This is a genomic window from Micromonospora sp. NPDC048842, from assembly GCF_040649935.1.
Lineage (GTDB): Bacteria > Actinomycetota > Actinomycetes > Mycobacteriales > Micromonosporaceae > Micromonospora > Micromonospora hortensis.
Window position 1 is genome coordinate 1 of the sequence record NZ_JBEZGK010000025.1, and the last position, 93,156, is coordinate 93,156.

The window sequence follows — 93,156 nt, forward strand, 5'->3', positions numbered from 1 at the left end:
CCTGCGCGACCAGCCCTCACGGTCGGGCAGGCGGGTCGGTGGTGCTGCGATCGTCAGGGTGTGTAACGACCCCGGCCCGGCCATGATTCCGGCCCGCGAGTGCATCCGGTCACCGGACAAAGACCGCGTACCTCGCAGCAGCCTAAGCTCTACACCCGGCCCGAATGCCCCAGAACGGACAAAACGGCCTAGGGCGTCTCCTCCGCCTGCCCCTCGAACCGGACACTCGGCTTGATCCACTCGGGGTCATTGAAGTCGGGGTGTCCGGGCCGGCGGGATGCCCCGACATCAAGAAACCCGAGTGGACCACGGCCTTGTCGGCGGCGACGGGGCCCTGGCGGCGGCGGGGAGGCCGCCTGAACGGCACGAAACCGCGCCCCCAGGATGAGGGCGCGGTTTCGTGGATGTTGGGGACGCCTCGGGTCAGGCGACGTTGCGTTGGGCCGGGACTGTCGACTTGTGCGGGCGGCCCAGCCGGGCCTCCAGCCGTGCCACGTCGACCCGGGCGTGCCGGCGGTCTGCCAGGTCCTCCCAGCCAACGGCGAGCAGTCGCAGGCGCTCCGACTCGCTGAAGCCGCCCCACACGCCGTAAGGCTCCCGTACCGACAGGGCGTGGGCGGCGCACTCGGCGCGAACCGGGCAGGCGCGGCAGACCGACTTGGCGGCGGACTCGCGACGCAGTCGGGAGGAACCACGCTCACCGTCGGGGTGGAAGAACTGGGCGCTGTCGCGCCCTCGGCAGGCACCGAGTCGCTGCCAGTCCCAGAGATCGACGATGGGTCCGGGCAGTCTACGTACGTTCGACATCAGCACCCCTCCTCCCGCGCGGCTCCGCGAGAATCCTTATGGCCGGCATCCGGGCGGCGGGCCGCGCAGGCGCACCGTTCCCGGCCTGGATCTCCCGGTACCCGGGCTGTCGTCAACTCACACGTGTGTGATCGAAAACGTCCGAGAAATTGCGCCTTTTGCCCCATCTGTCGGAAAAGTTCGAAGGATTGCCGGGAACCCCCTCCCCAGCCGACCGCGTCATGGTCTGCTCGTTGGCGGAGAGGAGACCACAGTGCGTACCGTTCTTGTGTGCGTTCGGACACCACTCGCGGCCCAGCACCTTACTTCTGCTGCCGCGCGGCTGGGGTTGTCCGCGATCGTTCGTACCGCCGTCTCTGATCCCGAGGTGATGCTGCGGCTGGCCGAGCGACCGGCCGACGTGGTCCTGGCCGACACGGCCCTCACCCGGCCGGACAGCGCCGGCTTCGTCCGTCGGGTGTTGGCGCGTGCGCCGCAGGCAGCGGTGCTGCTGCTCGGCACCGAGGAGTCCGAGGCCGCGGCTGCCACCATCAGCGCCGGCGCCCGGGGGCTCATCCAGAATGTCGACCATGACCTGACCAGCGCGGTGGCGAAGGCGCTACTGCTGCTCACCGCCCCCGGTCGAGCCTCCCGGCAGCGGATCACCGATCCGGCCCGCGACGCGGCGGCGGTGGGTGGCTCCGGCCGCTCCGGGCCGTCGCCGCGTGGTTCCGGTGAGCCCGGCTGGGCGGCCACGGCCGCCGACGGGCCAGCCGGGGTGGCGTCGGTGCCGGTGCAGCGGGGCGACGACGAGGCGGAGGCGGGGACCGGCGAGTCGCCGGCGCAGACCGAGCCGGGCCGTCCCACCCCGAACGCCCGACCCAGTCGGGCGTCGATCGGCCTCACCGAGCGTGAGCTTCAGGTGCTGCTCGGCATGGCCGAGGGCAAGAGCAACGCGGAGATCGGCCGGGAGCTGTTCGTCTCGGAGGACACCGTCAAGACGCACGCCCGCCGGTTGTTCCGCAAGCTTGGCGCCCGGGACCGGGCCCACGCGGTGGCTGCGGGCTTCCGCGCCGGTCTGGTCGCCTGACACACGCACGTCGCGCGCCTGCAGGGCACTCGGGCGCGCGGCATTGGGGTACGCCACGCGGCAGTAGGGCACCTGGGACGCGGCAGTGGGGTACGCCACCACGCGCCAGCAGGGCACGCCACGCGCCAGCAGGGCACGCTACGCGCCAGCAGGGAACCGGGGCGCGCGGCAGCAGGGCACGCCACGCGCCAGCCGAGCACCGGGGCGCGCGGCAGCAGGGCACGCGGCAGGGGGGAACCCGCCGTCCGGCGGCGTTACTTGGTGGCGGTCGGGGCGCCCGGCTCGTCCTCGGTGCCCTCGGACAGGGTGTCGTGCACCCCGTCCGCGTACCCCCGGGCGTAGTCCCAGGTCACGTAATGATCCGGGTCCGGGTCGTAGGCGGGTTCGTGAACCCGGGGCCGGCCCGAGTTGAGCAGGTGCCGCAGGTTGCCGCGGAGCAGGTCCCAGTCGAAGTAGTGCGGCTCGCGACAGTCCTCGCATTCGATCACCAGCCCGCGAACCCCGATCGGGGCCAGCAGAGCCTGGTAGATCTCCAGGTCAGCGAGGTCTTCCAGCACATCCTGCCGCTCGACGTCGGTCAGCGGATCCGGCGTCGCGTCATCGCCCGGGTCATCCAGACCCGCTGTCGGATCGGCCGGGTCGCCATTGAACGGGTCGATGGGCTCGTCGTGCACCCCCTCACCGTAGACCCAACGCGGCGCGAACGTCCGCCCCCCGGCCTGCGCGCGGCCCGGCCTGCCACGGACGGGGCGCCCAGCTCACTGGGTACGATGAGGCGACGTGCCGGCATCGTGGCGCGCTCCGGTGCCCGCCCGCGCCACCTCGCTGAAGCCCATCCGAGCAGCTCAGGGGAGCAATCGTGGAAAATTCGCCCAGCACCGATCTTCCGGCCGGCGGCGAGCACGCCGACCTGGGCGGCCACCTGCCCGAGCTGCCGGCCGGCTCCGCCCGGGTGGTTCCGCTCGGCCTCACCTTCGACGACGTGCTGCTCCAGCCGGGCGAGTCGGACGTGGTGCCCAGCCGGGTCAACACCCGGACGAAGCTCACCCGCAACATCGAGTTGTCCATTCCGCTGCTGTCCAGCGCTATGGACACTGTGACCGAGGCCCGGATGGCGATCGCCATGGCCCGCCAGGGCGGCATCGGCGTGCTGCACCGCAACCTCTCCCTGGAGGACCAGGCCCTCCAGGTCGACCTGGTGAAGCGCTCCGAGTCCGGCATGATCACCAACCCGGTGACCGCCAGCCCGGACGACACGCTGCGCGAGGTCGACGAGCTGTGCGGGCGTTACCGCATCTCCGGTGTTCCAGTGGTGGACGGCGACGGCCAGCTGGTCGGCATCGTCACCAACCGGGACATGCGTTTCGTCTCCGAGCCGAACACCCCGGTTCGGGAGATCATGACCCACACCCCGCTGGTCACCGCGCGGGTCGGGGTGAGCAAGGACGACGCTCTGGCGCTGCTGCGTCAGCACAAGGTCGAGAAGCTGCCGATCGTCGACGACTCGGGCCGGCTGCGTGGCCTGATCACCGTGAAGGACTTCACCAAGAGCGAGCAGTACCCGGACGCCAGCAAGGACGACGCCGGCCGGCTGCGGGTCGCCGCCGCCATCGGTGTGGGCGAGGACGCGTATAAGCGGGCCCGTGCCCTGGTCGACGCGGGCGTCGACGTGCTGATCGTGGACACCGCGCACGGTCACCAGCGGGCCGTGCTGGACATGGTCCGCCGGCTCAAGGCCGACGTGACCGTCGACATCATGGGCGGCAACGTGGCCACGTACGCCGGCGCCAAGGCGCTTGTCGACGCCGGCGCCGACGGCGTCAAGGTGGGCGTGGGGCCGGGCGCGATCTGCACCACCCGGATCGTCGCCGGGGTCGGCGTGCCGCAGGTGACAGCGATCATGGAGGCGGCCCGGGCCGCCCGCCCGGCCGGCGTGCCGGTGATCGGCGACGGTGGCATTCAATATTCCGGCGACATCGCCAAGGCCCTGGTGGCCGGCGCCGACACGGTGATGCTCGGCAGCCTGCTGGCCGGTTGCGAGGAGAGCCCCGGCGAGCTGATCTTCGTCAACGGTAAGCAGTTCAAGACGTACCGCGGGATGGGGTCGCTCGGCGCTATGCAGTCCCGGGGTCAGGCCAAGTCGTACAGCAAGGACCGTTACTTCCAGCAGGACGTGCTCAGCGACGACAAGCTGGTCCCCGAGGGCGTGGAGGGTCAGGTGCCCTACCGGGGGCCGCTGTCCCGGGTCGCCCACCAGCTGGTCGGCGGGCTGCGGCTGGCCATGGGGTACGCCGGTGCGGAGAACATCCCCGACCTGCACCGCCGGGGCCAGCTCATCCGGATCACCGCGGCTGGTCTGAAGGAGAGCCACCCGCACGACATCCAGATGACCGTCGAGGCGCCCAACTACCACACCCGCTGACCCAACACCCCCAACCACCTGGAGTCCCCCATGCGTGACGTGGTCGAGATCGGGCTGGGCAAGACCGCGCAGCGCGGCTACCACCTGGACGACATCGCCATCGTGCCGAGCCGCCGTACCCGGGACGTCGACGACGTCTCGACGTCGTGGCAGCTCGACGCGTACCCGTTCGGCATTCCGTGCGTCGGCCACCCCTCCGACGCCACCATGAGCCCGGCCTCGGCGGTGCGGCTCGGCGAGCTCGGCGGCCTCGGCGTGCTCAACGTCGAGGGGCTCTGGACCCGCTACGAGAACCCGACCAAGGTGCTGGACGAGCTGGCCGGCCTCGACGAGGAGGCCCGCGCCACCAAGCGGCTCCAGGAGGTGTACGCCGAGCCGATCCGTCCGGACCTGATCGCGGAGCGGGTCCGCGAGCTGCGCGCCGGTGGCGGCACTGTGGCGGTGCGGGTCTCCCCGCAGCACACCCTCGCGCTGGCGCCGGTGATCCTGGACGCCGGGGTGGACATCCTGGTCATCCAGGGCACCATCGTCTCGGCCGAGCACGTGTCGACCACCGACGAGCCGCTGAACCTCAAGGAGTTCATCGCCGACCTCGACCTGCCGGTGATCGTCGGCGGCTGCACCGACTACAAGACGGCGCTGCACCTGATGCGTACCGGCGCGGCCGGCGTGATCGTGGGTATCGGTGGCGACGAGTGGTCGACCACCGAGTCGGTGCTGGGCATCCGGGTGCCGATGGCCACCGCGATCGCCGACGCCGCGGCGGCCCGCCGTGACTACCTGGACGAGACCGGCGGCCGGTACGTGCACCTGATCGCCGACGGTGACATCCAGACCTCGGGCGACATCGCCAAGGCGCTCGGCTGCGGCGCGGACGCGGTGATGCTCGGTGAGCCGCTGTCGCTCTGCGACGAGGCCCCCGCCGGTGGCGCGTGGTGGCACTCGGCGGCGAGTCACCCGTCGTTGCCCCGGGGTGCCTTCGAGGTCTCCGGTGAGCCGCTCGGGTCGATGGAGCAGCTCCTCTTCGGGCCGGCGGACGAGGCCGACGGCCAGCTCAACCTGTTCGGTGGGCTGCGTCGGGCGATGGCCAAGTGCGGTTACCGTGACCTGAAGGAGTTCCAGAAGGTCGGTCTGGTCCTCGACCGCTGACCGATCCGTCAGACGCCCGAAGGCCGGCCCTGCAGCAGACGGGGCCGGCCTTCGTCACGTTCAGCGCAGAGTCACTTCTCCACGTAGATGGTCAGGTCGGACATGTTGCGGTAGCTGGTCGCCGCGAAGTCGAGCGACTGGCCCTTGTTGTCCGCACCGCCGGGGGCGGTGTCCATCTCCCAGTTGGCGTGGTGGAAGTTGCGCTCGCCGATGGTCTGGAAGAACTGCTGGAAGTTGAGGTCGCCGTCGCCCAGCGGGGTCATCTGGTACCCGTTGGGCACGCTGGTGTCCCGGTCGCCGTCCTTGGCGTGGAAGAGCGGGAACCGGGTGGTCCGGTCGGCCACGGTGAGGATCGGGTCGAACAGGTCGGTCACCTCCTGGCCGGCCGGGTTGACGTACTTCTGGTGCTTGTAACGGGCCACGTAGGCCCAGTAGATGTCCAGTTCGAAGAAGACGTACCGCGGGTCGGTGATCTCGAAGAAGTACTCCAGTCGGCGGATGCCGGAGGACCGGGTCTGCCGGCCCTGCGCGTCGCGCGGGCCCCGGTCGATGAGGAAGTTGTACGCGGCGTCGTGGTTGTGGGTGTAGAGCCGCATGCCCCGGGCCTTGGCCTGCCGGCCCAGCTCGTTCCAGATGTCGGCGGCGGCGTCCCACTCGGCCTTGTACGCGCTACTCGTCGGGTCGCTGCCGGTGCCGATGTTCTTCATGCCGAGTTCCTCGGCGATGTCCAGCTGTTGCTGGAAGGTGGCCGGCTGGATGGAGGCGTGGGTGCCGTTGGCCACCAGACCGTTGTCGTCGAGGATCTTGCGGATCTCGGCGGGGGTGATCTGCCGGCCCAGGATCTCGGTGCTCTGGGTGTAGCCGGCGAACTCGATCTCCTTGTAACCGATCTCGGCGAGTCGGGCGAGGACGCGCTCGAAGCCGTACGGCACGCCGCTGTCGTCGGGCGCGGCGGTGATCCGGTCGCGGACGCTGTAGAGGATGATGCCGCGGTTCCTGGCCGGGATCAGTGGCTCCACCCGCAGCTTGCTCGCGTTGCCGGGGTTGGCGAGCGCGGGGGTGCCGGTGGCGAGGACGGGTAGGCCGGCCGCGCCGATGGCGGCGGCGGCGCCTGCGGAGGCGGCGAGCAGGGATCGGCGGCTGAGCCGGCCGGTGGGGGTGGCGTCGGGGGCGGTGTGGTCTGGCATGGTTCCACCTTTCGCGACGGTGGTCGGAGATCGACACTAACGTCGGTCTAAGTCGAAAGAAAGGTTCGATCGATGGCAGCTTTTGTTCGATTCGACGAAAGTCACTGATGATCGTCGATACCGGCCGCACGGCCCGCGATGCTGACTACGCTCGTGCTGACGCAACGCAGATGAAGGTCCGCAACGCCCGCAGAAGGCCGCAACGCCGCAGGAGGCCGGGTGCCGCAGGAGGGGTGGGCATGGTCCTGACCGGACGGAGACTGCGCCTCGCCGCGCTGACCTGCGCGATCGGGCTGGCCGCCACCGGTTGCACCGGCGACGACAGCGACGGCTTCCGGCCCGGTGCCGCCGACGTCGGCGACCCGTACGTGCCGGGGCACGGCAACGGCGGGTACGACGTCGGGCACTACGGCCTCGACGTCCGCTACGACCCGTCGACCGACCGGCTGACCGGTCGAGCCATCATCGCGGCCACCACCACGCAGGATCTGTCCCGGTTCAACCTGGACCTTGTCGGCCTGGAGGTCCGCGCGGTCAGAGTGGATGACGCGGCCGCCGAGCATCGGCGCGGCGACGGCGAGTTGGTGGTGACGCCCCGCGACGGGGTGCCGCGCGGCCGGCAGTTCACTGTGACCGTCGAGTACGCGGGCGTTCCCACGGCCGTCGACGACGGGGCGTTGGGCAGCGGCGGCTTCCTGCACACCGCCGACGGCGCGGTGGCGCTCGGCCAACCCGACTCGGCCGCCACCTGGTTCCCGGTCAACGACCACCCGTCGGACAAGGCCACCTACGACCTGGCGGTGACCGTCCCGGACGGCCTGGCCGCGCTGAGCAACGGCGTACCCGGGCCGAAGAGCAGCGCCGACGGCTGGACCACCTGGCGTTGGTCGGAGCGCGCGCCGATGGCCAGTTACCTGAGCACGCTCGTGATCGGTGACTACCGGGTGGTGACCGGCACGCACGCCGGCCGGCCGATGGTCACGGCGGTGGCCGCGAGCCTGCCGGCGACCGGCGGCGCGGCGGCCTCGCTGGCCCGCACCGGCGCGATCGTCGACTTCCTGACCAGCCGCTTCGGCCCGTACCCGTTCGACTCGTACGGGGGGATCGTGATCGCCGACGACCGGATCGGGTACGCGCTGGAGACCCAGTCCCGTCCGGTCTACGGGCCGGGCTTCTTCGCTGACGACCGGCCGAACCCGAGCGTCGTCGCGCACGAACTGGCGCACCAGTGGTTCGGCGACAGCGTGTCGCTGACCAGGTGGAGCGACATCTGGCTCAACGAGGGCTTCGCCAGCTACGCCGAGTGGTTGTGGGAGGAGCACGACGGCGGCCGGACCGCCCAGCGCAACTTCGAGATCCAGTACGCGGCAACCGACTGGACGCAGCCGTCGGTCGAGCCGGGCCGGGAGCAGATGTTCGGCTCGGCGGTCTACAAGCGCGGGGCGCTGGCCGTGCACGCGTTGCGCCGGACCGTCGGTGACGACCTCTTCTTCCGCATCCTGCGCACCTGGACCAGCGAGCGGGCGGCGGGCAACGCGACCACCGCGGACCTCGTCGCGCTGGCCGAGCGGGTCGCCGGGCGGCAACTGCGTCCGTTCTTCGACGCCTGGTTGGTGGGTGGGTCGGCCCCCACACTGCCGTGACCCGGCCCCGCTGCCCGGTCGATATGCTGCCGCCTGCGAACGGCGGGTAGGCGCCCGTTCGCGCGGGACGGCAAAGGCCGTGACCGGCCACCGTGCGGGAAGGGTGTGGGATGCGCGGGACGCGGCACAGACGACTGCGAGTGGCTGCCGGCCTGCTGGTGACCGGTGCGCTCACACTGTCTGGATGCGACTCGGCGGGCCCGGAGACGGCCCCACCACCGAGCGCGTCCCCCACGCCGGCGCGGACGTTCACAGCGGGCGCCGACGGGGTCGGTGACGCCTACTTCCCGACCTACGGCAACGGCGGCTACGACGTCGGCCGGTACACGGTGAAGGTGCGCTACGACCCGGCCAAGGACCAGTTGACGGGTACGACCACAGTGCGGGCCACCGCGACAGCCGACCTGTCGACGTTCAACCTCGACCTGGCCGGTCTGACCGTCAGCGCGGTCACGGTGGACGGCGTACCGGCGGCCCACAGCCGCAAGCGGAACGAGTTGGTGATCAAGCCGGCTTCCGGCCTCATCAACGGCAACGGGTTCGTCGCCGAGATCACCTACGCGGGCAAGCCGAAGCCGCTGAAGAACGAGGCGCTCGGTGATGGCGGCTTCCTGCACACCGCCGACGGTGCCATCGCGTTGGGTCAGCCCGAGTCGGCCAGCACCTGGTTCCCGGTCAACGACCACCCGTCGGACAAGGCTGCCTACGACTTCGAGGTCACCGTTCCGGACGGCCTGACCGCGATCAGCAACGGCGTTCCCGGCGGGAAGACCAGCACTGGCGGTTGGACCACCTGGAAGTGGTCGGAGAAGTCGCCGATGGCCAGCTATCTGAGCACGCTGGTGATCGGCAAGTTCCGGATCACCACCGGCGAGCACAAGGGCCGCCCGGTCTACAACGCGGTCACCACCACCGAGGCCAAGGGCAACGCGGACGCGTCGATCGCGCAGACCGTCGCGGTGGCCGACTACCTGGAGAGTGTGTTCGGGCCGTACCCGTTCGACGCGTACGGCGGGGTGGTGATCTCCGACAGCCGGATCTCCTACGCCCTGGAGACGCAGAGCCGACCGGTGTACGCGGCGAGCTTCTTCAGGCAGGGCGAGAACACCGAGGTCGTCGCGCACGAGCTGGCCCACCAGTGGTTCGGCGACAGCGTCGCGTTGGCCAGGTGGGAGGACATCTGGCTCAACGAGGGTTTCGCGACGTACGCGGAGTGGCTCTGGGCCGAGCACACCAGGGCGTACACCGCCAAGGAGGCGTTCGACAGCCGGTACGCCAGCATGTCCGCGCAGGTGTGGCAGACGCCGCCGGGCAAGCCGGGCGTGGAGAAGCTGTTCAGCGAGTCGGTCTACCAGCGCGGCGGGATGACACTGCACGCCCTGCGGGTGGCCGTCGGCGACAAGGCGTTCTTCGAGATCGTCAAGACCTGGGCGGCGGAGAAGCGCGACGGCACCGCCACCACTGCCGAGTTCGTGGCAGTGGCCGAGCGGATCTCCGGCAAGCAGCTCGACGCGATCTTCGACGCCTGGCTCTACGGCACCAAGAAGCCGGCCCTGCCCAAGCGGCTCTGAGTGGCTGTCAGTTCTTGACGACCAGTTTGGGGTGGGCGGCCAGGTAGGCGTCGGCGCGGCCGGCGCGGAGTTCGGTGAGGAACTTGCGGCCCTCGGTGGTCAGCTGTTCACCCCGGTAGGCGCTGCCCTTGCCGACGCCGGAACCGGGCAGCCCGACCAGCGTGAAACGGTTCTCCGGCAGGCCACTGAGGGCGTACGCGATGTCCACGATCCGGCGCCCGCCCACGTAGACAAGCGTGTCGCCGAGCGCGGAGACCACCTGGTCGACGCGCTCGGGTTGCTTGGCTAGGCCCTCGTCGAGGATCTTGCGGGTCATCGCCCGGATCAGCTGCTGCTGGTGGCGCTGCCGCGCGTAGTCACCGCCGGTGATGTAGCGCTGCCGCGAGTAGTCCAGCGCCTGCCAGCCGTTGAGGTGCTGCTCGCCCTTCTCGTAGACCTGCTGCGGCCCCTTGTAGCCGCCCGGCGCGCTCTCCCGGTACTTGCCGTCCGGTCGGCGGTGCAGCGACTCGACCCGCTGGTCGACGTAGATGTCCACCCCACCCAGGGCGTTGACCAGCCGATCGAACCCGTTGAAGGTCAGCACCGCACCCGCGTCGATGCGCAGCCCGGTGTAACCGCTGACAGTGCTGCGCAGCAGCTCGTACCCCTGGGCGGTGCTGGGTTGTTTGGGTTTGCCCGGCACCCGGCTGCCGAAGCTCATCGCGTGCGTGAGTTTGGTCTTGCCGCCCTTGTAGCCGGCCTTCGGGAACGCCGGGATGTCCACCACCAGGTCGCGGGGGAGCGAGAAGAGGTACGCCCGATCCAACCCCTTGGGTACGTGCAGCACCAGCACGGCGTCCGAGTGCGGCTCCCACCCGGGCACGCTGACCCGGGTGTCCACACCGACCAGCAGAAGGTTGAGCGGGCCGGTGATGTCCGCGCCCGGCGGTGGGCCGCTGGGGCTCGGGGTCGGCGTGCCGACCGGCGACGGGGTCGGTGAGCCGGCCACCGGACCACCGCCCGGCTTGTTGTCGCCGGTCAGCCGGGTGATCACCACGGTGCCGGCCGCGATCAGCGCGACGACGGCGAGGGCCGCCAACCCCAGCAGCAGCCACCGTCGGCGCGGCGCCATCGACCCGAGAACCATGTTGGATTCCTCCCACCCGTCTGGTGAACAACGCTCCGACGGGTGCTCCGGGTTGCGGCCGGAAGACGCCGGGTCGGTCGGCCGGAGCATGATCGCGCGAAAAGTGCCGCTGGCGCGAGCGCTACTCGCGAGTAATGATGCGTCCATGCGGTACGACGTGGTCGTCATCGGGTCCGGCTTCGGTGGCAGCGTCACCGCGCTCCGACTGGCCGAGAAGGGCTACTCGGTAGCGGTGCTGGAAGCCGGCCGCCGCTTCGCCGACGACGAGTTCCCGCAGACGTCCTGGCGGGTCCGCCGGTTCCTCTGGGCACCGAAGCTGGGCTGCTACGGCATCCAACGGCTCACCCTGCTCCGCCCGGCCGACAGGCGATCCGGCGGCGGAGTGCTGGTGCTCTCCGGCGCCGGGGTGGGCGGCGGTTCGCTGGTCTACGCGAACACCCTCTACGAACCCCTGCCGGCCTTCTACAGCGACCCGCAGTGGCGGGACATCACCGACTGGCGCGACGAGTTGGCCCACCACTACGACCAGGCGAAACGAATGCTCGGCGTCACCACGTACCCGGTGCACACCGGCGCGGACCGCGCCATGCGCGCGGTGGCCGAGCGGATGGGGGTGGGGCACACCTTCCACGCCACCCCGGTGGGCGTGCACATCGGCAGGCCCGGCCAGCGGGTCGCCGACCCGTACTTCGGAGGTGCCGGCCCGGAACGCACCGGCTGCCTGCACTGCGGCTCGTGCATGACCGGCTGCCGGCACGGTGCGAAGAACACGCTGGTGAAGAACTACCTCTGGCTCGCCGAACGGCTCGGGGTCACGGTCCGTCAGTTGACCACTGTGACGGCCGTCCGGCCCGCCGACGACGGTGGGTACGAGGTGCACACCGAACGCACCGGCGCCTGGCTGCGCAAGGGGCGGCAGGTCATCCACGCCGACCAGGTGGTCTTCGCCGCCGGGGCGCTCGGCACCCAGCGGCTGCTGCACGGAATGCGGGCCGACGGTGCGCTACCCGGGCTCTCGCCGCGCCTCGGCGAGCTGACCCGGACGAACTCGGAAGCCATCCTCGGTGCCTCGGTGCCACGCCAGCGGGCCCGGTCCGAGCGGTTGGACTACACCGAGGGGGTGGCCATCACCAGCTCGTTCCACCCCGACCCGCAGACACACATCGAGCCGGTCCGCTACGGGCGGGGCTCCAACGCGATGGGGCTGCTCCAGTCGCTGCTTGTCGACGGCGGCCCGCACCGGATACGCCGTTGGCTGGGCAGCATCGTGCGGCAGCCCCGGTTGGCCGCGCGGATGCTGTCGGTACGCGGCTGGTCGGAACGGACGGTGATCGCCCTGGTCATGCAGTCAGTGGACAACTCGCTGACCACCCGGTGGCGGCGTGGCCCGCTCGGCCGCAGGTTGGTCACCGGCCCGGGTCACGGCACCCCCAGCCCCACCTGGATCCCGGCCGGCAACACCGCCGCCCGAATGCTCGCCGACGAGATCGGCGGCACCCCCGGCGGCTCACTCACCGAACCCTTCGACATCCCGATGACAGCGCACATCCTGGGCGGGGCGGTCATCGGCGCCACCCCGGCCGACGGGGTGATCGACGCCTGGCACCGGGTGTACGGGCACCTCGGGCTGCACGTGGTCGACGGCGCGGCCGTCTCGGCCAACCTGGGCGTGAACCCGTCCCTGACGATCACCGCGCAGGCGGAACGAGCGATGTCCTTCTGGCCCAACAAGGGCGACAAGGACCCCCGCCCGGCGCTCGGCTCCCCGTACCGCCGTCTGCCCGCCGTACCCCCAAGAAGCCCGGCCGTCCCGGCGGACGCCCCGGGCGCGCTGCGGCCCTGACCCCCGGCGATCTTGCAGTTTCGGTCGTCGTCTTGTGGCTTATGCGTCTTTTGTCGGGACGGAAAGTGCAAGATCGCGGGGAGAGTGGATTGTCGGCGAGCCGGTGCCGGGAAGGGCCGTGACTGTCGGTAGGCTTCGTGCACATGAGCCTGCCTCGCCCCGTCCTCGTGGTGGACTTCGGAGCCCAGTACGCCCAGCTCATCGCCCGCCGGGTCCGTGAGGCGAAGGTCTACTCCGAGATCGTGCCGCACTCGATGCCGATCGCCGAGATGCTGGCGAAGAACCCCGCCGCGATCATCCTCTCCGGTGGCCCGGCCAGCGTCTACGCGCCGGACGCGCCGCAGATCGACGCGGGCGTGTTCAATGCCGACGTGCCGGTCTTCGGCATCTGCTACGGCTTCCAGGCGATGGCCCAGGCGCTCGGCGGCACTGTCACCAGGACCGGCAACCGTGAGTACGGCGGCACTCCGCTGCGTCCACGCCTCCTCGACCCGGGTGTGCTGCTGCGTGACCTGCCGGCGGACCTGCCGGTCTGGATGAGCCACGGCGACTGCGTCACCGAGGCGCCCGAGGGCTTCACAGTGACCGCCGAGTCGGCGGGTGCGCCGGTCGCCGCCTTCGAGGACCTGGCCGGCCGCCGGGCCGGCGTGCAGTTCCACCCGGAGGTCGGGCACACCGCGCACGGCCAGGAGATGCTGACCCGCTTCCTCTACGACATCGCCGGCATCGAGCCGACCTGGACGCCCGAGAACATCATCGACGAGCAGGTCGCCCGGATCCGCGCTCAGATCGGCGACAAGGAGGTCATCTGCGGCCTCTCCGGCGGGGTGGACTCGGCGGTCGCCGCGGCGCTCGTGCACAAGGCCGTCGGTGACCAGCTCACCTGCGTCTTCGTCGATCACGGCCTGCTGCGCGCCGGCGAGGCCGAGCAGGTGGAGAAGGACTACGTCAGCGCCACCGGCATCAAGCTGAAGGTGGTCGACGCCACCGACCGGTTCCTCGGCGCGCTCGCCGGGGTGACCGACCCGGAGCAGAAGCGCAAGATCATTGGTCGGGAGTTCATCAGGGTCTTCGAGGCCGCGGCCCGCGAGATCGCCGCGCACGGCGACGTCGAGTTCCTCGTCCAGGGCACCCTCTACCCCGATGTGGTGGAGTCCGGCGGCGGCACCGGCACCGCCAACATCAAGAGCCACCACAATGTCGGCGGCCTTCCGGAAGACCTGAAGTTCGCGCTGGTCGAGCCGCTGCGCACCCTGTTCAAGGACGAGGTTCGGACTCTCGGCCTGCAACTGGGCCTGCCCGAGGCGATGGTCTGGCGGCACCCGTTCCCCGGCCCCGGTCTGGCCATCCGGATCATCGGCGCTGTCGACCAGGAGCGCCTCGACCTGCTCCGCCAGGCCGACCTGATCGCCCGCGAGGAGCTGACGGCCGCCGGCCTCGACCGAGGCGTCTGGCAGTTCCCGGTAGTGCTGCTCGCCGACGTGCGCAGCGTCGGCGTCCAGGGAGACGGGCGCAGCTACGGGCACCCCGTGGTGCTGCGCCCGGTCTCCAGCGAGGACGCGATGACCGCCGACTGGTCCCGGCTGCCCTACGACGTCGTGGCCCGGATCTCCACCCGGATCACCAACGAGGTCGCCGAGGTCAACCGGGTGGTCCTGGACGTCACCAGCAAGCCGCCGGGCACCATCGAGTGGGAGTGAGCGCCGCTCAGGCCGCCGGCGGCGGGCTGGACGGGGTCGTCGGCGGGTAGGACGGCGTCGGGCCGTACCCCTGCGGTGGCCCGCCGGGCGCGGGCCCGGCGGTGGGCGGCGGGCCGTTCTGCGGCGCGACGCCCGCGGTGTGCGGCCAGGCCGGCGCGCCGGTGGGCTCCTCCGGCATCAGGAACCACATGATCGGGTACGCGAACAGCGCGAGCCCGCCGGTGAGCAGGCCGGTGACCGCGAAGATCACGCGGACCAGTGTCGGATCGACGGCGAAGTAGCGGCCGACGCCGCTGGCGACCCCGGCGACCATGCGGTCGGTGGTGGGTCGCCGAAGCTGCTTGTACGGGGCACGGGGAGCGGTGGTCGATGTCATACCCCCACGGTCCGCGCTGGCGCCCGGTCCGCCCTCGGTGACCGCCCGGATCCTTACCCTGACCAATCCCTGACCGGTGCCAGATAGTCAGGAATCCGACTCTTTTCCGTTCCGGTAACCCGGCCCGGGGAGAATTTGCTTCCGTGACCACCTTGCTCAAGCCGCTCCGCAGGATCGCGGCATACGCAGTTTGTGCTGATTCAAGCGGCCGAGTCTTGCTGGTCCGCGCATCGGAGCGCTCCGGCACCCCCGGCGCGTGGTCGCTGCCCGGCGGGGCGGTCGACCACGGCGAGGACCCGAACCACACAGTCGTCCGCGAGACCGCCGCCGAAACCGGCCTCTCCGTCGCCGTCTCCGGCCTCGCCGACGTGCTCGCCGACATGCGGGCACTCCCCGACCGCGGCATCACCATCCACACCGACCGGCTGATCTACCGGGTGGCAGTGCGTGGTGGCACCCTCGCCGACCGGGTCGGCGAGCGCCCCACCGACCTGGCCCGGTGGTACACCCTCGACGAGGCGCGCGAGCTGCCGCTGCGCTCGTTCACCGCACGCGCCCTCGGGCTGCCCCCCTCCTCGGCCGACGTGGTGCCCGACGAGGCACCCGAGTTCCCCTCCTTCTACGCCGTGCCCGGCCCCGACGGGCTGCACCGGGCCCAGCGCTTCGCCGCGTACGCGGTCTGCACCGACCCCGCCGGCCGAGTGCTGCTCACCCGCATCTCCGACGGCTACCCCGGCGCTGGCTGCTGGCACCTGCCCGGCGGCGGCACCGACTACGGCGAACAGCCCGGCGCGGCACTCATCCGAGAGCTGATCGAAGAAACCGGCCAGGCCGGCCGCCTCGTCGAGCTGCTCGGCGTCGCCAGCCACCGCGACGCCGCCTCACTCGGCCCCGAGGGCTACCCGATCGACTGGCACGGCGTACGCGCCTTCTACCGGGTCGTCGTCGACCAGCCCAACCCACTGACAGTGGCCGACGTGGGCGGCTCCACCTGCGAGGCCCGCTGGTTCGGCCGCGAAGAGCTGGGCGCCCTCCCCACCGACCGCCTCACCGAGGTGACCGCCGAAGCAGTCCAAGCCGCCCAACTCACCTGACCCCCGACCGGTCCCCGAGGCGCCAGCGCCGTGCCGCGCCCTCGGGTCTCGGGTCTCGGGTCTCGCGCCTCGGGTCTCGGGTCTCGCGCCGTCGGGCGTCGCGCCGTCGCGCCTCGGGCCTCGGGCCTCGGGCCTCGGGTCTCGGGCCTCGGGCCTCGGGCCTCGGGCCTCGGGCCTCGGGCCTCGGGCCTCGGGCCTCGGGCCTCGCGCCTCGCGCCACGCGCCACGCGCCACGCGCCACGCGCCACGCGCCACGCGCCACGCGCCACGCGCCACGCGCCACGCGCAAGATCGTGCTCGAACACTGATGTAGTGGCCTCAGCAACGCGCCGATGCCACTACATCCTGGATATTGCGCGATCTTGAGCTGGGGGACAGCCCACTGAGGGGTTCCGCCCGGGTATCCCGGGCAGGGGCCCTCGGCGCCGGCCGAGGAGTCGTCTGGCTTCTGTGGGTCCATGCTTTCGGCCTGTGATCCACTCGGGTTCCTTGAAGGCGCGGTGTCCGGGGCCCTGGAATACCGCGCCTTCCGTGAACCCGAGTTGATCAGCGCTCGTCTCGACGCCCGCGATGTGAATGGACTCCACAATGAGGGCTAATGGAGTGAAGCGGGCTAGTCGCAAAACTGGCTGAATGGGTCTTGACGGGGCTAATCGGTCGTCGGGTAAGAGGTGGCTACCTCGGCCCGAACGCTCCGGCTCGCCAAGCTCTGCGGGTTTCCCGTGCACTGCCTTGGATTGATCATGAAGTTATTGTCGGAACACGAGATGGACGGCGATAACTTCATGATCAACAGTTGTGAGTGCGAAGCGGGGGGCGAGCGAAGGTGCAATTCACGCGGCGAGTCGGGGCCTATGGGCTCTTGCGGGACTCAGGCCGGGTCTTGGTGGTTCGGGACGGGGTGGACGGTGAGTTTCCCGGGGTCTGGCGGTTGCCGGGCGGTGCCGTCGCGCATGCCGAGGACCCGGAGCGCGCCGTGGTCCGCCAGGTCGCCGAGCAGGCTGGGCTGACGGTCGCGGTGACGCGACTACTCACGGTGGTCGCCGATGTGGCCACCTTCTCGGAGGGCAAGGCCGCGCTTCACACCGACCGGCTGTTGTTCGAGCTCGACACTCCCCAAGACGCGCGGCTTGAGGGCGCGGGGCCCGGGGGCGAATTGCGGAGCGGCGGGGCTGGTCTGGTTGACCAAGTTTGCTGGCTTTCGCTGCAGGAGCTGGCGCGGTTGCCGCTGACCCCGTTCACCGCCGAGACGCTCGGCCTGCCGGTCACCCATCTGCCGCCGGCAGCGCACCAGTCGCGGGACCTGTTCTCGCCGCAGCACCCTGACCGTCGGCTGCGCTTCGGGGCGTACGGGCTGGTCACCGACCCCGCTGGACGGATCCTGCTCACCCAGATCTCGGAGGGCTACCCGGGGGCCGGTCTGTGGCACCTGCCCGGCGGTGGCACCGATCACGGCGAACAGCCGGCCACCGGGTTGCTGCGGGAGTTGGTCGAGGAGGGCGGGCAGGTGGGCCGGGTCGTGGAGCTTCTCGGCGTCAACAACCTGCACAACCCCGCCGCGCTGGGGCCAGAGGGCCGGCCTCTGGACTGGCATGGCGTACGGGTGATCTATCGGGTGCTGGTGGACGTACCTACCGACGCGGTGGTCACGGAGTCCGCCGGAGGGTCGACGGCTCGGGCGGGGTGGTTCACCCGCGACGAGGCGACTGACCTGCCGTTGAGCGACATCGCCGCCGTGGCAATCGGACAGAGTGGCCGATAGCACCCCGCTCGGTGAGCCGAGTTGGTGACCCTCCGGTACAGTCAAAGGCGGGAATGATGGAGGAAACGGGCGATGAAGCCCGGGATGGGAACAAGCGAGCGGTTCGAGCGGTTTACGCCAGATATAAGTACCGCCGGCAGCTATCGCCAAGCCATGTTCCCCTATGCGATGGTGTACTCCGCAAAACGGCTGCCGGGCCATGCAAGGTCCGGCACGAGACAGCCGGACACCCGCCACGTGGCGGTCAGCAGATCCGGTGATGGAGGAAACGTGCCGAGAGCCCCATGGCGCCGGCGTCGTACTACTGACAGTCCGCGCCCCGCAGGGCGTCGCTGGGCGGGCCGGTTGCGCCGCAGCAGCACGTTCGCCCGCCAGGTGCTGTTGGTCCGGGTCGGTCGCCGTGACGGCGACCTGCACCCGGCCGACCTGGCCCCGACCGAGCACCGGTACGCCGATCGGCAGCGCCGTCGCTACGGCCTGGACCGGCTCAGCCGGCCGACACTGGGCGTGGACCCGACACTGGGCCTGGACCGAGCCCACGTCGACGCGGTCATGCCGGTCAGCCCGGCGATGCCGCCGATGACGCAGACCGACGAGGCCCACTCGATCCCACTGCTCCCCGGCGAGCGCACCATGGCGCGCCGGATGAAGTTCGCCCTGGTCAACGCCTGCACGCTGGCCAGCCTGATGCTCGGCATGCTGGCCATCTTCCTGGCCATGCAGGGCGAGGTGCGCATGGCGGCGCTCTGTCTGATCGCGTGCGTCGGCTTCGACGGTCTGGACGGCGCGCTGGCCCGACGGCTCGGGGTGGCCAGCCCGTTCGGCGCGCAGATGGACTCACTGGCCGACATGTGCTCGTTCGGTCTCGCCGCGCCGGTAGTGGTCTACGCCTCGCTCGCCGGTTCCGTCTCCACGGCGGCGGCGGCAGTGGCGTGCGCACTGGTCGCGGCGTGTGCCGCGATTCGACTGGCCCGCTTCAACGTCTCGCCGAAGGACGGCAGGTTCTTCTGCGGAGTGCCGACCACCATGGCGGCCGCGGTGCTCGCCGTGACAGTGGCGATCGGCCTGCCGGTGCCTGGTGCCGTGCTGGTCGCCGGGGTGGCGCTGCTGGCCTTCGCGATGGTGTCGAGCTTCCCGTACGCCAAGCTCGCCCGCCTGGTGAAGCTGCCGCCGTGGCTCTGGCTGGCCCCGGTGATCGGCGCGCTGGTCGACATTCGGCTCACGTTCGCCCTGATCGTGGTGGGTTACCTGGTCAGCGGGCCGGTTCTCTGGCTGCGGCAACGTCGTACCGCCTGATTTGAGCAGACAGAACGGGGCGCCGCGGACAGCGGCGCCCCGTTCCTCGTTCGCGGGTCAGCGCCAGCGGGCGATGACAGTGGACCCGCCGACCACCTTGTCGCCCGGCCCGACCAGCGGGTCCGCGGCATCGGCGGGCAGGTAGACGTCGGTCCGGGAACCGAACCGGATCAGCCCGAAGCGCTCGCCCTTCGCCAGCAGCGCGCCGATCGGCGCGCGCTGCACGATCCGACGGGCGATCAGCCCGGTCCGCTGCGCGACCACCACAGTGCCGTGAGCGGTGTCCAGCACTGTGTACGCGGCGACGTTGTGCTCGGCGTCCGGCTTCATCGCGTTGACGAAGCCGCCATCGGCGACGAAGTAGTCCACCACCTTGCCGGCGACCGGGGCGCGGTTGACGTGCACGTCCAGCACCGACAGGAACACAGCGATCCGCAGCCACTCGCCGTCGCCGAAGCGCTCGTCGTGCAGCCGCTGCACCGACAGGACCTTCCCGTCCGCGCTGGCGACCACCGCGCTCGGGTCCTCCGGCACGTCCCGTTCGGGATCCCGGAAGAACGCGGCGACCGGCCCGGCGGCCAGGGCCGGCAGCAGCCACAGCTTGGACGACGGGCGTGCCACCCGGGCCAGCGCCGCGAGGCCCAGCGCGATGCCCGCCGCCGCCACACCGTTGGAGTCGATGTGCATGCTCCGGGTCACCGGCACGCTCGACGGCCGGTACGCGGGGGCCAGGCTGTCGGCAGTGGCCGGGCTGGCCGGGGTGAACCGCAGTCGGTAGACCCGCACCGGTGGCGAGTTACGCAGCACCAGATCGGCGCCGACGCCGTAGAGGGCGTCCTGTCGGGCCAGCTCGGCGGCGGCACCCTCGGTCCGGCCGGGGGCGGCGACGGTCGCCACGCTCAGTACCGCCCCGTCGGTCAGGTACTTGGCCAACCCCTCGACGCCGCCGCGGGTTGCCTCGGCGGTGCCGGTGAACGCCTCACCGGCGATGACGACGGCGGCGGCCTCGGCTTCGGCCAGCGAGTCGACGACGCTCACCCGGTCGGCGACCCAGCGGCCCTGGGCTGTGACGTGCTCGCGGAGCGCCGCAGCGCCGAACGGCTCGGCGGGCACCACGGTGAGCCGGTCACCGGGGAGCAGCGCATCGACCGCCGCGGCCAGCACCGCGGAGTCCGGGGTGACCCCGACCAGCAGGGCGGCCTTGGGGTCGTTGATCCGGGCCAGCTCGGCGACGAGGGTACGGGCGGCTCGCTCGCCGATGCGGACCGGACCGGACCGGCCGGTGGTACGCACGGCGGGGGACTGGGTCATGTCGGGCGGGCTCCTGACGGGGGTAGAGACGGGAATCGCGGCGGGACCGGCATGGGCGGGACGGGCCGGCCGGCGGAGGCGAGATCTCCACCAGCCAGCATATGCGTCCGTCCGCGCCGGCCGCACCGCCGTGGGGATGCGGTGGATCGACGCGGACGGCCGCCCGAGGTCAGGCTTCCCTGCGCGGACCCTCCCGCTCGTCACCCGGCCGGTCGCCGACGGCCTCGACTGGTTGGTCGGATCTGGTCGGCTCGTCCCCCTCCGACGAGGCCGGGCGGGCGAGGTTCCCGGTGGTCGGCTCGTCGTCTCCGTTGCCGGGGAAGGGCTCGGTCGGCGGCTCCGCCGGCGGATGAGCCAGCCAGGCCGGGTGGATCACGTCGGTGGCCGGCACGTCGGACGCCCGCACCTCGGTGGTCGGCGTCTCCACCGTCCGGTCCGCGAAGAGCGTCGGGTCCGAGGAGGGCGTCGGGTCGGAGACGAGCGTCGGGTCGGAGGAGGGAGTGTCCCAGGTGGACCGTTCGGCTTCCCAGTCCGGCAGGGGGGCGCCGGACGTCGACATTGCGGCACCGGAGACGGGCGCGCCGGAGACGGACGTGCCGGAGACGGGCGCTACCGCCTCGGCGGGACCGGCCTCGGCAATCGGCTCCGGCTGGTTCGGTCGACCCGAACGCAGCGCGCCGACCAGCCCGAAGACCCCGATCAGGATGAGTGCGCCGGCCAGGAACCAGCCGACCGGCGGCAGCGCGAGCCCGAGCAGTTGGGCGAGCAGCCACCAGGCGGACAGCGCCAGGAACACGAGCCCGAAGGCGAACGACACCAGATCCGTGCGGTGAGCCTTCACCGGGTCACCTCCAGGTTGCCGGCATTGACATGGATGTAGAGGCGCAGGGTCCCGCCGCCGGGCCCGTCCGCGCCGACGTCGGTGGATTCCCGCAGGCGGCCGTCCAGCCCGCCCGAGCGGTTGCCGAAGACCGTGGCGTCACCCGCGTTGACGTCGGCCACTGTGGTGACGTCCACGTTCGGCGGCACGACGACTGTCGCCTGGCCAAAGTTGACGGCCACTGTCACCTGGCTGTCCCGTTTCGCGAAGTCGATCCCGCGCAGGTCGAGCACGGCGTCACCGAAGCTGTTCTCGTACCGGTCCGCCAGGTCGCGGTAGTCGGTGGGCGCCCAGGTCACCGCGCCGTCGACCCCCCGGATCCGGTCGTAGGACTCGGCCACGGTCGCTGTGCCCAGCGCCGCCGCGGTCACCAGACCGAGCGCGATGAGCCAGCGCGCCCGCCCGAACCACGTGCCGACCAGCAGGCCGAGGGCGATCGTGGCCAGCGCGGCCGCGAAGTACGCCGAGGCGCTGATGGCGAAGACGTCCAGCAGGTCGAGTAGGGCGACCAGACCGAGCACCAGGAAGATCAGCGAGAAGGTCACCGCGCCGAGCGGCGAGCGCTCCTTGGGCCGCTTCGGCGGCTTCGGCGGCTTGGGCGGAGGAGGCGGAGCCGGGGTCGGCGAAGCGTACGGGCCGTGCGGCGCGAACGGAGGGCGGTAACCGGAGGGCGGCGGGGCTGTCGGATAGCCGGCCGGGGCAGCGGGTGTGCTGCTCACGGGTGCCGACGGCCAACCGGCGCTGGGCATCGCGGTGCTCGGCCAGCCAGGCTGGGCAGCCGTCGTGCCGGCCGGATACCCGGACACCGGGCCGACCCCGGGCAACGGCTGCGTCGCGCTGGTCGGCGGCGCGTCGTACGCCGGGATGGTGACTGTGGGCGCCGCCCCCGTCGTCGCGGTGGCGTACCCCGGACCGGTGCCGAACATCGGCGGCGTCGCCGCTGGGCCGGTCGACGGCGCCGCGCCGTACGACGGCCAGGTCACCGGTGGGACGACCGCGCCGGACGGTGCGGCGGGCGCCGGACCACCCGGGGTGCCGGGCCGTGGATTGCGGCCGTCCCGGTTGAGCAGGAGCGCGCCGGCGACCAGGATGGCCGCGCCGAGCAGCACCGCGCGGAAGGCGTCGGTGACGATGTACGCGAAGCTGGCCGCGACCAGGATGCCCAGGACGATCACCGTCACCGGGGACATGCTGGAGCGACCGCGACCGAGCATGGACTCGACGGGGGATGCGGTGTCGCCCTCGTTCGGGATGATCAGCCAGGCGGCGACGTATACCAGGATGCCGATGCCCCCGAAGAACCCGAGCACTGCGAGCAACACCCGCCAGAGCACCGGATCGGTGTTGGTGGCGCGCCCGATCGCCGCGCAGACACCGGCCAGATACCGCCCCTCGCGCGGCCGGACCAGCCCGTACCGCGAGGTGAAGCCGGTGCCGCCCAGCGGCGGTGGCGGCGCGGACGGACCGGGACCACCCGGCCCGGGTGGTGTGCCGCCCGGTCCGTAGCCGGTGCCCGCCGCGAACCCCGGGCCTGGGCCGTAGCCCGACGTGGACGGCGCGTAGCCGCCGGCCGGCTCGCCGGGCGCGGTGCCGGCGGTCGCGTCGGTGCCGGCGTGCGGACCGAACGTGCTGGGCTCGGTCCATTCGGTGGGCGTGGTGGTGGGCGGGGGCGGTGCTGAACCGCCCGGCTGTGCCGACCCCGGTCGGGGCGGCGGGGCAGCTTCCTCGGTCATGCTTCGATCCTGCTGCCCGGTCCACCCGAACGACCTCAGGACCCGACCCTGACCCCACCCTGAGATCCGGCGGCCGGAATGTCGGGGGCGTCCCCGTGGTCGCGGACGCCGCAGCGTGTGACGATCGAGTCACCGACCTCGACCTGTCCGCCACAGTGACCAGGGAGCCTCCGATCAGCACCGTGACCTCGCCCCCGCGCCTGTACCGCGCCCCGGAACACCGGATGGCCGCCGGTGTCGCCGCGGGTATCGCCGACCATCTCGGCATCTCGGTGCTGCGGGTGCGCGTCGCGTTCATGGTCCTGCTCGGGCTGAGCGGGCTCGGCCTGCTGCTCTACGCGGCCTTCTGGGCGGTGGTGCCGCTGCGACCCGGTGACACAGCCGTGCCGCCCCGGCGGGACGTCGCCCAACTCCTGCCGTTCGTGGGGATCGGGCTCGGTGTCCTGTTGATCCAGGTGATGGTCTTCGACTCGGTCGGCGCGGCGGGCACCGCCGGCTGGCTGGTGGCAATCATCGCGGTCGGCGCCGGGGTCATCTGGCACCAGTCCGCGCCCGAGCGGCGGCGACAGTGGGGCGAGGCCATGCCGGTGCCCTGGCTCGGCGCGGTCGTCGAGGAGAGCGACCGGCGGGCCTTCGTGCTGCGGTTCATCGGCGGGGGAGTGCTGGTCGCGGTCGGCATCATCGGCGTCGCGGCCGTCTACTCACCGGCACAGAACTTCGACGCGGTGATCAATGGCGTGATCTTCGCGTTGGTCGGGCTGGCGGGCGTCGGCGTGGTCGCCGCGCCGGTGCTCTGGCGGACGTACAGCCAGCTCCGCTCGGAGCGCGAGGGGCGCATCCGCGAGCAGGAGCGGGCCGAGTTGGCAGCGATGGTGCACGACCAGGTGCTGCACACGTTGGCGCTGATCCAGCGCAACGCCGGCGACGTCAAGACGGTGCAGCGGCTGGCCCGAGGGCAGGAGCGTTCGCTGCGCAACTGGCTCTACAAGCCGACCGCTTCGCCGAGCGAGCGCTTCGCCGCCGCTCTGGAGCAGGCGGCGGCCGAGGTCGAGGACACCTTCGCGATCAGCGTGGAGACGGTGGTGGTGGGGGACCGGGAGACCGATGAGAAGGTCGGGGCGCTGGTCGCGGCAGCGCGGGAGGCATTGGTGAACGCGGCCCGGCACGCCGGCGTGCAGACCGTGTCGCTCTACGCCGAGGTGGAACCGGATCAGGTCAGTGTCTTCGTCCGGGACCGGGGGGAGGGCTTCGATCCGGATACCGTGGAGGACCACCGGCACGGCGTACGCGGCTCGATCATCGGGCGGATGAAGCGGCACGGCGGACGGGCCGAAATACGGTCCGGCCCGGGGGAGGGGACCGAGGTCCGGTTGATCCTGCCGATCTCCCGGGACTCGTCCGCAGCGGAGAGGAACAGATGACCATGGCCGAGCAGTCGACCGAGCACCTCGACCCGGCGGAGGCCCGCCCCGAGCGGCTGCGGGTGTTCCTGGTGGACGACCACGCCATGTTCCGAGCCGGGGTGCGCGCGGAGCTGGGCGCCCACGTCGAGGTGGTGGGCGAGGCGAGCACCGTGGCCGAGGCGGTCACCCGGATCGCCGCCGTCGGCCCGGACGTGGTGCTGCTCGACGTGCACATGCCCGACGGTGGCGGTCGTGCGGTGCTGGAGGCGATGCGGCGTACGCACCCGCAGGTCAAGTTCCTCGCGTTGAGCGTCTCCGACGCGGCGGAGGACGTGATCGGGTTGATCCGTGCCGGCGCCCGTGGGTACGTCACAAAGACCATCTCCCCGGACGAGTTGGCTGCCGCGATCCGTCGCGTGGCCGACGGGGACGCGGTGTTCAGCCCACGGCTGGCCGGGTTCGTGCTGGACGCCTTCGCGGCCCGGCCGGACGCGCCGGTGGCCGACCCGGAGCTGGACCAGCTCACCAACCGTGAGCGTGAGGTGCTGCGGCTGCTGGCCCGGGGGTACGCGTACAAGGAGATCGCCAAGGAGCTGTTCATCTCCATCAAGACTGTGGAGACGCACGTGTCGAACGTGCTGCGCAAGCTTCAGATGTCCAACCGCTACGAGCTCTCCCGTTGGGCGGCGGATCGCCGCCTCGTGTGACGGCGCGTCGTTTACCGGCGAGGAGACGGCGCGTCGGCACCGGCGAGGATCAGAGAAACGTCCGGCGCGCCCTCGTACACCCAGCCGATGATCGTGTCCGGGTAGCCGTGGGGGCCCTCATCCGGATGGCTCGAAACGTGAGTGGTGATGGACGTCCCACCGGGCTCGGGTGACCTCGGGGCTCACGCAGGGGCCGAGGCCGACTGTTCGGGTGGCGCAACGTATTTCCTGCTCAGTGCCGCCCGCGTCGGGCGTTTTATGATCATTTTTCAAGTATCGGCAACGTGGCGGGCAACTAACGGCTTGATAACGGCACCTTCACGGAAGAGGCCAGTGGGTGTCACAGTGGCAGCACCTCACCATCGGTGTGTGGCACTCCGTACGCCCCACGACCACGATTCCGCCGATCTCGGCGGCCCGTGGCTGTGTCGATTGCGTCGTGCCAAGCCTCGTTGGTGGGGGAGCCCGGCGGATCGGAACATCAGGGGTGTCCCCAACTTCCCTGTGGTCCCGGCGACCCGCGCCCCCGGGGTGGTCGGGCGGTGTCACCCCCAAACGTGCGTGAAACCCACGACGGAACCTGGTTAGAAAGAGGAGGCCCCTCGGAATGAGAGTCTCGAAGCGGGCGACGAGCGCCATCGCGCTCAGCGCGGCTGCCGCGCTTGTCGCGAGCGGTTGCTCGAGCGGCGGCGGCGACGAAACTGCCGCCAGCGCGGATGGCTCGATCGTTGTTCACGGCGTCCAGCCGGAGAACCCGCTGGTCCCGTCGAACACCACGGAGACCGGTGGCGGCAAGATCATCGACTGGCTCTTCACTGGCCTGGTCGAGTACCCGAACGACGGTGGGGCCCCGCGTAACGCGCTTGCGGAGTCCATCAACACCACGGACTCCAAGGTCTTCACGATCAAGATCAAGGCCGGTACCAAGTTCCACGACGGTACCGAGGTCAAGGCGAAGAACTTCGTCGACGCCTGGAACTGGGCCGCCTACTCGCCGAACGGTGCGCAGAACGGCACCTTCTTCGCGGACATCGCGGGCTTCGACCAGACCTACACCACGGACCCGGATGGCGCGGACGGCCCGAAGAAGGCCCCGACGCCGACGACCGACAAGATGTCCGGCCTGAAGGTCATCGACGACCAGACCTTCGAGGTCACCCTGGCGGCGCCGACCGCGGTCTTCCCGACCAAGCTCGGCTACAGCGCCTTCATGCCGCTGCCGGACGTGTTCTTCACCATGAAGCCGGAAGAGTTCGGCCGCAAGCCGATCGCCAACGGCCCGGTGAAGTTCGTGTCGTGGGAGGACAACTCCCTCATCAAGCTGACGCGCTTCGACGACTACAACCTTCGCGACAAGATGAAGGTCAAGGACGTCGACGTCAAGCTGTACCAGGACGACAACGCGGCCTACGCCGATCTGCTGGCCAACAACCTCGACTTCATGGAGGTTGTCCCCACCTCGGCGCTCGCCGGCGACAAGTGGAAGACCGACCTCGGTGACCGGGGCCGCTCGACCGTCACGCCGTCGACCGCGTTCATCGCGTTCCCGATCTACGACAAGCGCTTCCAGAACCCGAAGCTGCGTCGTGCGGTGTCGCTGGCGGTCAACCGGCAGGAGATCTCCGACAAGATCTTCTTCGGCACCCGCAAGCCGGCCGACAGCTGGGCGAACCCGCTGACCCCGGGCGCCAAGCCGGGCAACTGCACCGCCTGCAAGTTCGACCCGGCCACGGCCAAGACGCTGCTCGCCGAGGCCGGTGGCTTCAGCGGTGAGATGGTCTTCTACTACAACGCGGACTCCGCCCACAAGGACTGGATGGACGCCGTCGCGCAGCAGATCAAGACCAACCTCAACATCAACGCCCGGGCCGAGGGTGTGCCGACCTTCGCGGTGTTCCGCCAGAACATCAACGCCCACAAGATGAACGGCCCGTACCGCGCTGCCTGGCAGCAGGACTACCCGGACGTCGAGAACTGGGTCAACCCGCTGTTCATCACCAACGGCTCCTCGAACGACGGCCTCTACAGCAACCCCGAGGTCGACGCTCTTGCCAAGCAGGCCAGCGGCGCTCCGAGCCTGGAGGCCTCGCACGAGGCGTTCGCCAAGGCGGTCGAGAAGGTCGACCAGGACGTCCCGAGCATCCCGGTCTACTTCTACGGTCAGCAGTCCGGCCACTCGGAGAAGATCAAGAAGCTCGAGCTGAACAACGTCGGCGAGATCGACATCACCTCGGTCGAGCTCTGATCCGAACGGTCTGACCCCGGGTCGGGCTCGCCACATCCGGTGAGCCCGACCCGGGGCCGTTCCGCGATTGGGTGTTACAACACTCCACTCGCACGTTGTCACCACCGTGTCGGCCGTCCGACGCGCCCCCTGTCTGGAGGACCACCCCATGGGCCGTTATCTGTTGAGACGGCTGCTCCAACTCGTGCCGGTCTTCATCGGTACGACGTTCCTGATCTACTGGCTCGTCTGGGCCGTTCCGGGCGATCCGTTCGCCGGCAAGTGCGGTGAGCGTCGCTGCCCGGACCAGTACATCGCCTTCATGACCGAGAAGTACCACCTCGACCAGAACGTCTTCGTGCAGTACGCCAACTACATGAAGAACCTGCTCCAGGGCGACTTCGGTCAGACGTTCTCGCAGCGCGAGATCAGCGACATCATCCTGACTTCGTACCCGAACACCCTGAAGCTGGCCGTCGTGGCGCTCGCCATCGAGGCCGTGATCGGCCTCGGCGCCGGCGTGCTGAGCGGTCTGCGGCGTAACGGCTTCCTGGACAACCTGGTCCTGGTCTCCACCCTCTTCCTGATCGCACTGCCGGTCTTCGTGGTCGGCTTCGTGCTCCAGTGGCTGCTGGGTGTGCAGTGGGGCATCATCAAGCCGACCGTCTCCTCCGAGATGCGGTGGTCCGAGCTGATCGTGCCCGGCTTCGTGCTCGGCAGCGCGTCAGTGGCGTACATCGCACGGGTGGCAAGAACGAGCATCGCGGAGAACCGCCGCGCGGACTACGTGCGTACCGCCATCGCCAAGGGCCTGCCGATGCGCCGAGTCGTTGGTGTGCACCTGCTGCGCAACTCGCTCATCCCGGTGGTGACCCTGCTCGGCACCGACCTCGGCGCCCTGATGGGCGGCGCGATCGTCACCGAGGGAATCTTCGGCATCAACGGGATCGGCCGCCAGGTCTTCCGAGCGATCATCACCAAGGAAAGCGCCACCGTAGTAGGCATCGTGGTCGTCCTGGTGCTGGTCTATCTCGTGATGAACCTGCTGGTTGACCTGCTCTACGCCGCCCTGGACCCGAGGATCCGTTATGAGTGACCCGAGTACCGCATCGATCGTCAGCACCCCTGGCGCACACCCCACCGACTCCGCCGCCCCCGCCACCGCGGGCCAGCCGCAGAGCAACGACAAGCCGCGCGGCCTGCTCGGCGACGCCTGGCGGGACCTGCGACGCAAGCCGCTGTTCTGGATCTCGGCCACGCTGATCGTGATCTTCCTGCTGATGGCGGCCTTCCCGGCGCTGTTCGCCCCGGGCGACGCGGTCAACGGCTCGCTGTCCCGCAGCCTCGACAAGCCGTCGGCCAATGGCTGGTTCGGCTACGACGTGCAGGGCCGTGACGTCTACGCTCGCGTCATCTACGGTGCGCGTGCGTCCATCCAGGTCGCCGTGCTCTCCGTGCTGGGCACCCTGCTCATCGGCGGAACCATGGGCATCATCTCCGGTTACCGCGGTGGCTGGGTGGACGCGCTGCTCAGCCGGATCGCCGACGTCTTCTTCGGTCTGCCCTTCGTGCTCGGCGCGATCGTCATCCTGACCACCTTCAACGGCTCGGGCGCCGGCAACAGCAAGAACAAGATCATGGGCCTGGTGACCGCGTCCCTGATCGTGCTGAGCTGGCCGGTAGTGATGCGACTGATGCGCTCCTCGGTGCTCGCCACCAAGGAGGCCGACTACATCGTGGCGGCCCGCGCACTGGGTGCTGGCACCGGCCGGATCATCCTCAAGCACCTGCTGCCGAACTGCCTGGCCCCGTTGCTGGTGTACGGCACGATCATGGTCGGCTCGTTCATCGGCGCCGAGGCCACCCTGTCGTTCCTGGGCGTCGGTCTGAAGTCGCCGGTGGTGTCCTGGGGCATCATGATCAGCGACGGGCAGCAGTTCATCCGGGTCGCGCCGGGGCTGGTGTTCTTCCCCGCCGCGTTCCTCGTCACCGCAGTGCTGAGCTTCGTGATGCTCGGTGAGTCGGTCCGCGAGGCCCTCGATCCGAAACTCCGCTAGGGGAGATCCAGTTGTCCGACATTCTCGTGTCCGAGCAGTCAGCGCCGGGACCCGGCGGGTCCGGGCGTCCCTCCGGCCGCCTGCTCGAGGTCGACGACCTGCGGGTGGAGTTCCGCACCCGGGACGGCGTCGCAAAGGTCATCAACGGGGTCACGTACCACGTCGACGCGGGGGAGACCCTCGCCGTGCTCGGCGAGTCCGGCTCCGGTAAGAGCGTCACCGCGCAGACCATCATGGGCATCCTCGACACGCCGCCCGGCTTCGTCACCGGTGGGCAGGTCCGCTTCCACGGCAAGGACATGCTCCGCATGTCCGACGAGGAGCGCCGCCGCATCCGCGGCGAGGGCATCGCGATGATCTTCCAGGACGCGCTCTCCGCGCTGAACCCCGTCTTCACCGTCGGGTTCCAGATCGCTGAGCAGTTCCGGGTCCGGCGGGGCATGAGCCGCGCGGAGGCCAAGAAGCGCGCGATCGACATGCTCGACCAGGTCAAGATCCCGAACGCCAAGGGCCGGTTCAACAACTACCCGCACCAGTTCTCTGGCGGTATGCGGCAGCGCGCGATGATCGCGATGTCGCTGGCGCTCGACCCCGAGGTGCTGATCGCGGACGAGCCGACCACCGCCCTCGACGTGACGGTGCAGGCCCAGATCATGGACCTGCTGGCCGAGCTTCAGCGCGAGCGGCAGATGGGCATGATCCTGATCACCCACGACCTCGGCGTGGTCGCCGACGTCGCGGACCGGATCGCTGTCATGTACGCGGGCCGGATCGTCGAGGAAGCCGACGTGTACGAGCTGTACGCCAAGCCGGCGCACCCGTACACGCTGGGTCTGATCGACTCGATCCCGCGCCTCGACGAGAAGGGGCAGCAGCTCCGGACGATCAAGGGCCTCCCGCCGAACCTGATGAACATCCCGCCGGGCTGCCCGTTCAACCCGCGGTGCCCGATGGCTCAGCCGGTGTGCCGGGAGAAGGTCCCGCCGCTGCTGCAGGTCGGCCCCGCTCGGGCCAGCGCCTGCCACTTCGCCGAGGAGCTGGTGAACCGTGTCTGAGAACATCCTCGAGGTCAATGACCTGGTCAAGCACTACCCCGTCACGCAGGGTGTGGTGTTCAAGAAGACCGTCGGCCAGGTCAAGGCGGTCGACGGGGTCTCGTTCGGACTGCGCGCCGGTGAGACGCTCGGTGTGGTCGGCGAGTCCGGCTGCGGTAAGTCGACGCTTGCCCGGGTGCTGATGAACCTGGAGAAGCCGACCGCCGGCAACGTGGTCTACAAGGGGCAGGACATCTCGAAGCTGTCCGGTGGGGCGCTGCGACGTCTGCGCCGGCAGATCCAGCTGGTCATGCAGGACCCGTACACCTCGCTGAACCCGCGGATGACCGTCGGTGACCTGCTCGGCGAGCCGTTCGAGATCCACCCGGAGGTGGCGCCGAAGGGCAGCCGCCGGGCCAAGGTTCGCGAGCTTCTCGACCTGGTCGGGCTCAACCCCGAGCACATCAACAGGTACCCGCACCAGTTCTCCGGCGGTCAGCGTCAGCGCATCGGCATCGCCCGCGCGCTCGCGCTGCGGCCCGAGATCATCGTCTGCGACGAGCCGGTGTCGGCGCTGGACGTCTCCATCCAGGCCCAGGTCATGAACCTGCTGGAGCAGTTGCAGGGCGAGTTCGGCCTCTCGTACGTCTTCATCGCGCACGACCTGTCGGTGGTCCGCCACCTCTCGGACCGGGTCGCGGTGATGTACCTCGGCAAGATCGTCGAGATCGGCACCGAGGACGAGATCTACGAGCGACCGACCCACCCGTACACCCAGGCGCTGCTCTCCGCGGTGCCGGTGCCGGACCCGACCCAGCGGAACAACAAGACGATCATCCGGCTCACGGGTGACGTGCCGTCGCCGATCAGCCCGCCGTCGGGCTGCCGGTTCCGGACCCGCTGCTGGAAGGCGCAGGACGTCTGCGCCGAGCAGGTCCCGCTGCTGGAGATCCGTCGGGGCTCGGACCACCCGAGCGCCTGCCACTTCGCGGAGAAGCGCGAGATCGTCGCCACCCACGAGGTGTGAGTCACCGAAACCGCCTGCCGCCGTCGCCACGACGACGGCAGGCGGTTTCGTCTGTCAGTGACCCGGATCGGCCGCGCGGCACCTGGCCGCCCACTCGGCGTCGGCAAGCACGACGGGCGGTGTGGCTCCGGGTAGCGGTGGCCCAATCAACGCGGGCTGAGGCGGCTCACAGCGGGCCACGGCCCGCGCGGAGCAGCAGCAGGGCCAGTTGGGTGCCGTCGGCGCCGAGCGCGACCCGGAACCGCTCCAGGATCTCCCGTTCGCGGGAGAGCACCAGGCGGGTCCCACCGGACGCCATGCGGGTCACCCCGACCTCCTGGGACAACGCGGCCCGCTCCTGCCAGAGCGTGATCAACGCGTGGTCGATCTCGTCGATCCGTTCCCTGATCTGCACGATCCGCGCCGAGGCGGACGGCTCCTGGGTGCCGGTCTGCTGCTCGGCCGGCTCGGCGTCCGCGCCCGTCGGTGGTGTGGCCACCGCCGGCTCAGCCTCCTGCGCGGCGGGCTGCCCCGGTCGGATCGGGCTGCCGCTCTGCTCCATCACGTCTGTCATCATCGGGTACCTCTCGCACTGTGGTGCCCGGTGCCCGGAACCTGGGACGGAAAAAGCCCCGGACTCCAGGAGCCCGGGGCTTTAGCAGGTCTGAATCGATCAGGCGCGACCTACGGCAGCCGGACTCCCGGTGCCATAGTAAAAGTAGAAGCGCACAGCGATCACGCCGTCGAGTATGCCCACGTCGTTGCCGGGTGCGCAAGCATTCCGCGCCGCGAAGGGCGCCTTTCCGGCCGGTGGGCGTGCCAGGTGGTGGTGCGCGCCGTCGGGCACGAGCTGCTGAGCGCCAGAGGCACAGTGTCCGGCCCGCGGCATAGACTTGTCGGGCGATGCATCCTCTCTTCGACATCCCCGCGTCCCCGCCTGCGCCGGAGTCCGCGCCGGCCCGCCCGCACCGACCCGGGGCGGCCGCCGCGCGTCTCGATCCGCAGCAGCTGCTCGCCGGGCTGAACGGGCCGCAGCGCGACGCCGTCAGCCATGCCGGCTCGCCGCTGCTGATCGTGGCCGGCGCCGGGTCCGGCAAGACCCGGGTGCTCACGCACCGGATCGCCTACCTGCTCGCCGCTCGGGACGTGCACCCCGGTGAGATCATCGCGATCACCTTCACCAACAAGGCCGCCGGCGAGATGAAGGAGCGCGTCGCCGCGCTGGTGGGCCCCCGGGCCCGCCTGATGTGGGTGTCGACGTTCCACTCGGCCTGCGTGCGGATCCTCCGTGCCGAGCACGAGCACGCCGGCCTCAAGTCGACGTTCTCGATCTACGACGCTGACGACTCCCGCCGGCTGATGCAGTTGGTGACCCGCGAGCTGGATCTCGACCCGAAGCGTTACCCGGCGCGTGGACTGGCCGCCCAGGTCTCCAACCTCAAGAACGAGCTGGTCGATCCGGAGCAGTTCGCGGCGCGGGCCACCGGGCCCAACGAGCGGGCGCTGGCCGAGGCGTACACGCTCTACCAGCGTCGGCTGCGTGAGGCACACGCCCTGGACTTCGACGACCTGATCATGACCACGGTGCACCTGCTCCAGTCCCACCCGCACGTCGCGGAGAGCTACCGCCGGCGGTTCCGGCACGTGCTGGTGGACGAGTACCAGGACACCAACCACGCCCAGTACGTCCTGATCAAGGAGCTGGCCTCCGGCACCGACGGGCTGGAGCCCGCCGAGCTGTGCGTGGTCGGCGACGCCGACCAGTCGATCTACGCATTCCGGGGTGCGACGATCCGCAACATCCTGGAGTTCGAACGGGACTACACCGACGCGCGGACGATCCTGCTGGAGCAGAACTACCGCTCCACCCAGACCATTCTCAACGCGGCCAACGCGGTGATCGACCGCAACACCTCCCGCAAACCGAAGCGGCTGTGGAGCGAGGCCGGCGCCGGCGAGCAGATCGTCGGTTACGTGGCCGACACCGAGCACGCCGAGGCCGACTGGGTGGCCCGGGAGATCGACCGGCTGGTCGACGCCGACGAGACCCGCCCCGGCGACGTCGCCGTCTTCTACCGCACCAACGCGCAGTCCCGCGTCTTCGAGGAGGTGTTCATCCGGGTCGGCCTGCCCTACAAGGTGGTCGGCGGGGTGCGCTTCTACGAGCGCAAGGAGGTCCGCGACGCCCTGGCGTACCTGCGTTCAGTGGTCAACGACGACGACACGGTGAGCCTGCGGCGAGTGCTCAACACCCCGCGCCGGGGCATCGGCGACCGCGCCGAGGCGTGTGTCGAGGCGCTCTCCAGTCGCGACCGGATCTCCTTCGGCGCGGCGCTGCGCCGGGCCCGGGAGGCGCCGGGCATCTCCAGTCGGGCGGCCAACGGCATCGCGGACTTCGTGGCGCTGCTCGACGGCGGCCGCGAGCTGGCCGAGACCGGCACCCCGGAGGAGGTGCTGGAGGCGCTGCTGACCCGTTCCGGCTACCTCACCGAGCTGGAGGAGAGCCTGGACCCGCAGGACGCCGGCCGGGTGGACAACCTCCAGGAGCTGGTCAGCGTCGCCCGCGAGTACACCGAGCGGATCGAGGCGTTGGGCGAGGAGGGGGAGCGGGCCACCCTGGCCGGTTTCCTGGAGCAGGTGGCGCTGGTTGCCGACGCCGACCAGATCCCCTCCGACGACCCCGACCACCAGGGCGTGGTCACCCTGATGACGCTGCACACCGCCAAGGGGCTGGAGTTCCCGGTGGTCTTCCTGACCGGGCTTGAGGACGGCGTCTTCCCGCACCTGCGCTCGCTGGGCGACACCCGCGAGTTGGAGGAGGAGCGCCGCCTGGCGTACGTCGGCATCACCCGTGCCCGACAGAGGCTCTACATGTCCCGGGCGGTGACCCGCTCGGCCTGGGGGCAGCCGTCCTACAACCCGCCGTCGCGCTTCCTGGAGGAGCTGCCGACCGAGTTGGTGCACTGGGAGCGCACCGAGGGGTCGTACACCTCGTGGGCTGGCGGGGGCGGCGGCGTCGGTGGCCGTGCGGACCGCGCGCCCGGCGTGCGTGGCAACTTCACTGGGGGCACACCGAAGGCGGCGCAGCTGGCCCAGCGGCTCGGCGTGGACGCCAGCCGGCTGACCACTGCCAGCGAGCTGCCGCAGGGGCCGAAGGTGTCAGCGGGCGACCGGGTCAACCATCAGCGGTACGGGTTGGGGCGGGTGCTCGCCGTCGAGGGGCACGGCCCGGGTGCCCGCGCGCAGATCGACTTCGGCGACCAGACCATGTGGCTGGTGCTCCGGCACGCTCCGGTCGACAAGCTCTGATCCGTCGCGCCCGCACCATTGCACTGAAGTAGGGAAGGAGGGGCCTCAGGCCCCTCCTTCCCTACCGTTGCGCCCGGACCGCGCCGGGATGTCGCCTCAGCAGCCCAGGTCGACGCCGTGGGCCCGCATGAACGGGGCCGGGTCGATCTGGTTCCACATGCCCTGGTGCACCTCGAAGTGCAGGTGCGGGCCCGTGGCATCGCCGGTGGCGCCCTCGTAGCCGATGACCTGGCCGGCCTTGACCTTCTGTCCCACGGTGACAGCGATGCGGCTCTGGTGGGCGTAGTGGGTCAGGTAGCCGTTGCCGTGGTCGATGAAGACGGAGTTGCCGTACCCGTCGGAGGCGTCGCCGGCCTGGGTCACCGTGCCGGCTGCCGCTGCGTGGATCGGCGTACCGGAGGGCAGCGCCAGGTCGATGCCGGCGTGCAGGGTGCCCCAGCGCTGCCCGTAGCAGGACGTGACGGCTGCGCCCGGCATCGGGTCGACCCAGGCGGGGGTGGGCCTGGTGGTCTTCTTCGGCTTGGGCTTCGGCTTGGCCTTCGCGGCGGCCGTCTTCGCGGGGGCCGGGCTGGCGCTGGCCGCCGACGGGCTGGGCGTCGGGCTGAGCGAGGGGGTGACCGGCGTGCTCGACTCACGAACCGAGCGGTCGGCCCGGCTCGCGGCCTCGGCCCGGCCCTGGGCGTCGAGGGAGACGGCAGCGGGTGCCGGGTGGTCGGTGCCGCTCGTGGCGACGGCGACACCACCGAGGCCGAGGGCTACCAGGGCGGCGGCTCCGAGCACGATGAGACGGTTCCGTCGGCCGGTGCGCTGCGGCGGCGCGGTCTGGCTGGTGTCGGGGGTGTTCTCGTTCTGGACGGGGCTGTCTTCTTGCACGGCGGACCTTCACAGTCGAGGGGCACTTGACCTCGAAATACTGGTGTCGGGCCAAGGTGTGGCAGGCACGGGGACCGAACCCTCGGACCGAGAGCGGAAGATGGCGTGCCCGGATATGACCCGCTGTGCGGTGCTACATCCGGATAAGTGATCATGTTGAAGGGTGCCGTCGGTCACATTCGAGGCTGTGACAGGGGATACATCCGCCAGGACCACCCAAAGCAAAACCGCCCGGATCGACAGATCCGGGCGGTCAACGGTCGTTACGCGCCGTCAGGAGGTGGCTACCTCGTGTAGATTGCCTCGACTTGCAGCTTGATGTCCACTCCGCGCTCCTGAAGGAACGGCACCGGGTCGATCGGCTGCCCCTTGACATGGATCTCCAGGTGCAGGTGGGTGCCGTACGCGTGGCCGGTCTGACCCACGAGGCCGAGCTGGTCGCCCGCCTTGATCTGCTGGCCTTCCTTCACGCTTACCGCGGAGGAGTGGCCGTAGATGGCCTCACTGCCGTCGGCGTGTTGGACGATCACCGCGTTGCCGTACCCGCCGAACCAGCCGGCCTTGGTGACCAACCCGTCGTGGATCGCCACGTAGGGCGTGCCCTCGCCGGCGACCAGGTCCACGCCGGTGTGCATCTTGCCCCAGCGGACGCCGTACGGGGAGTTGAAGTCGTAGCCCTGCAGCGGCAGCAGCCAGACCTCGGACTCGGCGCTGTCAGTGCTGCGGCTGTCCCGGGAGGCGCGGTCGGCGTTGTCCGCACGGGCCGCGGCGTCCTGGCTGGTGACCGACGCCTGCTTGAGCTCGTCGAGGACCGTGGGGCTGACGTCCTTGGCGTCCGGCAGGGCGCTCGCGCCGAGGGCCACGATGCCGGCACCGACGAACGCGGTGGTGACGACAGCGGCGTAACGGCTGCGGGGTGGGGTGGGTACGCGGCGGCGACCGCGATATCGATCGGGCTCAGACGACAGGCGCTGGCGCACGCACACCCTCCGTTGTCGGGGTTCCGAAGCGGCCGGTGGGCGTCCCCTGGAGCTCCAGGGAGACGTCCGCTGACCGCGTCGTCACCCGTCCATGGACCTGATGACAACCGTGGACACGTTAGCCAACCGCCAGGCGAGTCACAAGCTAGACCGAAAAATTGGCGTGTCGATCTGTCCGTTTGCGTCCATGATTGTCATGCATCGCGACGCCGAACGGTGCCCCCGTCGCTGCCCGTTCGTCGCCGAGCGTGACCGTTCCGGCGGAGTCGTCCGGCTTGACTCCGGACGGCACCGGGATGGTCTCCCCGGCCCTGCCAGCGGCGTGGCGGTGGTGAAGCCGGGACGGCGTCAGGTGGGACCTCTCCGGGTTGCGCGGTGGACACGCCGGGTAACTGTCGGTGGCAGAGCCCGGATTTCTCGGGCCGGGCCCGCCGGGTTACCGTTCGTTAAGGTGAAGGCGGTCAAGCCGGTGAAAGGTGTGCGCTGATGAGCTCTCGGATTCGGGTCGTCGTCGCGAAGCCTGGCCTGGACGGCCACGACCGGGGCGCGAAGGTCGTCGCGCGCGCCCTGCGGGATGCCGGGATGGAGGTCGTCTACACCGGCCTGCACCAGACTCCCGAGCAGATCGTGGAGACCGCCATCCAGGAGGACGCCGACGCGGTCGGCCTGTCAGTGCTCTCCGGGGCGCACATGACGCTCTTTCGGCGGGTGCTGGAACTGCTCGGTGAGCGGGACGCCCGCGACATCGTCGTGTTCGGTGGCGGCATCATTCCGAACGGCGACATTCCCGAGTTGGAGAAGCTGGGCGTCGCGAAGATCTTCACGCCCGGCGCCACCACTCAGGCGATTGTCGAGTGGGTCCGACAGAACGTGGCCCAGCCGGTTTCCTGAGGCACGCCGATCTGCTGCGCCACCGATTTTGGGCACGGGGGAGGGGCCGGACGCACCCCTCACACGTCCGGCCCCTCTATGCACGATGCCCCGCCGCCACCCCTCGACCGACAGGGCATCGGCCGTATCCCGTCTTTGCGCTGTTCAGCGCTCCGACATCTGACTCAACGACGCCCCCACGACAGGGTTACGCAAGCCGGACAACATCGCCCGGACGGTGGATGCCGCCCGAGTCATGGCCGGAAACCGGCCACACCTGATGTCCGGTTGTGCATTACCGCACACCGTGCACCCGCTCGGTTGCCGGTGGTGCCGACCTCGCTAGGCTGCGGCCAATGGCCTGTTTCAACTGATGACAGGCGTCAAACTGTTTTCTGAACGCTGGTGGCGGCGCGACGGCGCGCCGCGGAGACGGGACGGGACGCGCAATCGTGGACCTGTACGAGTACCAGGGGCGGGACCTGTTCGAGCGGCACGGCTTGCCCGTGCTGGCCGGCGGCGTCGCCACTACCCCGGAAGAGGCCCGCGCGATCGCCGAACGCCTTGGCGGCCGTGTGGTCGTCAAGGCGCAGGTAAAGGTCGGCGGCCGAGGTAAGGCCGGCGGCGTCAAGCTGGCCGAGGGCCCGGATGAGGCGGTCGCCCGGGCCACCGACATCCTCGGCATGGACATCAAGGGTCACACCGTCCACAAGGTCATGATCACCGTGACCGCGGACGTGGCCGAGGAGTACTACTTCTCGTACCTGCTCGACCGGGCGAACCGCACCTTCCTCTGCATCGCCAGCGTCGCCGGCGGCATGGACATCGAGCAGGTCGCCGCCGAGACCCCCGACAAGGTCGTGAAGGCCCCGATCGACGCCGTGAAGGGCGTGGACGAGGCCAAGGCTCGCGAGATCGTGACCGCTGCCGGCTTCCCGGCCGAGGTCGCCGACCAGGTGGTCGAGATCGCGGTGGGCCTGTGGCAGGCGTTCGTCGCCGAGGACGCCACCCTGGTCGAGGTCAACCCGCTCGCCAAGAACGGCGATGGTCGGATGCTGCTGCTCGACGCCAAGATCAGCCTGGACGAGAACGCGGCGTTCCGGCACCCGGACCACGAGGCGCTCGTCGACCAGGCCGCCGTGGACCCGCTGGAGCAGGCCGCCAAGGCCAAGGACCTCAACTACGTCAAGCTCGACGGCGAGGTCGGCATCATCGGCAACGGCGCGGGTCTGGTCATGTCGACCCTCGACGTTGTCGCGTACGCCGGTGAGCGGCACGGCAACGTCAAGCCGGCCAACTTCCTCGACATCGGCGGCGGCGCGAGCGCCGCCGTGATGGCGAACGGGCTGGAGATCGTGCTCTCCGACCCGGCCGTGAAGAGCGTCTTCGTCAACGTCTTCGGCGGCATCACCGCCTGCGACGAGGTTGCCAACGGCATCATCCAGGCGCTGGCCCTGCTCGAGCAGCGCGGCGAGCAGGTCACCAAGCCGCTCGTCGTCCGTCTCGACGGCAACAACGCCGAGGCTGGCCGGGCGATCCTGGACAGCGCGAACAACCCGCTCGTGCAGCGGGTGGACACCATGGACGGTGCGGCCGAGCGGGCCGCCGAGCTGGCAGCTGCGGGGGTCTGATCATGGCTATCTGGCTGACCAAGGACTCGAAGGTCATCGTCCAGGGGATGACCGGTTCCGAGGGTTCCAAGCACACCCGGCGGATGCTGGCCGCCGGCACCAACGTGGTGGGTGGCGTCAACCCGCGCAAGGCGGGCCAGAAGGTGGACTTCGACGGCACCGAGCTGCCGGTCTTCGCGTCCGTCGCGGACGCGATGGCCGAGACCGGGGCCGACGTCACTGTCATCTTCGTGCCGCCGCAGTTCACCAAGGCCGCAGTGGTCGAGGCGATCGACGCCGCGATCGGCCTGGCCGTGGTGATCACCGAGGGCGTCCCGGTGCACGACACCGCGTCGTTCTGGGCGTACAACGTCTCGCAGGGCGAGCGGACCCGGATCATCGGGCCGAACTGCCCGGGCATCGCCTCGCCGGGCGCGTCCAACGCCGGCATCATCCCGGCCGACATCACCGGCTCCGGTCGGATCGGCCTGGTCAGCAAGAGCGGCACGCTGACCTACCAGATGATGTACGAGCTGCGCGACATCGGTTTCTCCACCTGCGTCGGCATCGGCGGTGACCCGATCATCGGGACCACCCACATCGACGCCCTCGCGGCGTTCGAGGCCGACCCGGAGACCGACGCCATCGTCATGATCGGTGAGATCGGTGGCGACGCCGAGGAGCGGGCCGCCGAGTTCATCAAGGCCAACGTCACCAAGCCGGTGGTCGGCTACATCGCCGGCTTCACCGCTCCGCCCGGCAAGACCATGGGTCACGCCGGGGCGATCATCTCCGGCTCCGCCGGCACCGCCGAGGCGAAGCAGGCGGCTCTGGAGGCCGTCGGCGTCAAGGTCGGCAAGACGCCGACCGAGACCGCGAAGCTGATGCGGGAGATCATGTCCGGCAGCTGAGCCGGTCAGGCAACACGAAGGGGGTCGACCGGTCACGGTCGACCCCCTTCGGCGTACGCGTCAGTCGTTGTTCCAGAACGGGTAGTTGCCGGTCGAGCGCAGGATCGCCCCGCCGATGATGTTGATCACGCCGAACGCGATGGCGAGGTAACCGAGCAGCGGCGACTGCCCGTACCGCCGGGCGTCGCGGATGGACAGGTAGCCGAAGACGATGCCGAAGATGCCGCAGCAGATCAGTCCCAGCACGATTCCCAGCACGCCCCAGAGGGTGGTGCGGTCGCGTCCCTGGGCCGGTGGCGGCGGGGGAGGCGGGTATGGCGTCGTCACAGCTTCCTCCGAGCGGTCGTGGGCGACGTGCCGGCCCGGACCGCGACCGGTGGGCCCGTCCCGGGTGGCGGCGACTCGCGCCCCCTCAGGGCCGAGGCTAGACCGGCCCGGGTGGGCAGGACGTTGGTTCGGTGAACTCGCCGACCTTAGGAGGGGTTAACGGACTGCCACCGCCCGCGCGACGTGCCAGAGTAGAGCGGATGTCCCCCGTCACCCCTGACCGTCCCAGCCGTCCCGGCGGTGTGAGCGCCGACGACCGGCCGGTCGACCGCGCCGCACCGGCCCGGCGGGTGCCCGCGCCTCGCGCGGGCGGGTCGCCTCGCGGGCGTGCGCCGTTGCCCGTCGCCGCCGGGGTGGCCGCCTGCTGGGCCGCCCTCACCTCCTACCTGCCGGTCGCCATCGTGCTCGGCCTGGTGCAGCTCGGCGCGGACTCCACCACACTGACCGGCACCCTGCGCACCGCGCTGGCCGGCTGGCTGCTCGGGCACGGCGTGCCTCTGCACACCGAGACCGGGCCGCTCGGGCTCGCCCCGCTGGCGTTGACAGTGCTCGCGCTCTGGCGGCTGACCCGCGCCGGCGTGCACGTCAGCCGCGCCATCGGTGCTCGCGACACCCGCTCACCGCGCCGGGCGCTGCTTGCCGCTGTCGCTGTCGGCATCGCGTACGCGCTGCTCGGCGCGCTCGCGGCGGTGCTGATCGGCACGGGTGGGCCGAATGTGTCGCTGATCCGGGCGGGCGCCACGTTCGCGGCGGTCGGCACACTCGCCGCGCTGGTCGGCGCGGTCCGGATCACCGCCGTGACCCGGCTGCTCGTCTCCCGGCTTCCGGGCCCGATGCGCGACGGCGTTCGCACTGGCCTGGTGGCCGGGCTGCTGCTGCTCGGCGCCGGCGCGGGCGCGGCCGGCCTGGCGGTGGCCACCGGCGGCGGCGACGCGGCCGACATGATCGGGGCGTACCGGACCGGGGTCGCCGGGCAGGCAGGCATCACCCTGGTCAGCGTCGCGTACGCGCCCAACGCGGCGATCTGGTCGACCAGTTACCTGCTCGGGCCGGGGTTCGCGGTCGGGACCGACACCGCGGTCCGCACCAGCGAGGTGTCGGTCGGCGCGCTGCCGGCAGTGCCGCTGCTCGCTGGCCTGCCGCGTGGCCCGGTGGACGGCTTGGGCGCCCTGCTGCTCGCGGTGCCGGTGCTGGCCGGGATGGTCGCCGGTTGGCTGCTCGCCCGGCGGGTGGCTCGACTCGCCGTCCCGGAGCGGGCTGCGCAGCGCTGGGCCGAGTTGCTGGCGCCGGCGGTCCTGGCCGGGCCGGTGGCCGGGGTGGTGCTCGGTGCGGCTGCGGCGATCTCCGGCGGGCCGCTCGGCGCCGGTCGGCTGTCCCAGGTCGGGCCGGTGGGCTGGCAGGTCGGGGCGGTGGCGGCCGGTGTCATAGCGGTCGGCGCGCTGCTCGGCGCCGCTGCCGCCCGGGCGCTGACCCGCAGGCCCGCGCAGTAGAGCCGCAGCTACCCGGGCGCTGACCTGCCGACCCGCGCGGTAAACGAGCGCGGGGCGCCCCGGGTGAACCCGGAGCGCCCCGTCGAATTCGAGCCCGTCAGGGCTGGGTGGGCAGGTTGACCTGCGCCACGACGCTCAGGATGAGCAGCAGGATGCCCAGCCCGACGCCAACCGCGCCGCAGATCAGACCGGCCTTGGCCTGGCCGGCGTTGTTGGCCTGGCCCTGGGCCACCTTCTGCTTGGCGAGGTAGCCGGTCACGATGCCCGCGATGCCCACCGGGATGCCCAGGTACAGGCAGCAGACCAGCGGGATCGACGCGATACCGAGGATCATCGACACCAGGCCGAGGGTGTTGTTCTGCCCCTGTGCCTGCGGGTACCCGGCGTTCGGGTAGTTCGGGGCGCCGTACGGGGGCTGCTGCTGCGCGTACGGGTCCTGGTACGGCGGCTGCTGACCGTACGGCTGCCCCGAGGTGGGCTGCTGACCGTACGGGGCCTGCGGCGCGGCGTACGGGTCGTGCGGCTGCTGACCGTACGGCTGGCCGGAGGTGGGCTGCTGGCCGTACGGGGCGGCCGGCGGCTGGGGAGCGGTCGGGTCCTGGTTGGGCTGCTGGCCGTACGGGTCCTGACCGGGGTTACCGGGCTGCATTCGAGAAGCTCCTTGGACTGGTTCCGTCAGTTAGTGCTCTTTGTTTCCATCCATGATCGCGGTCAGTCCTCCCAAAGCCCAGTACAGCAACAGGACGACATCTCTCCCAAAGCAGGCAAAAAGCCCTTGTCGACCGCTTCGTGTGCCGGATCAGGGGCGGTGTGTGGGCCGGCGCGGCGTTCGGCCCGAGCGAGCGGCAGCGTACCGGGTCGACGCACGTCGGCACCGTCGAAGATCGGCGCACCGCCCAGTCGAAGGGCGTCCCTGACCTGCCCGATAGGGTGGCCCGGTGACCGAGCCCGCGCCTGTCGCCCGCATCGTCGTCCTCATCTCCGGCTCCGGGAGCAACCTTCAGTCGCTGCTGGATGCCGCCGCCGACCCCGCGTACGGCGCACAGGTCGTCGCTGTCGGCGCGGACCGCGACGGCATCGCGGGCCTGGACCGGGCCGACGCGGCGGGGGTGCCGACCTTCGTCGAGCGGGTCCGCGACCACGACACCCGGGAGGGCTGGGACCGCGCGCTCACCGCGCACGTCGCGAAGCACCAACCCGATCTGGTCATCTCCGCCGGGTTCCTCAAGCTTGTCGGCCCGCATTTCCTCGCCGCCTTCGGCGACCGCTACCTGAACACCCACAACACGCTGCTGCCGGCGTTTCCTGGCATCCACGGCCCGCGTGACGCCCTCGCCTACGGCGTGAAGCTCACCGGAGCCACCCTCTTCTTCGTCGACGCCGGCATGGACACGGGGCCGATCGTCGCGCAGGTAGCGGTGCCGGTGCTGGACGACGACGACGTCGACACGCTCACCGAGCGAATCAAGGAAGCCGAGCGACGCCAGCTCGTCGAGCAGGTGGGTCGGCTGGTCCGCGAAGGCTGGACCATCACCGGAAGGAAGGTCACGGTTCCGTGAGTCCCACTCAGGACGGGCGCCGCCCGATCAGGCGGGCGCTGGTCAGCGTCTACGACAAGACCGGGCTGGTCGAGCTGGCTCAGGCCCTGCACGCGGCCGGTGTGGAGATCGTGTCCACCGGCAGCACGGCGGGCACCATCGCCGCCGCCGGGGTGCCGGTGACGCCGGTGGAGACGGTGACCGGGTTCCCCGAGGTTCTCGACGGCCGGGTGAAGACACTGCACCCGAAGGTGCACGCTGGTCTCCTCGCGGACCTGCGCAAGGAGACGCACGTGGCGCAGCTCGACGAGCTGGGCGTGGCGGCGTTCGACCTGCTGGTCTCGAACCTCTACCCCTTCCAGGCGACAGTCGCCTCCGGCGCGGACGTCGAGGAGTGCGTGGAGCAGATCGACATCGGTGGTCCGGCCATGGTGCGGGCCGCCGCCAAGAACCACGCCTCGGTCGCCGTACTCACCGACCCGACCGGTTACCCGGCGCTGCTCGGCGCGCTCAGCGAGGGTGGCTTCACACTGGCCCAGCGTCGGGCGCTGGCCGCCCGGGCGTTCGCCGACATCGCCGAGTACGACGTCGCGGTGGCGCAGTGGTGCGCCCAGGAGCTGGCACCCGCCGACGACTGGTGGCCGCAGTTCGCGGGGCTGGCGCTGCGCAAGTCGACAGCGCTGCGCTACGGCGAGAACCCGCACCAGCCGGCCGCGCTCTACACCGACCCGGACGCCCCGGCCGGGCTGGCCCAGGCCGAGCAGCTGCACGGCAAGGAGATGTCGTACAACAACTACGTCGACGCCGACGCCGCCTGGCGGGCCGCCAACGACTTCGCCGACCAGCCGGCGGTGGCGATCATCAAGCACGCCAACCCGTGCGGCATCGCGGTCGGCGCCGACGTCGCCGAGGCGCACCGCAGGGCGCACGCCTGCGACCCGGTGTCGGCGTACGGCGGCGTCATCGCTGTCAACCGGTCGGTCTCGGTCGAGCTGGCCCGGCAGGTCGCTGACATCTTCACCGAGGTGGTGGTCGCCCCCGGCTTCGACGAGGGCGCGGTCGAGGTGTTGCAGGGCAAGAAGAACATCCGGCTGCTGCGGGCACCGGCCTGGAAGCCGGCGCTGGTGGAGTTGCGGCCGGTGACCGGTGGTGTGCTGGCCCAGGTCGCCGACCGGGTGAACGCCCCCGGCGACGACCCGGCCAACTGGCAGTTGGCGACCGGCGAGGCCGCCGACGAGGAGCTGCTGCGGGACCTCGCGTTCGCCTGGCGGGCGGTCCGCGCTGTGAAGAGCAACGCGATCCTGCTCGCCAAGGACGGTGCCACCGTCGGCGTGGGCATGGGTCAGGTCAACCGGGTCGACTCGGCGCAGCTCGCGGTCAGCCGCGCCGGCGCCGACCGGGCCCGCGGCTCGGTCGCCGCCTCGGACGCGTTCTTCCCGTTCGCCGACGGCCCGCAGATCCTCATCGACGCCGGCGTCCGCGCCATAGTGCAGCCCGGCGGCTCCATCCGCGACGAAGAGGTAATCGAAGCGGCAAAGAAGGCCAACGTAACGATGTACCTAACCGGAACCCGCCACTTCTTCCACTAACCCCCGGGGGCCAGACCCCGTCGATCATGAAGTTGTTGCCCTGACACGCCGACGTGCAGGGCAATAACTTCATGATCAACCGCAGGGGCCCGGTCGGTCAGGCCGGGGTGGGGCGGAGTTCGGCGAAGTGGCAGGCGGACGGGTGGGGGTCCGCTGCTCTCGGGACCGTCCGGGGGTCCTCGGTGGCGCAGATGTCCTGGGCCTTCCAGCAACGGGTCCGGAAATGGCACCCGCTTGGCGGGTCGGCCGGGCTGGGCACGTCGCCGACCAGCCGGATCATGTTGCGCTGGTCGCGGGCCTCCGGGTCCGGCACCGGCACGGCAGAGAGCAGAGCCTGGGTGTACGGGTGGGTGGCCCGCTCGTAGATCTCGTCCTCGGTGCCGATCTCGACGATCCGGCCGAGGTACATCACCGCGACGCGGTCGGCGATGTGCCGCACCACCGACAGGTCGTGCGCGATGAAGATGTACGAGAGCCCCAGCTCGCCCTGTAGCTGCTTGAGCAGGTTGATCACCTGGGCCTGGATGGAGACGTCGAGCGCCGACACCGGCTCGTCGCAGACGATCACCTCGGGCTTCAGCGCGAGGGCACGGGCGATGCCGATGCGCTGACGCTGACCGCCGGAGAACTGGTGCGGGTACCTGTTGATGTGTTCCGGGTTGAGCCCGACCAGGTCCAACAGCTCCTGGACCCGCTTGGCCTTGCTGCCCTTCGGCGCGGCATCGGGGTGGATCTCGAACGGCTCACCGATGATGTCGCCGACTGTCATCCGTGGGTTCAACGAGGTGTACGGGTCCTGCATCACCATCTGCATGTTGCGGCGCAGCCGGCGCAGCTCACCCCCGGAAGCCTTGAACAGGTCCTTGCCCTCCAGGGTGGCGCTTCCGGAGGTGGGCGTCTCCAACCGCATCAGCAACCGGGCGAGGGTGGACTTGCCGCAGCCGGACTCGCCGACCACGCCGAGCGTCTCGCCCCGGCGCAGCTCGAAGCTCACCCCGTCGACGGCCTTGACCGCCCCGATCTGTCGCTGGAAGAGCACGCCCTGAGTGATCGGGAAGTGCTTCACCACGTTGTCGACGGCGAGGATGGTCTCGCCGCGGACCTTGGTGGGGTTAGCGGGCGACGCTGTCATCACGGACCTCCTGCGCGAAGTGGCAAGCGCTGGTCCGGCCGTCGCCGAGGACCAGGTCGTGCGGCACCTCGTCCACGCAGACCTGCTGGACGTACGGGCACCGGGGGTGGAACGGGCAGCCGGACGGGATGCGCATCAGGTTCGGCGGCAACCCCTTGATCGTCGACAGTTCCTGGCCGCGAACGTCCAGGCGCGGGATCGACTCCAACAACCCCTTTGTGTACGGGTGGGCGGGCGCCTTGTAGAGCGAGCGGACGTCGGCGTGCTCGACGATCCGGCCGGCGTACATGACAGCGATCCGGTCCGCCACGCCGGCGACCACACCCAGGTCGTGGGTGATCAGGATCATCGCCATGTTGAGTTCCCGGCGCAGGTCGGCCAGCAGGTCCATGATCTGGGCCTGCACTGTCACGTCGAGGGCCGTGGTGGGCTCGTCGGCGATCAGCACCTTCGGGTCCAGCGCCAACGCCATGGCGATCATGACGCGCTGTCGCATACCGCCGGAGAACTGGTGCGGGTAGTCCCCGATCCGCTTGGCGGCACCCGGGATCTTGACCAGATCCATCAGCTCGACAGCACGACGTCGAGCGTCGGCTCGGGACATGCCGGCGCGCTGGCGCAGCGTCTCACCGATCTGCCAGCCGACCGGGAAGACCGGGTTGAGGGCGGAGAGCGCGTCCTGGAAGATCATCGCGATCTCCTTGCCACGTACCTGCCGGCGCTGCTCCTCGGAGCGGGTCAGCAGGTCCTCACCCTGGTAGAGGATCTGGCCGGAGCGGACGAACGCGGGCGGGGTGTCCAGGATGCCCATGATCGCCTGGGCGGTGACCGACTTACCCGAGCCGGATTCGCCGAGCACGGCAAGGGTCTCGCCGGCGTCCAGGTGGTACGACACACCGTTGATCACCCGAGCGACACCCTCGTTGGTGCGGAACTCGACGTGCAGGTCCCGCAACTCCAGCAGGTGACCGCCCTCGGGTGTGGCAGAGGCGGGAGTTGGATTGACGGTCAAGACTGTGCCTGCCTTTCACTCGCGACTGCGGGGCTCGCTCCGCTCACTCCTCGCGCTCGCACGGATGTTCTCACCGCAGCTTCGGGTCGAAGGCGTCACGGATCGCGTCGCCGAGCATGATGAACGCCAGCACGGTCAGCGCCAGGAAGGCCGACGGGACGATCAACGGGGTGGCCGCCTCCCGCATGTGGATCCGGCCGGTGTCGATGTCCTGCCCCCACGAGATGGTGGGCGCCTTCAGGCCGATGCCGAGGAAGGAGAGCGTCGCCTCGGCCGCGATGAACGAGCCGAGCGCGATGGTCAGTACGACGATCGCCGGGGCCAGCGAGTTCGGCAGGATGTGCCGCCACATGATCCGGCTGTTGCCGGCGCCGAGCATCCGGGCCGCCGCGACGTAGTCCTGCTCCTTCGCAGTGATCACCGAGGACCGGACCACGCGGGCGGCGGTGGTCCAGCCGAGCAGAGCCAACACGAAGACGACAGCGCCGATCCGAGCCGCCTGGCTGTCACTGGACACCCGCTTGAGCAGCACGATCGCGGCCAGCAGCAGCGGGATGCCGAGCACCACGTCGATCACCCGGGAGAGCACAGCGTCGACCCAGCGGCCGAAGTAACCGGCCAGCATGCCGATCACCAGCGCGATGATGCCGGTGCCGAGCGCGGCGAGCGCGCCGACCAGCAGCGAAGCCCGGGTGCCGTAGACCGCCCGGGAGTACGTGTCGCAGCCCTGGAAGTCGTACCCGAAGATGGCCCCGCCGGACGGCCCGGCGTGCTGCCGGGAGAGCAGGCAGTCGTTCGGGTTGTTGGCCGTGAAGACCCCGGGGAGCAGTGCCATCAGGGAGAAGATGACGACCAGCGCCAGCGAGATCCAGAAGATCGGGTTGCGGCGCAGGTCGCGCCAGGCGTCACCGGCCAGGCTGCGGGGCTTGTTCGCGGCGCCGACCTGGTTGGGCGTGCCCGGCTCTCCCGAGGGGCCACGTCGTGCGGCCTGGTTCTCGGTGGCCGCCACAGTTTCAAAATCACTCATGCCGCCACCTCGCTGCGCTCGGCGCCGGCATGAGAGCCCAGGCACGCTGCGCTGATGATTCGTTCGCTGCGCTCACTCATAGCGGATCCTCGGGTCGAGTACGGCGTACAGGACGTCCACCACCAGGTTCGAGACCAGGTAGACCACGACGAGCACGCTCACGATGCCCACCACCAGGGGGCCGTCCTCGGTGCGGATGCCGCGGAAGAGGTTGAAGCCCACGCCGGGAATGTTGAAGACGCCCTCGGTGATGATCGCGCCGCTCATCAGGTTGCCCAGTTCGACACCGAGGAAGGTGACCACCGGGATCAGCGAGTTGCGCAGCACGTGGACGACGACGATGCGCCGTTTGACCAGGCCCTTGGACCGGGCGGTCCGGACGTAGTCGGCGCGCAGGTTCTCCGCCACCGAGGCCCGGGTGAGTCGTAGGGCGGTGGCCAGCGACAGCGAGCCGAGCACGATGCCCGGCAGCAGGAGCGCGTAGAACGAGGGGTCGGAGCCGGCGGTGGGTGGGAAGAGCTGCCACTTGACGCCGAGGAAGTACTGCGCCAGCGGCGCCAGCACGATGGTCGGGATGCCCAGCACCAGCAGGGTCAGCACCAGCGTCGAGTTGTCGAAGATGCTGGCCCGGCGGATGCCGGCGAGCACCCCGGCGGTGACGCCGAAGATGATCGCCACAGCGAGCGCGATGAGCGCGAGCCGCACGGTGACCGGCCAGGCCTGCTGAAGGATGTCACCGATGTTCCGACCGGTGAGTGACTCGCCCAGGTTGCCCTGGAGCAGGTTCTTCACGTAGTCGAAGTAGCGGTAGAAGAAGCCGCCGACGCCGGTGGCGTCCAGGTGGTACTTCTCGGTCAGGTAGGCCCGTTGCGCTGGCGTCACCGGCCGTTCGCCGGCGAGCGCCTGGATCGGGTCGCCCTGCCCGGCGAATGTCAGCGCGTAGACGATCAGGGTGGTCCCGAAGAACGCCAGGACCATCTGCAGTAGGCGCCGCAGGATGTAGCGGAACATGCTTAGCAGTCTCTCCGGAAATGTGCGAAAGGGTCGCAGGACGGCATCTCTGGTCGTACCCGAAATATCCGAGACGTGCCGTCCGGCCCGGGGGAGCCGGCACCACCGACGCCGGGTCCGCTGCTGCGGCCCGGCCCCGGTGGTGCGGTCCGGGCCACCCGGGCTTCGTCGCCCGGGTGGCCCGCACCATGGTCAGCTCAGCTGGCTGCTTCGATCTTGACGAGGTTGACCCGCTGGAACAGGTCCATCTCCACGTTCTTGACCTTGGAGGAGTGGCCGAACACGTTCTCGCCGAAGCGGAGCGGGATCACCGGCATCTCCTTGGCCAGGATGTCCTCCGCCTGCTGGTACTTGGCGATCGCCTCGTCCTGCGTCTTGGCGGCGGAACCCTCCTTGACCAGCTTGTCGAACTCCGGGTTGCTGTAGCCGTAGTAGTTCGACGAGCCGTTCGTGCTGTACAGCGGGCCGAGGTAGTCCTCCATGGTCGGGTAGTCCATGACCCAACCCATCCGGAACGCACCCACCGGCGTCTTCTTCTCGACCTTGGTCAGCAGGTCGGCGAACTTCGGCTCGACCGAGCCGACCGCGTCCACGCCCAGGTTGGTCTTGAGCTGGTTGACGGTGGCGTCGACCCAGTCCTTGTGCCCGCCATCGCCGTTGTACGAGATGACGATCTTCGCCGGGCCGCCGGCGGCCTGGTAGAGCTTCTTGGCCTCGGTCGGGTTGAACTCGGCGGCCTTGCCCGCGGTGTCCTCCCGGTAGCCCGGCAGGACCGGCGCGACGAAGGAGCGCGCCGACGTCTGCGAACCCTTGAAGACCGACTTGGTGATCTCGTCACGGTCGATCGCCATCGAGATGGCCTTGCGCACGTCCGGGCTGCTGTAGTCCTTGTCGAACGTCGGGAACGCGAGGAACTGGAACGACGACATCGGGCTGGTCTTGTACCGGTCACCCAGGTCGCTCGGCGCGGTGCTCAGGCTCTCGGTCGGGATCGTGGGCAGCACGTCCAGGTTGTCCGCGAGGACGTCCGCGTAGGCCGCGGTGAGCTGCTGGTAGATCCGGAACTCGATGTTCTTGACCTTGGGCTTGTCGCCCGGGTACGCGTCGTAGCGCTCGACGTCGATCTTGCTGTCGTGCTGCCAGGTGCCCTTCATCTTGAAGGGGCCCTGCCCGATCGGCGCCTGCTCGTAGGAGTCCTTGAGCACGCCCGGAGCCGAGAACGCGGCGTCCGGCATCGGGAAGAACGCGTTGTAGCCCAGCGTCGTCTTGAAGTCGATGTACGGCTCGGAGAGCGTCGCGGTGAAGGTGAGGTCGTCGACCTTCTTCAGACCGGACATCTCCTTGGCCTTCGGCGCCTTGCCCTGCAGGTCGGCGTAACCAGCGATCTTCTCGAAGAAGGGGTTGGTGTCCTGACCGTTCGGGGCGTACGCGCCGTAGTTCCAGGCGTTGATGTAGTTCTGGGACGTGACCTTCTCACCGTTGTGGAAGGTGAAGCCGTCCTTGATCTTGATCGTCCAGACCTTGTTGTCGGACGAGGTGATCGACTGCGCGGCGACCTCGTACGGCTTGTTCTGGGCGTCGTAGTCGACGAGCGGGCTGAACAGGCCGGCGATCACCTGCGACCCGGACGTCTCGGTGGTGTTTGTGGGAACCAGGTGCTTCGGCTCGGCGATCTGGATGCTGACCACCGAACTGTCGCTGCCACCGGATCCACCGTCTCCGCCGCTGCCGCAGGCCGCGAGGCCCAGCGTCACCGCGAGCGGGAGGGCGGTCCAGGCGGCGAGTCTACGAACTCGCATTGAGCCTCCTCATCTCCTCACGCTGCGCAGTCAGGCCCGACGCTGGGTTACGCTGCGCAACAAGCGGTAACGGTAGGTCGGCGACGGGCCTTCGACAACGACGCGGTTGCGGGTGGGTAACGGTCCGGGGTTGCCTCCCTTGTCGGGGGCGAAAGAATCTGCTAATCCAAACCGGTCTTATCGACGTTGGCCTGCGAAAATAGCGCTGAACGACGATGTGTTTGCCACCTGCTGGCCGCTGCTGCGCCGCTTGGGGCGGCCGTCCTTTCTCCGTGGTACCGGTTTGGTCTGTCTGGTTCGACCGTGATCGAATCCACAGACTGTCACTGAAAGTGACTAGCAACACCTCACACACGGTTACTCCAACGGCGGTCACCCCACCGTGGCCAGGTCCGCTCAATGGCCGCCTCACCGCAGTGGGCGGCGGACGGCCCGAGCTAGGTCGTCTGATCCGCAGGCGGTGGGCGTGAGACGATCTGGTCGTGACGGCGACGCTTCTGGACGGCAAGGCAACCGCAGCGGAGATCAAGGACGAGCTGCGCATCCGGGTGAAGGCACTCGCGGAACGCGGGATCATCCCCGGGCTCGGCACGGTCCTGGTCGGGGCGGACCCGGGCAGCCAGGCGTACGTCAACGGCAAGCACCGCGACTGCGCCGAGGTGGGCATCGCCTCGATCCGCCGCGAACTGCCGGCCGACGCCACCCAACAGCAGGTCGACGACGTCCTGGCCGAGCTGAACGCCGACCCGGCGTGCCACGGCTACATCGTTCAACTGCCGCTGCCGGCTCACCTCGACACCCAGCGGGTGCTGGAGTTGATCGACCCGGACAAGGACGCCGACGGCCTGCACCCGGTGAACCTGGGTCGGCTCGTGCTCGGCTACGACGGTCCGTTGCCGTGTACGCCGCGCGGCATCGTCGAGCTGCTCCGCCGGCACGACGTGGCGCTGCGCGGGGCCACCGTCGCGGTGGTCGGTCGCGGCAACACGGTTGGCCGACCGCTCGGCCTGCTGCTCACCAGGCGCAGCGAGAACGCCACTGTCACCCTCTGCCACACCGGCACCCTCGATCTCGCCTCGCACACCCGGGCCGCCGACATCGTCATCGTCGCGGCCGGCGTACCGGGTCTGCTCACCGCCGACATGATCAACCCTGGCGCGGTGGTGGTGGACGTCGGCATCACCCGCGTGATCGGCGCGGACGGCAAGGGCCGCTACACCGGCGACGTGGACCCGGAGGTGGCCGAGACGGCCGGCGCGTTGGTCCCCATGCCCGGCGGCGTGGGCCCGATGACCCGGGCCATGCTGCTCACCAATGTCGTCGAGCGCGCCGAGCGCGGCTGACTCGCGCGTCGGCGGCGCCGAATCAGGACGGCGGTGACGTTCGCCCCATCCCGGCGATGGCCGCCGCCCCTGGCCTGATCGGTGCCAGGATGACTGATACGGTCCGGAAAACCGACTGGTATCAGGGAGTGGGACGACCATGGGTAAGAAGGTCACTGTCGTCGGGGCTGGCTTCTACGGCTCCACCACCGCACAGCGCCTGGCCGAGTACGACGTCTTCGACACCGTAGTGATCACCGACATCGTGGAGGGCAAGCCCGCGGGCCTCGCGCTCGACCTCAACCAGTCCCGGGCCATCGAGGGCTTCGAGACCAAGGTGGTCGGCGTGACCACCGGCCCCAACGGTGAGGGCTACGAGAGCATCGAGGGCTCCGACGTCGTCGTGATCACCGCTGGTCTGCCGCGCAAGCCCGGCATGAGCCGGATGGACCTGCTGGAGACCAACGCCAAGATCGTCCGCCAGGTCGCCGAGAACGTCGCCAAGTACGCCCCGAACGCCGTCGTCATCGTGGTCTCCAACCCGCTGGACGAGATGACCGCGCTGGCCCAGCTCGCCACCCAGTTCCCGAAGAACCGGGTGCTCGGCCAGGCCGGCATGCTCGACACCGCCCGGTTCAGCAACTTCGTCGCCGAGGCGCTGAACGTGCCGGTGGCCTCGGTACGCACCCTGACCCTGGGCTCGCACGGCGACACCATGGTCCCGGTGCCGTCGAAGAGCACCGTCAACGGCAAGCCGCTGCGCGACGCCATGCCGGCCGAGCAGATCGAGGAGCTGGTCGTCAAGACCCGCAACGGTGGCGCCGAGGTGGTCGCGCTGCTCAAGACCGGGTCGGCCTACTACGCCCCGTCCGCCGCCGCGGCCCGCATGGCGAAGGCCGTCGCGGAGGACTCCGGCGAGGTCATGCCGGTCTGCGCCTGGGTTGACGGCGAGTACGGCATCTCCGGTGTCTACCTGGGTGTCGAGGCCGAAATCGGCGCCGAGGGCGTCAAGCGGGTCGTCGAGACCGACCTGGACGCCGACGAGCGCGCCAGCCTCCTGGAGGCCGCCGAGGCCGTCCGCGCCAAGCAGGGCGACATCTCCAGCATGTAGTTCCCCGTACCACCGAAGGGCGCGCCGGCAACGCCGGCGCGCCCTTCGCCATCCCCGCCCTCAAGCCCGCGTTGATCATGAAGTTATTGCCAGTCTCATCGGCGAGTCGAGGCAATAACTTCATGATCAACAGGGGTGTTGGTGCGGGTGGGGGACGAAGGGGGTGCCGAGGTGGGGGGTGGCCAAAACGGTGGGGGAGTGGGTGCGCAGGGCGGTCAGCCGGGAGGTGCGGGCTTGTTCCGGGTCTTCCTCGTGGGCGTACGCCAGGTCGAGGTCGACGAGTTGCACCATGTGCGCCAGCAGGTCCCCGGTGAGCAGCATCCGCTCGTCGGCCGAGGTCAGGAGCACCGACTGGTGACCGGGCGTGTGGCCCGGGGTGGGTAGCAGACGTACCGCTGGGGTGAGGGTGCTCTCGCCGTCGACCACCCGGAGCTGGCCGGCGGCGCGCAGGGGCGCGATGAGGCCGGCCGGCAGCCCGGGGTTGAGCGTCTCCGCCGCGTCGATTTCGGCGCGCTGCACCAGGTAGTTCGCGTTCGGGAAGTACGGCTGCCCCGAGGTGCCGGTGACCGCCCAGCCGATGTGGTCGCTGTGCAGGTGGGTCAGGACGACGGTGTCGACATCGGCGGGGTCGATGCCCGCGGCGGCCAACTCGGCGGGCATCCGCCCTGGCACGGGCGCCCAGCTCGCGGCGGGTGCGTCGGCTGGGCCGATCCCGGCGTCGACCAGCGTGACCGGCCCGTCGCCAGCGCGTATCGCGAAGCTGCGGAACGGTAGCCACCACTGCCCGTCGGCGGTCACCGAGCCGGGGTCGCGCCTGTCGGCCTCCGCCCACTTCGCCGCTGTGGCCTGCGGAAACGCCTCCGCGCGGGGCTGGAAGAAGGCACCCTCACCGTCGGTGAGTGCGGTGACCGTGATAGACCCGAGGGTGCGGTTCAGTGGCATCGGACGATGATTCCAGGGCATTCCTGTTCCGCGCAGCCCGGTTCCGCCGGCCGGTCGAGGCCGGCTGGGGGCTGCCGGCCCAATTGCAGTACGCTCGTACTGCTTGAGCACGTGTCCCCCGAGAGGAGCGCCGGCCGATGGCGAAGATCAAGGTAAACAACCCGGTCGTAGAACTCGACGGCGACGAGATGACCCGGATCATCTGGAAGCAGATCCGGGAGCAGCTGATCCTGCCCTACCTCGACGTCGACCTGCACTACTACGACCTGTCGATCCAGCACCGTGACGAGACCGACGACCAGGTCACGATCGACGCCGCCAACGCCATCAAGGAGCACGGCGTCGGCGTCAAGTGCGCGACCATCACCCCGGACGAGGCCCGGGTCGAGGAGTTCGGCCTGAAGAAGATGTGGCGGTCGCCGAACGGCACCATCCGCAACATCCTCGGCGGCGTCGTCTTCCGTGAGCCGATCATCATGTCCAACGTGCCGCGGCTGGTCCCCGGCTGGACCAAGCCGATCATCATCGGCCGGCACGCCCACGGTGACCAGTACAAGGCCACCGACTTCGTCGTCCCCGGCCCGGGCACGGTGACCATCACCTACACCCCGGCCGACGGCGGCGCGCCGATGGAGATGGAGGTCGCCAACTTCCCCGGCGGCGGCATCGCCATGGGTATGTACAACTACGACGAGTCGATCCGGGACTTCGCCCGGGCGTCGTTCCGGTACGGACTGGACCGCAACTACCCGGTCTACCTGTCCACCAAGAACACCATCCTCAAGGCGTACGACGGCCGGTTCAAGGACATCTTCGCCGAGGTGTTCGAGACCGAGTTCAAGGCCGAGTTCGCCGCTGCCGGCATCACCTACGAGCACCGGCTCATCGACGACATGGTCGCCGCCGCGCTCAAGTGGGAGGGCGGCTACGTCTGGGCCTGCAAGAACTACGACGGTGACGTGCAGTCCGACACCGTCGCGCAGGGCTTCGGCTCGCTGGGTCTGATGACCTCCGTCCTGCTCTCCCCGGACGGCCGGACCGTCGAGGCCGAGGCCGCGCACGGCACCGTCACCCGGCACTACCGGCAGTACCAGAAGGGCGAGAAGACCTCGACCAACCCGATCGCGTCGATCTACGCCTGGACCCGGGGCCTGGCCCACCGGGGCAAGCTGGACGGCACCCCGGCGGTCACTGAGTTCGCCAACACCCTGGAGCAGGTCATCGTCGACACCGTCGAGGGTGGCCAGATGACCAAGGACCTCGCGCTGCTCATCTCGCGCGACGCCCCGTGGCTGACCACCGACGAGTTCATGAACGCGCTCGACGAGAACCTGGCCCGCAAGATCGCTGCCTGATCCAGGCGTACCGCGTCATCGGAGCCCGCCGGCATTCCTGCCGGCGGGCTTCGGCGTGTCCGGCGCCGCCGCGCCGATCGGCGTCACTGCGGCCGGCGCGCCTCGTTGACCAGGATGGACGAGATGCCAGTCGCGTCCAGGAAGGTTGACCACGGTCGACCCGCGGCACCCGTGCGCCGATCAGCCAGCCTTCCCGGCTGTGCCGTGCACAGCCAGCCGTCCCTTCCCTGCGGGGGGCCCTGTCCCGGGCCCCCCGCGCCCTGTTTCCCACCAAGCTCAGGCCGCGCCAAGCTCTGGCCACGTCCGAGCCGTGCCACGCGCGAGCCGTGCCACGCCAAGCTCATGCCACGCACAAGCCGCGCCGCGCTCATGCCACGCGCGAGCGTGCCACGCCAAGCTCAGGGCACGCGCACAGCAGGGCTGATGCCGTCTTGGCAGTGCGCGACGCCGCCATGGCCCGTGTCCCCCGCGGCGGCCGAGCGGGGATTGGCCTCGACCGCCGAGACCGTTCCCCGAGGCCAGGTTTGGTGGCAGAGCACGACGGTGCCGGCCGGCGGGCACTCCAGAGAGCGTGATGTCGGTGAGTCATCACGATGACTCACCGACATCACGCTTCCTGCCGTATGTGGTGCGAGGTCGGGCCGCGCTCACGGGCGTGCCGAACGGCCGCGAGCCCGAACGCCCGCGAGCCCCAACGCCCGCGAGCCCGGAGCCCGGAGCCCGGAGCGGGACGAGGTTGGCGGCCGGGGGCGTTCAGGCGGCACGCAGCAGGTCGGCGGCGCGTTCCGGGGCGATGTCGTTGATGAAGACGCCCATCCCGGACTCGGAGCCCGCCAGGTACTTCAGCTTGTCAGTGGCCCGCCGGATGCTGAACAGCTGTAGGTGCAGGTGGCCCAGCTCGCGGTCGACCCGCACGGGAGCCTGGTGCCAGGCCGAGATGTACGGCATCGGCATGTCGAACAGGCCGTCGAAGCGGCGCAGCAGATCCAGGTAGAGCGGCCCGAAGGAGTCCCGCTCGCTGTCGCTGAGCGCCGGGATGTCGGGCACCACGCGGTGCGGCGCGACGTGCACCTCGAACGGCCAGCGGGCAGCCGCCGGGACGAACGCCGTCCAGTGTTCGTTCTCGGTGACCACCCGGTCACCGGTGGCGCGCTCGGCGGCCAGCACGTCCGCGTACAGGTTGCCCCCGCCGGTCCGCTCGGCGTGCCGCCGCGCCGCGGCCAGCAGCGCGCGGGTGCGCGGCGTAACGAAGGGGTACGCGTAGATCTGGCCGTGCGGATGGTGCAGCGTGACACCGATTTCCACGCCCCGATTCTCGAAGCAGAAGATCTGCTCGACGCCGGGCAGCGCGCCGAGCACCTCGGTGCGGTCGGCGAGAGCGTCCAGCACGGTGCGGACCCGGCGCGGGGGCAGGCTGGCGAAGGAGGCGTTGTGATCCGACGTGAAGCAGACCACCTCGCACCGGCCGAGGCCCGGTCGGACCGGTGTGAACGGGGTGATCTCCCCGGGCTCCTCGGCTACCCGACCGCTCAGCGACGGGAACCGGTTCTCGAAGACCACCACGTCGTAGTCGGGTGCGGGGATCTCGGTCAGCCGGTCGCCGACCGACGGATCGAGAGGGCACTCGTTCGCCGGCGGGAGGAAGGTGCGGGTCTGCCGGTGCACGGCGACCGCCACCCACTCGTCGGTCAACGGGTCGTAGCGCAGCTGCGACGCGGGGGGAGGTGGCGGCAGGTCCCGGCGGTCCGGCTGGTCACGGACCGCGTCGTCGCGCTCGTCGAAGTAGATCAGCTCCCGGCCGTCGGCCAGGTCGATCGCGGTGCGCTTCACGGCGCCGTCCCCTCAGTTGTCGGCGTGCGCGTCACGCGGCCCGCCCCTGTCGCCTTGACCATGATCAGTTCGCCCACCTGTTCGCCGAGTACCCGCCGTGCGGGTGGAGGCAACCGGTCGTCGCTGACCAGTACGTGGGCCGCCGCCAACCCGACGATCGAGGAGATGCCGACAGTGCCCCACTTGGTGTGGTCGGCGAGCACCACCAGCTGGTCCGCCGCCGCCACGAGCGCCCGATCGGTCTCCGCCTCCATGAGGTTCGGGGTGGTGAAGCCGGCCCGCTCGGTGATGCCGTGGACGCCCAGGAAGAGCAGATCCAGGTGGAGTGACCGGACAGCCCCGACCGCGAGCGGGCCGACCAGCGCGTCCGACGGCGTGCGTACGCCGCCGGTGAGCACCACCGTCTGGTCCGGGCGGCCACCGGCGTGCATGATCTCGGCCACCGGCAGCGAGTTTGTCACCACGGTCAGCTCGGGCACGTCAACCAGCCGGCGGGCCAGCTCGGCGGTGGTGGTGCCGGCGGAGAGCGCGACAGCTGCTCCCGGCCGGACCAGCTGGGCCGCGCGGTCGGCGATGGCGGCCTTCTCGGGGAGTTGGCGGACCGACTTGGCGCGGAAGCCCGGCTCGTCGGTCGAGCTTGGCCCGGTCGTGGTGGCGCCGCCGTGCACCTTGGCCAGCAGGCCGCGCTCGTGTAGCGCATCGAGGTCACGCCGGATGGTCATGTCGGACACGCCGAACTCGCCTGCCAACTCGCTGACCCGGACGCCGCCGGTCGAGCGGACCCGCTCCAGGATGGCCGCCTGCCGCTGCTGAGCGAGCATCCGCCGTGCCTCCCGGGGCGTCCACGTACCCTCACGCGGTCAAACGTGTTCCAACAAAGATGAACACTAGCGCGTGCCGCTCAGCTGTGGAAGGAACGGGTACGGCGACGCCTCAGGCGGTGGCGATCTTCAGCTCGACCCAGCCGGTCTCGGTCAGATGGTGCAGCACTGCCTGCACCGCGTCCGCCACGCTCAGGTCGGTGGTGTCGAGCACCAGATCGGCGTCGGTCGGCTCCTCGTACGGGTCGTCGATGCCGGTCATGCCGGTGAGCAGGCCGGCTCGCGCTCGCGCGTACAGGCCCTTGCGGTCCCGCCGCTCGCACACCTCCAACGGGGTGGCCACGTGCACCAGCACGAAACCCGACCCGGCGGCGAGAGCCATCTCCCGGGCGGTGGCCCGGGCCGCCGCGTACGGAGCGATCGGACAGCAGATACCCACCCCACGGTGCCGGGCGATCTCGGCGGCCACCCAGCCGATCCGCCGGACGTTGAGATCCCGGTCGGTCTTGCTGAAGCCCAGCCCGGCGGAGAGTTCCCGACGCACCACGTCCCCGTCGAGCAGGGTCACAGTGCGGTCGCCACTCTCCCGCAACGCGTCCGCCAGCCCTCGGGCGATCGTCGACTTGCCGGAGCCGGAGAGGCCGGTCAGGAAGACCACCAGCCCTCGCTGCCGACGCGGCGGCCGAGCCCGGGCCAACTCCCGTGCCACAGCGGGCGGGGTGTGCCACTCCGGTAGCGGGAAGCCCCGGTCGAGCAGGTCGTCGATCTCCGGTTGGGTCAGCGCGAGCCGGCGGTTGCGCGGTGGGATGTCCTCCCGCCAACGCCACTGCCCGTCTCGGTTGTCGTAGGCGAGTTCGCGCGGCACCAGCACCCGCAGCCCGGCACCGGAGAGCATCTCCCCGGTGGAGAGCAGGTGGGTGACCCCGTACGCGGCCGAGACCCGGGCGCGCAGCAACGCGTCGCTGATCTCCTCGCGTCGGTGTGACAGCGGCACCGCGACCAGGGTGGCGGGTGGCATCCGGTCCCGCGCGGCGAAGATCGTACGGACCAGCGCCTCCGGCGGGAGCCCGTCTGCGCCGCCCTCGCCGACCGGGATCATCACGAGCAGATGAGCGGCCAGGGTGCGGGCGGCGTGGGCGATCTGGGCGAGCTGTGGACGATGCAGCGGCCGATCGGCGATCACCCCGAGCACCCGGCCCGGGGGCAGCAGCGCGCGAACCTCCTCCGGGTTACGCCGCAGTCGCTGGAACGGACCGTGCCCGCCGTCGCCCAGCCGCCGAACCTGGCCGCCCACTCCCGCCACGCCCTCGCGGACCGGCCAGACGTCGGCCACGTCCAGGGCGGCAGCCGGGGCGCCCTCCCCGTCGGTCAGCACGAGCGCCCGGCGGGCCGGGTCGCGCGGATCGAAGCTCTGCGCCAGGGCGGCCGGCACCTGGAGGACGACAGCGACCTGCCACGGTGTGCCGTCGGCCAGCCGGGCGCGTCGGCTGACCGACACCAGGTCGGCGCGGGTCATGAAACCGGTCAGAGGGGCGTACGCGCCGGTCAGCAGCAGCTCCAGATCCGCGAGCTCACCGGGACGTGGCGTGTACGCCGGTGCGTCCCGTAGCACCTCGTCGGGCAGCACCCAGCCGTTGCTCATCCACACCCCCCACTCGCTGACCGGCACACAGTTTCGCAGCCGACCGCCCATCGGTCGAGGGCGCCACTCCAAGACCCCCGTCGGCGGATCAGCGCTTGATCCGCCGGCCTACCGCCGACCGCACCCGGTTCCACACCTTCCGCTCGTCGCGGATCCGGGGTCGCGAGCCGTCGGCCCGGCAGATGAACACCAGCGGCAGTCGTGCGTCCTCGGTCCAGCCCACGTTGGTGATCCGGGCCTTGAGCTGCCAACTGCCCCTGGTCCGGCCGCCATTGAGGGCGGCGAAGTCGATCGTGGCGGTGGCCCGGTGCACCAGGTGGACGGTGTCCGCTCCGGTCGTACCGGTGATCCGCTCGGTCTGGAAGGTGTTCGGAAGAAAGATCTCGGCGCCGGTCTCCCGGTGGCGGGCCACCAGGTCCAGGCGGGCCTTGCGCACCTGCGCGGTGGCGTCGAGCACCTCGGGGGCGATCTCGTCCATCGGGAGCACCAGCACGTCGCGGCCATCGTCGGCGCGGAAGCCGACAGGCTGGTTCTCCGAGCGCAGCTCGGCGGCGAGGGTCACCGTGACGGCGTGGTCCGCGTGCTGGAGTTCGTCGATCGTGCCGTGCGCGGCGATGCCAGCCTCCCAGTGGGCCAGCTTGCGCAGGTCCGCGACGCGGCCCCGCTCCGCCAGGTATGCCACGGCCCGCAGCAGGGGCGGCAATCCGGCGGCGACGCCACTGGCGAAGCGGTCCTGGATGATCTTCTGGATTTCCAGCGCGACCTCCTCCAGCCACGCCTCGGGGGCCTCCAGCAGCCGCTTGCCGCGCAGTCGGCTGAGCATCTCGTTGCGCAGCCAGCGTCGGTGCAACCGGTCCCGCAGCGGACCGGGCTCGGTGTGCGCGTCGACGATGTCCAGCGCCTCCCGCACGGCCCGGTAGTAGCTCGACGGCTCCAGCGGGCCCGCGGTGACGTTGCGCGCGTCGGTCCTCTGGACGTGGTGGTAGCAGATGTAGTCGGACAGCACCGAGGTGTGTCCGGACAGGAAGTAGGCCCGCGCGACCATCGCGTGGTCCTCCAGCCGACGCTTTCCGCCCTCCGGAAACCGCAGACCGTGCTCGTTGAGGAACGCGCGCCGGAACAGCTTGTGACAGGTCAGGCTGTCGATCAGCGGCGCGTTCGCCAGGGTGGCGTTGAAGCGGTTCTTGCGGAACAGCTCCCGCGGCACAGGGCGTCCGTACCCGGCCATCTTCCCCACCACGATGTCGGCGTCGTTCGCCTTCGCGCAGGCGTAGAGCCGCTCCAGTGCCTCGTCGGCGAACCAGTCGTCGTCGTCGGCGAAGAAGACGTACTCGCCGCGAGCGTGGTCGACGCCGAGGTTGCGCGGACGCGACGGCCAGCCGGAGTTCTCGATGTGCAGCACCCTGATGTGTGGATGCTCGGCGGCCAGCCGGTCCAGCCGCTTCGCGGTGTCGTCGGTCGAGCCGTCGTCGACGAAGATGGCTTCGAACTCGTCGGCGGGCAGTGACTGGCGCAGCAGCGAGGCAGCGAGCTTCTCGATGTGCCGGCCGCAGTTGTACGCCGGCACCACGACGCTCACCTTGGGGACGCCCACCTCGGCCATCAGGATCCCTCCCGCGTCGTCGGTCGATCACCGGGCCGGTCGATGCCTGGTGAACGGGAGGTGAATGGTGTCACCTTGGACGGGTCTTTCCCAAGGCGGGGTCGGGTCGAACGCGGGACCGGCGCAAACGTCGCGAGAGCCTCAGCGGGGACCTTAGGGGTCCGGCCGGGGAAGGATCAGGGGAGTGCCGGGGGCGTGCCGGTGTCCCTGCTGGGCATCGACTCCCTACGCTGGGCCCGTGACACTGATCGCGACCCAGTCGCTCACCAAGACGTACGGAGGTCGGGTCACCGCGTTGGCCGACCTCACCGTCGCCGTCGAGCCCGGGATCATCGGCCTGGTGGGCGCGAACGGCGCCGGCAAATCCACGTTGATCAAGATTCTGCTCGGCCTGATCGCACCAACCAGCGGTCAGGTCTCGGTGCTCGGCATCGACCCGACCGCAGACCCGGCGGCTGTCCGCAACCGCGTCGGCTACATGCCGGAACACGACTGCCTCCCACCGGACCTGTCCGCCGCCGAACTGGTCACCCACCTTGGTCGGATGAGCGGCCTTCCCCGCACCGCGGCCCGCGAGCGTGCCTCGGAGGCGCTGCGGCACGTGGGGCTCTACGAGGAGCGCTATCGCCCGGTCGGTGGCTACTCGACCGGCATGAAGCAGCGCGTCAAGCTGGCCCAGGCGCTGGTGCACGACCCCGACCTGCTGTTGCTGGACGAACCAACAAACGGCCTGGACCCGGCCGGCCGCGACGCCATGCTGGCCCTGGTACACCGGATCGGCACCGAGTTCGGCATCTCCGTGCTGGTCTGTTCGCACCTGCTCGGCGAGGTGGAGCGGATCTGCGACACGCTGATCGCCATCGACGGCGGCAAACTGCTGCGCGCCGACAACATCTCCGCGATGACCTCGGCCACCGACGTGCTCGCCGTGGAGGTCAGCGAGGGCACCGAGGAACTCGCCGCCCGACTCGCCGAGCTGAAACTGCCTGTCGCCCGGGACGGGCGACTGCTCCTCGTGCCGCTCGCCGACGACGGCACCTACGACCTGATCCTCGGTGCGGTCGCCGAACTGGACCTGCCACTGCACCGACTGGACCAGCGCCGGCACCGGGTGGCCGAACTCTTCGCCACGAGGGAGCTCACTCATGCCTGAGCCGTCCACCGCCGCCGTGCGCCCCACGCCGACCGGCGTCATCCACGACATCGGCTACCAACGCTACGAGGGCCCGAGGCTCGGCCGCCGGCAGGTCTTCGGCGCGCTGTACCTGCACGGTCTGCGCACCGCGTTCGGTTTCGGGCGCAGCGCCAAGGCCAAGATCTTCCCGTGGCTGGTGGTCGGCATCGTCAGCCTGGTCGCGGTGGCCCTGGCCGCGATACGCAGCCAGATCGGCGAGCCGGTTGCCACGTACGCCCAGTTCGCCGATGCGATGAGCTGGCTGGTCATCTTCTTCGTCGCGGTCGTCGCCCCGGAACTGGTCTCCCGGGATCTGCGCAGCGGTGTGCTGCCGCTGTACTTCTCCCGGCCGCTGCCGCGCACCGACTACGCGTTGGCCAAGCTGCTGGCACTGGTCACCGCGCTCTGGCTGCTGCTCGGCGGGCCGCAGCTACTGATGTTCCTGGGTGCCGCGTTCACCACCAAGCAGGGCATGCGCGGGGTGTGGAACGAGCTGCTCGACCTGCTGCCCGGGCTGCTCTACGCCGGGCTGTGGGCTGTGGTCTTCGCCTCGATCGGCCTGCTGGTCGCGTCAATGACCGGTAAGCGCGCCTTCGCCGCCGGCGGCGTGGTCGCGGTCTTCCTGATGACCACCCCGATCGTGGGCGTGCTGAGCATCCTGCCGTCGCGCGCCGCCAACGAGCTGGCCGGGCTCGCCTCACCCTCCACTCTTGTGCAGGGGGTGGGCATCTGGTCGCTGGGTGACCTGCTGGTCGAGGGCGATCCGGGCGAGATGATGATCGGCGGGTTCGGCCCGGTCTACGCCCTGGCCGCGGTGCTGCTGGTCGCCGGCGCGACCGCCCTCCTGCTGGCCCGCTACCGGAAGGTCGCCTCCTGATGAGCACGCTGAGCCTGACCGGGGTGTCCCGGTGGTACGGCAACGTGGTCGCTGTCAACGACATCAGCATGGCCCTCGGCCCAGGCGTGACCGGGCTGCTCGGCCCGAACGGCGCCGGCAAGACCACGCTGCTGCACATGATGGCCGGGTTCCTCGCCCCGTCGCGCGGCACCGTCACCCTCGACGACGAGCCGACCTGGCGCAACCCCGACGTCTACCGGCGGCTGGGGCTGGTCAGCGAGCGGGAGGCGGTGCAGGGTTTCCTCACCGCCTACGAGTTCGTGCTGGCCAGCGCGAAGCTGCACCGGCTGCCCGATCCGGCGGCCGCGGCCCGGCGGGCGATCGATCTGGTGGAGCTGGAGTCGGCGCAGGACCGCCGGATCGGCACGTACTCCAAGGGCATGCGCCAGCGTGCCCGGGTGGCCGCCGCGCTGGTGCACGACCCGCAGGTGCTGCTGCTCGACGAGCCGTTCAACGGCATGGACCCGCGCCAGCGGCTGCACATGATGCAGCTGCTGCACACCCTGGGTGACGCTGGCCGGACGATCCTGTTCAGCTCGCACATCCTGGAGGAGGTCGAACAGGTCTCCGGGACGGTGCAGGTGATGGTGGCCGGCCGGTTGGCCGCCTCCGGCGACTTCCGGACCATCCGCCGGTTGATGACCAACCGCCCGCACGTCTTCGCGGTGCGTTCCACCGACGACCGGGCGCTGGCCGTCGCGCTCATCGCCGAGGCGTCGGTGAGTGGGGTCGAGCTGGACCCGACCGGCCTGACCGTGCGGGCCGGTGACTACGGCGCGTTCACCCGGGCGCTGCCCCGGATCGCGCTGAACAAGGGCATCCGGGTACGCCAGCTGGTGCCGTCCGACGAGTCCCTGGAGAGCGTCTTCTCCTACCTGGTGGAGGCCTGACATGTCGACAGTTACCTGGATCACCGCGCGCGGGTTGTTCGGCCGGCGTCGGTTCCTGCTGCTGCTGCCGCTGCCGTTGGTGCTGCTCGGGCTGGCCGTGCTCTGCCGGTCGCTGGGGGTGGACCCGGGCCAGTGGGGGCCGCCGGTGCTTGTCGGCCTCGGGCTGGCCGTGGTGCTGCCGGTGGTCGCGCTGATCATCGGCACGGGCGTGCTGGGCGCCGAGATCGACGACGGCACAGTGGTGCACATCCTGACCAAGCCGCTGCCGCGTTGGCAGATCGTGCTGCCGAAGCTCGCGGTGGCCTCCGGGGTCACCGCCGTCACGGTGGCGGTGCCGCTCTACGTCGCGGGCGTGCTCGCCGATTCGGTACGCCTCGGACTGGCGCTGGCGGTCGCGGCGGCGCTCGGCGCGCTGGCGTACTCGGCGTTGTTCCTGGCGCTCAGCCTGGTCACCAGGCGGCCGGTGCTGCTCGGGCTGGTCTACGTGCTGATCTGGGAGGGGCTGTTGGGCAACTTCGTCAGCGGCACCAAGGTGCTCTCCATCCAGCAGTACGTGATCGCCCTCGCCGACCGGATCGCCCCCACCGGGCTGCTGGAGACCAGCGTGTCGGTGCCTGTGGCGTCGGTGATGACCGCGCTGGTCAGCGTCGGCTTCACAGTGCTCGCCATCGACCGCCTGCGTTCGTTCAGCGTGGCTGGCGAGACGAGCTGACAGCCGTGCGGGACGCTGTTCCGGCCAGCCCCCGCGCGGCGGTAGGGCTGGCCGGATGGACCGGTCGGGCCACCTCGGGCCAGGCTGGTGGGCGTGAGCGTCGAAGCGGAGCGGACGTCGTTGGCTGAGCCATACTCCCGGAGCAGCCGGCCGTGGCTGACCAGCCTGGCCGTCGCCGGGCTGGCCTGTGCCACTGTCGCGACGGCGGCTCAGGGCAGCGGCCAGTTCCACTGGTGGGCGGTGTTCATCCTGATCCCGGCCGCGTTGATCGCGGCCAGCGGTGGGCCGTTGCTGGCTCGCGGCGGCGGCCGGGCCTTCGCCGGGTACATGCTCGCCTGCGTCGGCACGATGGTCTTCGCTGTCGGCGCGCTGCTGATGTTCGGCGTGATGGGGCGAGGTTGGCCGCTCATGGTGGTGCTGCCCTGCCTGGCGGTGGCCGGCACCTACGGCTGGCGCGCCGCCCACCCGCTGGCCCGGGGCCTGCACCGGGCGGTGGCGCTGCTCGCGTTGACCGGCGCGCTGCTCGGCCTGACCCTGCAACTGATCCGGGTGGAGCTGATCCACCTGGAGACCGGTTGGTGGGGCGCCTTCCTGATGTTGGCCGGGGCCATCGTGCTGGGCAACGCGGGCGAGTTGACCCGGCACCGGATGCCGTACCGCCTCCAGGCGATCACCCTGCTGGTGGGGCCCTCCGTGATCGCGTTCCTGCTCGGGCTGCGCTTCCTGCGCGGCTGGTGACCCGCCGGTCCGCCGCCGCCCGAGCGGGCGGCGGCGGACCCCTGTCAGAAGGCGCAGGCGATGACCAACTCCGGGGTACGGTCCGGGAGCAGGTCGAGTTTGCCGATCCGGCCCGCCGCCCGTAGGTCGTCGGCGACCAGCGTGAGCTGCTCCAGCAGTGCCGCGGGGCCGAGCGCCTCCGCCAACGGCACCTCCGCCTTCATCGACAGCTTCCGCTCCGACTTGGCCCGTCGCACCTGGCTCAACGCGTCACCGGCGAGCCGCAGCAGCGCCGGCTCACCCGAGCCCTCGATCGTCCGGGCCACCTCGTGGGTGGTGGGCCACGGCGCCTGGTGCACCGAGCCGTACCGCCACCACGACCAGACCTCCTCGGTCACGTACGGCAGCACCGGGGCGAACAACCGCAGCTGCACCGACAGCGCAGAGGCCAGCGCCGCCCGTGCGGAGTCCGCCGCCGCGCCGGTGCCGTAGGCCCGCTCCTTGACCAGCTCGATGTAGTCGTCGCAGAACCGCCAGAAGAACGCCTCGGTCACCTGCAACGCCGCCGTGTGGTCGTACGAGTCGAAGGCGGTGCCCGCGGCGGTGACCACGGTGGCCAGTTCGGCGAGCATGGCCCGGTCCAGTGGTGTGGTGGCCAACAGCTCCAGGTCGCGGCGCGGCGTCGGACGCGCCGAGCTGGAGTTGTCGTACGGGGCGCGCAGCGCGTCCGCGGCGCCCAGCCCGAGCGCGAACTTGGACGCGTTGAGCAGTTTGGTGGCCAGTCGCCGGCCGACCTTGATCTGCGCCGGGTCGAAGGCCAGGTCCATACCGGGCTTGCCGCTGGCCGCCCAGTAGCGGACAGCGTCGGACCCGTGCTGCTCCAACAGGGCCAGCGGGGTGACCACGTTCCCCTTGGACTTGGCCATCTTCTTGTGGTCCGGGTCGAGGATCCAGCCCGAGAGCACTGTGTCCCGCCAGGGCAGCACCCCGTGCTCGAAGTGCGAGCGGACCACGCTGTCGAAGAGCCAGGTCCGGATGATCTCCTGCCCCTGTGGGCGGAGGTCCATCGGGAAGACCCGGGCGAACAGGTCCGGGTCGGTCTCCCAGCCACCGACGATCTGCGGGGTCACCGAGGACGTGGCCCAGGTGTCCAGCACGTCCGGGTCGCCGATGAAACCGCCCGGTCGGCCGCGTTGCGACTCGTCGTAGCCGGGCGCCGGATCGCTGGATGGGTCGACCGGCAGCGCGGACTCGTCCGGCGTGAGAGGGTGGGACCAGTCCGGCTCGCCAGTGTCGTCGAGCCGGTACCACAGCGGCACCGGCACGCCGAAGAAGCGTTGACGACTGACCAGCCAGTCCCCGTTGAGGCCGCCCACCCAGTTGTCGTAGCGGTGCTTCATGTGCGCCGGCACCCAGTGCAACTGCTCGCCCCTGCCCAGCAGCGTGGCTCGCAGCGCCTCGTCCCGGCCGCCGTTGCGCAGATACCACTGTCGAGTCGAGACGATCTCCAGTGGCCGGTCGCCGCGTTCGTAGAACTTGACCGGGTGGGTGATCGGGCGCGGCTCGCCGATCAGGTCACCGGTGTCGGCCAGCATTCCGACGATCTCCCGGCGGGCGCCGTTGACTGTCTGCCCGGCCAGCGCCGCGTACGGCTGGGTCGGCACCCCGTGCGGCGGCTCGGGGAGCAACCGACCGTCCCGGCCGATCACCACCCGGGTGTCCAGCCCCAGCTCACGCCACCAGGTCACGTCGGTCAGGTCACCGAACGTGCAGACCATAGCGACACCGGTGCCCTTGCCGGGTTCGGCGAGGGGATGGGCGTACACGGGCACCTCGACGTCGAACAGCGGGCTGCGCACTGTGGCGCCCACCAGGTCGGCGTACCGCTCGTCGTCGGGGTGGCAGACCAGCGCCACACAGGCCGGTAGCAGCTCGGGCCGGGTGGTGTCGATGAGCACCTCCCGCCCGTCGGCCGCTGTGAACCGCAGCCGGTGGTAGGCGCCGGGGCGCTCCCGGTCCTCCAACTCCGCCTGGGCGACGGCGGTGGCGAAGCCGACATCCCAGAGGGTCGGCGCCTCCGACTGGTACGCCTCGCCGCGGCGCAGGTTGCGGACGAACGCCCGTTGGCTGGTGGTCCGGGCGATCCGGCCAATGGTCGTGTACGTCAGCGACCAGTCCACCGACAGCCCGAGCCGTCGCCACAGCGCCTCGAAGGCCTGCTCGTCGGTGACAGTCAGCCGTTCGCACAGCTCGATGAAGTTGCGCCGGGAGATTGGGGTGGGGTCGCGGCGGGCCGCGTCGTCGACCGGAGCCGCTGGCGGCCGCCACACCGGGTCGTACGGCAGCGCCGGATCGCAGCGCACCCCGTACACGTTCTGCGCCCGACGCTCGGTGGGCAGGCCGTTGTCGTCCCAGCCCATCGGGTAGAAGACGGCCTTGCCGCGCATCCGCTGGTACCGCGCCGTGGTGTCGGTGTGCGTGTACGAGAAGACGTGCCCCATGTGCAACTCGCCCGATACCGTCGGCGGCGGGGTGTCGATCGAGAACACGTCGCTGCGCTGCTTCGAGCGGTCGAACGCGTACGTGCCTTCCTCCTGCCAGCGGCGTGCCCAGCTCTCCTCGAGCCCGTCCAGTGTCGGACGCTCGGGAACGCCGGCGCGGGCCGTCCTCGCCGTATCGGTCATGCTGCGATCGTAGGCACCTACCGGGTGCGGGGCGACGTAGTTGCGGCCGAACACACCGGCCGGCGGTCGTGGCCGCGGCGGGGCGGCAAGGCTAGATCAGCGAGTCACGCCACTGGCGGTGCAGGGCGGCGTACCGGCCGTCGGCCTCGGCAAGTACGGCCGGCGGTCCGTCCTCGACGACAGTTCCGCCGTCGAGAACGAGCACCCGGTCGGCCGTCTCCACAGTGGAGAGCCGATGGGCGATCACGAGTGCGGTGCGGTCACGCAGGATGGTGCCGAGTGCCCGCTGCACCAGACGTTCCGTCGGCACGTCCAGCGACGACGTCGCCTCGTCCAGGATGAGCACTGTCGGGTCGGCCAGGAACGCGCGGGCGAACGCGACCAGCTGCCGCTGCCCGGCGGAGAGCCGGCCGCCGCGCCGGTGCACCTGGGTGGCGTACCCCTCGGGCAGTGCGGCGATGAAGTCGTGCGCGCCGATCGCCCGCGCGGCGGCCTGGACGGCGGCGTCGTCGGCCCCCGGGCAACCGAACCGGATGTTCTCCGCGACGGTCCCGCTGAACAGGTGGTTCTCCTGCGTTACCAGCACGACCGCGCGGCGCAGGTCGGCGTCGCGTAGGTCGCGCAGGTCGACCCCGTCCAGCCGGACCGTGCCGGTGTCGGGGTCGTGGAACCGGGCCACCAGCTTCGCGATCGTCGACTTGCCCGCCCCGGTGGGGCCGATCAGCGCCACTGTCTGCCCGGCCGGCACTGTCAATTCCAGCCGGCGAAGAATCGGGGTGTCGGCCCGGTAGCCGAAGCCGACCGCACGGAAGATCAACTCACCACGGCCGGGACCTGTCGGCAGCGGTGTGGGCCGGGCGGGTTCGGCGACGCCCGGTCGTTCGTCGAGCACCCCGGCCAGTTTCTCCAACGCGGCGGTGGCCGACTGCAACGAGTTGTAGAACTGGCTCAGCTCCTGCATCGGCTCGAAGAAACGGCGCAGGTAGAGAAGGAACGCGGCGAGCACACCGATCTCGGTCTGCCCGCCGAGCACCCGCCAGCCGCCGTAGCAGAGCACCACAGCCACTGTGACGTTGCCGATCAGCTTGATCGCGGGCGAGTACGTGGCGATCAGCCGAAACGCGTGCAGGCTGCTCCGCCGGTAGTCGTCGCCGAGCGCCACGAAGATCCGTTGGTTGCGAGGCTCCCGGCGGAACGCCTGCACCGCCCGGATGCCCCGCATCGACTCGACGAAGTGCACGATGACCAGCGCGACCGCGTCCCGGGTTCGTCGGTACGCGCTGGCCGACGACCGGGCGAACCAGCGGGAGAGCCAGAACAGGAAGGGGAAGGCGAACAGCGTCACGGCCGCCAGCGGCAGGTCCAGCCAGAGCAGGATGGCGGCCACCGACAGGATGGAGAGCCCGGCCAGCACCAGGCTGTCGATCCCACCGTCGACCAGCTCGGCGATCGAGTCCAGGTCACTGGTGAGCCGGGAGACCATCCGGCCGGACGTGTACCGCTCGTGGAAGCCCACCGACAGCCGCAGGAAATGCCCGAACACCCGCTGCCGCAGGTCGAGCAGGACGGCCTGGCCGATCCGGGCGGAGAGGGTGAGGAAGCCGCGGCGGGCCGCGTACTCGGTCACCGCGGCCACCGCGAACGCCCCGGCGACGGTGACCAGCGGGCCGGCGTCGCCGGCACGCAACGGAGGGATGGCCCGGTCGATCCCGATCATGACCAGGTACGGGCCGGACATCGCGGCGGCGTTCTGGGCCAGCAGCAGGGCGACCGCCGCGGCGAGACGCCTCCGGTGCGGGCGGAGCAGGTCGCCCAGCAGGGTGCGGCTGAGCCGGCGTAGCCGGGCCACCGCCTCGGGGCTGGTGTCCTCGGCTCGACTCCGGTCGGCCTCCGGGTCGGTGGCGGTTCCGCGCCAGCGGGTGAGCTCGGGCTCCTCCTCGGGAGGTGGGTCGGCCTGCTCCGGCACCCTCACGAGTGCACCAGCCCCCACCCGTCCGAAGGGGACGAACTCGGGCCGCTGGCCCCCGCCGGTGGTGGATGCCCGGCGGGCGGCTCGGCGGCGAGCAGCGCCCGGTACGCCGGAACGGTGGCCAGCAGGTCGGAGTGCCGGCCGGTCGCGGTGATCCGTCCGTCCTCCAGCAGGGCGACCCGGTCGGCCAGCGCGATCGTCGACGGCCGGTGCACCACCAGCAGGGCGGTGCTGTCGCGCAGGACCCGCCGCAGCGCCGCTTCGACAAGGGCCTCGGTGTGCACGTCGAGAGCGGAGAGCGGGTCGTCCAGCACGAGCACCGCCGGTCTGCCGAGCACTGCCCGCGCCAACGCGAGCCGTTGCCGTTGCCCGCCGGAGAGGGACAGCCCCTGCTCGCCCACGCGGGTCGCCAACCCCCAGGGCAGGTCGTACGCGAAGTCGGCCTGGGCCAGCGCGAGGGCCGCGCGGATCTCGTCGTCGCCGGCGTCCGGGCGACCCAGTGTGAGGTTTTCCCGCACCGACATGGAGAAGAGCGTCGGCTCCTCGAACGCCACGCCGACCAGCCGACGCAGCGAGGCCAGCCGCAGCTCGCGCAGGTCGTGCCCGTCCAGGGTGATCCGGCCGGTGGTCACGTCGTGCAGTCGGGGCACCAGGGAGAGCAGCGTGCTCTTGCCGGAGGCGGTGGCGCCGACCAGGGCCAGCGTCTCGCCCGGCTCGACGCTCAGGTCGATCTCGTGCAGCACCGCTGTGCTGGCACCCGGGTAGCTGAACGCGACCTGCTCGAAGCGCAGCCGACCGTGCACCGCGCCGCGTGACAGCGCGACCGCTCCGGGAGAGTCAACGATCTGAGGTGGAGTGTCCAGCACCTCCTGGATCCGGTCGGCGGCGGTGGCCGCCTCCTGACCGTTGGCGATGATCCAACCCAGCGACTGCACCGGCCAGATGAGCATCAGTTGGAGGCTGACGAAAGCGACCAGCTCGCCGATGGTGAGCGCGCCCTGCGCGGCGGCGGCCGCCCCCGCCGCCAGCACCACGCCCAGTGTCACGTTGGGCACCAGGTCCAGCAGCGCCGAGGTGTTCGCCAGCAGCCGCCCCTTGCCGACGCCCGTGTCGTGCAGGCGCCGGGCCGCACCGGCGAAGCGAGCGGCCAGCTCGGGCCCCCGCCCGTACGCCTTCATGGTGCGCAGGCCCTGCGCGGTCTCCTCGACAAGCGTTGCCACGTCGCCCTGCTGATCCTGCATTCGGCGGGACGCGGCGTGGTAGTGCCGGCCGAACCGGCGACTGATCAGCAGCAGTGGCACCGCGCTGGCCGCTACCAGCACCCCGAGCGCCGGGTGCAGGTTGATCAGCAGCACCACCACTACCACGTACGTGGTCAGGTTGAGCAGCAGGAAGAACACGCCGAAGGAGAGGAACCGGCGGATCACCGACAGGTCGCTGGTGATCCGGGAGAGCAACTGGCCGGACTGCCAGCGGTCGTGGAAGCTGGTCGGCAACCGTTGCAGGTGGGCGTAGACGTCGGCGCGCAGCGCCGCCTCCATGCCCACCGCCGAGGACGACTGCACCCACCGGCGGATGAAGATGAGCACCGCCTCGACGACGCCGAGCAGCAGCGCCAGGCCGCCGAGCTGGAGCAGCCCGGCCGGTTCGTGTCGGGCCACCGGCCCGTCCACTACCCGCTGAACGACCAGGGGTACGGCGATCCCGGCCGCGGTGCCGGCGAGGCCCGCGACGAGCAGCCAGGCGAACTCGGCGGCGTACGGGCGCAGGTAGGGGCGCAGCCGCCAGAGGTTGTGCACGGGGTGGGTGCCCGCGGCGGCCCGGGCGGCCGGGTCGCCGTCGCTCTCCACAGGCACTACCAGACGGTAGCGTCAATGAGTGTCGATGCTCCTGTCAGCTTGTTGTCAAGCGTCGCTCATGACCGAGAAGCCACTTCTTCACTTCCAGCCCCCAGCGGTAGCCACCGAGTGTGCCGTCGGTGCGAAGAACCCGGTGGCAGGGCACGAAGAGGGCTGCCGCGTTCCGGGCGCAGGCTGCCGCTGCGGCTCGGACCGCCGGTGGTCGACCGGCCAGCGCGGCGTACCCGGTGTAGGTGACCGGGGTGCCCGGTGGGACCTCGCGCAGCACCTGCCAGGCGTGCGCCATGAACTCTCCACCGGTGCGTTGACGCACCGGCACTGTGTCGATGGCGGCGAGGTCACCGTCCAGGTAGGAGTGGACCGCCGCACTGACCGGACCGAGGTCGGCCCGCTCCCGTAGCGGTGCCCGCAGGGCCGGGTGGACCAGGGGCAGCAGCACCGCCGGGTCCGCTGTGAAGCCGGCCGCCCGTACGTCACCGTCAGGGCCGGCGAGGATGCTCAGTGGGCCGGCGGGTGTGCTCAGTACGGTGCTGTCGATGTTCATGCCGCTCTCCAGAGTCTGATCGTGGCGTAGGACCGCCAGGGCCGCCAGCGCTCGGCGTACCTGTCGAGGGTTGGTGGGGTGTCGGGCAGGCCGAGCGCGGCGGCGCCGCGCCGGACCGCGAGGTCGGAGCTGAGCAGGATGTCGGGGTCGCCGAAGGCGCGCATGGCCAGGTAGTTGGCGGTCCACGGGCCGATGCCGGGCAGCGCGAGCAGTCGCCGAACGGCCTCCTCCCGATCCGCCCCAGCCGCGAGGTCGACGGTTCCGTCCACGACGGCACGAGCCAACCCCCGCAGAGCCTCCCGCCGCCCCACAGGCATCCCGAACCCCGAGTCCGGCAGCCCCAAAAGCTCCTCCGCCCCCAAGAACCCCCGCAGATCCCCCGGCTCACCCCGTTGATCATGAAGTTGTCGTCCAGAAACGCCGTCGTCAGTGGCAATAACTTCATGATCAACGCGAGCGTGGGCGGTCAGGAGGCGGGTGAGGGTTGTTCTCGCGGACGTGACCGAGACCTGTTGGCCGATGATGGCGCGGACGGCCTGTTCGAAGCCGTCGACGGCGCGGGGGACGCGGATGCCGGGTTCGGCGACGACCGCCGGGGCCAGCGCCGGGTCGGCGGCCAGCGTGGCGTCGATGGCCGCCGGGTCTGCGTCCAGGTCGAGCAACCGGCGGCAGCGGGCCACCGCCGGCGCCAGGTCGCGCAGGTCGGCGAGCCGCAGCGTCGCCGCCACGTGCCCGTCCACCGGGGTCAGCGCCACCTGGCCGGTGCCGTGCGGCAACCGCAGACCCCTGTGGTACGTCCCGTCGCGGACCGCCTCCACGCCGGGCAACGCCCGCACGGCGAGGAAGTCCAGCAGCGCCCGGGAGTGCAGCGGCGGGCGGTACGCCAGCCGGAGCGCGATGGTCCCCGCCCCGGTCGGCGCCTGCTGGCGACCACGGGCCGTGCGCAGGTCGGACGGGGCGCTCGCGTACACCTCGCGAAGCGTGTCGTTGAACTGCCGCACGCTGCCGAAGCCGGCGGCGAACGCGATCTCGGCCATCGCCAGGTCGGTCGTCTCGATCAGGATCCGGGCGGTCTGGGCGCGTTGGGCCCGGGCCAGCGCGAGCGGCCCGGCACCCATCTCGGCGCTCAGCATCCGGTGCAGGTGCCGCTCGGTGTAGCCCAGCCGGGAGGCCAACCCCGGTACGCCGTCCCGGTCGACCACCCCGTCGGCGATGAGCCGCATCGCCCGACCGACCACGTCCGCGCGGACGTCCCAGAGCGGTGAGCCGGGCGCGGCGTCCGGCCGGCAGCGGCGGCAGGCACGCAGCCCGGCGCCCTGCGCGGCGGCGGCGGACGGGAAGAACCGGACGTTCTGCCGCTTCGGTGTGATCGCCGGGCAGGACGGTCGGCAGTAGATCCCGGTGGACGTCACGCCGGTGTAGAACCAGCCGTCGAACCGCTGGTCACGGCTGTCCACGGCCCGGTAACACCGCTCGAAGTCCATCTCCATGTCACAGATGATGCCCCGCTCGACCGGTCATCGGCTGGCGGGAATCGGACCTGGGTGTGCGTGGCCGGCGCGGGCACCCGCCCCGGGTCAGCGGCGTCGTCGGTGCGGCTGACCGGACCGGCCGGCGCGGGAGCCCTGACCGGTTCGGTCGGCCTGGCCGGCACCGGTGGACCGGTTGGCCTGACCAGCGTGGTTGCCCTGACCGGCGCGGTTGCCCTGGCCGGTCAGCAGGGCCGATCGGAACACACCGTCCGGGTCGTACCGCTTCCACAGCCGCCGGACCCGTGCCCCGGTCTCGCCCGGGTAGATCCGGGCGAACGCCGCGGGGTCCGGCCGACTCTCGAAGTTGACGTACGCGCCGTCGGCGCGTGCCCCGGCGGCCCGCCAGGCGGCGTTCAACGCGGCATCGGCCTGCGGCGGGAACACCGAGGCCACGATCAGCGTGTCCTGGTGGCGATGCGGGTACGCGGTCGCGTCGGAGGCGACGTCGTTGACAGCCCCACCCAACGAGCGGAGCTGGATCACCGCCCGCCCCGGCCCGGTCACCGCTCGCGTCACGGCCCGCGCCCCGGCGTCGTCCAGCGCTGTGAACAGACCGTTTGTGGTCGTGCCACGCTGCTGCCCGACGTTGGGGTTGAGGTGCGCTGTCGGCACCAGCGTCGGGTAGGGCAGCAGGTCGGTCCGGTGTTCGAGCACCTTGCCGATGGCGAGCAGCGGTTCCACAGCCGGTCGGGCCCGGCGCAGGCTCTCGGCGGCGACCACGGCGGTGACGGACATGAGGACCGATCGACCCTCCGCGAACATCACGGCGGCCGCGGACAGTTCCTGTGGCGCCTGCGCGAGGTAGCTCGTCCACTCCCGGACGGTGCGACCGTCCGGATGTGCCTCGATGACCAGCTGCGCGACACCGACGTTGCGCTGTTCGGCCGCCTCGATCTCGAAGGCCACCACGATGCCCGCGCCAGCCCCGGCGCCACGGACCAGCCAGAACAGCTCCGGCTCGTGTTCGGCGTCAGCGCGTACCAGCGTCCCGTCCGCCAGCACCACCTCGACGGCGCGGACCCGGTCGATGGTGAGGCCGTGGGCGCGGACCAGCCAGCCGACACCACCGCCGGTGGCCAGGCCGCCGACGCCGACACCGCCGTAGTCACCCGAGCTGATCACCAGCCCGTACGGGGCCAGCGCCTTCGCCACGTTCGCCCAGCGCGCGCCGGCCTCGACCCGGACCAGCCCGGCCCGCTCGTCGATCACCTGAACCCGGTTGAGCATGGAGAGGTCGATGACCACCCCACCGTTGTTTGACGAGGTTCCGGACAGGCCGTGCCCGCCGCTGCGGACCGCGATCGGCAGCCGCTGCTCCCGCGCGTAGCGCAGCGCGTCCACCACCTGCGCGGTGGTCTTCGGCAGCAGGACCGCTGCCGGGGACGCCGACCTGGTGTACGTCGAGCGCAGTTGCGCGTACCGGCGGTCGCCGGGGGTGACGATCTGCCCCCGGAGGGAGTCGGGCACCCGGGCCATGGCGGTGCTCATCGTTGGCCCCGCAGCTCGCACCTCGGGTGTCCGGGATCGGTCATGGCCCAAGAATGAGCGGGCATGTCGGCCTCGACAAATTCGGCGGACCGGTGCCCGCCGGCCGCTGCGACGCGCGACGCTCGCCGGTACGGGGAGCGCCGCGCGAAGGTGACCGGAATCTCCTGGGTTGACCGGTCAGGCCGGGGCGGTTCCGCTCAACGCGCCGGGCTCGGCATGACAGTCGGCCGGCCCGGCACACCGGGCGGGCCCGGCGGAGTCGTCGGGGTTGGTGAGATCGTCGGTCGGCCCGGCACACCGGGTGGACCCGGCGGAGTCGTCGGGCTTGGCTTGACAGTCGACCGGCCCGGTACGCCGGGCGGGCCCGGCGTGATCGACGGGTCCCCGGGCGCGCCCCCGGGGCTCGGTACGACAGTCGGCACCGTGGTGGGCTCGGACGGGGTGGGCACGGGTGGGCTGGGCACGGCCGCCGGGCCGGCCGGGCTGGGTACGGCCGGGGGAGGCTCGTCCGAGCCGGTCGCGGCCAGGGCGATCGGGGTGGCGATCAGGATCGCCGCCAGGGTGCTCACCGCCCCCACCGTCACTGTGGCGCGACGTCTGTTGCGCACCCGCCGTTCCGCTCGGCTCAACTGGTCATGCACGATCGGTGCCTCCTCGGCCAGGTCGGTGAGGGTGGAGCGGATGAGGTGCTCGAAGGGTTCGGTCATCGCCGTACCTCCAGCCTGTCGACGTCCGGCAGCAGGTCACGCAGTCGCTTCACCGCTCGATGGGTACGGCTGCGTACGGTCCCCACCGAGCAGCCCAGCAACTCGGCCACCCGGGCTTCGGGCAGGTCCTCGTAGTAGCGGAGGACCACCACCGCCCGCTGTGTCGGTGGCAGGTGACGCAGCGCCGCCCGCATCGCCAACCGCACGTCGGTGCCGCCGCTCGGGTCGCCGCCGACCGGTTCGTCGGCCGGGTTGAGCGGTGTCTCCCGCCACCGGCGAAGTCGCCGCCACCAGCTGATCTGCTCGCGGTACATCACCACCCGCAGATAGCCCTCGGGATCGGCGTGCCGAATGGTTCCCCACTTCGGGATGGTCCGCGCCAACGCCGACTGGAACAGGTCCTCGGCGGCGTTGCGGTCACCGGTCAGCAGGTACGCGACCCGCATCAGCGCCGGAGTCCGGCTGCCGACGAACTCGGCCAGCCGCGCGCGCTCGTCCTCGTCCACCCACCACCCCCGTTTCGTTGTCACAGATACAGACGCCCCAGGTCACCGTCGCTATCCACGATCGGTGGGGTTTTTCGGCCCGAAAGTGTCGGTCGTGCCGGGTAGCGTCCGGCCACCAACTGAAGAAGGGGTGCGGCGGATGACGAGCGTGGCGGGTTGGGCGGCGGCGTCGACACCGGGTGCGTTCCCGCCGCTGCCCCGTGCGGTGGCGCAGTCCTTCTACCGCCGGATGCGGGCCGTCGCGCCGGCCGCCGTGGGCGCCATCGAACGGGACCGGGCGGGCGACCCCGAGCAGAGCTTCCCCGACACGGCCTGCGGCCGGTTGGCCGGCTCCCTCGACGACGCGGGCCTGCGGGCGCTCGGGATGTGGACGCACCACTGGTGCATGCGCTTCTACGACGACGACACGAGCGTCGGCCGGCGGTTGATCCGCGAGATCGCCGCGCGGCAGGGGCTGGGTTGGACGGCCGACGAGGTGCGTTGGATGCTGCGCGAGTCGGTCTCGGCCGGGCCGGCCGCGGCCGACCGATTCACACTGCCCCGCGCCGCCGCCGGGCAACTGCCCCCGGCCGACCGTCGGGCCCTGGGCCATTGGCCCGAGGTCGAGGTGCCCCGCCAACGGCGGCCCGACCAGTCTGGTTGATCATGATGTTGGCGGGGCCCGACCGCCACCCGCGGGTGGCGGTCGGGCCCCGCACCGAGCGGGCGGAAGACCGGCTACGGCAGGATGGACGCCGCACCGCCCCCACCGGAAGGACGCTTCGATGCCTGCCAGCGAACCGACCATCATCGCCACCAGCATGGGCTTCTTTCGGGGCAACCGCGGGCCCTACGACCTGCGCCCCAGCCCGGTCTTCGAGCTGGCGGCCGAGTTGGCCGAGGCCGGTCCGCAGCCGCGGGTCTGCTACCTCGGGCAGGCCGTCGGCGACCAGCCCACCTCGTTGACGGCCGTCTACGGCGCGTTCGCCGACACCCGGTTCCGGCTGTCACACCTCGCCCTGTTCCCGATGCCGAACGTCGAGGACGTCCGCGCCCACCTGCTCGCCCAGGACGTGATCTGGGTCGGCGGCGGCAGCGTGGCCAACCTGGTCGCGGTGTGGCGGGTGCACGGGCTCGACGAGATCCTGCACGAGTGCTGGCAGGCCGGCGTGGTGCTGGCCGGCGTCTCCGCCGGCTCGATCTGCTGGCATGTCGGCGGTGCCACCGACAGCTTCGGCCCCCGGCTGCGCGGCTTCACCGAGGGCCTGGCCTGGCTGCCGTACGGCAACGGGGTGCACTACGACAGCGAGGGCCAGCGCCGCCCGCTCATGCACGAGCTGGTCGGTGATGGCACGCTCCCCACCAGCCACTGCACCGACGACGGCGTCGGCCTGGTCTACCGGGGCACCAAGCTGGTCGAGGCAATCGCGGACCGCGACGGCGTCTCGGCGTACGAGGTCAGCCGCGGCGCGGACGGCAGCGTTCGGGAGGCGGTCATCGCCCCCCGCCGGCTCGGTTGAGCGTCACGCCTCCTCGACCGGCTGTCGGCGGCGCAGCGCCGCGTCGAAGACCTGGGCCAGCTCGGCGGCGTCCTCCCCGGCGTGGTGCGTGTGCGGCATGTCGTGCAGGCCCAGCTCCTGCTTGATCGTGCCCTGGCGGGTCTCGGCCCACTCGCTGCCGGTCAACCCCATCCAGTAGCTGCGGAGATCAACACCGGAGCCTGTCGCACCGAACGGGCTGTGCCCGACGAAGCGGATGAAGTACCAGTGCACGAACATGCCGTCCCAGACGGCCGGGGCGGCGAGGAAGGCCGGGCGGCCGATCCGGCGCAGCCCGTCGACCCAGGCCGCCGCGGCGGACATCGCCTCCTGCGCGGTGGGCGCCTCCCGCAGCAGCCGGTCCCGGTCCAGGCCGGAGACGGCCAGCGCCGCCGGGACGAACTCGTCGGAGATGGGACGCAGCTCGGTGTAGAAGGTGAGGTCCGGGCGGCCGGCTACGGCCATGCCCAGCGAGATCATGCTGTACGGCCCGGGGATCGGCCCGTCCGCCTCCACATCGACGGCGATGTACAGCTCGGGCAACGTCGAGGTCATTCTGCCTCCAGCAGCGGAACATCGAACCGGGAGATTAGCAACGCCGGACAGGACCCGGTGGGAGCGACGATCGACCAGCGGCTCGGCGCCGAATCGGAGCCGCCTGGACCGGCCCGGCCGGGACCGGCGTAAGCTGGCCCGTCGTGAGTCTCACCATCGGCATCGTCGGCCTGCCCAACGTCGGCAAGAGCACGCTTTTCAACGCGTTGACCAAGAACGACGTGCTGGCGGCGAACTATCCGTTCGCCACCATCGAGCCCAACGTCGGCGTGGTCGGGCTGCCCGACGAGCGGCTGGGCAAGCTGGCCGAGATCTTCTCCTCGCAGAAGGTGCTGCCGGCGCCGGTGTCGTTCGTCGACATCGCCGGCCTGGTCCGCGGCGCGTCGAAGGGGCAGGGCCGGGGCAACGCCTTCCTGGCCAACATCCGCGACGCCTCGGCGATCTGCCAGGTCGTCAGGGCCTTCTCCGACCCGAACGTGGTGCACGTCGACGGCAAGATCTCCCCGGCCGACGACATCGAGACGATCAACACCGAGCTGATCCTCGCCGACCTGCAGACCCTGGACAAGGCGCTGCCCCGGTTGGAGAAGGAGGCCAAGCTCCGCAAGGACCGGGCCGCCGCTGTCGCCGCCGCGAAGGCCGCGATCGAGGTGCTCGACGGTGGCACCACCCTCTACTCCGGGGCCGCCGCCGCCAAGATCGAGCTGGAACACCTGCGCGAGCTGCACCTGCTCACCACCAAGCCCTTCCTGTACGTCTTCAACGTCGACGAGGCCGAGCTGGCCAACGAGACGTTCCTCGACGAGTTGCGCGCCCTGGTCGCCCCCGCCGAGGCGATCTTCATGGACGCCAAGATCGAATCTGAGTTGGTGGACCTGCCCGAGGACGAGGCCCGCGAGCTGCTGGAGTCGATCGGGCAGAACGAGCCCGGCCTCAACCAACTCGTCCGGGTCGGCTTCCGCACCCTCGGCCTCCAGACGTACCTCACGGCCGGCCCCAAGGAAGCGCGCGCCTGGACCGTCCCGGTCGGCGCCACCGCGCCGGAGGCCGCGGGTGTCATCCACAGCGACTTCCAGCGCGGCTTCATCAAGGCCGAGGTGGTCTCGTACCACGACCTGGTCGAGCACGGTTCGATGGCGGCGGCCAAGGCGGCGGGCAAGGTCCGCATCGAGGGCAAGGAGTACGTCATGCAGGACGGCGACGTGGTGGAGTTCCGCTTCAACGTCTGAGTCGGGCCTGTTCTCGCAGGTTAGACGGTTGGGCATGGCTACGAGGCGTGAAGATATAGACACGTCCGGGCCGGCACGAGCGAGCTGGTCGTCGTCTTGCCCGCGCCGTTTAACCATACGATCACGGGGAGCGGGATGGTTTGCCGCGATCGACGGGTCTTCGGCTGCGTGCGCACCCTGGATCGCGGAGCGAACTGCCATTCGTTCGATCTGAACTGTCCGGGTCGTGCTGGCGCCAAGCCTCAGTCATCCCCGTACTCGTCTACGTCCAGCTCGGCCCCCGTGCGGTAAAGGAACTCCAGGACCCTGCGATCTAGGTGCCAGCCGAGACGCTGATGCTGGCCGGGTAAGCGGACCAGGTCAGCGCCGTTCGGCTGCGGACTCTGCCCTTCGTCACCGTCGTCGTTGAAGTAGCGCACAACCTGGAGCGTCCCGGTGATGCCCTCTCCCTCTGACGCGTCGATCTCTCTGGCGAGAGCCGCGATCTCATCGGCGAAGGGCTCAAGTCGCTCGATGAGGCAGTCAATCTGCTCATCGAGCGTCAGGCCGCCATCACGGCACACAAGCCTCCACGCATGGACACGGGGCGCCGGAGGGTCCTCCCTCTTGCTGGCCCTGACGCTAATCTCGTCTGGCTCCATGCCCAAGCGGGCCGCCATCTCGTGCGGCGGCACGTGCTCCGAGCGCAATGTGAAGTACACATACTGAAGTACCCGCATGCCTCCGATCATGGCAACGGGCCTGCGCAGCGAACAGCCTGCAACACCGCTTCGTGCCCGATCCGCGCCCGACGCAGCGGTCAACGCAGGTCGACGGTGGCACTCAGGTGGCCTCAGCCCGAACGCTCCGTGCTTCTCTATCAGTCGGTATGGCTGCTCGAGGTGTGAATCACCGCGATTCCCAAGCTGACTCTTCAGTTGGATCGAGACAGCTCGCCCCCTCTAGCTGGTTCGGGCGGACTCGGAACTGAGTTGCTCCGTCCTCGGCTTCCACATGGTCGGGACATGGCACCTCACGAACGTCGGCCGAGGCAGAGCAGCGCCAGGAAGGATGTCGTCATCCAAGAAGAAGATCGGCACCTTGTCGACGAAGGCGGGTGCGCTCCTTCGAGTGCTGGTGCCCGCTCCCCAGTAGGGCGGGGCGACGGCAGACGAGACGGCGGGGCGCACCGCTACATTTGCGTCGAGGCTGGATACTCCCACCATGAACCAGATCTGGCCGGTTTTTCTCGTCGCCGCGCTTGGTGTTACCGGTACCCTCGGGGCCGCTATTTCGACCCAGTTCCTTACCACTCGCCGCGAGGACCGTCGATGGAATGTGGAGCGCGAACGTGAGCAGGAACGCTGGGAGCGAGAGCGCGAAGACCGAGCGAGGGAGTGGCAGCGAGAGGATGAGCTTCGGCATCGCGAGTCCCGCGAAGAGACCTACAAAGAGTTCATGCAGACCATTTGCAATTGGGGTCGACGAGCGGCTGATATCAGGCAGATGATCGAGTCCCGAGAGGGTCATCTGTTCATCGTGGATACCGACGATCTCTACGAAGCCAGCGTGAATGCCATAGGCATCATGGCGGAGCTGGAGCTTTCGGCCTCCGCGCCGGTCCGAGATTCCGCCCGTGAATGCTGCGACGTCATGTCGAGGTTCGTCGCCGAGGTGGATGCCGTACTTCCCATGTCGGAAGGAGCGGATGGACTTGATGTTCCTGTTAGGCTTCACGACAGCTATAAGGCTGTCGCCAGAAAGACCGTTGAATTAATGCGCGCCGATCGTGGCCTCATGTCTCTGGCCGCGATCAATCCGCAAATGCTGCCCAATGCCCGGCCTGGTTCGCCAGCGCCGTTTGGGCAGGACGTCGATCGGTTCGAGCGGTTTCAGGGCGGCTTGGGGAAGGCGAGGGCCAGCTCCCGATCGTGAGTCTGTGAGCCAACGGTCGGCGCCCAGGACGATCTGCCACAGCTGCCGACCGGCGGTGTCGATCACTTGATGGACGGCGTTCGTCGCCTGCTCGGCTTGCGTTTTCTTCCGGCCCTGGCGTTCGCGAACTGTCGTTGGCGCTGGTCTTGTTGCTGCCGCTGCCAGTCGCGTCGCCGACGGTCGCGTCGTCGCTGGTAGCCGCGGGCGATCACAGCTAACGCCATCCACCCGGACAGAACCAGGCCTGCCGCTCCGACCACCCCTTGCAGCCGGCCCCGGTGCCCGCTGAGGATGCCGAAATCGGTGACGAAATCCTCCGGATCATTGGGATTGACCCAGATTCGTACCGCACTGCCGGCCGGCAGGCACACCTCCCAACAGCCGACCTCGGCCTGACGCTGAGCACCGACGAACTCGTAGCGCAGGTGCATCGTGTTCCGCCGCTTGTGCACGAGTTCTTCGACGACTGCCTGGGCTGGCACGCCATGAACCCACAGGTGACTCTCCCAAGCGTCGTTGTCCTGAAAGGTCTTGAAAGGCAGCCACATCATGACCATCCCGACCAGGAGGCCGAGTGCGTAGACGGGGTAGCGGGCGCGCCACCAGCTCCGCAGGATCTGCACGGTGACCATGGTGACAGTCGATGTCGACAGGCGGCGGTAGGTTGACCGCATGACGGAACAGCTGCTCCGGTCGTCGTTTGGCGCGGCGGCGACCGCGTACGCCGAGCACCGCCCGGACTACGCGCAGGCCGCGGTGCGGTGGGCGTTGGAGCCCGCCCCCGGCCTACGCGTGCTCGACCTGGGCGCCGGCACCGGCAAGCTGTCCGCGACGCTCGTGGCGGTGGGCGCGGACGTCGTGGCGGTCGAACCTGACCCGGCGATGCTCGCCGAGCTACGCCGTGCGGTGCCGGCTGTCCGTGCCCTGGCGGGCAGCGCCGAGGCGATCCCGTTGCCGGACGGGTCCGTCGACGCCGTGCTCGCCGGCAACGCTCTGCACTGGTTCGACATGGCCGTTGCCGGGGCGGAAATCGCCAGAGTTCTCGCACCCGGCGGTGTCCTGGCCGGTCTGTGGAACATCATGGACGACCGGATCGACTGGGTTGCCGGGCTCGAACGGGTCAGCGGGAGTGCGGCAATTGGCCCGCGTGACACCCTGAGCAGTTGGCGCACGGCTACGGCGGACATGCTCGTTCCGAGCACCGGCCTGGTCGCGCGGTTCGGGTCGCCGGAGCCTGTCGAGTTCCCGCACGGGCAGCGCCGTACCGCCGACTCGCTCGTCGCGACGCTCGCGACGCGGGCCGGGATGCTGGTCATGCCGGAAGAGGAGCGAACGGCAACGCTCGGCCGGATCCGCGCGTTCCTCGGGAGTCGACCCGAAACCGCGCACGACGAGTTCACCCTGCCGATGCTGACCGGCGTCCTGCGCGCCCGCCGGAGCTGAGGGTCCGCGACCCGGTGAACCGACATCGGGGCGGGGCATTGAAAGCTTTGTTGGCAGGTGCCGAGGTGGCGCTCGTGGGCCTGTTCTCGGCGAAGGACAGGGAGTTCGACAGCAAGCTCAATCTGCTGGCCAGCGTGGTGGAAGCCCACGGTGGCCAGGTCGTGAGCCGGCACGTGCAGCGGCGGGGTGTCTCTTCCGGCGGCGCGGACAAGATGGGCGACCCGTTCTCGCGGCGAACGTTGCTCAGCCCCGGCAGGGCCCGCGAAATCGCCGAGGCCTGCTGGCAGCGCGGGGTCGGCGTCGCGGTGTTCGCGAACCCCTTGACCGACCACCAGCGGGCCGTCCTTACGGATATGTTCGGCTGTCCCGTCCTGACTGGCGAGGACCTCCGATAGGTCAGGGACGGACGGCCTTCTCGCCATGGACGGTTGCGTACTCCGCGGCGAGCCAGGGCCCGAGGTCGTCGATGAGTTCGCGGAGCACGCCTGGAACCGGCGAAGGCGTGCGGCCGACAACGGCAGCTCGACGCATCTGCCCGGCGCGTTCCGGATAGTAAAGCCCGAACGCCTCGGCGGACTCGGTGAGGTCGCTCGTCCAGCCTCCCCACCGAGGCATGATCAGCGTGAATCCCGTCCTGACGATGCGCCGGGCGACGAGCCGGCTGAGGGCCTTACGTTGCTGGTCGGTGTTTGCTTCGGCTGCGTGGCGGCGCCACTCCGGAAGCGCAAGGGACAGGTCACCGTTCGTCTCGCGGGCGAGCAGGGGAGTGGGCCGGTAGCGGGGGAGTTGGTCGGCGAGGTCGTCGCCCAGCAGGGGGGTGCACAGGCAGGCGACGAAGAAGCCGAGGTCGTGCCGCTCAAGCTCGCTGAGCAGCGTGCGTGCACTGAACAGCAGGACGCCCACGCCGTCGATTTGCGGAAAGGACCGGTCGAGGTCTTGCTCGATCCTGGTGGCAGCCGCCCGGTCGGCCTCGGTTGGTTCGGTGCGCAGGGCGAGCAGCAGGTCGAGGTCGGAGACGCCCAGGATGGCGGTGCCGCGCGGGATGCTGCCGTAGATGTAGGCGCTGTGCAGCAGAGCACCGTCGAACGACTCGGCTATCCGAGCGCGTGCCGCGTCGACAACACCGGCGAACGCGGGCGGGACCCGACTCAGCGCACCCTCGCGCGCAATCCAGCCCTCGGCGTCCAGTCCTCTCCCGGCCATGGGGACACTCTGCCGGAGCTGGCGACGACGATCACCCCCGCCCGGGCGACCTCGGCGTCCTACTGCTCGGCCCAGGCGCCCAACTCGTTGCCGCTGGGGTCGGTGAAGTGGAACCGCCGGCCACCGGGGAACTCGTACGGTCCGTTCACCACCTGACCGCCGGCCTCCTTGACGGCCTGCACGGACCGGTCCAGGTCGCTGGAGTAGAGCAGCACGAGCGGGCCGCCCGCCCGAACCTCCCTGTCCACACGGAGACCGCCGACCTCGGGCGCGGCGTCACCGTGTGGGCTGCGGATGCCGGCGTACTCCGGCCCGTAGTCGTTGAACTGCCAGCCGAACGCGTCGGCGTAGAACCGCTTGGCCACGGCGAGGTCGGTCACCGTGAGCTCGACGTAGTCGATGGCGTGGTGTCGGTGGGGCGATGGCTCAGACATGCGCCGATCGTGCACCCCGGGTACGACGAAACCGCGACGTGCAACGAAAGGTTGCGCGATGGCTGCGAGCTGTCGTAGGTTGAGTGCAACCAAAGGTTGCGAAAGGTTGTGGGCATGGAACAGGGAACGATCGAACGCGACATCCACGTCAACGCGTCCCCCGAGGTCGTCTTCGAGGTGGTCAGCCAACCCGAGCACATGCGGGAGTGGTGGCCCGACGACGCGCGGTTCGAGTCGGTCGCCGGTGCGCCCGGCGAGCTGGTCTGGCGCGACGCCGACACCGGCGTGACGAAGACCGTCGCGCTCGCCGTCGTCGAGGTCGACCCGCCAAAGCGGTTCTCCTTCCGGTGGTGCTTCACCGAGCCGGACCGGAGCGGGCAGGCGCTGTTCGTCACCTTCGACCTGGTGCCCAGCGGCGCCGGGACGCTGATCCGGATGACCGAGACCGGGTTCCGCGAGCTGGGTTGGGAGGTCGCTGTCCTGGAAGAGCAGTACCGCGACCACGAGAACGGTTGGGACCACTACATGCCCCGACTGGGCGAGTACGTCGCGCGGCTGGTCGCGACAGCGTGAGCGCGGCGGTCGACGACGAGCTGTGGTCGGCGATCGGCGACCCGATCCGGCGTACGATGATCGATCTTCTTCTCGCTGACGGGCCGGGCACGGCCACCTCGTTGAGCAGACGGCTACCCGTCACCCGTCAGGCCGTCTCGAAGCACCTGGCGGTCCTCGACCGGGTGGGGCTGATCCACGCCGAGCCGGCCGGTCGCGAGCGTCACTACCAGGTGGACGAGGCACAACTCGCCCGCGCCGTCGCCCAGTTGTCGGCGGTCGGCTCCACCTGGGACGCCCGCCTGCGCCGGATCAAGCGCATCGCCGAGACGATCGAACGCCACCGCACCAACAACCAGGGAGGCTGAAGATGGTGGACATCCTGCACCAGGTCGGCGTCGTCGCTCCGCTTGCCGACGTCTACCGGGCGGTGGCAACCCCCGAGGGCGTCGCCGGCTGGTGGTCGGTCGACACGACCGGCAAGAGTGAGGTCGGCGGGCAGTTGGCCGTCCACTTCGGTGACGAGGGCGGGTTCGACCTGGAGATCCTTGAGCTGGACCCGGATGGCCGGGTGCGGTGGCGGGTCGTCGGCGGCCCCGAGGAGTGGATCGGTACCGAGATCGGCTGGCGGCTCGGCCAGCGAGGCCGGTACACGATCGTCGATTTCACGCACGCGGGTTGGCGTGCGCCGACCGAACTCATGCACGAGTGCAGCACCAAGTGGGCGATCTTCCTGATGAGTCTCAAGGAGCTGGTGGAGACGGGACGTGGCCGGCCGGCGCCGAACGACGTCCAGATCAGCGACGGGCACTGACCTTGGTGCCGGCCGGATCGCCGGGGGTTCGCGCGCTCCGCCGTGAGAGAGCGACACCCCCGGTGACCAGGCCGAGGGTCACGATGGCCACGGCGCAGAGCAGCAGCGTCGGTCGGGGGCCGACGGCAGCCACCAGTGGCCCACCCAGAATGGTGCCCAGTGGCACCGCCAGCACGAGGATGGCACCGTTCGTGGCGAGCACCGCGGGCAGTTGGTCGGTCGACGTGCTGCGCTGGAACAGCGCCATCGACGTGGACATGTACGGGGCCCAGATGAGGCCCGCCAGGGCGAACGCCGGCAACGACACGCCGACGGGTGCCCCCAGGCCGAGCGGCAGCATGGCGACGCCGAACGCGACGACGATGCCGATGGTGGTGGCTCGCAGTGGCCAACGGCGAAGGTAACCGGCGACCAGACCTCCGGCGAGACCGCCGATGCCGAACGCGGTGTAGTACGCGCCGAGCAGCGTCGCGGAGGCGTGCAGGTCGTCGGTGATGTGGATCGGCATCGCCACGTACACCGGTCCGAAGAGGAAGAAGAACCCGAGGCTCAGCACCAGCAGGCCCAGCAGGGCGGGGTTCTGGCGGATGACCGCGAAACCGGCCGTCCGCGAGGCGTCGCGCTCGGACCGTGCGGGTCCGCCGTTGGCGGGTAGGGCGAGACGGTACGTGAGGGCCAGCGCGGCGAAGGTGGCGGCGTCCAAGGCGATGACCCACACCGGCCCCGCCCAGCTGATCAGAATGCCCGCCAGCGGCGGGCCGACGATGATGGCGAACCCTCCGATGGTGCTGAGTACCGCGTTGGCCGGCAGATGGTGTCGCTGCGGCAGCAGTTCGGCGATCAGGGTGAACCGGCCGGCGGAACCCCACGAGTGCAGTAGCGCCGAGGCGGCGAGCAAGACCACGTACAGCCAGATGGTGAGCACACCGGCGACGTGCGCGAGGGGGATCGCCGCGAGCGCGCTGGCTCGCAGGATGGCATCCCACCCGGCGAGCTGCGCGCCGCCGCGCCCACGCAGCAACCGGCCGAACACGACAGTCCCGGCCGCGCTGGGCAGCGTGTACGCCGCCATGGCCAGCGCGATCCAGATACCCCGCTGACCGTGCGGGGCGAGTTGGATGGCGAGCCAGGTCACCGCGACCACGGCCATGCCGTCGCCCAACGCGGAGACGGCGAGCCCGGGCAGGACGCGCCGGAGCTGAGGGTGACTGAGCACCGGCCAGTACGGCGAGGAGCGCGGAAATCGGGCGGCATCCGGCATGCTGCCAGCTCACCAGGCGCGCGCCCTGGGGATCAACACCTACTGCTACCAGCAGAATCAAACCGAGGGTGAAAGCCGGGTCACCGTTGCGGGCCGTCGTTTCCGCGGGCGGCGCCGAAGGACGAGCCGATGCTCGCCACTATCGAACCCACCGAGGCGAGCGACACCGCCACCGTTCCGGCGGTGTCGGCCCCGCCGTCCCCGGCCACCCTGAGGACGATTCCGGTGACCATCAGGACGACCGACAGGGCCAGGACTACCTGGACGGCTCGTTTGCTCATGGCGGCCTCTCACTTCCGGGGGCGGCGGGAGATCGACTCGGGTTCCTTGACGTCGGCGCGATGACACACCGACTTTCCGGAACCCGAGCCGATCAAACCGCTACTCCGCCCGGTAGACGGAGACGTGCGACGGGCTGTCGGCCTGGAACGGTCGCCGGTGCCAGTCGGCGTACCGCTCGGTGAGCCGGAGCCCGGCCTGCTGCGCCATCTCGTCGATCTGGTGCGGCCAGGCGTATCGCATGGCAAACGGCTTCAGGTGCACACCGTCCGCGTCGAACGTGATCGTCTGCCGGACGAACCGCTGCGCCGGCCTGTCGTACCGGTGCAGGCGGATCGTCGCGGAGTCCTCGGTGACCTCACGCACCTGCACCTGCTCGTCCGAGTCGAAGCTGCGCGGGTCGGGCACGAACGTCTCGATGACGAACGCGCCGCCGGGCGACAGCACCCGGGCGACGTTGCGGAAGCAGTCCGCCTGCCGCTCGGCGTCCACCAGGTTGAACAGGGTGTTGAAGACCAGGTACGCGAGCCGGAACTCACCGGCCACCGGCACGTCCGCCATGTCGGCGACGACGACCGGGATCTGGTCGCCGCCGGGCTTGGCCCGCAACTGCGCCACCATCTCCTCGGACGCCTCGACACCGTGCACGGCGAGACCGCGCTCGGCCAGTGGCAGTGCGACCCGGCCGGTGCCGATCGCCAGTTCGAGAACGGGACCCCCGTCGGCCAGATCGGCCAGGAAGTCCACCGCCGGCGCGGGGTCGGGGTTGCCTGGGCCGTCGTAGTCGGCGGCCCAGAGCCGGCCGAAGAGGCCGGGATCGTCGAAGACCGACATCAGCGGCCTCCGGGGTTGGGGTCAGTGGCGCCCAGCAGCGCCAAGGGAACAAACCTGCTCACGAAGTCTCGATTCCTCGGGTCGGATGACTGTTGGTTCGGGGGACTTCGTCGTGTTGGGCATGATGGCTGCTCCCTTCGCGTGGCTGTCGACCGAGGACACCAGAGACGCCGTGGGCCCGGCAAGGCAATTACGCCAGCCGGGCCCACGACGGTACGTGCGGTCAGGAGATGTGGTGCAGGATCACGTTGTGCACGTGGTGGCTCTTCTGCGCGCCACGGAACTCCACCTCGTAGGTGTGCGTGCCGACGTGGATGGCGATGGCGCCGGTGGAGAAGAACGAACCACCCCACGACTTGTTGCTGACCACGCTCACGCTGGTGATCTTCGAGTACGGGATGCTGGTGATCGCGAACCGCTTGCCGACGAACGAGCGGTCCTGAATGATCACGCGGCGGTCCGTCAGCCCGATGAACCCGGTGCCGGTGCCGACGGCGTCGTAGACGGCGATGATCTGCTCGCCTTCGAGGAGGCCACTCTCAATCTGCTGGACCTGCTCTTTGCGGTCGTACGCGATGTTCGCCATGTGCTCCAGGCTAGAAAACCGGTGCCAACGGGCCCACCCGGGCGAGGACCACGAACTCGCCGTCGCCGTGGCCGACGGGCTCGCCGCGCCAGCCCCCGTGAACAGTGTCCACAATGAAGCCCGCCCTGGTCAGGGAGGTGCGCAGCTCGACCTCGGTGCGGAAGCGCACCGTCGCCGAGCTGAGGATCTCTTCCCCGTCGTCGAAGTGGTAGTGGTGGGTGAAGTCGACCACTCCGTCGCGTACCCCGGTGACCTCGGTCCACGCGCGGACCTCGCCGCCGGCGGGCAGCGTGACCAGCCGGTGCGAATCCACCGGGTTCCACAGCTCCCAGCGACGGTCCGCCGGGTCGCGGGCGTCGAACACCAACCGGCCGCCGGGCACGAGCGCCCGGGCCAGGTCGGCGAGGGTACGCGCCCACTCCGCATCGTCCACGAAGAACTGCGCCACGTGGCTGGTCAGCACCGCCACGTCGAACGCCCGATCCGGCAGCAGCGCCGAGGTGCCCTCAAGCCAGGTGACCCGCTCACCACAGGGCTTGGCACGGGCGGCGGCCACTGACGCGCCGGCCGGGTCCACTCCGGTGACTGTGTGCCCGGCGGCGGCGAGGGCGACGGTCAGCCTGCCGGTGCCGCAGCCGAGGTCGAGCACCCGGGCGGCCGGGGTCTCGTCGACCACCGCCTGGAAGAAGTCGTCGTCCGGCCCCCACCGGCACTCCGCGTCGTACACCTGGACCAGCCGGTGGTGGCGAAACTCGGCGTGCCTCATCGGGGGTTCGCGTCGGTAGCGGCGCGGACGAACTCGCGTACCCGGGTGGTGGTGTTGCTGGGCAGCCAGACCGGCCCTCGTTCGATCGGTGGCGCGTCGTGGATGGGCACGTACGCCACGTCGGGGCGCGGGTAGTAATGCCGCGTGTGCTCGCCCACCGGCAGGACGCCCCGGCCCAGGGCGACGAGGGACAGCATCTCGGAGAAGGTGTTCCCGGCGGGCCCCTTTGGCACCGCCCGGCCGGACGGGGTGCGCTCCGGGGTGCGGTCCCGCTTGAACTCCACCGAGGTCACCGTCGGGTACTGCACCACCGGGTGGTCGGCGAGCACCTCCAACGACACCGACCGCTCCCGGGTAAGTGGGTGACCTGCCGCTACCGCCAGCGCCCGGTCCTCGGAGAGCAGCGCCGTGCCGGTGGCCATCCCGTCGAACGGGTACGAAGCGATCAACACGTCTGTCGAGCCGTCGAGCAACCCCGATCGGGTGGTGGACAACTGCGCCTCGTGCACCTCCACCCGACAGTCGGGGTGCCGTTCACCGAACAGGGCCACCGCCCGGAGCAGTACCGGCGCGGTCCACTCGCCGAGGAAGGCCACCCGTAGCGTCCCGGTCACGCCCCGGGCGGCGTCGGTCGCGCGGCGGACGGCCTCGTCCATCTCGGCGACCAGCGGGGCCAACTCGTCGGCGAGTTGCCGGCCGATCGGGGTGAGCCGGACGACCCGACTGGTGCGGGCGAACAGCGGCGCGCCGATCCGGCGCTCCAGCTTCTTCACGATGTGGCTGACCCGGCCGGTGCTGACTGTCAACCGCTCGGCGGTCCGGCCGAAGTGCAGTTCGTCCGCGAGGGTCAGAAACGTCTCGACCTCGTACCGCTCCAGCACATCGTTCCCATCGTTGACCTGTGGGCAACGATCGTAGCGGCATCGGGTCTTGGTCGACGCCCCTCGTCCGAGGATCGTGAATGGGCCAGCGAAAACCAAGCGAAGGGCTCCGACATGAGCGTTGACGACTACCTGAGCGACCTGCCTGGAGGAGGCGTGAGCGCGATGCGGGTAACCGGTTTCGACCACCTGGTGCTGACCGTCGCCGACGTGGAACGGTCCCTGGACTTCTACTGCGGCCGGCTCGGGCTGGCGCCGGTGCGGGTCGACGAGTGGCGTGCGGGCACCGTCCCGTTCCCGTCGGTGCGGATCAGCCCCGACAGCATCATCGACCTCGTCCACGGTGAGCCGCAGGGCGCGAACGTGGACCACTTCTGCCTGGTGGTGGCACCACTGGACTGGGCGCAGGTGATCGATTCGGGGGTCTTCACGGTGCTGACCGGGCCGGTCAGCCGGTTCGGCGCGCGCGGTTCGGCGACCTCGATCTACGTGCGGGACCCGGACGGCAACTCGGTGGAGCTGCGCTGGTACCCGCAGGACGCCGGATCGGATTCGGAGACGGTCGTCAGGCCTCGGTGACCGCCCGGTAGGCGTCCTCGATGCGGGCGGCCAACAACACCTCGCCCTCGGTCAGCGGGTCGCCGCTGCCGTGCCCGACCCGGATCTGGGTGCTGTCGGCCCGGCGGCTGATCTCGGGCCGCAGATGCAGCGCATCCGCGACGACCTTGACCCGTTCAGTTAGTGCGGCGTGTTGGGTATCGTCGATCACGAGCGTTCGTCGGATCTGCTCGCCCTCGCGCGTCCAACCAGATAGCAAGGTCAACGCGTCGGAAAGGTAGTCGTGCTTGGCCCTGCTGCTGAACAGCACGCGCATCACCGCACCCCCCAAGCGCCGTTGCCGGCTTGTGGCCAAATCGTCGCCATCCCGTGTCTTGTCGGTGGCTCCTAGTCTCTCGCTGCTCGGAGGGGGTGTCCACGCCCACACTTCCGTGTCTTATTGGCCTAGCGGACGGCTACGGTACCCAAACCGCCGATTGATCTGGCACCCTGGACGCCCGTGCGGACCGAACGGGCGAATGATGGCGGGCAGGCCGAACGACGGGACCTGAAGGTGATCGTCGGTGCGGCGATCATCCGGGATGGGCGAGTGCTCGCCTGTGCGCGTTCCGCACCACCCGAGGTAGCGGGCATGTGGGAGTTTCCGGGCGGAAAGGTCGAGCCGGGGGAGGCCGAGACCGACGCGTTGATCCGGGAGTGCGCCGAGGAGTTGGCCGTACGCGTCGAGATCGGCGACCGGGTCGGCCGCAACGTACGGATGGCGCACGGCCGCTCGGTGCTCAAGGTGTACGCGGCCCGCCTGCTCGGCGGCGACCAGCCACAGGCGCTCGAGCACGAGGCGCTCCGCTGGCTCACCGCCGACGAGTTGGACTCGGTCACCTGGCTCCCCGCCGACGCCCCCATCGTGGCCGCCCTCCGCCCCCTCCTCACCTCACGTTGATCATGAAGTTATTGCCACCGCCGGCGGCGTGTCGTGGCAATAACTTCATGATCAACGGGGGCGGCCGGGGGTCGGGGCCGGGGGCCGGGGGCGGGGGCCGGGGGCGGACGTGGGACGGGGGGCGGGGGGGGGGCCCCCCCCCGCGCGGCGCCCTCGCCGGGTGGACCGCCTGCCCTACCTGCTGCTCCTGCCCGCTCTGCTGATCA

At 70.4% G+C, this 93,156-nt stretch carries 86 protein-coding genes; 43 read left to right on the forward strand and 43 right to left on the reverse strand.

Annotation, left to right across the window (positions count from 1 at the left end):
* Nucleotides 1-423 precede the first annotated feature (423 nt).
* Nucleotides 424-807, reverse strand: coding sequence for a WhiB family transcriptional regulator (locus AB0C19_RS27070; RefSeq protein ID WP_091406539.1), 384 nt, complete (start codon nucleotides 805-807; stop codon nucleotides 424-426).
* Between the two features lie 253 nt (nucleotides 808-1,060).
* Between AB0C19_RS27070 and AB0C19_RS27075 the strand changes: the two genes are divergently transcribed.
* A complete protein-coding gene (locus AB0C19_RS27075; RefSeq protein ID WP_357189813.1) occupies nucleotides 1,061-1,876 on the forward strand; it encodes a response regulator transcription factor in 816 nt (271 codons plus the stop codon).
* A gap of 254 nt (nucleotides 1,877-2,130) precedes the next feature.
* Here the strand turns inward: AB0C19_RS27075 and AB0C19_RS27080 are convergent, their stop codons facing one another.
* Complete coding sequence (locus tag AB0C19_RS27080) at nucleotides 2,131-2,550, reverse strand: DUF5319 domain-containing protein (protein WP_030337860.1); 420 nt, start codon at nucleotides 2,548-2,550, stop codon at nucleotides 2,131-2,133.
* 185 nt (nucleotides 2,551-2,735) lie between these two features.
* Between AB0C19_RS27080 and guaB the strand changes: the two genes are divergently transcribed.
* Nucleotides 2,736-4,298 carry an IMP dehydrogenase gene (gene guaB / locus AB0C19_RS27085; RefSeq protein WP_357189815.1) on the forward strand — a complete coding sequence of 521 codons (1,563 nt, stop codon included), beginning with the start codon at nucleotides 2,736-2,738 and terminating at the stop codon, nucleotides 4,296-4,298.
* Between the two features lie 30 nt (nucleotides 4,299-4,328).
* On the forward strand, nucleotides 4,329-5,447 hold the full coding sequence (locus tag AB0C19_RS27090; protein WP_357189817.1) for a GuaB3 family IMP dehydrogenase-related protein: 1,119 nt from the start codon (nucleotides 4,329-4,331) through the stop codon (nucleotides 5,445-5,447).
* Between the two features lie 71 nt (nucleotides 5,448-5,518).
* Here AB0C19_RS27090 and AB0C19_RS27095 read toward each other — a convergent pair whose 3' ends face one another.
* Complete coding sequence (locus AB0C19_RS27095; RefSeq protein ID WP_357189819.1) at nucleotides 5,519-6,634, reverse strand: sugar phosphate isomerase/epimerase; 1,116 nt, start codon at nucleotides 6,632-6,634, stop codon at nucleotides 5,519-5,521.
* Nucleotides 6,635-6,873: 239 nt separating this feature from the next.
* On the opposite strand from AB0C19_RS27095, the gene AB0C19_RS27100 reads away from it, so the two are divergent.
* Nucleotides 6,874-8,277 (forward strand): M1 family metallopeptidase, encoded by a 1,404-nt coding sequence (locus AB0C19_RS27100; protein ID WP_357189821.1) that lies wholly within the window; start codon nucleotides 6,874-6,876, stop codon nucleotides 8,275-8,277.
* A gap of 110 nt (nucleotides 8,278-8,387) precedes the next feature.
* Complete coding sequence (locus AB0C19_RS27105) at nucleotides 8,388-9,848, forward strand: M1 family metallopeptidase (protein WP_357189823.1); 1,461 nt, start codon at nucleotides 8,388-8,390, stop codon at nucleotides 9,846-9,848.
* A 7-nt stretch (nucleotides 9,849-9,855) separates the two neighbouring features.
* Here AB0C19_RS27105 and AB0C19_RS27110 read toward each other — a convergent pair whose 3' ends face one another.
* Nucleotides 9,856-10,974, reverse strand: a complete 1,119-nt coding sequence (locus AB0C19_RS27110; RefSeq protein ID WP_357189825.1) for an LCP family protein — start codon at nucleotides 10,972-10,974, stop codon at nucleotides 9,856-9,858.
* A gap of 145 nt (nucleotides 10,975-11,119) precedes the next feature.
* Here AB0C19_RS27110 and AB0C19_RS27115 point away from each other — a divergent pair, with 145 nt between their 5' ends.
* On the forward strand, nucleotides 11,120-12,817 hold the full coding sequence (locus AB0C19_RS27115) for a GMC family oxidoreductase (RefSeq protein WP_357189827.1): 1,698 nt from the start codon (nucleotides 11,120-11,122) through the stop codon (nucleotides 12,815-12,817).
* A gap of 143 nt (nucleotides 12,818-12,960) precedes the next feature.
* Entirely contained in the window at nucleotides 12,961-14,517 is a 1,557-nt protein-coding gene (gene guaA / locus AB0C19_RS27120; RefSeq protein ID WP_357189829.1) for a glutamine-hydrolyzing GMP synthase, read from the forward strand.
* 7 nt (nucleotides 14,518-14,524) lie between these two features.
* On the opposite strand, the gene AB0C19_RS27125 is transcribed toward guaA, so the two are convergent.
* Complete coding sequence (locus AB0C19_RS27125) at nucleotides 14,525-14,893, reverse strand: PspC domain-containing protein (RefSeq protein WP_357189831.1); 369 nt, start codon at nucleotides 14,891-14,893, stop codon at nucleotides 14,525-14,527.
* Nucleotides 14,894-15,036: 143 nt separating this feature from the next.
* Between AB0C19_RS27125 and AB0C19_RS27130 the strand changes: the two genes are divergently transcribed.
* From AB0C19_RS27130 to AB0C19_RS27140, 3 genes are all read left to right on the forward strand, one after another.
* The gene (locus AB0C19_RS27130) at nucleotides 15,037-15,987 is read left to right on the forward strand and encodes an NUDIX domain-containing protein (RefSeq protein ID WP_357189833.1); all 951 of its coding nucleotides are present in this window, start codon (nucleotides 15,037-15,039) and stop codon (nucleotides 15,985-15,987) included.
* An 826-nt stretch (nucleotides 15,988-16,813) separates the two neighbouring features.
* A complete protein-coding gene (locus AB0C19_RS27135) occupies nucleotides 16,814-17,749 on the forward strand; it encodes an NUDIX domain-containing protein (RefSeq protein ID WP_357189835.1) in 936 nt (311 codons plus the stop codon).
* 345 nt (nucleotides 17,750-18,094) lie between these two features.
* The gene (locus tag AB0C19_RS27140; RefSeq protein WP_238687766.1) at nucleotides 18,095-19,045 is read left to right on the forward strand and encodes a CDP-alcohol phosphatidyltransferase family protein; all 951 of its coding nucleotides are present in this window, start codon (nucleotides 18,095-18,097) and stop codon (nucleotides 19,043-19,045) included.
* 57 nt (nucleotides 19,046-19,102) lie between these two features.
* Here the strand turns inward: AB0C19_RS27140 and AB0C19_RS27145 are convergent, their stop codons facing one another.
* From AB0C19_RS27145 to AB0C19_RS27155, 3 genes are all read right to left on the reverse strand, one after another.
* Nucleotides 19,103-20,356 (reverse strand): phosphatidylserine decarboxylase, encoded by a 1,254-nt coding sequence (locus AB0C19_RS27145; RefSeq protein ID WP_357189837.1) that lies wholly within the window; start codon nucleotides 20,354-20,356, stop codon nucleotides 19,103-19,105.
* Between the two features lie 169 nt (nucleotides 20,357-20,525).
* Complete coding sequence (locus tag AB0C19_RS27150) at nucleotides 20,526-21,197, reverse strand: hypothetical protein (RefSeq protein ID WP_357189942.1); 672 nt, start codon at nucleotides 21,195-21,197, stop codon at nucleotides 20,526-20,528.
* Entirely contained in the window at nucleotides 21,194-22,969 is a 1,776-nt protein-coding gene (locus AB0C19_RS27155) for a PspC domain-containing protein (RefSeq protein WP_357189839.1), read from the reverse strand. Before AB0C19_RS27155 ends, AB0C19_RS27150 begins: the two co-directional genes overlap by 4 nt.
* 155 nt (nucleotides 22,970-23,124) lie before the next feature.
* Between AB0C19_RS27155 and AB0C19_RS27160 the strand changes: the two genes are divergently transcribed.
* The 7 genes from AB0C19_RS27160 to AB0C19_RS27190 all read left to right on the forward strand — a co-directional run bounded on the left by AB0C19_RS27160 (nucleotide 23,125) and on the right by AB0C19_RS27190 (nucleotide 31,421).
* Nucleotides 23,125-24,390, forward strand: a complete 1,266-nt coding sequence (locus AB0C19_RS27160; protein ID WP_357189939.1) for a PspC domain-containing protein — start codon at nucleotides 23,125-23,127, stop codon at nucleotides 24,388-24,390.
* A 2-nt stretch (nucleotides 24,391-24,392) separates the two neighbouring features.
* The gene (locus tag AB0C19_RS27165) at nucleotides 24,393-25,079 is read left to right on the forward strand and encodes a response regulator transcription factor (RefSeq protein ID WP_088950154.1); all 687 of its coding nucleotides are present in this window, start codon (nucleotides 24,393-24,395) and stop codon (nucleotides 25,077-25,079) included.
* 607 nt (nucleotides 25,080-25,686) lie between these two features.
* On the forward strand, nucleotides 25,687-27,324 hold the full coding sequence (locus AB0C19_RS27170) for an ABC transporter substrate-binding protein (RefSeq protein ID WP_238687762.1): 1,638 nt from the start codon (nucleotides 25,687-25,689) through the stop codon (nucleotides 27,322-27,324).
* A gap of 148 nt (nucleotides 27,325-27,472) precedes the next feature.
* Entirely contained in the window at nucleotides 27,473-28,399 is a 927-nt protein-coding gene (locus tag AB0C19_RS27175; RefSeq protein ID WP_238677478.1) for an ABC transporter permease, read from the forward strand.
* Nucleotides 28,392-29,360 carry an ABC transporter permease gene (locus AB0C19_RS27180; protein ID WP_238687761.1) on the forward strand — a complete coding sequence of 323 codons (969 nt, stop codon included), beginning with the start codon at nucleotides 28,392-28,394 and terminating at the stop codon, nucleotides 29,358-29,360. Before AB0C19_RS27175 ends, AB0C19_RS27180 begins: the two co-directional genes overlap by 8 nt.
* 26 nt (nucleotides 29,361-29,386) lie before the next feature.
* Nucleotides 29,387-30,415 (forward strand): ABC transporter ATP-binding protein, encoded by a 1,029-nt coding sequence (locus tag AB0C19_RS27185; RefSeq protein ID WP_238687860.1) that lies wholly within the window; start codon nucleotides 29,387-29,389, stop codon nucleotides 30,413-30,415.
* Complete coding sequence (locus AB0C19_RS27190) at nucleotides 30,408-31,421, forward strand: dipeptide ABC transporter ATP-binding protein (protein ID WP_091406370.1); 1,014 nt, start codon at nucleotides 30,408-30,410, stop codon at nucleotides 31,419-31,421. The genes AB0C19_RS27185 and AB0C19_RS27190 overlap by 8 nt, the downstream gene beginning before the upstream one ends.
* 166 nt (nucleotides 31,422-31,587) lie before the next feature.
* Here the strand turns inward: AB0C19_RS27190 and AB0C19_RS27195 are convergent, their stop codons facing one another.
* The gene (locus tag AB0C19_RS27195; protein WP_357189843.1) at nucleotides 31,588-31,977 is read right to left on the reverse strand and encodes a chorismate mutase; all 390 of its coding nucleotides are present in this window, start codon (nucleotides 31,975-31,977) and stop codon (nucleotides 31,588-31,590) included.
* Nucleotides 31,978-32,303: 326 nt separating this feature from the next.
* On the opposite strand from AB0C19_RS27195, the gene pcrA reads away from it, so the two are divergent.
* Nucleotides 32,304-34,709 carry a DNA helicase PcrA gene (gene pcrA / locus AB0C19_RS27200; RefSeq protein ID WP_357189845.1) on the forward strand — a complete coding sequence of 802 codons (2,406 nt, stop codon included), beginning with the start codon at nucleotides 32,304-32,306 and terminating at the stop codon, nucleotides 34,707-34,709.
* 96 nt (nucleotides 34,710-34,805) lie between these two features.
* Here the strand turns inward: pcrA and AB0C19_RS27205 are convergent, their stop codons facing one another.
* Together AB0C19_RS27205 and AB0C19_RS27210 are read right to left on the reverse strand one after the other, a co-directional pair.
* On the reverse strand, nucleotides 34,806-35,582 hold the full coding sequence (locus AB0C19_RS27205; RefSeq protein ID WP_357189847.1) for a M23 family metallopeptidase: 777 nt from the start codon (nucleotides 35,580-35,582) through the stop codon (nucleotides 34,806-34,808).
* A 284-nt stretch (nucleotides 35,583-35,866) separates the two neighbouring features.
* Complete coding sequence (locus tag AB0C19_RS27210) at nucleotides 35,867-36,562, reverse strand: M23 family metallopeptidase (protein WP_357189849.1); 696 nt, start codon at nucleotides 36,560-36,562, stop codon at nucleotides 35,867-35,869.
* A gap of 486 nt (nucleotides 36,563-37,048) precedes the next feature.
* Here AB0C19_RS27210 and AB0C19_RS27215 point away from each other — a divergent pair, with 486 nt between their 5' ends.
* From AB0C19_RS27215 to sucD, 3 genes are all read left to right on the forward strand, one after another.
* Nucleotides 37,049-37,453 (forward strand): cobalamin B12-binding domain-containing protein, encoded by a 405-nt coding sequence (locus AB0C19_RS27215; RefSeq protein WP_030491849.1) that lies wholly within the window; start codon nucleotides 37,049-37,051, stop codon nucleotides 37,451-37,453.
* 431 nt (nucleotides 37,454-37,884) lie between these two features.
* Nucleotides 37,885-39,063, forward strand: a complete 1,179-nt coding sequence (sucC, locus tag AB0C19_RS27220) for an ADP-forming succinate--CoA ligase subunit beta (RefSeq protein ID WP_091406357.1) — start codon at nucleotides 37,885-37,887, stop codon at nucleotides 39,061-39,063.
* A 2-nt stretch (nucleotides 39,064-39,065) separates the two neighbouring features.
* The gene (gene sucD, locus AB0C19_RS27225; protein WP_357189852.1) at nucleotides 39,066-39,953 is read left to right on the forward strand and encodes a succinate--CoA ligase subunit alpha; all 888 of its coding nucleotides are present in this window, start codon (nucleotides 39,066-39,068) and stop codon (nucleotides 39,951-39,953) included.
* Nucleotides 39,954-40,013: 60 nt separating this feature from the next.
* On the opposite strand, the gene AB0C19_RS27230 is transcribed toward sucD, so the two are convergent.
* Nucleotides 40,014-40,280 (reverse strand): hypothetical protein, encoded by a 267-nt coding sequence (locus tag AB0C19_RS27230; protein ID WP_091406354.1) that lies wholly within the window; start codon nucleotides 40,278-40,280, stop codon nucleotides 40,014-40,016.
* A gap of 200 nt (nucleotides 40,281-40,480) precedes the next feature.
* Here AB0C19_RS27230 and AB0C19_RS27235 point away from each other — a divergent pair, with 200 nt between their 5' ends.
* Nucleotides 40,481-41,770 (forward strand): DUF6350 family protein, encoded by a 1,290-nt coding sequence (locus AB0C19_RS27235; protein WP_357189854.1) that lies wholly within the window; start codon nucleotides 40,481-40,483, stop codon nucleotides 41,768-41,770.
* A 97-nt stretch (nucleotides 41,771-41,867) separates the two neighbouring features.
* Here AB0C19_RS27235 and AB0C19_RS27240 read toward each other — a convergent pair whose 3' ends face one another.
* Entirely contained in the window at nucleotides 41,868-42,419 is a 552-nt protein-coding gene (locus tag AB0C19_RS27240; protein ID WP_357189856.1) for a DUF4190 domain-containing protein, read from the reverse strand.
* A gap of 289 nt (nucleotides 42,420-42,708) precedes the next feature.
* Here AB0C19_RS27240 and purN point away from each other — a divergent pair, with 289 nt between their 5' ends.
* Together purN and purH are read left to right on the forward strand one after the other, a co-directional pair.
* Nucleotides 42,709-43,329 (forward strand): phosphoribosylglycinamide formyltransferase, encoded by a 621-nt coding sequence (gene purN / locus AB0C19_RS27245; RefSeq protein ID WP_357189858.1) that lies wholly within the window; start codon nucleotides 42,709-42,711, stop codon nucleotides 43,327-43,329.
* Nucleotides 43,326-44,897 carry a bifunctional phosphoribosylaminoimidazolecarboxamide formyltransferase/IMP cyclohydrolase gene (purH, locus tag AB0C19_RS27250; RefSeq protein WP_357189860.1) on the forward strand — a complete coding sequence of 524 codons (1,572 nt, stop codon included), beginning with the start codon at nucleotides 43,326-43,328 and terminating at the stop codon, nucleotides 44,895-44,897. Before purN ends, purH begins: the two co-directional genes overlap by 4 nt.
* A gap of 97 nt (nucleotides 44,898-44,994) precedes the next feature.
* Here the strand turns inward: purH and AB0C19_RS27255 are convergent, their stop codons facing one another.
* The 5 genes from AB0C19_RS27255 to AB0C19_RS27275 form a co-directional block, all read right to left on the reverse strand.
* Nucleotides 44,995-46,029 (reverse strand): dipeptide ABC transporter ATP-binding protein, encoded by a 1,035-nt coding sequence (locus AB0C19_RS27255; RefSeq protein ID WP_357189862.1) that lies wholly within the window; start codon nucleotides 46,027-46,029, stop codon nucleotides 44,995-44,997.
* A complete protein-coding gene (locus AB0C19_RS27260) occupies nucleotides 46,010-47,041 on the reverse strand; it encodes an ABC transporter ATP-binding protein (RefSeq protein ID WP_112583768.1) in 1,032 nt (343 codons plus the stop codon). The genes AB0C19_RS27255 and AB0C19_RS27260 overlap by 20 nt, the downstream gene beginning before the upstream one ends.
* A gap of 70 nt (nucleotides 47,042-47,111) precedes the next feature.
* The gene (locus AB0C19_RS27265) at nucleotides 47,112-48,068 is read right to left on the reverse strand and encodes an ABC transporter permease (protein ID WP_357189865.1); all 957 of its coding nucleotides are present in this window, start codon (nucleotides 48,066-48,068) and stop codon (nucleotides 47,112-47,114) included.
* Between the two features lie 72 nt (nucleotides 48,069-48,140).
* Entirely contained in the window at nucleotides 48,141-49,079 is a 939-nt protein-coding gene (locus AB0C19_RS27270) for an ABC transporter permease (protein WP_357189867.1), read from the reverse strand.
* Nucleotides 49,080-49,276: 197 nt separating this feature from the next.
* A complete protein-coding gene (locus tag AB0C19_RS27275; protein WP_357189869.1) occupies nucleotides 49,277-50,878 on the reverse strand; it encodes an ABC transporter substrate-binding protein in 1,602 nt (533 codons plus the stop codon).
* Between the two features lie 482 nt (nucleotides 50,879-51,360).
* On the opposite strand from AB0C19_RS27275, the gene AB0C19_RS27280 reads away from it, so the two are divergent.
* On the forward strand, nucleotides 51,361-52,221 hold the full coding sequence (locus tag AB0C19_RS27280; protein ID WP_238644677.1) for a bifunctional methylenetetrahydrofolate dehydrogenase/methenyltetrahydrofolate cyclohydrolase: 861 nt from the start codon (nucleotides 51,361-51,363) through the stop codon (nucleotides 52,219-52,221).
* Nucleotides 52,222-52,360: 139 nt separating this feature from the next.
* On the forward strand, nucleotides 52,361-53,311 hold the full coding sequence (locus tag AB0C19_RS27285; protein WP_112583765.1) for a malate dehydrogenase: 951 nt from the start codon (nucleotides 52,361-52,363) through the stop codon (nucleotides 53,309-53,311).
* Nucleotides 53,312-53,437: 126 nt separating this feature from the next.
* On the opposite strand, the gene AB0C19_RS27290 is transcribed toward AB0C19_RS27285, so the two are convergent.
* Entirely contained in the window at nucleotides 53,438-54,253 is an 816-nt protein-coding gene (locus AB0C19_RS27290) for an MBL fold metallo-hydrolase (RefSeq protein WP_357189872.1), read from the reverse strand.
* A gap of 137 nt (nucleotides 54,254-54,390) precedes the next feature.
* Between AB0C19_RS27290 and AB0C19_RS27295 the strand changes: the two genes are divergently transcribed.
* A complete protein-coding gene (locus AB0C19_RS27295) occupies nucleotides 54,391-55,608 on the forward strand; it encodes an NADP-dependent isocitrate dehydrogenase (protein ID WP_124773753.1) in 1,218 nt (405 codons plus the stop codon).
* Nucleotides 55,609-56,361: 753 nt separating this feature from the next.
* Here AB0C19_RS27295 and galT read toward each other — a convergent pair.
* The 4 genes from galT to AB0C19_RS27315 form a co-directional block, all read right to left on the reverse strand.
* Entirely contained in the window at nucleotides 56,362-57,438 is a 1,077-nt protein-coding gene (galT, locus tag AB0C19_RS27300; RefSeq protein ID WP_357189874.1) for a galactose-1-phosphate uridylyltransferase, read from the reverse strand.
* On the reverse strand, nucleotides 57,435-58,259 hold the full coding sequence (locus AB0C19_RS27305) for a DeoR/GlpR family DNA-binding transcription regulator (protein ID WP_357189876.1): 825 nt from the start codon (nucleotides 58,257-58,259) through the stop codon (nucleotides 57,435-57,437). Before AB0C19_RS27305 ends, galT begins: the two co-directional genes overlap by 4 nt.
* A 112-nt stretch (nucleotides 58,260-58,371) precedes the next feature.
* Entirely contained in the window at nucleotides 58,372-59,901 is a 1,530-nt protein-coding gene (gene cysC / locus AB0C19_RS27310) for an adenylyl-sulfate kinase (RefSeq protein ID WP_357189878.1), read from the reverse strand.
* 88 nt (nucleotides 59,902-59,989) lie between these two features.
* Complete coding sequence (locus tag AB0C19_RS27315; RefSeq protein ID WP_357189880.1) at nucleotides 59,990-61,504, reverse strand: glycosyltransferase family 2 protein; 1,515 nt, start codon at nucleotides 61,502-61,504, stop codon at nucleotides 59,990-59,992.
* Between the two features lie 238 nt (nucleotides 61,505-61,742).
* On the opposite strand from AB0C19_RS27315, the gene AB0C19_RS27320 reads away from it, so the two are divergent.
* The 5 genes from AB0C19_RS27320 to AB0C19_RS27340 all read left to right on the forward strand — a co-directional run bounded on the left by AB0C19_RS27320 (nucleotide 61,743) and on the right by AB0C19_RS27340 (nucleotide 65,916).
* Complete coding sequence (locus tag AB0C19_RS27320; protein WP_196919718.1) at nucleotides 61,743-62,657, forward strand: ABC transporter ATP-binding protein; 915 nt, start codon at nucleotides 61,743-61,745, stop codon at nucleotides 62,655-62,657.
* On the forward strand, nucleotides 62,650-63,555 hold the full coding sequence (locus AB0C19_RS27325; protein WP_357189882.1) for an ABC transporter permease: 906 nt from the start codon (nucleotides 62,650-62,652) through the stop codon (nucleotides 63,553-63,555). The genes AB0C19_RS27320 and AB0C19_RS27325 overlap by 8 nt, the downstream gene beginning before the upstream one ends.
* A complete protein-coding gene (locus AB0C19_RS27330) occupies nucleotides 63,555-64,466 on the forward strand; it encodes an ABC transporter ATP-binding protein (protein ID WP_091406310.1) in 912 nt (303 codons plus the stop codon). Before AB0C19_RS27325 ends, AB0C19_RS27330 begins: the two co-directional genes overlap by 1 nt.
* Before the next feature lies 1 nt (nucleotide 64,467).
* Complete coding sequence (locus AB0C19_RS27335; protein WP_357189885.1) at nucleotides 64,468-65,178, forward strand: ABC transporter permease subunit; 711 nt, start codon at nucleotides 64,468-64,470, stop codon at nucleotides 65,176-65,178.
* Nucleotides 65,179-65,271: 93 nt separating this feature from the next.
* Nucleotides 65,272-65,916 (forward strand): hypothetical protein, encoded by a 645-nt coding sequence (locus tag AB0C19_RS27340; RefSeq protein ID WP_124822273.1) that lies wholly within the window; start codon nucleotides 65,272-65,274, stop codon nucleotides 65,914-65,916.
* Nucleotides 65,917-65,960: 44 nt separating this feature from the next.
* Here AB0C19_RS27340 and valS read toward each other — a convergent pair whose 3' ends face one another.
* The 8 genes from valS to AB0C19_RS27380 all read right to left on the reverse strand — a co-directional run bounded on the left by valS (nucleotide 65,961) and on the right by AB0C19_RS27380 (nucleotide 77,184).
* Entirely contained in the window at nucleotides 65,961-68,579 is a 2,619-nt protein-coding gene (gene valS / locus AB0C19_RS27345) for a valine--tRNA ligase (RefSeq protein WP_357189887.1), read from the reverse strand.
* 91 nt (nucleotides 68,580-68,670) lie between these two features.
* Nucleotides 68,671-70,551 carry an ABC transporter ATP-binding protein gene (locus tag AB0C19_RS27350; protein ID WP_357189889.1) on the reverse strand — a complete coding sequence of 627 codons (1,881 nt, stop codon included), beginning with the start codon at nucleotides 70,549-70,551 and terminating at the stop codon, nucleotides 68,671-68,673.
* Entirely contained in the window at nucleotides 70,548-72,404 is a 1,857-nt protein-coding gene (locus AB0C19_RS27355; RefSeq protein WP_357189891.1) for an ABC transporter ATP-binding protein, read from the reverse strand. Before AB0C19_RS27355 ends, AB0C19_RS27350 begins: the two co-directional genes overlap by 4 nt.
* A 37-nt stretch (nucleotides 72,405-72,441) precedes the next feature.
* Complete coding sequence (locus AB0C19_RS27360; protein WP_357189893.1) at nucleotides 72,442-72,951, reverse strand: methylated-DNA--[protein]-cysteine S-methyltransferase; 510 nt, start codon at nucleotides 72,949-72,951, stop codon at nucleotides 72,442-72,444.
* A complete protein-coding gene (locus tag AB0C19_RS27365) occupies nucleotides 72,948-74,441 on the reverse strand; it encodes an AlkA N-terminal domain-containing protein (RefSeq protein WP_357189895.1) in 1,494 nt (497 codons plus the stop codon). Before AB0C19_RS27365 ends, AB0C19_RS27360 begins: the two co-directional genes overlap by 4 nt.
* 87 nt (nucleotides 74,442-74,528) lie before the next feature.
* Complete coding sequence (locus AB0C19_RS27370; protein WP_357189897.1) at nucleotides 74,529-75,971, reverse strand: FAD-dependent oxidoreductase; 1,443 nt, start codon at nucleotides 75,969-75,971, stop codon at nucleotides 74,529-74,531.
* A gap of 197 nt (nucleotides 75,972-76,168) precedes the next feature.
* Nucleotides 76,169-76,678 (reverse strand): hypothetical protein, encoded by a 510-nt coding sequence (locus AB0C19_RS27375; protein WP_357189899.1) that lies wholly within the window; start codon nucleotides 76,676-76,678, stop codon nucleotides 76,169-76,171.
* A complete protein-coding gene (locus AB0C19_RS27380; RefSeq protein ID WP_091406289.1) occupies nucleotides 76,675-77,184 on the reverse strand; it encodes a SigE family RNA polymerase sigma factor in 510 nt (169 codons plus the stop codon). Before AB0C19_RS27380 ends, AB0C19_RS27375 begins: the two co-directional genes overlap by 4 nt.
* A 139-nt stretch (nucleotides 77,185-77,323) precedes the next feature.
* Between AB0C19_RS27380 and AB0C19_RS27385 the strand changes: the two genes are divergently transcribed.
* Nucleotides 77,324-77,827, forward strand: a complete 504-nt coding sequence (locus tag AB0C19_RS27385) for a hypothetical protein (protein WP_357189901.1) — start codon at nucleotides 77,324-77,326, stop codon at nucleotides 77,825-77,827.
* Nucleotides 77,828-77,948: 121 nt separating this feature from the next.
* Complete coding sequence (locus AB0C19_RS27390) at nucleotides 77,949-78,683, forward strand: peptidase E (RefSeq protein ID WP_357189903.1); 735 nt, start codon at nucleotides 77,949-77,951, stop codon at nucleotides 78,681-78,683.
* Between the two features lie 3 nt (nucleotides 78,684-78,686).
* Here the strand turns inward: AB0C19_RS27390 and AB0C19_RS27395 are convergent, their stop codons facing one another.
* Nucleotides 78,687-79,256: an exonuclease gene (locus AB0C19_RS27395; protein ID WP_357189905.1), complete on the reverse strand. Its 570-nt coding sequence runs from the start codon at nucleotides 79,254-79,256 to the stop codon at nucleotides 78,687-78,689.
* Nucleotides 79,257-79,399: 143 nt separating this feature from the next.
* Between AB0C19_RS27395 and ychF the strand changes: the two genes are divergently transcribed.
* On the forward strand, nucleotides 79,400-80,485 hold the full coding sequence (gene ychF / locus AB0C19_RS27400) for a redox-regulated ATPase YchF (protein WP_112670729.1): 1,086 nt from the start codon (nucleotides 79,400-79,402) through the stop codon (nucleotides 80,483-80,485).
* A gap of 242 nt (nucleotides 80,486-80,727) precedes the next feature.
* On the opposite strand, the gene AB0C19_RS27405 is transcribed toward ychF, so the two are convergent.
* A complete protein-coding gene (locus AB0C19_RS27405) occupies nucleotides 80,728-81,204 on the reverse strand; it encodes a DUF4279 domain-containing protein (RefSeq protein ID WP_357189908.1) in 477 nt (158 codons plus the stop codon).
* Nucleotides 81,205-81,688: 484 nt separating this feature from the next.
* Here AB0C19_RS27405 and AB0C19_RS27410 point away from each other — a divergent pair, with 484 nt between their 5' ends.
* The gene (locus AB0C19_RS27410) at nucleotides 81,689-82,399 is read left to right on the forward strand and encodes a hypothetical protein (RefSeq protein WP_357189910.1); all 711 of its coding nucleotides are present in this window, start codon (nucleotides 81,689-81,691) and stop codon (nucleotides 82,397-82,399) included.
* A 62-nt stretch (nucleotides 82,400-82,461) separates the two neighbouring features.
* Here the strand turns inward: AB0C19_RS27410 and AB0C19_RS27415 are convergent, their stop codons facing one another.
* On the reverse strand, nucleotides 82,462-83,031 hold the full coding sequence (locus tag AB0C19_RS27415; RefSeq protein ID WP_357189912.1) for a DUF3592 domain-containing protein: 570 nt from the start codon (nucleotides 83,029-83,031) through the stop codon (nucleotides 82,462-82,464).
* A 40-nt stretch (nucleotides 83,032-83,071) separates the two neighbouring features.
* On the opposite strand from AB0C19_RS27415, the gene AB0C19_RS27420 reads away from it, so the two are divergent.
* Nucleotides 83,072-83,842, forward strand: coding sequence for a class I SAM-dependent methyltransferase (locus tag AB0C19_RS27420; protein ID WP_357189914.1), 771 nt, complete (start codon nucleotides 83,072-83,074; stop codon nucleotides 83,840-83,842).
* 65 nt (nucleotides 83,843-83,907) lie between these two features.
* On the forward strand, nucleotides 83,908-84,237 hold the full coding sequence (locus AB0C19_RS27425) for a hypothetical protein (RefSeq protein ID WP_266304457.1): 330 nt from the start codon (nucleotides 83,908-83,910) through the stop codon (nucleotides 84,235-84,237).
* Nucleotide 84,238: 1 nt separating this feature from the next.
* Here AB0C19_RS27425 and AB0C19_RS27430 read toward each other — a convergent pair whose 3' ends face one another.
* Nucleotides 84,239-85,045, reverse strand: a complete 807-nt coding sequence (locus tag AB0C19_RS27430) for a hypothetical protein (protein ID WP_357189916.1) — start codon at nucleotides 85,043-85,045, stop codon at nucleotides 84,239-84,241.
* 59 nt (nucleotides 85,046-85,104) lie between these two features.
* Nucleotides 85,105-85,479 (reverse strand): VOC family protein, encoded by a 375-nt coding sequence (locus AB0C19_RS27435; RefSeq protein ID WP_357189918.1) that lies wholly within the window; start codon nucleotides 85,477-85,479, stop codon nucleotides 85,105-85,107.
* A gap of 114 nt (nucleotides 85,480-85,593) precedes the next feature.
* Here AB0C19_RS27435 and AB0C19_RS27440 point away from each other — a divergent pair, with 114 nt between their 5' ends.
* Genes AB0C19_RS27440 through AB0C19_RS27450 form a run of 3 tightly spaced genes read left to right on the forward strand, consistent with a single transcriptional unit; the run spans nucleotide 85,594 to nucleotide 86,845 of the window.
* Nucleotides 85,594-86,052 carry an SRPBCC domain-containing protein gene (locus AB0C19_RS27440; protein ID WP_357189920.1) on the forward strand — a complete coding sequence of 153 codons (459 nt, stop codon included), beginning with the start codon at nucleotides 85,594-85,596 and terminating at the stop codon, nucleotides 86,050-86,052.
* Nucleotides 86,049-86,399, forward strand: a complete 351-nt coding sequence (locus AB0C19_RS27445) for a metalloregulator ArsR/SmtB family transcription factor (RefSeq protein WP_357189922.1) — start codon at nucleotides 86,049-86,051, stop codon at nucleotides 86,397-86,399. Before AB0C19_RS27440 ends, AB0C19_RS27445 begins: the two co-directional genes overlap by 4 nt.
* A 2-nt stretch (nucleotides 86,400-86,401) precedes the next feature.
* Nucleotides 86,402-86,845, forward strand: coding sequence for an SRPBCC domain-containing protein (locus AB0C19_RS27450; protein WP_357189924.1), 444 nt, complete (start codon nucleotides 86,402-86,404; stop codon nucleotides 86,843-86,845).
* Here the strand turns inward: AB0C19_RS27450 and AB0C19_RS27455 are convergent.
* The 6 genes from AB0C19_RS27455 to AB0C19_RS27480 form a co-directional block, all read right to left on the reverse strand.
* Nucleotides 86,829-88,106, reverse strand: a complete 1,278-nt coding sequence (locus AB0C19_RS27455) for an MFS transporter (RefSeq protein WP_357189926.1) — start codon at nucleotides 88,104-88,106, stop codon at nucleotides 86,829-86,831. The two genes, AB0C19_RS27450 and AB0C19_RS27455, sit on opposite strands and share 17 nt — an antisense overlap.
* An 80-nt stretch (nucleotides 88,107-88,186) precedes the next feature.
* Nucleotides 88,187-88,387 (reverse strand): hypothetical protein, encoded by a 201-nt coding sequence (locus AB0C19_RS27460; protein WP_357189928.1) that lies wholly within the window; start codon nucleotides 88,385-88,387, stop codon nucleotides 88,187-88,189.
* A 100-nt stretch (nucleotides 88,388-88,487) separates the two neighbouring features.
* Nucleotides 88,488-89,219, reverse strand: a complete 732-nt coding sequence (locus AB0C19_RS27465; protein WP_357189930.1) for a class I SAM-dependent methyltransferase — start codon at nucleotides 89,217-89,219, stop codon at nucleotides 88,488-88,490.
* A gap of 223 nt (nucleotides 89,220-89,442) precedes the next feature.
* Complete coding sequence (locus tag AB0C19_RS27470) at nucleotides 89,443-89,805, reverse strand: PH domain-containing protein (protein WP_030337500.1); 363 nt, start codon at nucleotides 89,803-89,805, stop codon at nucleotides 89,443-89,445.
* 10 nt (nucleotides 89,806-89,815) lie between these two features.
* Complete coding sequence (locus tag AB0C19_RS27475) at nucleotides 89,816-90,571, reverse strand: class I SAM-dependent methyltransferase (RefSeq protein ID WP_357189932.1); 756 nt, start codon at nucleotides 90,569-90,571, stop codon at nucleotides 89,816-89,818.
* On the reverse strand, nucleotides 90,568-91,452 hold the full coding sequence (locus tag AB0C19_RS27480) for a LysR family transcriptional regulator (protein WP_357189934.1): 885 nt from the start codon (nucleotides 91,450-91,452) through the stop codon (nucleotides 90,568-90,570). Before AB0C19_RS27480 ends, AB0C19_RS27475 begins: the two co-directional genes overlap by 4 nt.
* 114 nt (nucleotides 91,453-91,566) lie before the next feature.
* Between AB0C19_RS27480 and AB0C19_RS27485 the strand changes: the two genes are divergently transcribed.
* A complete protein-coding gene (locus AB0C19_RS27485) occupies nucleotides 91,567-92,031 on the forward strand; it encodes a VOC family protein (protein WP_330438933.1) in 465 nt (154 codons plus the stop codon).
* Here the strand turns inward: AB0C19_RS27485 and AB0C19_RS27490 are convergent.
* Complete coding sequence (locus tag AB0C19_RS27490) at nucleotides 92,018-92,326, reverse strand: 4a-hydroxytetrahydrobiopterin dehydratase (RefSeq protein ID WP_238687712.1); 309 nt, start codon at nucleotides 92,324-92,326, stop codon at nucleotides 92,018-92,020. The genes AB0C19_RS27485 and AB0C19_RS27490 overlap by 14 nt on opposite strands.
* Nucleotides 92,327-92,509: 183 nt before the next feature.
* Between AB0C19_RS27490 and AB0C19_RS27495 the strand changes: the two genes are divergently transcribed.
* The gene (locus AB0C19_RS27495) at nucleotides 92,510-92,950 is read left to right on the forward strand and encodes a (deoxy)nucleoside triphosphate pyrophosphohydrolase (RefSeq protein WP_357189937.1); all 441 of its coding nucleotides are present in this window, start codon (nucleotides 92,510-92,512) and stop codon (nucleotides 92,948-92,950) included.
* Nucleotides 92,951-93,156: the final 206 nt, after the last annotated feature.

Bases quoted from the DNA above. Each gene is read 5' to 3' on its own strand.
- AB0C19_RS27070 (WP_091406539.1), bottom strand. From the start codon at position 807: ATGTCGAACGTACGTAGACTGCCCGGACCCATCGTCGATCTCTGGGAC.
- AB0C19_RS27090 (WP_357189817.1), top strand. From the start codon at position 4,329: ATGCGTGACGTGGTCGAGATCGGGCTGGGCAAGACCGCGCAGCGCGGC.
- AB0C19_RS27095 (WP_357189819.1), bottom strand. From the start codon at position 6,634: ATGCCAGACCACACCGCCCCCGACGCCACCCCCACCGGCCGGCTCAGC.
- AB0C19_RS27100 (WP_357189821.1), top strand. From the start codon at position 6,874: ATGGTCCTGACCGGACGGAGACTGCGCCTCGCCGCGCTGACCTGCGCG.
- AB0C19_RS27105 (WP_357189823.1), top strand. From the start codon at position 8,388: ATGCGCGGGACGCGGCACAGACGACTGCGAGTGGCTGCCGGCCTGCTG.
- AB0C19_RS27110 (WP_357189825.1), bottom strand. From the start codon at position 10,974: ATGGTTCTCGGGTCGATGGCGCCGCGCCGACGGTGGCTGCTGCTGGGG.
- AB0C19_RS27115 (WP_357189827.1), top strand. From the start codon at position 11,120: ATGCGGTACGACGTGGTCGTCATCGGGTCCGGCTTCGGTGGCAGCGTC.
- guaA (WP_357189829.1), top strand. From the start codon at position 12,961: ATGAGCCTGCCTCGCCCCGTCCTCGTGGTGGACTTCGGAGCCCAGTAC.
- AB0C19_RS27125 (WP_357189831.1), bottom strand. From the start codon at position 14,893: ATGACATCGACCACCGCTCCCCGTGCCCCGTACAAGCAGCTTCGGCGA.
- AB0C19_RS27145 (WP_357189837.1), bottom strand. From the start codon at position 20,356: ATGACCCAGTCCCCCGCCGTGCGTACCACCGGCCGGTCCGGTCCGGTC.
- AB0C19_RS27155 (WP_357189839.1), bottom strand. From the start codon at position 22,969: ATGACCGAGGAAGCTGCCCCGCCGCCCCGACCGGGGTCGGCACAGCCG.
- AB0C19_RS27165 (WP_088950154.1), top strand. From the start codon at position 24,393: ATGGCCGAGCAGTCGACCGAGCACCTCGACCCGGCGGAGGCCCGCCCC.
- AB0C19_RS27170 (WP_238687762.1), top strand. From the start codon at position 25,687: ATGAGAGTCTCGAAGCGGGCGACGAGCGCCATCGCGCTCAGCGCGGCT.
- AB0C19_RS27175 (WP_238677478.1), top strand. From the start codon at position 27,473: ATGGGCCGTTATCTGTTGAGACGGCTGCTCCAACTCGTGCCGGTCTTC.
- AB0C19_RS27180 (WP_238687761.1), top strand. From the start codon at position 28,392: ATGAGTGACCCGAGTACCGCATCGATCGTCAGCACCCCTGGCGCACAC.
- AB0C19_RS27195 (WP_357189843.1), bottom strand. From the start codon at position 31,977: ATGATGACAGACGTGATGGAGCAGAGCGGCAGCCCGATCCGACCGGGG.
- pcrA (WP_357189845.1), top strand. From the start codon at position 32,304: ATGCATCCTCTCTTCGACATCCCCGCGTCCCCGCCTGCGCCGGAGTCC.
- AB0C19_RS27215 (WP_030491849.1), top strand. From the start codon at position 37,049: ATGAGCTCTCGGATTCGGGTCGTCGTCGCGAAGCCTGGCCTGGACGGC.
- sucD (WP_357189852.1), top strand. From the start codon at position 39,066: ATGGCTATCTGGCTGACCAAGGACTCGAAGGTCATCGTCCAGGGGATG.
- AB0C19_RS27235 (WP_357189854.1), top strand. From the start codon at position 40,481: ATGTCCCCCGTCACCCCTGACCGTCCCAGCCGTCCCGGCGGTGTGAGC.
- AB0C19_RS27240 (WP_357189856.1), bottom strand. From the start codon at position 42,419: ATGCAGCCCGGTAACCCCGGTCAGGACCCGTACGGCCAGCAGCCCAAC.
- AB0C19_RS27255 (WP_357189862.1), bottom strand. From the start codon at position 46,029: ATGACAGCGTCGCCCGCTAACCCCACCAAGGTCCGCGGCGAGACCATC.
- AB0C19_RS27265 (WP_357189865.1), bottom strand. From the start codon at position 48,068: ATGAGTGATTTTGAAACTGTGGCGGCCACCGAGAACCAGGCCGCACGA.
- AB0C19_RS27270 (WP_357189867.1), bottom strand. From the start codon at position 49,079: ATGTTCCGCTACATCCTGCGGCGCCTACTGCAGATGGTCCTGGCGTTC.
- AB0C19_RS27275 (WP_357189869.1), bottom strand. From the start codon at position 50,878: ATGCGAGTTCGTAGACTCGCCGCCTGGACCGCCCTCCCGCTCGCGGTG.
- AB0C19_RS27285 (WP_112583765.1), top strand. From the start codon at position 52,361: ATGGGTAAGAAGGTCACTGTCGTCGGGGCTGGCTTCTACGGCTCCACC.
- AB0C19_RS27290 (WP_357189872.1), bottom strand. From the start codon at position 54,253: ATGCCACTGAACCGCACCCTCGGGTCTATCACGGTCACCGCACTCACC.
- AB0C19_RS27295 (WP_124773753.1), top strand. From the start codon at position 54,391: ATGGCGAAGATCAAGGTAAACAACCCGGTCGTAGAACTCGACGGCGAC.
- AB0C19_RS27305 (WP_357189876.1), bottom strand. From the start codon at position 58,259: ATGCTCGCTCAGCAGCGGCAGGCGGCCATCCTGGAGCGGGTCCGCTCG.
- cysC (WP_357189878.1), bottom strand. From the start codon at position 59,901: ATGAGCAACGGCTGGGTGCTGCCCGACGAGGTGCTACGGGACGCACCG.
- AB0C19_RS27315 (WP_357189880.1), bottom strand. From the start codon at position 61,504: ATGGCCGAGGTGGGCGTCCCCAAGGTGAGCGTCGTGGTGCCGGCGTAC.
- AB0C19_RS27325 (WP_357189882.1), top strand. From the start codon at position 62,650: ATGCCTGAGCCGTCCACCGCCGCCGTGCGCCCCACGCCGACCGGCGTC.
- AB0C19_RS27330 (WP_091406310.1), top strand. From the start codon at position 63,555: ATGAGCACGCTGAGCCTGACCGGGGTGTCCCGGTGGTACGGCAACGTG.
- AB0C19_RS27335 (WP_357189885.1), top strand. From the start codon at position 64,468: ATGTCGACAGTTACCTGGATCACCGCGCGCGGGTTGTTCGGCCGGCGT.
- valS (WP_357189887.1), bottom strand. From the start codon at position 68,579: ATGACCGATACGGCGAGGACGGCCCGCGCCGGCGTTCCCGAGCGTCCG.
- AB0C19_RS27360 (WP_357189893.1), bottom strand. From the start codon at position 72,951: ATGAACATCGACAGCACCGTACTGAGCACACCCGCCGGCCCACTGAGC.
- AB0C19_RS27365 (WP_357189895.1), bottom strand. From the start codon at position 74,441: ATGGAGATGGACTTCGAGCGGTGTTACCGGGCCGTGGACAGCCGTGAC.
- AB0C19_RS27370 (WP_357189897.1), bottom strand. From the start codon at position 75,971: ATGAGCACCGCCATGGCCCGGGTGCCCGACTCCCTCCGGGGGCAGATC.
- AB0C19_RS27375 (WP_357189899.1), bottom strand. From the start codon at position 76,678: ATGACCGAACCCTTCGAGCACCTCATCCGCTCCACCCTCACCGACCTG.
- AB0C19_RS27385 (WP_357189901.1), top strand. From the start codon at position 77,324: ATGACGAGCGTGGCGGGTTGGGCGGCGGCGTCGACACCGGGTGCGTTC.
- AB0C19_RS27390 (WP_357189903.1), top strand. From the start codon at position 77,949: ATGCCTGCCAGCGAACCGACCATCATCGCCACCAGCATGGGCTTCTTT.
- AB0C19_RS27395 (WP_357189905.1), bottom strand. From the start codon at position 79,256: ATGACCTCGACGTTGCCCGAGCTGTACATCGCCGTCGATGTGGAGGCG.
- AB0C19_RS27405 (WP_357189908.1), bottom strand. From the start codon at position 81,204: ATGCGGGTACTTCAGTATGTGTACTTCACATTGCGCTCGGAGCACGTG.
- AB0C19_RS27410 (WP_357189910.1), top strand. From the start codon at position 81,689: ATGAACCAGATCTGGCCGGTTTTTCTCGTCGCCGCGCTTGGTGTTACC.
- AB0C19_RS27415 (WP_357189912.1), bottom strand. From the start codon at position 83,031: ATGGTCACCGTGCAGATCCTGCGGAGCTGGTGGCGCGCCCGCTACCCC.
- AB0C19_RS27420 (WP_357189914.1), top strand. From the start codon at position 83,072: ATGACGGAACAGCTGCTCCGGTCGTCGTTTGGCGCGGCGGCGACCGCG.
- AB0C19_RS27430 (WP_357189916.1), bottom strand. From the start codon at position 85,045: ATGGCCGGGAGAGGACTGGACGCCGAGGGCTGGATTGCGCGCGAGGGT.
- AB0C19_RS27435 (WP_357189918.1), bottom strand. From the start codon at position 85,479: ATGTCTGAGCCATCGCCCCACCGACACCACGCCATCGACTACGTCGAG.
- AB0C19_RS27440 (WP_357189920.1), top strand. From the start codon at position 85,594: ATGGAACAGGGAACGATCGAACGCGACATCCACGTCAACGCGTCCCCC.
- AB0C19_RS27450 (WP_357189924.1), top strand. From the start codon at position 86,402: ATGGTGGACATCCTGCACCAGGTCGGCGTCGTCGCTCCGCTTGCCGAC.
- AB0C19_RS27455 (WP_357189926.1), bottom strand. From the start codon at position 88,106: ATGCCGGATGCCGCCCGATTTCCGCGCTCCTCGCCGTACTGGCCGGTG.
- AB0C19_RS27460 (WP_357189928.1), bottom strand. From the start codon at position 88,387: ATGAGCAAACGAGCCGTCCAGGTAGTCCTGGCCCTGTCGGTCGTCCTG.
- AB0C19_RS27465 (WP_357189930.1), bottom strand. From the start codon at position 89,219: ATGTCGGTCTTCGACGATCCCGGCCTCTTCGGCCGGCTCTGGGCCGCC.
- AB0C19_RS27470 (WP_030337500.1), bottom strand. From the start codon at position 89,805: ATGGCGAACATCGCGTACGACCGCAAAGAGCAGGTCCAGCAGATTGAG.
- AB0C19_RS27475 (WP_357189932.1), bottom strand. From the start codon at position 90,571: ATGAGGCACGCCGAGTTTCGCCACCACCGGCTGGTCCAGGTGTACGAC.
- AB0C19_RS27485 (WP_330438933.1), top strand. From the start codon at position 91,567: ATGAGCGTTGACGACTACCTGAGCGACCTGCCTGGAGGAGGCGTGAGC.
- AB0C19_RS27490 (WP_238687712.1), bottom strand. From the start codon at position 92,326: ATGCGCGTGCTGTTCAGCAGCAGGGCCAAGCACGACTACCTTTCCGAC.